The sequence below is a fragment of the Deinococcus aquatilis DSM 23025 genome (assembly GCF_000378445.1).
GTDB lineage: Bacteria > Deinococcota > Deinococci > Deinococcales > Deinococcaceae > Deinococcus > Deinococcus aquatilis.
Genome location: NZ_KB899699.1, coordinates 1 through 115,343 on the forward strand (window position 1 = coordinate 1; position 115,343 = coordinate 115,343).

A 115,343-nucleotide genomic window follows, 5' to 3' on the forward strand; every position below is an offset into this window, starting at 1 on the left:
AGGGATTTAAGCTGGAAAGCACCCACATGACGCTCCACGATCACGTGGAGCGCCTACTCTGCCTATTGACCCTGGCGTACGTCTGGTGCGTGCTGGTGGGGGTTCTCCAAACCTGCACTGTGAAGGCGCACGGTCGGCGAGCCTGGAGTGTGGTGACGCTGGGCCTCCGGACCCTCGTGCGGACGTTCGTCTGCATCCACGAGCGTGGGGAGGCGGAAGCCCTGCAACTCATTGGGCTTTTGAAATCCAGCCAGACGCTCAATTCAGAAAGTGTCGGGTACTGAGGTCAGAGCCAACAGAGGGATGACATAACCATTCAGGGGGTCAGGTAGGATGAGCGGAGTGTTGGCGACAATGCGTAAGACTTCGTAAATTACTGCAAATACAGTAAAGATACAGGCCCAGAATTGCTCGGCCAAATGTAACTGCCTCCTGAGCAAGATGATGAGGGTCATGATTCCCCCAAGTCCCATAAAGATGAAGAGTAATCGCCCCACCCCCAAAACGGCGTTTGGCACATACAGAATAAAGAAAATGACCAATAGTCCGACAGTAGCGTGAACTGTCATCAACCGCCGTCTGGCAGGATCGGGCTGTGCCGCAGCAGAAGAGGCTGTCCATTTCATCCTCCTCAGTTTAACTCAGTGGTATATTTCATTTCACATAAACTAACGTATATAAATAAACCCTACTGGCCATTACTGACTCAGTGGATACTTATAAACCTCCTGCCAGATTCTGTGCTGAAGAACGGCATCAGGAGAACAGATTGCGTCCCCTTGTTGTCGTTCTTCAGGAGCTTTTCGGTTGGGGCTTCAGGTGCTCTGCCCACACATTTGCTGAAATCGACTCAGTTCTGGACAAACAGTCCGTTCTCTTGCCAGACCTCTCCGTCCAGGGTGATCCGGCCACCACGCCGCAGATCGGCAATCAGATCCCAGTGAATCGCGCTGGTATTCACGCCGCCTGTTTCTGGATAGGAGCGGCCCAGTGCCAGATGCACCGTGCCGCCAATTTTTTCGTCGAACAGAATGTTGCCGGTCGGTGTCTGGATACCGCTGTTGGAGCCGATACCCAGTTCACCCAGTCGCCGTGCGCCGGGGTCAGTATTCAGGGCGGCCAGCAGGGTACTTTCGCCCTCGTCGGCGCGGGCAGCGACCACCACGCCCTCCCGGAATTCCAGCCTCGCGCCGCGCACCATCACGCCCGCATATTCGGCGGGTACGTCAAAAGTAATGAATCCATCGGCGCTGTCCTCCAGTGGCCCGGTGAACACCTCGCCGCTGGGCATGTTGCGCTTGCCGTCGCTGTTGGCCCAGCTTCGACCGCCCACACGCAGGGTCAGGTCGGTGCCGGGCGCTTCGATCCTGACCCGGTCTGCGCGGCTCAGGCGCTCGATCAGGCGGGCCTGTAGATCGCGCACCTCGCCCCACGCGGCCACCGGGTCGGAACGGTCCAGGAACATGGCCCGCATCACGAACGCGCCGAAGTCAGCCTCCGACATGCCTGCTTGCGCGGCGGCGTGCGCGGTGGGATAGAGCGTCAGGCTCCATTTTTTGCGTGCGCGGGCGGCGGCCAGCGGTGCGCGGGCAGCTGTCAGGCGGGCGCGTCGGCTGGCGTCCACCCCATCGACCTGCCCCACTTCCGGCGTCAGGATGCGGAGGGTACTGTCCATGCCCTCCATATCGGCCAATTCTGTGGGATGAAGTACGTCCAGCACCCCGTCGGCCGCCAGCGCCGCCACATCGTCCTCCTGCCCTGGATAATCCAGCCGCACCGCTGGCCGCCCGCCTGCTCTCAACACGGCGCGGGCCACCTCACGCACCAGCGGTAGGCCCGCCACGCCACCCGCAATCAGAATTCGCTGGAGGGGCTGCACGTTCAGGCAGTAGGCCACCAACAACTCCGCATGTGGACGCGGATCATAGGCCAGTGGGCTGACACTGGAAGTCGCTGGAGTTGCTTTCGGGTCGTTCTGCACGCGGGCCAGCCTACTGCACCTTTGGCTGGAAGTGAATTGGTTGTTGTGGTTGAAGGGCAGAGAAGAGGAGAAATCAGGGCCAGTCTGGGCACTGTTGCGGCGCGTTTTGCTGCATTCCCTCATGATTGCCCTCTCAGGGTTGTCTGCTGCGGTATCGACTGCCCCGGTGCTGACCATCTGGCCCGGTGCTATCCTGCTCGGCTATGACGGCCCCGCTTGACCCCAGCAACCCTACTTCCTCTGTTCCGGCCCGGCTCGATCCCAACAATACGGCCACCCTGACCATCGCCTGCCCAGACCGCAAGGGCATCGTGGCTGCCGTGTCGCAGTTTCTGCTCAATCACGGTGCGAATATTCTGCACTCCGACCAGCACACCACTGACCCCAGCGGCGGCCAGTTCTTTATGCGAATGGAATTTCATCTCGACGGCCTCGACCTGGCACGCGGCGCATTCGAGCGGGCCTTTGAAAGCGTGATTGCCCAGCCTTTCGACATGCAGTGGCGCGTGAATTACACGGCCCAGCCCAAGCGAATGGCGATTCTGGTCAGCCGCTATGATCACTGCTTCCTGGATTTGCTGTGGCGCAAACGCCGGGGCGAACTGCACATAGAAATTCCGCTGATCATTTCCAACCATGAAGACCTGCGCCGGGACGCCGATATGTTCGGCATTCCTTTTCATGTCGTTCCGGTGAACAAGGAAAACAAGGCCGAAGCGGAAGCCGAACAGGTGCGCCTGATGCACGAGGCGGGAGCCGACTTCGCGGTATTGGCCCGCTATATGCAGATTCTCAGCGGCGACTTTTTGCGGGGCTTTGGCCGTCCGGTCATCAATATCCATCATTCATTCCTGCCTGCGTTTATCGGGGCAAATCCCTACCGCGCCGCCTTCAAACGCGGTGTCAAACTGATCGGGGCCACCAGTCACTACGTGACCGAGGAACTGGACGCTGGGCCGATCATTGCCCAGGATGTGATTCCGGTCACTCACCGCGAGACGCCGGATTCATTGATGCGAATGGGCCGTGACGTAGAGCGGCAGGTGCTGGCCCGCGCCGTCAAGGCGCATGTGGAAGACCGGGTGCTGGTCTACGGTAACAAAACGGTGGTCTTTTAGAGCCGTTGGGGGAATGAAAGCGTCAGAAGCCTCTTGTTCTGACGCTTTCATTTGACAAATGCTTCAGGGCAGTTCTGCGCGATGATATTCACTCGGTCTGCTCGGTCAAAGAGACGGTCTCTTTTGCACAACTGCTGTGGGATTTGACCATGAGTTGCAGGCCGTAAGCTCCGAACTGAATGGATGAAGGCAGTGGCACGAAAACGGCGCTGAGGGGTTGTCCCTCCCGCGCCGTCTTCATGGCCTGTTGCTCACGGCCCTAGTTCAGTTCCCGCGCTCCTGCCGGAACCGTAGAAATCAGTACGTCCAAGCGGTCCAGCAGGGTCTTGCCTTCCAGCGCCTCTTCCCTCTGCTCAGGAGTCAGAGGCAGGAGGGCAGCGGCAAAACTGGCAAGCAGCAGCGGTTCGTCGGGGGCATTGTCGCGGATGGCTGCGGCGTCGCTGGGCCGGAGCCTCAGCAGGTCGGCCAGCAGGCGGCGGGCCACAGCTTCGGTGGCGGGCAGGCCCAGGGGATCGGGTTCCAACGGCCAGTCTTCTACGGTGGCGCTCAGGTACGGCTCGGTCAGGTCGAACTCCTGAATCTGGAAGCGGTCGCCGCCGACCACGATGATGCTGCTGGTGCCGTCTTCATGGCCCTGCGCCTGCATCAGGTGGGCGTAGGTGCCGACCCTGGATACCCGCTCGTGAAAAGGCAGATTGGATTCGTTGCTGGTTTCGCGCACCCGCACGATGCCGAACGGCTCGCCCGTTTCCTGCACGCGCACCAGCAGCGCCCGGTAGCGTGGTTCGAAGACATACAGAGGCAGCACTTGCCCCGGAAACAGCACGAGGTTTGGCAAAGGAAAAAGCGGGACAACCGGAGGCGCGGACATGGTGCGTTTATCCTGCGCCCTGAACGGGGGTTACGACTTGTGCGGAAGCTACAGAAGCCCTCAGGCACAGCTTACTTTTCAGGGGTCGGATCATTGGCCTGTACCTTAGCTTGGTCTTCGGGAGAAGGTGATTCCAGTGGAGCGGCATGGGTGCGCCTGCGTTTGCGTTTGGGCACGGGTGGTGGTGGGGCGTTCCAGGCCTTCAACTGCTCGTCAGGCACGCCGAGCGTCAGCAGATGGGCGCTGTCCTGGGGCGTGAGATCAGCCGAGGCCAGCAGATCCGGGCGGCGGGCCAGGGTGCGGGCCACTGCCTCCTGCCTGCGCCACGTGGCAATGGCAGCGTGATTGCCGCCGCGCAGGACATCTGGCACGGTTTCACCTTCCCACTCCAGCGGGCGGGTGTATTCCGGGTAATCCAGCAGGCCGCTGGAGAACGAGTCGGCGCGGTGTGAATCGGCGTCTCCCAGTACGCCCGGGATCAGCCGCGCGACTGCTTCCAGCACGCAGGCGGCGGCAGCCTCTCCGCCCATCATCACAAAATCCCCGATGCTCAGTTCCCGCGTGACCCTCGTTTCTACCCGTGTGTCGAACCCCTCGTAGCGTCCACACAGGAAGGCCAGATGACGCTTGCCGCTCAGTTCCTCGGCCACCCGCTGCGTGAAGGGCTGCCCCGCCGGACTGAACAGGATCACCTCATCGGCCTCGGGCAGACTTGCCAGCGCACGCTCGGCCACATCGACCCGGATCACCATGCCCGCGCCGCCGCCGTAGGGCGTGTCGTCTACTTTGGCATGTCGGTTGCCCGCAAAATCGCGCAGATTCACCAGTTGCACGTCGATCAGGCCACGTTCCCTCGCCTTTCCCACAATCGCTTCTGTGGCAAATGGGGCCAGCAGTTCAGGAAACAGGGTGAGAAACGAAAAAGTCAGCATGGGCGGCGGCTACTCTCCGGCGTCATCGTCCAGCAGGCCAGCAGGCGCGTCTTCGGTCAGCACGATCCGTACCGGACGGCCCGCCTCGGTCTGCACATCAACGTAAGGGGCCTGCAGGGGCAACAGAGCCTCCCTGCCGCCGTGCTGTACCACCAACAGGTCTTGCGGGCCAGCATCCATCACGTCGCTGACCTCGCCCAGTACTGTGCCAGCCGCGTCCAGCAGTGTCAGGCCGCGCAGGTCGTGGTAATAGAAGCTGCCCTCTTCCAGCTCCGGCAGATCGGCGTCGGCAGCATAGACGTTCGCGCCGCGCAGGGCTTCTGCTCCTTCCCGGTCAGCGATTCCGGCCAGTTGAAGGGCCACGCCGGGGGCCAGCGGATCGGCCCGGCGCACCCGCAGCCAACCGCGCCCCTCCACGTACACGCGGGGAAGGCTCAAAATCTGGCCTGCATCGCCCAGCACATACAGCTTGATGCCGCCCTGAACGCCGTGCGGCCCCAAGAAATATCCCAGCCGGGTGGTGTCGGTGGGCGCGGTCATCCCCGCCGCCCAGTTCGTATGGTGTGTGTCATCGGGCCTACTTTTTGGTCAGAAAGAAGAATGTAGAGAAGAATTACTGCTGCTTACGCGGCGCGTCGAGGTCTACATTCAGGCGTTCGCGGGGATCGCTGACGGCCCGCACGAGGGTACGGATGGCCTGAATCACGCGTCCCTGCCGCCCGATCAACCGGCCTTCCTCGCCGGGACCGACGCGCACCGCGATGGTTGGCCCACGTTTGGCAACCCGCACCAGCGAGGGTTGATCCACCACGCTCTGTGCCAGAAACAACGTCAGGTCTACGGGGTCGGTTTTCATGGGCGGCAGTCTACAGCATCTGGTCGGAGAATCGGCCTTTTTGTACGCTCAGAACGAACAAATGTTGACCCTATGCCCCCGTTGGTGGGGACACTGGAAGGGGGGTGCATGGGTTGAAAGCACCGGGTCAGGCCAGTTGAAGACCAGCGGGGTTGATTTTTAGACCAGGCACAACCACAGCGAACAAAAAACGAACAAAGCGGGCCAGAGTGGTCAAGCCGACCTTCCTCATTTTGGTTTACCTCGACGGAGGCTCAACTCCTGACGAGCAACACCATTCTTCTGGACAACAAAAAAAGCCCCCGAGGGAGCTTTGAACGAAACCGGAAGGCCGGTTTACGCGACTTTGACGCCCTGAGACTTCAGCAGGCGGCGGGCCGTCTGGGTAGGCTGCGCACCATTGGCAATCCAGTAGGCGGCGCGTTCGGCGTCGATCTTCAGGAAGGTTTCGCTGGTTTTGCGGGGATCGTAGTGACCCAGGCTCTCAATGTAGCCACCGTCACGGGGACGGCGAACGTCGGTGACGACGATGCGGTAGTGAGGGTTATGGGTGGAACCAAAGCGGGAAAGGCGAATCTTGACCATGGGAAAAACCTCGGGGAAGGATGTACTGAGGGTAAAGCGCCCGCAAGGATGGCGGGGTTCATACGCCCGTCAGCAGCCAACCGGGAGCGCACCGAGGAAGAGTATCAGACCGGGGCGGAGGGGGCAAGTGCCGAAGCGCCCTAAAACCCCGGATTCACGGGTTGCCGGGTGGCTCCGTTGACCCTGTTCAACTGGAACGCCATCCGGTCGGGGCCGAAGATGGGGCTGCCGCCGATTGCGCCGAGCGGTGTGCCCTGAGCGACGCGGTTGCCCACGCTGACCTGCGGGTCTTGCAGGCCGAAATAGGCGCTGACCGTTGCGCCATGATCCACCAGAATTACCCAGCCGAGACTGTTGTAATAGGTGGCGGCAATCACGTTGCCCGCAGCAGTGGCGGCAGCCTGGGTGCCTCCCGGCGCACTCAGGACCACCCACTGCGCTCCGTTGGCACCGTACCCCTGCGACACCTGACCGCCTGGCAGAGGAAATCCGCTGGGGCCACTGCTGGGCGGCAACGGCGCGATCTGCTGCTCCACCTCGACCTGCGCGGCCTCAGCCTCCTGCTGCTGCTGCGCCAACCGCTGCTGCTCCTGCTGCACGGCGGCACTGCGCTGGGCGGCGGCGCGGGCAGCCTGTTCCCGTTGCAGGCGTTCGCGTTCCTGCTGCTCGCGCACGGCCTGAATGCGGGCGGCCTCTATCCGGGCAGCGCGTTCCTGTGCTACACGCACGGCAGCCAGGCGGGCGGCCTCAATCCGTGCGCGTTCCTGAGCTTCCCGAATTCGGCGCAATTCGGCCAGGCGGCGCTGACGCTCCTCTTCCAGGCGGCGCTGACGTTCGGCCTCGATCCGTGCGCGTTCCTGCACCACGGCCCCAACCAGATTGTCGATGGTGCGGCCTGTCAGCGCCTGCTCGGCCTGGGTCTGGGCGGCCAGAGTGCGCTGCCCCTGTTCCGATTTTCTCAGACTCGCCAGCAGTGTCTGCTGCTCCTGACGGCGTTCTTTGAGGTTCGCCAGCACCTCGGCCCGCTGCGTCTGGAGGTCTTTCAGGGTAGCGGTCTGCTGGGCTTGTTGGGCCTGCTGCTGTTTCAGTGCAGCGACCTCGGAGCGCAGCGTTTCGATGATCTGCACATTATATTTCCCGGCCATGTTGTTGTAATTGAGCCGAATCAGCAGGTCGGACAGGCTGCGGGACTGAGAGAGCAGTTGCAGGTAGCGTCCACTGCGCTCGCGGTAGAGGGTGTTCAGAATCTGGCGCACGTCTTCTTGCAGGCGCGAAACCCGCGTTTCGGTGCGGCCTTTGGCAGCGGTCGTATCGGCCAGCAGTCGCTCGGCCAACTGGGTGCGGGCGGCCAGCGTCGCCACCTCGTTCACCAGTTGCGTTACGTTGCGGCCCAGCCCGTCCAGACGCGTCAGGGTGGCCTTTTGCTGCACGGTCAGGTTCTGGATGGTGTTGCGGACCCGCTCCAATTCCTTCGCCTGCGCCGCATTCAGTTGCCGCTGCTGCTGGAGGTCTCGCTGCAACTGCTCCAGACGCTCCGAGGTGGTCTGGGCACCGGCCAGCAGCGCCGCCGATACCAGCAGCAGGACGGCCTTTCGTCCGACCCGCACTATTCCAGCTCCTGAAGGTAGCGGCGGGAGGCGAACAGGCTTCCCAGCAGGCCGATGGTGATGCCCAGCAGGGCCACGCCGCCCAGAATGGGTGCCAGAACGGCGGGGTCGGTGACGACGGGAAACACAGGCGCAAGGAGCTGTACGCGGCGGGCCAGTCCGAAGTAGGCAGGGGTCAGGACGGCCAGCGCCACTGCTCCGGCCAGCACGCCCAGCAGCACGCCCTCAATGACATGCGGCATCCGGATAAAGCCGCGAGTGGCCCCCAGCAGACGCATCACGCTGATCTCGTTGCGGCGGGCATACATGGCGACCCGCACGGCGTTCAGGATATTGAACAGGGTGCCCATCAGCAGCAGCCCCACCAGGCCGTATCCGGCAGCGCGAATGGCGGTCAGCGCACGCACGGTGGGATCGACGTAGCCCGCGCCGTATTCCACATCACCGACGCCCGGCAACCGCGCAACGGCGGCGGCCACCACCCGCGAATCCTCTACCCGGCCCACCCGCATCCTCACCGTGGTCGGAAAAGGATTGCCCACCAGTGTCACGGCGTCGCGGGCATACGGAGAGTCGCGGGTCATTTCCTCCAGCACCTCCTCGCTGCTCACCAACCTCGCCTCGCGCACCTGCGGGAAGCCCTGCACCTGTTTGAGGAGCGCCGCCCCGTCGGTGCCCACATTCAGGAAGGCCGCCACTTCCACTTGGGATTCCAGTTGCTCCAGCGTGCGGTTGACATTCAGCGTCAGCAGCAGCACGAACCCCAGCATCAGTAGCGTCAGGGTCATGGTCATCAGGGTGGCGAGCGTGGCCGTAAAATTGCCGCGCATGGCGACCAGTGCTTGCCGGAAGTGGTAGGTCATAGAAGCTCCGGTGAGAGGGCGATCTGAATTCCGGTGGCAAAGAATGGGAGGTTCACAGCGCGTACCCGCCGTAAGGGTCGTCGCGCACCAGTTTGCCCTTCCGCAGCGTCAGCGTGCGGTGCCGGAAGGTTTCCACGAGGTCGCGGGCGTGCGTCGCGACCACCACCGTCGTACCGCGCAGATTCACGTTTTGCAGCACCTTCAGTACTTCGCGGCTGTTGTCTGGGTCCAGGTTTCCGGTGGGCTCGTCGGCCAGCAGCAGCGGCGGATCGGACACGATGGCGCGGGCAATCGCCACCCGCTGTTGCTCGCCCTGCGACAGTTGCAGCGGCAGCGCGTATTTTTTGTGTTCCAGGCCTACCGTTCTGAGGGCCGTCGTGACCCGTGCGGGCCATTCGCGCTGCGCGACCCCCGTGACGCGCAACGCGAAGGCCACGTTGTCGTAGGCGTTTAGGTGCGGCAGCAGGAGGTTTTCCTGAAATACGGTGCCCATGCGGCGGCGCAGCAGGGCCGTGCGGCCTCCCCGGTAATGGGCTAGCGCCTCACCTGCCACACGCACTTCACCCTTGCTGGGCAGCGCCCGCTTCAGGACCAGATTCATAAAACTGCTCTTTCCGGCCCCGGAATGGCCGACCAGATACACGAATTCGCCTTTGCCGACATGCATACTGATGTCGTCGAGGGCCAGCGTTCGGGTGACGGGATATTCGAGGGTGACGTGTTTGAAATCGATCATGCGCTTTCCCCGGCAGCGGATAGACAGGGCAGCGTTATTGGGAAGAATGAAGTCATGCTCGTGGTGCAGCATAGCCCAGCCTCTTCACCGAACCATGAAGGCCGCCTCATGAGGGTGGGCCGGGGGACGTGTCCGGCCACCCTTCCGTTCCAGTACCGACGCCCCCTGACCTACAGGCTGGTAACTTCGGCCTCAAACGTCCTTCACCTGCACGCACTATCCTGACGCCGTGAACGCAAAACGCTTGACGCTCGTGGCCGGAACGCTCGTTGCCACTGCCGCCGTCGCCTACGCGCAATTGGGCGGCTATACGCAATCTGATCTCACCAAAACGGCCACAGGCAAAACCCTGCTTCAGGTGATCGGTGATCTGAACCAGTATTACCTGTATCCCGTGGACCAGGAAAAGCTGCTGCGCGGCGCGATCAACGGCGCCATCGGCAGCCTGAACGACGAATTCACCTACTACAGTGAACCTGCCAACAACGCCGTAGACCAGCAAAACCTCAGCGGCGAGTTCTACGGCATCGGCGTGACGCTGGTGGCGGCCAACGCCGACGGCACGGGCGGCAAGATCGACAACGTGTACAAGAACGGTGCGGCAGCGGCCAACGGCGTACAGATCGGTGATGTGTTCGTCAAGATCGCTGATACGGAAGTGCTGACCAGCAAACTGGATGAAATCGTGCGGCTCGTGCGCGGCACCAAGGGCACCTTCGTCAACGTGACCTTTGCCCGTAACGGCAAGCCCTACACCGTGAAGATGGAGCGCCAACCCGTTGTCATCGTCAGCGTCGAAGAAACCATTTTGCCGGGCAACATCGGCTACATCGCCCTGAACACCTTCTACAACGAGAAGGCCAGTGAACAGTTTGCCGCTGCCGTGGCAGACATGAAGAAGAAGAACGTGACCAAGTTGATTCTTGACCTGCGCGACAACGGCGGCGGCCTGCTCAGCGCGGGTGTGGATGTGGCCGACCAGTTCCTGCAAAAGGGAAATATCGTGAGCCTGCGGGAGCGCAACGGCAAGACCACCGTGTACGGCAAGGCTGGCAAGCGCAACAGCGATTACACCGGCAAACTGATCCTGCTGGTCAACAAGAACAGCGCCAGTGCCAGCGAGGTCGTCAGCGGAGCCTTGCAGGATGAGAAGCGGGCCACCATCGTCGGTGAGCAGACCTTCGGGAAGGGCGTGGCCCAGATTCCGATCACCACCGTAGACGGCGGCAAGGTTGCCATCGTGAACAGTGCGTGGCTGACGCCGCTGGGCCGTGAGATTCACAAGAAGGGCATCACGCCTGATGTGGTCGTCAAAGACACCCGCTACGTCACGCCCCTGAACTTCAGCGGCAGCGGCATCACGGCGGGCAGCAAGCTGACCCTGACGGTGGCAGGGAAGCCCGTGACCGTCACTGCCGACAAGGAAGGCAAGTTCAGCTACACGGGCGAAGTCAAGCGCCCCAGCCGCAGCACCGTACAGGGTGAAGCGGTGGTGGACACGCAGAACGACGCGCAGTTGAAAAAGGCGCTGGAACTGCTGAAGTAAACAGGCGGTAAGTGGTGAGTGGGCCGGGGCATCTGCTTCCGGCCCACTGCTTTTGGTAAATGTCTGAGGCTGTCAGACACCGTTTTTACGGCCCAGAGCTGATGACCTGAAGCTTCAGTCCCAGTCCCACTTGCGCCAGTCGCTGGGCTTGGCGGTGCCTGCTTTTGCCCGGCTGGGTTCCGGCTCCGGCTTTTTCGCTGCCGGGTCGGGATACCACGCATAGGCGGCCGCCAAGGCCGTATCCAGCCGCGCCCGCAGCAACTCCGCCAGGGTGGCTGATTCCCGTGCGCTGACTTTGCCGATTTCCGCTTCCAGCCGGGCTTGCAGTTCTGCCAGCTTGGGCAGATACGGCTCGCGGGCTTTTTTTACTGCCCCTTTTCTCAGCGGTTCGGGGTGAATGACAGGGCGGTAGCTGCCAGCAGCGGCTTCCAGCAGGGCGGCGCGGGCCAGAGTGCGGGCGGCTTTAGCTTTCTCTGCGCGTTCGCGGGCGTCGGCGGCGCGGGCCTGACCGATCAGAAAATTCTCGTCGCGTTCGGCTTCCTCTACCCTCGCTTCGGTATACAGCTTGACTGGGGGCAAACGTCGGCGGCCCATTTTCAGTCCATTGGGGCGGGTCGCGTCGTGCGTGCCCAGAAATTTGGCGATCAATGCCGCCGTCCAGCCGCGCTCCTTCAGGTCCTGGGTTGCCAGAAATCCGGCTGGATTCAGAGGCTGTTTTTCAGGCTTGGTGCTCATAGTCCAGAACTTTCTCGCTGCGCCCTTTCCCAGTCGGCGCACAGCATGTCCAGCCTCACGCTGTCGTAGCGTTGGCCTGCGACCACCCGCGCTTCCCGCACCCGCCCCGCTTCCCGGAATCCCAGCCGCAGGGCTGCCCGGATCATGCGCTCGTTGCCGCCCCAGGTGGTAAAAGTGACGACATGCGCGTTGGTTTCCTCGAAGGTGGCCGTGACCCACAACTCCAGTGCCCGCGTGCCCACGCCGCGCCCCCAGTGGGCCGGGTCATAGACCAGAATGCCCAGATCCCACCAGCCGCCGCCCGCCGGAGCTTCCTCGGAGCGGTTGACCATCCCGATGCACACGCCGCCCACATCGATCACGCGCTCGTTGGGGTCTGGGGGCCGAGTGCCCAGCAGTTCCACGTAATCCTGCATGGCAGCAGTCGTGCTGGCTGCATGAAAATACGGCGCGTCCCACTTGCGCCACGCGGCTTCCGGGTCGGCCAACCAGCGCCGCAGCGTGGGCAGGTCGCGGGGGCGGCGGCCCCGAATAGACACGTCGGTGGGGGAGGGGGCGTCGGGCGGCAGGGTCACGGGCGCATCATGGCAGACACTTGGGCCGCACCAACAGCGGGGAAGGGTTCATGCTCTGCCTCACTTGAAGGTGAGGGTATCCCCACTGGCTCCCACCGTCACCTTGCCGCCCCCTTTCAGGCGTCCGAACAGCAATTCGTCGGCCAGCGGGCGCTTCAGCTTCTGCTCGATCACGCGGGCCAGCGGGCGTGCGCCCATCTGCGGATCGTAGCCCTGCTTTGCCAGCAATGCGCGGGCGGCGGGCGTGACCGTCAGGGCCACGTTCCGCTCGGTCAGTTGTGCAGTCAGGTCGCGCAGGAACTTGTCGACCACGCCCGCCATCACCTCGGGGGCCAGCGGCGAAAAGTGCAGCACAGCGTCCAGACGGTTGCGGAACTCGGGGCTGAAGGTGCGCTTCACGGCCTCGGCAGATTCTCCGGCCCGCCCTTCCCGCGAAAAACCAAGGGCAGGGCGGCTGGCGTCGGCGGCTCCGGCATTGGTCGTAAAGATCAGCAGCAGGCCGCGCCCATCCACCTTTTTGCCCGTGTGGTCGGTCAGGGTGCCGTGATCCATCAGTTGCAGAAACAGGTTGTAGATGTCCGGGTGCGCCTTTTCTATTTCGTCCAGCAGCACCACCGCATGCGGGTTTTTGGCAACGGCGTCGGTCAGCAGGCCGCCCTGATCGAAGCCCACGTAGCCGGGAGGCGCTCCGATCAGGCGGGCCACCGTGTGCGCCTCCTGATACTCGCTCATGTCGAAGCGGGCCAGATGCACGCCGAGGCGATCCGCGAGGGCGCGGGCCAGTTCGGTTTTGCCCACTCCGGTGGGGCCAGCAAACAGGAAGGCCGCCTGAGGCTTCTGCGGATCGCGCAGGCCAGCGCGGGCCAGTTTGACGGCGCTGGCAACGGCAGTCACGGCTGCGGCCTGCCCCAGCACCCGCCTGCCCAGATCGGCTTCCAGTGTTGCCAGAGACTGGATTTCTTCGGCCTTCACCGCGCCCACCGGGACTCGGGCCATCCGGGCCACCGTCGCCTCTATGTCGGCCTCGGCAATCTCGCCACCCGCACCCGCAGAAGACCGGGCCGCGCCTGCCTCGTCGATGACGTCTATGGCCTTATCGGGCAGGAATCGGTCACGCAGATGCCGCGCACTCAGGCGCACGGCGGCGTCCAGGGCGGCCTCCGTGTATGTCACCCCATGATGGGCGGCGTACTTGGGAGCCAGCCCGCGCAAAATGGCGAGTGCGTCGGCCTCGGACGGCTCCGGCACCTCTACCGGCTGAAAGCGCCGCCACAGCGCCCGGTCTTTTTCGAGGTGACGCAATTCGGCAGGGGTGGTGGCCCCCATCAGGCGCAGTTTGCCGCGTGCCAGTGCGGGCTTCAGCAGATTGGCGGCGTCCATGCTGCCGCCCTCGGTGGCTCCGGCCCCGACCACCGTGTGCAGTTCGTCCACAAACAGCACCGCGTTCTGTCCGTCCAGTGCAGCCAACACGCCCTTCAGCCGTTGCTCGAAGTCTCCCCGGTAGCGCGTGCCTGCCAGCAGTGCTCCCAGATCCAGCGCATACACCGACGCGCCGCGCAGGAATCCGGGGGCCTTGCCATCCGCGATCCGCTGCGCCAGGCCTTCTGCCAGCGCCGTTTTGCCCACGCCCGGTTCTCCTACCAAGACCGGGTTGTTTTTGCCGCGCCGCGCCAGCACATGCACCACCCGCGTCAATTCGGCCTCGCGCCCGATGACTGGATCAAAGGCCCCAGCGCGGGCCTGCGCGGTCAGGTCGGTGGTAAAGGCTTCGAGGGGATCTACGGGCGCGTCTTCTGCCGTTGCCGTCTCTGCGGGGCCGTCTATGCCCGCCGTCAGGCGTTCGCGGCTGCGGCCTGCCACCTTGGCCGTGCCGTGTGACACATACCCCAGCATGTCCAGCCGCATAATTCCCTGAGCTTCCAGCGCAGCGCGGGCGGGCGAGTCTTCCTCTTCCAGCAGTTCCACCAGCACCCGCGCTCCATCGGCGGCCTCCTTGCCTTTGCCGCTGGCGTGCAGTTGCAGCACCGCGCCCTGCACCACCCTATGTACCGCCAACGTAAAATCGGGGCCATCGTCTGGGTCTGATTCATCGGCGGGCAGCACTTCAAAGGTATCCAGAGTTTGCTGCAACGTATCGCGCAGACGGTCCACGTTCGCGCCCAGTGCCAGCAGCGCCTCGCGGCCTTCGGGGTCGTGCGTGAGGGCCAGCAGCAGATGTTCCAGCGTCACGTATTCGTGTCCGGCTTCCCGCGCATAGTCGGCGGCTCGGCCAATTGTTATCTGTAAATGATCTCCGATCACTAGTTTTCTCCTTCCGGCTCGGCCACCAGCATCAGCGGAAAGCCTTCCTGCCGGGCGTGGGCCGTGACCTGTGCCACCTTGGTCTCGGCCACCTCGCGGGTATACACGCCCGCCACGCCGTGCCCCTTGTGATGCACCGCCAGCATGACCAGTTGCGCTTCCTGCTCGCCCTTGCGGAAATAGCGTTCCAGTACCATCACCACGAAATCCATCGGGGTGTAATCGTCGTTGATCAGCAGCACCCGGTAAAGGCGCGGGCGCTGCGTAGCCGTGCGGTCTAGCGTTTGCGTGCCGCTGTCTGAATGGTTCCGGCGCGTCATGGGCGCAGTGTAGCGAAGTTGCCTGGAAGGAGGCGGGGCAGGGGTTACGGTGTGGTGTCGTTCTGGCATTTTTGCGTGTGGGCTTGTTGGGTTGCTGCGACGTTTACCCCCACCCCCCAGCCCCCGCCCCCAAAGGGGTCAGGGGAGTGTTCGCTGCGCTCGGCAGGAGTGATCTTGTCGTTTTTTGGTTCGGCTTTCTCGCTCATCTGAAGCTGAATCGCCCGTCGTCTTGACGTTGGAATTGGCCCGCGCGTTTCACGCACGACGGCCTCACACGGACTTGGGCGGGGACGATGTGGGGTAGGGGTGTCGGGGTGTTTACTCCTCCCCTTGAGGGGGGGCATTGCACAGCAATGGGGGGGTTGTTGTTGCCTCCCATTCCTACTCCAAACAAAAACCCCTCCACTCTGTTGGCGAGTAGAGGAGTTGATAAAAAGTGAGTTGGCTTCAGCTCTTTTTGGCGTCCTGCGCCGCGCCTTTCACGTCGGTCTTGACTTCGTTGGCCTTGGCTTTGGCATCGGCGGCCACCTCTGCGGCCTTGTCCTGGGCGTTATCGGCAGCTTTCTGAGCACCTGCGGCCACTTCGCCTGCCTTATCTTTGGCGGCGTCTACGGCTTTGCCCGCCTGTGCAGTGGCGTCCTGCGCCTTGTCTTTGGCCGTGTCCACGAACTTCTGACCTTCTTTCTGGGCCTCGGCTTTTACATCCTGCGCCTTGTCTTTGGCGTCGGCAGCCACGTCAGCGGCGGCGTCTTTGGCTTTGTCGGCGGCTCCGGTCACAGCGGCTTTTACGTCGCCTGCCACTTCTTTGGCTTTGTCGGCGGCGGCGTTTGCACCACCAGCAGCGGCGTCCTTGACTTCGCCTGCTTTGTCGGCAATCACGTCACCCGCGTGCTGGGCAGCGTCTTTGGTCTTCTCCCAGCCCTTGGCAACGCTTTCGCCCATGTCCTGCACGCTGTCTTTCAGGCCCAGATCGGCCAGTTTCTGATCCAGCGCCTTGCGGTTTTGCTCGCGGCTCAGGTAGTACGCGCCTGCGCCGATCAGGGCACCCAGCAGCAAAAGACGTTTTACGGGAAAATGACGGTCATCGCGGTCAAACATATGAGAAATCCTAACCCGGCTTTCTCATGAACAGATGAGGACGGACTCAGGAGGGGTTCAGGCTGGCAATCTCGGCAGGCTGGGCCGGGTGCCCAAGGGCTGCACGATTCTCAGCAGATAGCCGTCTGGGTCGGCCACCACGAACTGACGGTTACCGGCTTCCTGTGCATCTTGCCGATACCAGCGTTCTTCTGGGGGCAGCAAAACAGAGGCATTGGCCTGCTTCACGCGCTCATACACGGCGTCTGCATCGTTTACAGGCACCGACAGATTCATGCCGCGTCCATACGGAAACACCAGTTCACCCGCCAGAAAGGTGCGTTCGGGCAGGGTCGGCTGCTCCAGCATCAGCTCGGCTGCGCCCAACCTCAGGTAAACAAAGCGTTCTTCTGGACGGGCATACCGCACCTCAAAGCCGATGACGACGGTATAAAACGTCAGGCTACGTGTGAAGTCGGAGACATACAGTTCGGGAACGATGGCTGGGCGGGTCATGCGTCCTAAACTAGCTCTAGCCATGACTGTTGCCGCGTCGCTCGTCTCTGCTCTGCCTGCCTTTCCGCCCAGCCTGAGTGCCGCGCTGGACGTGCAAACCTACGGCGCGGCGCTGGCCGACTATGCCTGCCGCACGGTAAGGGCGCATGGCGTGCGGGTGTGGGCCGTATCGGGCGGCTCGCTGATTCCGGTGGCCGAAGAGGGGCGCGGGCTGGCCCTCAGCGACGGCACGCTGGCCGCGCGGGCCTTGGCGGGCGGCACAGTGCTGGAAGAAGGCATGTTGGCCTGCCTCCCCTTCGGTGCGGGCGTGCTGGAATTCGTGGGCGCTGATCCGGCGGGCGTGGAAAGCCTGCTGGGGCTTGCGCCGTTGCTGGCGCTGGCGCTGGAGGGCGTGCAGGCGCGGGAGGCCCGACGTGGGCGGGGGCGGGTGGCCGAAACTGTAGAGGGGCTGGTTCGCAGCCTCGGCGGCAGCCTCGATCTGCCCGAAGTCCTGACGGTCACGGCCCGGAGCGCGGCTTTGGCCCTTGGATTTGGGCGGGCCTTCGTGGGCCTGTTCAGCGAATTCGGGGAGGCGGGCGCACGCACCGGAGAGATTTTTACGCACGGTTTCGAGGGCGAGTTTTCGGGCGGCATCGGCGTCGGCCCGGTCAGCTTCGAGCGGCTGGTTCAGCGCGGCGAGGCCATCCGCTTCGAGCGCGGGCGGGATGCGGGCACGCCACTGGCGGCAGGGTTGGCCGAACTTGATCCGGTGGCGGCGGTCATCGCGCCCCTCACGGCGCGGGGGCGGCCTCTGGGCCTCCTGTACGTGGACAGCCGCACGCCGGGAGCCAGTGCCAGCGAAGACGACGCCCGCCTTGTGCTGGCGCTGGCCGAACAAGCCAGCCTCGCCATAGACAATGCCCGCTTGTACGGCATAGAAACCCGCAAGCGCGAAGCCGCCGAAGCCCTGCGCGAAGCGGGCGCGGCACTGGCGGGCAGCCTGCATCTGGCCGATACGCTGGCGCAACTGCTGGAACGGGCCGTGACCCTGTTCCGCGCCGATGCAGCGGGCGTCTCCGAACTCCTGCCCGATGGCCGAACCCTGATTATCAGGAACGCGGTGGGGCTGCCCAGCGAATACGTGTTGCGGGTGCGGGCCAAAGTGGGGGCCGGAGTCACGGGCAGGGCCGTGGAGCGCCGCGCGATGGTGGCCGCCCGCGACCTGCCCCGCGACCACGCCCATCCTCAGACGGCCGACGCCATCACCGGAGGATTGGGCGGAGGCAGCCGCTATACCCGGCAACTGTTGGCGCAGGGCACGTATCCCTTTCGGGGGGTGGTGGGCCTGCCGCTGCAAACAGGGGCGGGCATTTTTGGCGCACTCACGCTCTATTTCCGCGACCCCTTGCCGCTGGACGCCGATGATCTGGCACTGGCCGAAGTCTTCGCGGCTCAGGCCAGCCTCGCGATTGCCAACGCCCGCCTGTACGAAGAAGAACTGCGCCGCGAGCGAGAAGCCGCCGTGCTGCTGAATGTGGGCCGCCTGCTGGCCGAAGACCAGTCGGACGCCGCCCTGACCGAAGCGGTGCGCCTGTCGGTGCTGGCGATGAACGCCTCACGCGGGTTGCTGGCCCTGACCAACGAGGCCGGAAGCCTCAGCCGGTGCGCCGCTTTTAATCTGCACTCGCCCAGCGAGGGTGATCTGACGGGTCTGCACGCCCAACTGGGCCGGGGGCCGCGCCCGCTGACGCGCAGGCATACCCTTCCGGTGGCCCGCAGCGCCCTGATCGTGCCCCTGCGGAGTGGGGAAGACGTGCTGGGATTCCTGTACGCCGACGACCCCGGCACCGACCCACCCAGTGACCGGGTGTTGCAACTGGCCCGCTCGGTGGCCGACCAGATCGCCCTGACCCTGACCCGCGAGCGGCTGCTGTCGGCACTGGCCCGCGAGGAAGCCCGTTACCGCCAGTTGGCCGAAGGCGCACACGACCTGATCCTCTCTGCCGATGAGGGCGGCGTGATCACCTATGCCAATCCCGCCAGCACCGCTCTGCTGGGGCCTCTGCTGGGGCCGCTGACCGGACAACCGCTGCTGACTCTGGCGACGCCTGCCACGCGCCCCGCCCTGCACGCCGCACTGGACGCCGCCCGCGTGCGTGCCGTGGGGGGCCGCGCCGAGATCGAGGTGGGCGGGGCCGACCGTCCGATTCGGCTGGAAGTGCGCCTGAGTGCGGTCAGAACGCCCGGACAGCCTGCCGCCGCGCCCTCGGTGCTGATGGTGGCCCGCGACCTCAGCGAATTGCAGACGCTGGCCGACGAGATTACCCGGCGCGGGCAGGCGCTGGAGGCCGCCACCAGCCGCCAGAGCGAACTCCGCACCTACCTGACCCTGTTCACGCAGGCGCAGGAAGAAGAACGCCGCCGCATCAGCCGCGAACTGCACGACGACACCGCGCAGGTGCTGACCGCCACGACCCGCCGGGTGGCCCGCCTTGCCCGCGACCTGACCGGCGAGCAGCGTGCCCGCGCCGACGACATCCGCGCCGACCTCGACAACGCCATAGAAAGCGTGCGCCGCTTTGCCCGCAACCTGCGCCCCAGCGTGCTGGACGACCTCGGCTTGCTACCCGCGCTGGAATGGCTGGCGACTCAGGCCGTCACCGATACCCGCCTGGAGGTGGCCGGACAAGACCGCCGATTGCCGCCCACCATCGAGCTGACCGTGTTCCGGTTGGCTCAGGAAGCCCTGAACAACGTGGACAAGCACGCCCGTGCTCTGAGCGCCGCCATACGCGTGCAGTACACGCCGGAAGGGGTGCGCGTGGCGATTACCGACGACGGTCAGGGCTTTACGCCGGATCAGGCGCAGGCCCGCGCTCAGGCCGGGCACCTGGGCCTCATCGGCCTGCGCGAACGGGTGGCGCTGGCAGGCGGTGAACTGGATGTAGAAAGCGTGCCGGGGCAGGGCACGACGCTGGTGTTTACATTGCCGGGGTGAGATCAATCTTTTGCAAGTAATCTAACAGTCAGCCAAATAATTTAGAACAGCTAGAAAGAAGAACGCTAGAAAATGTTAAATAATCTAAGAAGGACACCTTAAACTTGTATTTATATTCACTATATAAGAATTAGATTTAAAAGCTTGTGGAGAAGGTTGCACATGAGAAATCTATATAAAGGAATCTTATCCTCAAAATACCACACCAAAGAAATGCATACTTTTTATTTTCAGGAAAAAGAATACAGAGTGCAGGGTGATGATTTTAAAAACTGGGCTAGATATCAATTGCCTTATCTGAGTGGGGGAATTTACAGATTCCACGACACTGTCCTGCTTGGTGGCTATTTTGAAGGAGATACAATTCAAGTATCAGCTATGTTCCGAGGGCGTGCAGAAGTGTTCTCAGAAATATTTGAACAGTCGAATTTTAGACAAAAGCTGCTCGAAGGTCGTATTGAGAATTGCGAGCTGGGTATTTTGGAATATATAAATAGTGATCATGTGCCCAGATTTGTAACGGTCCAAAGGGCAATTCAGATCGTTGATAAGAAATTCATCGATTGGCTTGAAGATAAATTCTCACCAAGGCGCAGTGGGGGGTACGGATTTAAATATTGGGCAAGTATGAAATTTGAGGAATTTGAAGGAGAAGTCTGTAAAGTATCATTGTTACACATTGATTTATGGAACGGAATTTGGTATGAGTCGTGAACTACCACTCGCTGCTTCATTTATAACTTGATCAAAGGCATTCAATGCCCTACCCATGCCGCGCCAGGAACGCTTCCCGCGTCATCCAGGCCATTTTCGGGGTCGCCTCGCTGGGGGGTTTGGGAGTGCCGTACACTGCCCGCAACAGCCGGAAGCCGACGCCGAACCACCGCGCTTGCTGGGGCGGCAAGTCCAGCAGGGCAAAGCCGCTCTTTTCCAGTGGGCCATGAAACAGCGTGACGGCGTACACAGCCTGAGCGCTCGCCAGTTCGGGCCGGGTGTGCAGGGCCAGCGCCACATCTTTCAGGCTGCGCTGGTAGGCGCGGTAGGCGGCCAGAGAGCTGCGGGCATTGATACCCACGATGCGCGGCGAATGCAGATGCAGTTCGGCGGTGGGCGTGTGCGGGGGCAGCGGCAGCGGCGGCATCACCTCTGAACGCGGAGCCACGCGCATCACGGCGTCGGCCCGCTGAGCCAGATCGATGACATGGTGCTCACGGGCAAAGCGGTCTTCGACGGTGCGGCTGTACCCATAGATCAGCAGGTCTCGGGGCGTAGCGTGGCGCAGGCCGGGAACAGCCCCCACGGGCACAGGGCGGTAGCCGAGGGCCAGAAGGTCAGGCAGGGCGGCGGTCAGGTCTGCCGGAAGTACCCGCAGGATTTGCCCCGGTTGCGCCGCTGCCTGCGGAAAGGGAAGAGGCTGCACGCCCCCGCGCCTCAGCGCCGCCAGATTCGCACGGGTCAGGGCTGCACCTTCCAGCGCCCAGAGGGTCACGGGTTGCCTCGCCGCCGCTTCCAGCCCACTGATTCCGGTGGGATGTCCACTCCCGGCAATTTCATGCCCAGCTTCGGCGGCGGCCCGCAGCAGTTCTGGGGCAGTGCGGGCCAGAGCAGCCGCAACCAGCAGTGTGGCCTGAATCTTGGCCCCCGCCAGTGCAGCCAGCGCTCCTTCCAACTCTGAAGCCTGTTGTACGGGCACGGTCAGGCCAACATGCGGATCACCCGGAGCGCCGCCGTACAGCGTGCCGAATGCACCTGCACGCAGAAGGGAAGGCAGGATCAATGAACGCGAGAAGACGGGCATAACCCTGACTGTAGCGGCATTGGGGCCAAACAATCTCGATCTGACAGCACGCTCTCATGCTGATCACGGTATGCTCCTGTCTAACGATGCTTCAGTTTTCCTTTATCTCCAAAGGCCAGTGGGCAAGAGCGAGAACTCCGGCGAGTATGGCCCGCAGCAGCGCGGGGCGCACATGACTCCGGTTACCAAAACTGCGGTTGCCAGAGCTGCGGCCTCTGCCCTCACGGAAGGCGCGGCTCTGACGGAGCGCCCGCTGCGAATCGGCCTGTTTACCGATACCTTCTTGCCCGACCAGAACGGCATCGTGACCAGCGTGGGCCTGCTCAGTGACGAGCTGCGGGCACGTGGACACCATGTGGATGTGGTGGCTCCCGAGTTCCCCGAGCATGTGGATACCCGAACCGACGTGTACCGGATTTCCAGCCTGCGCTATATGTTCTTGCCCACCTACCGCCTTGCTTGGCCCACCCGCAAGGATTTCGAGCGCAAATACGACATCGTGCACACGCATACGCCGCTGACGCTGGGGCTGGCTGGCGTGCGCTTGGCCCGGAAATGGCAGGTGCCGCACATCGCCACCTATCACACGCATCTGGCGGCCTACACGCACTATGTGCCTGGCCTGACCTCCTTCGACCGCATGACCCGGCTGGTGTCGCGGGTCTCGGGGCAGTTGTACGGGCGGGCCAACGCCGTCATCGTGCCCACTCCCGGCATGCTGGACGTGATGCGTGATATGGGGGTGCGCGATCCGGTAGTCATTCCGACCAGTATTGATCCCAGAGGGCTGGAAGCCGCGCCGCCGATTCTGAATCCCTGGCCTGCGGGCACGCGCCGCCTGCTGTCGGTGGGCCGCCTCGCCCGCGAGAAACGCTTCGATCTGGTGCTCGATACCCTGTCTCAGTTGCCGGACGCGCATCTGGTCATCCTTGGAGAGGGGCCGGAGCGGGCGCATCTGGAGGCCCACGCCCGTCAACTCGGCATTTCCGAGCGAGTCACGTTTGTGGGCGTGCGCCCGTGGACAGAAATTGGCGCGTATTACCGCCTTGCAGAACTGTTTTTGTTTGCCAGCGATACCGAAACGCAGGGCCTAGTCTTGCAGGAAGCGCAACTGATGGGCGTGCCGGTGGTGGCGGTGGGCGCACGCGGCACCCTCAGCGGCGTGTCGCATGGGCACAGCGGCTACCTGACCATGCCCGGCGACGTGAATGCCCTCGTGCAGTACGCCCGTGACGTATTGGGCAACCCGGAACTCTGGGAGCAGATGTCGGCAGGTGCGCGGCAGTTCGGCCACACCACGACGCCTGGCGGTGTGGCCGAACGGGTGCTGGAAGTGTATGCCCGTGCCCTCGGTGCGCCTAGCAGCGCGGTTTCCCCACTGCTCACAGAGGCCGTTACTCCTCGAAGTAGCCTCGTGTATGACCGCTGATATTTTGCGCGTGCCGCCACAGGAAGGGGATCAATCCGCCTTCCAGCCGCCTCGCACTGGTCTCGACGAGTGCGCCGGGCACGTAGGCCACCGTTCCCAGACGTGCCAGTGCTTGCCCCAGCAAAATATCCTCGTAGGCCTCGACCACCGGGTAGCCTCCAGCGAGACCCGCAGCCAGGCGCGAGTAGGCCATGTTCGCCCCCGCCAAGTTGGGCTTGTCGGCCAGCACGCACAGCCGCAAAAACAGGTTGTAGGCAGCTTCCGACACCTGCGGCAGCGGGCGGCGCAATTCCGAAAAACGCATGGGGCCGTACAGGGCGACCCGGCCAACTGCGGCAGCGCTCAGGCGTTCGATCCACTCGGGGGCGGGCAAAGAGTCAGCGTCGGTGGAGGCCACCCAGTCGCCCCGCGCCGCTTCCAGTCCTGCTTGGCGGGCACGCGCTACCCCGCGTTCATGGCACTGAATCACCGTCGCTCCCCACGAGCGGGCCACCTCGGCGGTGGCGTCACGGCTGCCGTTGTCCACGACAATCACTTCATGAGGGGCTTGGGTCTGACGTTCCAGTGCACGCAACGTCAGGGGCAGATACACCGCTTCGTTGCGCGCAGGAATAACAACCGAGAATTCCGGCACCCGGACAGGCTAGCAGGTGTTCGCCCGGTCATCTTCATGCGGCCTCCATCTGTCCCTGGCTGCACCCGTTTTGCTGTGCCCGGAGTCCGTGCATGAGCGTGGGCAAGCGTTCTCTTGCCGACCGGATTCCGCTGCAACCCGGAACACTGGTGCCTGTCATTGGGGCAACGTTGGCGGTAGCCTGCGCCGAATTTGTCCGCAACGGAATCTATGTGGGGTATCTGCCTCTGGTGGCCCACTCCAGACTCGACCTGCCCATCACGGCAACGGGTGCGGCCCTCACGGCCCACCTGGTGGCCGATACGCTGATGCGCGGCCCGGCAGGGGTTGCCATCTCGCGCTACGGTCTGCGGCCTGTGGTGGCGGGCGGGGCGCTGCTGAGCCTGCTGGCGCTGGCGCTGCTGCCCTTTACCCATACGTTCTGGCTGCTCATTCTGCTGGCCGCCCTGCATGGGGTCGGCTTCAGCGTGATGTGGCCGGGAGTCGTGAACCTGACTGCCGATTCCAGCAAGCCCGGTTACAGCGGGCGGGCACTCTCCACAGTCACCATGTTCGCCCTGCCCATGATCGGGGTGGGGGTGCTGGTCTACGGCGCGATTGGTAAGCAGGGCGGTAACTTTCCGCTGCTGCTGGCAGGCGGCCTGCAACTGCTGGCTATAGGTGGGGCGCTCCTGATGCCCATGCGCCGGGTGCGCCAACATGAAACGCCGTCTGCTCCCAGCAGAGAGAGTGTGCGCCGGGTGGCCCGCTCGTTGCTGCCGCTGATGCCTGCGGCGCTCCTGCAGACCGGAACCCTGTCGCTGATTGGGCCGCTGCTGTTTCCTATCGCCAAAAAACTGGGCATAGAGTACTGGCCGCTGGTGTCTATTCTGGCGCTGGGCGGCGTGATCGCCTACGCCACCATTCCTTTTGCCGGAAGAATCGCTGACCGGGGGAGTGCCCGTCTGGTGCTTGCCAGCGGTTTTGCCCTGATCGGCACGGCCTTCGTGCTGGTCGCGACGTTGCCGCCCATCTGGGCGTTTTATCCCATCGCGGCAATGTTGGGCATCGGCTACGGCTGCGTGACACCCGGTTGGTCGGCCCTGGTCACGGGCACGCTGCCCGAGGCCGAACGTCCCGCCGCCTGGGGCGCATTGATGACTGTAGAGAACGCTGGAACCGCCTTCGGCCCCGTCATCGGTGCGCTGGCCTACCAAACCATCGGTGTCAACGGACCTTTCGTGGTGGGTGCAGTGCTGGCTCTGATCACCGCCAGCGCCTACGCAGTGTTCCGGCGAGCCTTTCCGACGGCAGTACAGACGTAAAGGCAGCGCAGACGTAGAGGCCGTCCAGATAAGCTGTGGTCTGGGTGGTCGGCCGAGAAGGTTGACTGCTCCCGAGTGTTGGACTTCAGGGCTGTAGGTCAGGCACCCGCTTTCTCACAGCCCAGCTACAAAGCCCACGCAAAGGCAGGAACCGCCATTCGACTTACCCCTCTATTTCCCTGGATCAAAGGCGGCTTTGCGCTGGCCCTCACCGTGTTGGCCGCCGATGTACTGGGCCGCGCCGCCGGATGGGGTGCGCTCGGCTCCGGCCCCCGCACTGGCTCCCACGTGGCCCTGACCTTCGATGATGGCCCCAGCCCCCGCACCCCAGCGCTCATGACGGTGCTGGCCCGGTACAGTGCACCAGCCACCTTTTTCGTCACGGCTCCGCAGGCCGCCGCGCACCCAGAGCTGATGAAGGCATTAGCGGAAGCAGGCCACCAACTGGAGGCGCACGGCATCTGGCACCGTCCGGCCCTGCTGCTGCCGCCGTGGAAGGAATGGGCGCAGGTGCGCTGGCATCCGCGTGCAACGGGGGCTGGGGCGCCGGGGTTGCTGTACCGCCCACCCTACGGCGGCCACAGCCCCTTCACCCGCCTGCTGGCCCGCCTTGCCCGCCGCCAGATTGCGCTTTGGGATGTAGAAGGCCGCGACTGGCTGGCCCTGCCCGCCTCCGAACTGGCCCAGCACACGCTGAAGCAGGTGCGCCCCGGCAGCGTGATCCTGCTACACGACGGCCCCGAAGTCACGCCCGAACTTCTCGGCCTGATCTTGCACGGCCTGCACGAACGCGGCCTGACACCTGTGCTGCTACGCGATCTGCCCATGCAACGTATTTCCCTGCGGGCAGGTCTGGGGCGGCTGCGGGCCAGTTACGGGCGCTGAATGGGGAAGCGGTCTAGTGGCTTGTCTTACCGCCTAGGATTTACGCCAGCAGCCCCAGCCGACGCGCCAGCGGCTCCGAAATCAGCCATTGGTCGGCAGGTTCGCCCACTTCTTCCGGCTGTACCTCCATCAGCACGCAGCCGCGTCCCAGATAAAAGCCCACGATTTTCTGCCACGCTTCTTCCTCGGTTTCGGCGGTTTCTTCGATGTCTTCCAGCGTGCCCCACACATCGCCGTCCACTTCGCTGCTCAGCAGGGCTTCGGCGTGTCCACTGAACACGTAGGCGTCCACGGCTTCCTTGCGGGGATGGTACACGCCGCCCTCTTCCCGCAGATCAAGTTTGTCGCCGCGCTCATACAGGCTGGATAAAAAGGATTGCCACTGTTCGGCGCTCAGGACAATGGACGGGGTGGGGGTCTGGTCGTTCATGTTGGGCAGTGTACCCGCCCCCATCACCGATACAGCTCTGAAGGCCCCCCTCACGATTCTGGAACCTTGCCCGGCTCTGGCCCGTAGACTGTGCCATCATGCCCCGCCTTCACAATCCACGCCCTCAGGCCCATTCGCGTCCGCTCTTTGTGTTGCTGCTGCTGTTTGCGGTTTTCGTGCTGGCCCTCGGAACCCTGACCCTGCACAGCACCGCTTCGGCCCAATCCGGCGGCGGCTTTGGCGGCAGCAGTTCCGGCGGTTCTTCCGGTGGATCGTCGGGTGGGGGCGGCGGGTACAGCGGCGGAGGCGGCGGCTATAGCGGGGGCGGGTACAGTGGCGGCGGCTACAGCGGCCCCATCATCGTCAATTCGGGCGGGGGGGGCTATTACGGGGGCGGAGGCGGCGGCTTTGGCCTCACCGGACTGATCATCTTTGCCATCGTGGTGTTTATGGTGGTGGGCTATATGCGCCGCAGCATGGCGGCCAGCGGCGGCGCACGCGCCCTCACACGCGGCGGCGGGCTGTCTGGCCTGAGCGGTACAGCGCAGGCGGTCAGCGTGCAGGTGCTGATGGCCGAGGGCGACGAGGTGAAAAAGGCGCTGCAACATGTGGCCGAATCTGGCGACCCCGACAGCAACGAGGGACTGGCCCGGATGCTTCAGGAAGCCGCACTGGTGGCGCTGCGTCACCCTGACCGCTGGGTGTACGGCAACGTAGAACGCGCCCAGGGAGCCGCCAACGCCGCCGATTCTCAGGTGGGCGCGTGGGCCACCGAAGCCCGCTCCGCCTTCACTGAACAGACCACCAGCAACTACCAGAACAAAGATGTCAACAGCGGCTATCAGCACCGCAAGGACTACAAGGCCGAACACGATTCCGGCGATCTGTATCTGGCTGTCACCATCGCCATTGCCGCCCACGCTCTGGGCAACCTGCCCCCCGCAGGCACCACCAACGCCGCCGAAGTCCGGGCCGCCCTGAACGCCATCAGCAGCGTGACCCCCGGCGACCTGATCCGCGCCGAGGTGGTCTGGAGTCCAGATGCCCAGGGAGAATTCCTGAGTGAGGATGAGGCGATTCAGAAATATCCGAAGCTGACCAAGCTGTAAGAACTGTCAGTGGTGAGTCAGCCAGCTCAGAGATCGTAGGGGGTGGATCGTGGAGAGTGGGAAAAGCCCAACCACGATCCACCCTCTACGATCAGGTTTTTTCACCCATCGCTCGGCGTCCGTTTCTTCGGCTTGCTCGCGGCAAACTGGGCCAGTTTCGCGGTCATGGCGGGAGGCGTATTGGTCAGGATGTTGCGGGCGGCGGGGTTGCGGGCGGCAAAGTCGGCCACGCGGTTCATCATGGTTTTGAACACGTCTTCGGGCATGTCCAGTGCAGGCGTGAGCCGTACCGTGCGCTTGGAGCTGAGGCTGAGGTTGCCCATCACGCCGCTGATATGCAGTTCGCGCAGGGCCAGAATCGCGGTGGCCTCGAACACCAGTTCCTTCAGTACGTCGGGCAGCGGCAGCCCCAGCATCGGCTTGAATTGCATCGCCAGCAGCATCCCCTGACCGCGCACGTCTTCCAGCAGGCGGGGATGCTGGGCCTGAATGGTCTTCAGGCGGGCCAGCCCCTCTGCACCCAGACGCAGGCTGCGGGCGGGCAGGTCGTTTTCCATCAGGTATTCCAGCGATTTCAGGCCCACGGCCATCGCCATCGCCCCGCCCCCGAAGGTGTTGGAATGGCGTTTGCTGCTCAGGCCACCCAGCATTTTTTTGTAGATGGTGTGGCGTACGATGGTCGCCCCGACTGCGGTCATGCCGCCGCCCAGCGGTTTAGCCAGCGTGACGATATCGGCGTCCAGCCCCTGCGCTGCCGATTCGAACCAGTGCCCGGTGCGGCCCAGTCCGGTCTGAATCTCGTCGGCAATGACCACGATGCCGTATCTGCGGCACAGTTCCCCAAGGCCGCTCAGGAAGCCGGGGGGCGGAATATTGACCCCGCCTTCGCCCTGAATGGGTTCCACCACCACGCACACCACGTTGTCGGGGCCGACGCGCCGGATCAGGCTGGTCAGTGCGCCCAGATCGCCGTACGGACTGGTCAGCGCCCCCGGAACCAGTGGCCGGAACACATCCTGATATTCGGGATTGGGCGTGAGGCTGAGGCTGCCCAGGGTTTTGCCGTGATAGCCGCTGGAAAATGAAATCTGAAACTTAGCTTTGGGCCGCCAAGCTTTGGCAAATTTCAGTGCGCCCTCGATGGCCTCGGTGCCGCTGGAGCAAAAAAACACCTGTGAGTCGGCGTGACTGGGCAGTTCTCGGGCCAACAGGCGCACCAGATTGGTTTGCAGCGCGGCCCGCCAGGGTCCTGAGGACTGCTGCGGCAGGCTCATCGCCCGGTTTTTGGTCAGAAATTCCTGCAAAAAGTCGGTCAGCACGGGCGGCATCTCGCCAAAGGGGGTGGCCGCGTAGCCCGAGGCGTTGATGCGCTGCACGCCGTGTTCATCTTCCAATTCCCAGGGCGTGACCCGCGAAAACGGCCCAGCCAGCCCCAACAGGTCCAATCCGTACAGCAGTTCTTCGTTGCCGTGCTGCTGGTCAAGTCGCCGCGCCGCTGCTCCGGCAAAGTGTTCGCTCAGGACATCTGAAGTGCGAATGAATCCAGTGTTCGATTCCAGTTCTTTGTTGAGGCCAACAGTCATGCGGGCCAGTCTACCCGCCCATGCCAAGCTTCGCTGGGTGATCAGAAAGTGCGGTGAGTCGGAGGTGAATCCGGGTGATAGAGCGGCGCGGTAGAGCGGAGCAAGTCCTTAGGCCATCACGTCAACCAGCATCCGGCAGACGACTGGGCAAAGACGCCCTATGCTTGACCTATGCGGATTGTCCGAATTCAGACCGGGAACGCGGCCCAGTGGGGTCAGCTCGAAGAACACACCGTTTACCTCACGCACGGCATGGCTGGAGAAAGAACGGGCCAGACGGTGGCCCTGGATGAGGCGACCCTGCTGGCCCCCGCCGAACCCAGCAAAATTGTGTGTGTGGGCCGCAATTATCTGGATCATATTCGTGAACTGGGCAACGATACGGCGGGGTTGCCCACCGAACCCGGCATCTTCCTGAAAGGCCCCAACGCGCTGGCCGAACCCGGCGGCACGGTCAAGAAGCCCGACTGGACACAGAGTTTTCATTTTGAAGGCGAGCTGGCGCTGGTGATCGGCCAGCAAGCCCGCAATCTGACGCCCGAGAATGCGCTGGATGCCGTGCTGGGTTACACCTGCGGCCTGGACCTCACCGCCCGCGACCTTCAGAAAAGCGACCTGCAGTGGTTCCGGGCCAAAGCCGCAGACCGTTTTTGCCCGCTGGGGCCGTGGCTGGAAACTGAACTGAACCCGGCTGATCTGCGCGTGCAGACCCGCGTGAACGGCCAAACCCGGCAAGATGGCCGCACCAATCAGATGATTTTCGATGTGGTGCAGATTCTGACCTACATCACCCGCTTTGTGACGCTGGAGCCGGGGGACGTGGTGCTGACCGGAACCCCGGAAGGCGTGGGGCCAGTGGAACCGGGTGACACGGTGGAGGTCGAAGTGGAAGGCGTGGGCATCCTGACAACGCTGATCGGTTGATGAACCTGACCACCGAGAAGCCTGACCTGGACATTCGTTTGGGTCAGACCCGCTTCAGCGCCCGCGCCGCTGTACTGATCGTGCGGGATGGGCACCTGCTGCTGAACAGGTTCAACGATGCTGATTTCTGGTTTACGCCGGGTGGCCGCATTCAGAGCGGAGAATCCAGCGAACAGGCCGCCCGCCGCGAATTCTTGGAAGAAACGGGCGCGGTGTTGGATGAAGTGCGGTTGGCCTTGGTCGCTGAAATCTTTTGGCAGATTGAAGGCCGAGAAACACGCCAGGAGATACATGGTCTGGAGTTTTTCTACGTGGCGACGGAGGTGCCGCAGCTTCCCAGCGGCAGTTTCTCCAATCAGTCGGATGAGGGCGTCAGTTTTGCCTGGTTCTCACTGGAAGACCTTCAAAGCTTGGATGTCCGGCCCCCTTTCCTGGCGCAGATGTTGCCCTCTCTGCTGGATTCGCGGGAGGTACGGCACGGCGTGTATCACCTGAAGTAAGCAATGAATCCGCTGCCACCTCCTCGCCACGCCCTGTCCGTAGCTGTGCGGACGTCGTCGCTTATGCCGTGGCGGGGTATTTCCAACGTCAAAACAACTGGCAATTCAGCTCCAACGTCCTTGAAGCAATCCTGCCGAGTGCTTCGCTTGGCTCTCCTGCCCCCTCTCCTGCGGATCCGTAGAATTTGGGGCTGTGGACTGGGGAAGTCCAACGTGGGAGAAGCCACAACCATCACCTTCACCTGATGGGGGATAGCCAAAGGCCCAAGCGTAAGCCCATAGACCATGATTCCAGCCTGTGCCGCGCTACGCTGAGGCTGTGCCACAACTTCGCCGTGTCTCTGCGCTCCTGCTTGCCCTGAGCTGTGGTTTGGCCGCCGCCAGCCCTGCCACCGACCTGTTCGATATCGTGACCAGGTCGGTCGAAAAGGGCTATTACGGCTGGTCTACGGTGGACCGGGTGGCGCTGGCCCAGAAGTACGCGCCGATTCTGGCCGAACGCTGTGCCGAGCAGCTGGAATCGTGCGATTACGATACGGGCCGCGCCGTGATCACCGACATGCTGAAGGAACTGGGCGACGCGCATACCAATGTGCGCGATGCCGAGGGTGCAGAAAGGCTGGCTGAGGTCAGTCAGAATAAATCGGTGCCCCGAACCGGAGCTCGGGTGAGCCGGGTGGCAGGCGGCCTGCTGGTGGTGTCGGTGATGCCAGCGAGTCCCGCCGAACGTGCGGGAGTGCGCCGCTTCGACCTCCTGACCCGTATCAACGGTGAGCAGGCCGGAACCGACCAGCCCATCGGCCCCAACGAATTTGTACGGCTGGAGCGGGCCAACACTCCGATCACCGTCACGCTGCACCGGGCAGGCAGCCCCGACCGCGACCTGATCCTGAGTTCCCAGAATCTACAGGCCCGCGACGAACCGACCCTCAGTTGGGTGGGCGAAGGCGGGCGGACGGCGCTGATTCAGTACCCTACCTTCCTGTCCTCCGACAGTGCCGAACTGTTTCTGGCGCGGGTGGGTGAGGCGAAGCAGGCCAATGCCGAAGCCCTGATCGTGGATCTGCGCTACAACGGTGGCGGCAGCCTGAATGAGTGCGTGGCGGCCAGCAGCGTCTTTGGCCCCACGGTGTACCGTGCCCGCTTTGAGCGTGGCGGCTTTACCTATGGCGGACTCCTGGGCGATGAAGTCATGTCGCCGATTGCGAGGATGGCCCGCCCCGATTGGGCTGTCTGGAAACAGCCGGTGGCCCTGCTGATCGGTCCGAACACCGCTTCCTGTGCCGAGGTGTTTACCCATTACGCTCAGTTGTCTGGAGCCACGGCCATAGGCGAGGTCACACGCGGCGTGGGCAACAGCGGCGTCAACTTTCAGCCGCTCCCCGACGGCGGCGTCCTGGGTCTGACCATCCTGAAGGCTTTCGATGCCGCCGACAGGCCGCTGCCCGACCGGATCACCCCCGATATCCTGGCCCCCACCGACATCGCCCTGCTCACCACAACTGGGCAGGACACCACGCTGGACGCTGCCCTGAACGTACTCAAGGCTCAGGTGACGAAGAAGCAGTTCCCTCAAACCGAGCCGTCTGCGCCGCCCAAGCAGGGTCTGGACGGGCGCTGAATATTGAAAATGGTCAGTAGTCGGTGCTGAAGGTGTGGTGGCCGATCAAATTCTGACCCATGCAGGTCTAGAAGCTTTGAGACGCCGCACCGGGCTTCGCTTCTCCACCTTCCTGACGACGCGTTCCTCACGCCATACCTTTACACTTCAATCAGGTTATGGATTCTTTGAAAGCGCTCGCGGCGCAAGTTGGTATCGCGGATCTGTTGGGACGCGGTTTTCTCAGCGTTCTTCTCACGTTTCTTACGGCATGGGTCTTCACCTGGCGCTTTATTCCCAGCGTGCGGGCCTTTGCCATTCAGGTGGGTTGGGCCGATCAGCCCAATGCCCGCAGACTGAATAAGGAGCCGCTCCCCAATGCGGGCGGGCTGGCGATTTTTGCGGGTTTTATAGTCAGTGTGGTCGTGGCGTGGGCACTGCGCCCCATCGTCATAGAGGTTGTAAATATTCAGGTTCTGGCGATCCTGCTGGGCGCGTCCCTGCTGGTGCTGACCGGATTTATTGACGATCAGTTCGGGTTGTCTCCGCTGTCGCGCCTGCTGGTGCAGACGTTGGCGGCCTTTCTCCTGATCGTCAACGGCTTGCGAATTGATCTGAACGCTATTCCCTTCATCCCCACGCTCCCCGATGGCCTGAATATTCCCCTCAGCAACCTGATCACGGTGGTCTGGATCGTGGGCCTGACCAATTCGGTCAATCTGCTGGACGGTGTGGACGGCGTGGTCGGCGGCGTGGGCTTCGTGGTCAGCATGGTGTTGCTGTTCACGGCGGCCCAGTTTCCCGACCGGGCGGCGGCGGTGGTGTTGCTGGCCGGACTCGCGGGCGCAACGCTGGGCTACCTGCGCCACAATTTCAACCCCAGCCGCATCATCATGGGCGATACAGGGTCGTATCTGATCGGCTACACGCTGGCCGCCGTGAGTCTGTTGGGTACCCTCAAATTCAGTGCCGGAGCCAGCCTGATCGTTCCGTTGATCGTGCTTGCGCTCCCAGTACTGGATACTACGCAGGTCGTCATTGGTCGTCTGGCGCGGGGAATTCGTAATCCGCTGGGTCACCCCGACAAAACCCATATCCATCACCGGGTCTTGGCGCGGACTGCCAGTGCACGCCGTACCGCCGTTATTTTGTGGGTGATCTCGCTGGCCTGTGGAATGCTCGGCATGTGGCTGCAGGGCGTGTCTGGGGGCGTGATTCTCCTGACGGGTGTGGTCGTGTTGGCCTGCCTGTGGTTCGTGGCCTACCGCCGCATGCGTGCCCAGCCCTCAGAGGTGCAGCCGTCTGAAACGGTGGCCTCTGAAACCGCCATTCCCAGACCGCCCAAAAACTGACATGATGCCCAAGATGTCTGCTGATGCCCAAGCGCCCGCCCCCAAAACCATCGTCTTGGCCTTTGGAACACGTCCCGAAGCCACCAAAATGGCCCCCGTGTACGCCGCCATTGCTGCCCATCCGGGATTGCGGCCTCTGATTCTGTCTACCGGCCAGCAGCGCCAGATGCTCGACGGTGCCTTATCGGTCTTTGGCCTGACCCCCGACGAAGACCTGAACGTGATGACGGACCGCCAGACGTTGGCCGACCTCACCGCCCGCATCGTGCCGCCCTCGGGCAAGCTGCTGCGCCAGATGGGGGCCGATATGGTGCTGGTTCACGGCGATACGTCCACGTCGTTCTGTGTGGCCCTCAGCGCCTTTTATGAAGGCATTCCGGTGGGCCACGTCGAAGCGGGTCTCCGCAGCGGCAGCCTCAGCGAACCCTTTCCCGAAGAAGCCAACCGCCGCCTGACCGGGGTGCTGTCCACGCTGGATTTCTCGCCCACTTCGGGCAGTAAGGCCAACCTGCTGCGCGAAGGCAAAGCCCCCGGCAACATCGTTGTCACCGGGCAAACGGCAGTAGACGCCGTGCGCGAAGTGGCGGGCCGCGTGCCCCTGCGCCCCGAGTGGCAGGCCCGCGTTCAGGCAGGCCAGCGCCTTGTCACTGTCACCATGCACCGCCGCGAAAACCAGCCCATGATGCGCGAGATGGCCGGGGCGTTGGCGCGGGTCGCTCAGGCTTTCCCCGAAACCCACTTTATCTACCCGGTTCACCTCTCGCCCGCCGTGCAGGAAGCCGTGCGGCCCGTGCTGGGGGCGCTCCACAACTTTGAACTCACCGATCCGCTGGATTACAGCGACATGGCCCCACTGATGGCCGCCAGCGCCTTGCTTGCCACCGATTCGGGCGGCCTGCAAGAAGAAGGCGCGGCGCTGGGTGTGCCTGTGGCGGTGCTCCGCAACGTGACCGAGCGCCCGGAAGGCGTAGAAGCAGGCGTGCTGCGGCTGGCCGGAAACGACCCGGCGCAGCTAGAGCAGGTGCTGACCGACCTTCTGGGCAACGAAGCCACCCTGGCCGCCATGCGAGCCGCCCGCAACCCTTACGGCGACGGGCAGGCATCGGGACGCATTGCGGCGGCCATCGCCTGGCATTTTGGGCTGGGAGAACGGCCCGCAGACTGGAGCTGAACAGCGAAAGAAGCAAGTGGAGCGTAGATCGTGGAAACAATAAGACCACGATCTACGCTCCACCTTCTTGTTTCAGGCTCGCTTTTCTCTGTACCAACGAATCAAGGCGTTGGTGCTGCTGTCATGCGCCAACGGCGGCTCCTCGTCGCTGCCCAGTTCCGGCACGATTTTTCCGGCCAGCACCTTGCCCAACTCCACGCCCCACTGATCGAAGGAATTGATGTCCCAGACGGCTCCCTGAACAAATACCTTGTGTTCGTACAGGGCGATGAGCGCTCCCAGAATGCGCGGGGTGAGCTGGTCGGCCAGCAGGGTAGAGGTGGGGCGGTTGCCGTCAAAGACACGGTGAGGGGCCAGTGCAGGATCGACGCCCTCCGCCAGCACTGCGTCCAGCGTTTTGCCGAAAGCCAGCGCCTCGGTCTGGGCAAATACGTTCGCCATCAACAGGTCGTGATGGGTGAGGCCGCCCTGAACAGGCATGGGATTCAGGGTACGGGCAAAGCCGATAAAGTCGCAGGGAATCAGCTTGGTGCCCTGATGGATCAACTGATAGAAGGCGTGCTGGCCGTTGGTACCGGGCTGTCCCCAGATCACCGGCCCAGTCTGGTAGTCCGTGACCGCGCCGTCCAAAGTGATGTGCTTGCCGTTGCTCTCCATGTCCAATTGCTGCAGGTAGGCGCTGAAGTGAGACAGGTACTGGTCGTAGGGCAAAATGGCGACCGTCTGTGCATCGAAAAAGTTGTTGTACCAGACGCCCAGCATTCCCATCAGGACAGGAAGATTGGATTCCAGCGGGGCGGTGCGGAAGTGTTCGTCCATGTCGTGGAATCCGGCCAACAGCTCACGGAAACCGTCCGGCCCGATGGCCAGCATCAGGCTCAGGCCGATGGCGCTGTCCATGGAGTAGCGCCCGCCCACCCAGTCCCAGAATCCGAACATATTGGCGGTATCGATGCCGAATTTGCCCACCGCATCGGCATTGGTCGACACGGCCACAAAGTGCCGCGCCACTGCGGCCTCGTCGCCCAGTGCAGCCAGCAGCCAAGTGCGGGCGCTGCTGGCGTTCGCCATCGTTTCCTGCGTCGTAAAGGTCTTGCTGGACACGATGACCAGCGTTTCTTCGGGGTTCAGGTCGCGTACTTTCTCGGCTAGATCGGTGCCGTCCACGTTGGAGACGAAGCGCAGGGTCAGGTCGCGTTGGGCGTAATGCTTCAGCGCCTCATAGGCCATCACCGGGCCAAGGTCCGAGCCGCCGATTCCTATATTGACGATGTTGCGAATGGGTTTGCCCGTAAAGCCCAGCCACTGCCCGGCCCGCACAGAGTCGGCAAAAATTGCCATCCGGTCAAGAACTTCATGAACGTCCGGCACCACGTTTTTGCCGTCCACCATCACCGCCGCGCCGCGTGGGGCACGCAGAGCCGTATGCAGCACGGCGCGGCCCTCGGTCACATTGATTTTCTCGCCTGCCAGCATCGCGTCGCGCTTGGCTTCCACTCCCGTTTCACGCGCCAATTGCAGCAGCAGCCCCAGCGTCTCATCCGTCACGCGGTGTTTGCTGTAATCCAGATATAGACCCGCCCCCTCGGCGTTCAGGCGCTCGCCGCGTACGGGGTCGGCAGCGAACAGGTCGCGCAGGTGCGTTTGCCCGAAAGCCTCGAAGTGGGCCTGAAGGGCTTGCCAGGCAGGAAGGTGGGTCAGTGAGGCAGATTTCGACATGACAGGAGCATACCCCCGCCCCCAGCCCTGCACGTTGGAGCTTGCCTGAACACCTTCTGTATGTCGGGATTGAATCTCTATCCGCTGAGTGGTGTGGCTGAGGCTTCGGCCACTTCCGTCTGTTCCAGGGTCAGCCGCGCTGAAATCTGGCCGTCTATATTCGCCACGCTCAGGCCAGGAGCCAGTGCGCCGTGCATGATCAGCGTGAAGCGGTCTTGCCAATCGCGCAGAACCTCGCGCTGATTGCGGTGGCCGCCGTGTAGCAGCGCCAACAGGCAGGCATCCACAAACAGCGACGCCAGAAACTGAATATTGGTATCGGGCCGAATGTGCCCCTGATGGCGCATGGCGATCAAGACGGGTTCCACCAATGCCACCAGCGTTACAGCGGTGCGAATGTCATGGATGGCCGTGTTCGGTTCGGAGGTTGCTCCGGCTGGCCGACTTTCTGCTGGGGCGTCGTGCCTTGCGCCCAGGACTGCCTGCCCCACCGCGCCCACCAGATGGCGGTAGCGCACACCCAGGTCAGCCATCCGCGCAGTGACCTGTCCCCACACCGCCTGCGGGGGGCTGCCCGCGCCCAGCCTCCTGATCGCCTCATCCCGCGTGTCGATCACGGTGCGCTCGAAGTGCGCCAGCAGCATGTGAATCTTGCTGGGGTAATAGCGGTACAGGTTCGTTCGGCTGACAAAGGCAGCGCGTGCGATGTCCTGAGCACTGGTCTGGTCCAGCCCACTGCGGGCAAACAACTCAAAGGCGGCGCGGGCAATACGTTCCCGACGGGCGTCGTCCTGCTCTTCCCGGTCAACTTTCATGGGCGGGTTCCCCCGACGTGGCCTTTCACACCTCATACCATACCGCGCCGTGCCTTGCTGCTGTCTGACTGAGCCTTACTCTACAGATGGAATTCCGTTCATTCAGGCTTACCACTGGAAAGGATGGGGTCTGGGAGAGCGGGACACATGGAGCGCTCACGTGATTAATCGTTAAAGCTTTCCCCAAAGCTGGTGCTAGAATTATGGAGTGTCCCGTGTCGGCCCCCTGACTTATTTCGTATTGGCGTTGGCGCTTCTCGCGCTGGGATACGCTGCACTAACCGATCAACAGGGTCTCATGGCGGGCGCGGCCCTGCTGCTGGCCGTGGCTTCCTGGCCGATGGGCGGGGTCTGGCAATGGGCTGCCCTGGCTGCCTACTCGGTTGCTTTTCTGGCCTCGCTGGTGCTGCCGGGGTCGGCCCCGAATCTGTTCGAGCTGCTGGGAGCGCTTTGTGTCATCGGCGGCCTCGGCCTGATCACCCTGCGCGAACAGGCTTCTGTGCGGGAAGTGGCGTGGCAGCGCAATACCGTCGATGCTCTGCGGGTGGGCAGCGAGCGACTGGCCGACGCCCGTGACGCAGACGCGATTATCCGGGCTGGGGTGGGTATTCTGGACAAATTGCGGGTGGCCCCCACGCTGGCATTCGTGGCCTACCGCAAAGGCACGCCGCATATCCTGGCGGCCAAGGGCGCGTTCGAGGTCTTTCTGGAGCAGCCTATTCACCCCAGCGACACCGACAGCCGTAGCGTGCAGGCCGATCACTGGGTTGCTGAAGAGGCCCTGGCCCTGCTGCCCAAAGCCCAACGCCTGACCTATCACGTGGCTCCGGTGTACGGGCGGGCCACCAACCACCTCGGCGTGCTGATCCTGACCCGCGCCGAAGAACGGGAATTCGATGAAGACGAGAAGAGCGTCGTGGCCTCTTTTGCCCGGCTTCTGGGATCGCAGTTGGGGCAGTGGCAGGCCATCCGCGACCTCCGCGATGCCAACGACCTGACCCTGCGCTCGCTGGGAGCTGCGCTGGAGCGCCGTGACGACGACACTGGCGGCCACACCACCCGAGTCGTCAGCATGAGCGTGCGCCTTGCCCGCCGCCTCAGTTGGGATGAAGATCAGGTCAAAGCTCTGCGCTGGGGGGCGTACCTACACGACCTGGGCAAACTGGCGATTCCTGACCGCATCTTGCATAAGCAGGGACCACTGGACGCTGGAGAACGCCGCATCATCCAGACCCATACCACTGTGGGCTACGACATGCTGCAAGACCTTCACTTTCTGCCCGCAGAGACGCTGGATCTGGTGCGCTATCACCACGAACGTTGGGACGGCACTGGCTACCCTGCCGCCCTGCGCGGCCAGAACATCCCCGAAACAGCTCGGGTGTTCAGCATCGTTGATGTCTTCGATGCCCTCACCAATGCTCGGCCCTACAAACCTGCCTGGACACGCGAACGCGCCCTGAATGAAATTCGGATGCAGGCGGGCCGCCAGTTCGATCCGCAATACGTAGAAGCCTTCCTCCGCATGATGGCCGAACACGACGACGCCCGCTTGGTGTCCTGAATTGAATTACCCCAACGTTTCCAGATCTGCCCGAGTAGGCGCGTAGGCTCCGGCGCAGGCACAGGCGGCTGCGGCGGCCCGGAGACCGAGTTGAAGATGGTCGTTCCAGAGGGCGTCAGGATTCTCGGTGGCGCTGACCAACATTCCGGCGCATAGCGCGTCTCCTGCGCCCACGGTATCCACGACCTGTACAGGGGTGGTGGGCAGATCAAGGCGACCTGCTGACTGAAACAGGGTCGCGCCCGCCGCGCCGCGTGTGATTACGATAGGTGAGCGGGCGTTCATGCCGCGCAGCTCGCGCAGGGCGTCGTCTTCACTGCGTCCGGGGAAGAAGAAGTTCAGGTCTTCATCGCTGAGCTTGATCAGGTCGGCGCGGCGCATCACGGCTCCGAACACGGCGGGATAATCGGCATGGCGGTGAGAAATACGGGCGTTGGGATCGAAGCTGATCTTGACACCTGCGGCCCGCGCCGCTTCAATCAGGCCCAGCAGGGTATCGGCCAGCGGCCACCGCGCCAGGCTGATGCCGCCCACGTGCAGCCATTTCACTGCGCCCAGCCAACCATCGGGGAGGGCGGTGGGATCAAAATACAGGTCAGCGCTATTTTCACCCAGAAAGCGGTAGGCAGGCGGCGACTTGGAATACACGACTGCCATCAGTGTGGGCGCGGGCGCACGCTGCAAAAAGCGGGGATCGAGGCCCGCTTCCAGCGATTCGCGCAGAAGGTCGTCTCCAAAATTATCCTGCCCCACTGCACCTGCAAAGGCGCTTGGCACGCCGAGCCGCGCACAGGCCCGCGCCACATTCCAGCCTGCCCCTCCCGGATGCGCGTTCCAGACGTTTCCGCCGCCAGTTACTAGGTCGGTCAGTGCTTCACCAGCACTCACAATCAAGGGCAATGTCATACACGCCCACTTTAGAGCATCGGCCTAATTTGGGCGGCTGCGTTGCCTAATCGCCCAGGAGAAGGCTGGCTCAGACCAATCTGTACCCCCGACAGCATCCACTCCTGCTTAAGCTATTCTTCATTTTGTCTGACCCTCCACTCATTCACTGCACAGCCGAGTCACACTAGGGAATGGCTGCCTCTGCGCTTTCGGTCACCTCACCTGCCGCGTCTGCTTCTCTGCCCGGCGTGGTCGTTACCGGTGCAGCACGTGGAATCGGACGGGCCATCACGGAACTGTATGTAGAACGGGGACATCCGGTGTTGGGCGTAGATCTGAATTTGCCACCGCTGACAAAGGGCGGTCTGCGCCTGCGGGCCGATGTCGCCAGCGCTGCGGGGCGCAACCGGATCGTCCGGGCTGCCCGTGAACTGGGCGGTGTAGGCGTGTTGGTCAACAACGCCGCCTATCAGGGCGCACACGGGGGCGTACTGGACGTGAGCGCACGCGGCTGGGCACGGACTCTGAACGTGAATCTGAGCGCTCCTCTGCTGCTGACCCGTGACCTGATCGACCTGATGCCGAGGGGCAGCGCCATCGTGAATGTGGCGAGCGTGCAGGGGCTGTTCGCTGAGCAGGGTAACGTCGCCTATAACGCCAGTAAAGGCGGTCTGGTGAACCTGACCCGTGCGATGGCCCTCGACCTCGCGCCGCGTGGGGTACGCGTCAATGCTGTGGCTCCCGGCGCGATCAGTACCGAATCGGTGTTGCAGGCCATCGCCGTCAGTGCCGACCCCGACCAGACACGCCGGGACTACGAAGACCTGCACGCCCTGCGCCGCCTCGGAGAGCCGCGTGAAGTCGCGCAGGTCGTCTATTTTCTGGGAAGCAGCGAGGCCAGTTTTCTGACTGGCGTGATTTTGCCTGTAGACGGCGGCATGACGGCCAGTTTTATGATGGCGGGCAGACCTGTCTGAAAAGCAGTTCGGCCTTCATCCGGGGCTGGTTCTTTTCTGTTCATAACAGCGAAGGACACGTCCGTCTCTGGATGTGCCCTTCAAGTCTGTTTTGTACCCGGAGGGCTTGGCAAGCCGGATGGAACACCGCACTGCACAGTGTTCCGTCGGAATCCGTATTACATCCGCCGCCTGCCCCAGCTCAGCAGTCCGATGATCAATGTAAAAGCGGTCAGTGCCAGCACCGGAATGGTGATGATGGAATTCAGGCCCGCCAGTACGCCGCTGCCCCAGATCGGCCACTGCACGTCGCATCCGGCGGTGGTCTGACCTACGCCGCAGATTTTGAGGGTCTGAATGATGCCCCAGTCTTCCAGATTGTGGATTAGGGCCACCACCCAGCCCACGGCGGCCAGTGGCAGAGCGTAGGTACGAATATTCAGGTCACCCCGGAGTGCGGCGATGCCCAGCAGCAGGGCCAGCGGATACATGGCAATGCGCTGAAACCAGCACAGCACACAGGGAATGAAGCCCCGAGATTCGCTGAACCACAGGCTACCGATGGTGGCGATCAGGGCCACCACCCACGCCAGATAGAGGCGGTTGTCGCGTGTCATCCCCGCGCCTCAGTTCTTCAGGGCAGCGTCTATAGCGGCACTGACCGAGTCGGTGGCGTAGCTGTCGACCAGCTTGCCGTTGATGTAGATGGCGGGCGTTCCGGCGACTTTGGCATCGGTCGCCTGCTTCTCGTCGGCGTCTACAGCGGCAGCAGTCTGATCGCTATCCAGGCAGGTAGCAAATTTGGCCGTATCGAGGCCCTCCACATTGGCGGCCAGCTCTTTCAGGCGGCTTTTGGTGGCCCACACGGTAGATTCGCTGCCCTGCCCACGAAACAAAACGGTTTTAAAGCTGTTGTGCAGGTCATTGCTTTGCAGGAAGGCACACTCCACGGCCTGCGCGGCCAACTTGCTGTCGTCGGTGGGCAGGCGGGCATTCTGGGCCAGGAAGGGAAAGTTCATGGAGACCATCTTGACTTTGCCGGTGTCGATGTATTTGCTCTTCAGCTCGGGCAGGAATTCGTCTTCAAACCGTTTGCAGTTGGGACATTTGAAGTCCTCGAAGACGACCATCGTAACGGGCGCGTCTGCTTGCCCCATCACAGGCTGCCCTGAAGTGTTGAAACTGACGGCTTGAGCGGAGCCGCTGGGTTTGCCGCGAACTGCGAACAGCGCGATGGCAATCAGGGCGGCGGCCAGCAGCGTTCCGATCACCAGAATGGTACGGTTTGGGTTGGTTCCTTGAAGACGGGTCATATGGGGTCAGTCTACCAATCGGGCGGATGAACTGGGCAGAGGGTAGGTTGAATCATGGGGCCAGAGAATTGCCCCTCCGGGCGGACCAGAAGGGGCAACTGAGGTGGAGTGGGGATTCAGGTGGTGAGTTCGGGTACGCCTGATAATCTGGCCGCCCGACGCCGTGCCCGCCGTTTCAGCAGAATGTTGATGACCTGCCGCACAAAGCTGAAGCCCAGGCCCACCAGCAGGGCCAGGATTGCCGTGCGCTGAAATTCGGGATTGGCGGGCAGGGTCAGCGTGGGGTCTATTTTGGGGCCAAAGCGCCCGACCCCCAGCAGCGTGCCTGCAAATAATAGCCCCGCAAATGGCAGCACCAGTGGCCCGCCTGAATGCTTCACCAACAGCAGTGCCATCAGCGCACCGCCCACCAGCGGCACGATGATGCTCCACTGGGCAGGCGGCGCGTTGGGACTCAGGAAGGCCAGCCCCCCCAAGACCACGCCGAGATAACCGAACCAGCCACCGAATTCATCGGCCAGAATAACGAGCAGCACCCAGGCCAGCAGGCGCACGGGCCAGTCGCCGGGTGTCCACATGAAGTAGGCCAGCAGCGCCAGTAGCGCCCAGCCGCCCACCAGACGGGCCAGATCCAGCCATCCAGCGCGGCGACGGGCAGCCCGCAACCGCGCGGCACGGGAAGGCCGCGCCGGGCCGGGCAGGTCTGGAGACAGGTCTGCTCTCGCCGTATCTACCCTGGTCGGGTCTGTTCTGGCGGCATCTGTCTTGGAAAGGTTTGGGGGAGGCGTGGTCATACGTTACCTGTGATCATAAAGCCCACAGACCATAAAGCACCCTGAATCATTGATCACTTTTCTTGGGGCGTCCCTTGCGGGCAGGTGCGGCAGCCACCAATTCGCGTTCCGGGTCTTCGGCAGTTGCCACCGCTTTGGCTTTGGCCGAGGCTTTTTTGGCTGGGGCTTTGGCTTCGGGCTTGGTCGGTGCAGCGGGTTCCGGCTCTCCGGCAGGCTTGATCCCCGGTACGCGCCGCAGGTACGTACCTGTATGCGATGTGGCGTGGGCGGCCAACTGCTCCGGCGTTCCGGTGGCGACCACCAATCCGCCGCGCACGCCGCCTTCTGGCCCCAGATCGATGATGTGGTCGGCGCACTTCATCACGTCCAGATTGTGTTCGATGATGAGCAGGGTATTGCCGCCCTCCACGAGGCGTTGCAGCACTTCCATCAGCTTCCGCACATCTTCAAAGTGCAGGCCGGTGGTGGGTTCGTCCAGAATGTAGATGGTTTTGCCGGTGGCCCGCTTGCTCAGCTCGGACGCCAGCTTGATGCGCTGCGCCTCGCCGCCCGACAGCGTGGTGCTGGGCTGCCCGATCCGCATATAGCCGAGGCCCACGTCACACAGCAGTTGCATCTTGCGCTCGATGGCGGGAATGGCCTCGAAAAACTCGCGGGCATCCTCGACGGTCAGGTTCAGCACATCGCTGATGGTCTTGCCGTTGTACTTCACTTCCAGCGTTTCGCGGTTGTAGCGTGCGCCTTTGCAGACCTCACAGGGCACGTAGATGTCGGGCAGGAAGTTCATCTCGATCTTCATCACGCCGTCGCCCTTGCAGTGTTCGCAGCGCCCGCCCTTCACGTTGAAGGAAAAGCGCCCCGCCTGATAACCCCGCCGACGTGATTCGGGGGTGCGGGTAAACAGGTCTCGCACCTCGGTAAAGACGCCCGTGTAGGTGGCCGGGTTGCTGCGCGGCGTGCGCCCAATCGGAGACTGGTCGATCTCGATGACCTTATCGAGATGCTCCATGCCCTCGATGCGGTCATAGCGGCCCGGACTGGTCTTCGCGCCGTTCAGTTCGCGGGCCAAGGTCGCGTGCAGAATGTCGTGAATCAGGGTGCTTTTGCCGCTGCCGCTGGGGCCGGTCATCACGGTCATGGTGCCCAGCGGAATGTCGATGCTGACGTTTTGCAGGTTGTGTTCCCGCGCCCCGATGACTTTCAGGCGCTTGCCGTTGCCGCGCCGCCGCTCTGCCGGAATCTCAATTTTCAGTTCGCCGCGCAGGTATTTTCCGGTCAGGCTGTCGGGGTTGTCTCTCACCTCGGCGGGCGTGCCCACCGCCACGATCTCGCCGCCGTGGACGCCTGCACCCGGTCCCATATCGACCAGATAATCGGCTTCCATCATCGTATCTTCGTCGTGTTCCACCACCAACAGCGTGTTGCCCAGATCCCGCAGGTGCTTCAGTGTTCCGATCAATCGGTGGTTGTCCTTGGGATGCAGGCCGATGCTGGGTTCGTCCAGCACGTACAGCACCCCGGTCAGGCCCGATCCCACCTGCGTTGCCAGCCGGATGCGCTGGGCCTCGCCGCCGCTGAGGGTGTTGGCGGTGCGGTCAAGGCTCAGGTAATCCAGACCCACATCCACCAGAAACTTCAGGCGGGTGCGAATGGCCTTCAGAATCGGGGCGGCCACCGCCTCGCCAAACACGTTCAGGGTGTAGTCGTAGCGGGCCGGGGCGTGCGCTTTGGCCGTGCCGCCGAGGTGTCCGGCCAGATGCGGCGCGACCGCGTCATGATCCAGCGTGCCTTCCTGCAATCCGGCAAAAAAGGCGTCGGCGTCCAGCACGCTCATGCCGCTGGCCTGCGAGATGTTGAGGCTGCCCACCCGCACCGCCAGAATTTCGGGTTTGTAGCGCGTGCCTGCACAGGTCGGGCAGGGCCGCAGCTCCATCATTTCTTCCAGCTTCTCGCGCATGAATTCCGATTCGGTATCGGCAAAGCGGCGCTCCAGGTTGGGCAGCACGCCTTCAAATTCAGTCATAAAGCGCATGGTTTCTTTGCCTGCGCGGCGGTAGATCACTTCAAACGGTTCGCCGGGGCCGTTCAGGATGGCAGTTTTGGCCTTCTCCGGCAGGTCGCGCCACGGCGCTTTCAGGTCAAATTCCAGATGTTCTGACAGCGCCTTAAGCTTGTCCCAGTAGTACACGCCGCCGCCCGTGCCTTTCTTCGACCAGGGCAGAATTGCGCCTTCTGCGATGCTCAGTTTCTCGTCTACGACCAGTTCGGGTGAAAATTCGTTTTTGTGCCCCAGCCCCGCGCAGTCTCCGCAGGCCCCGTAAGGCGAGTTAAAGCTGAAAGAACGGGGTTCGAGTTCTTCCAGAACGCTGCCGTGTTCCGGGCAGGCGAACTTTTCGGAATACAGCTCTTCGGCACTTTCACCGTCTGGGCCGCCTTCGGGCATCAGCACGCGCAGCAGGCCCTCGCCCCGGCGCAGGCCGAGTTCCACGCTTTCGGCAATGCGGGTGCGGTCACTGCCGCGTAGCGTCACGCGGTCAATCACCACGTCCACATCATGCTTTTCAAACTTTTCCAGCTTCAGCTTTTCGGCCTCGTCCAGTTCGTACAGCGTGCCGTCCACGCGCACCCGCGCAAACCCCTCGCGCCGCAGATCGCCAAACAGCTTGCGGTATTCGCCCTTGCGCCCACGCACCACTGGGGCCAGCAAAATAGCGCGGGCGTCTTCGTAGCCGCTCAGGAGGCGGTCTGTGATCTCGCTGGGACTCTGTTTTTCAATTTTGCGCCCACACACCGGGCAATACGGCGTGCCCACGCGGGCGTACAGCAGGCGCAGATAGTCGTGAATCTCGGTAACGGTGCCGACCGTACTGCGGGGGTTGTGGCTGGTGGTCTTCTGGTCGATAGAAATAGCCGGAGACAGACCCTCGATGCCGTCTACATCCGGCTTTTCCATCAGCCCCAGAAACTGGCGGGCATAGGCGCTCAGCGATTCCACATAGCGGCGCTGGCCCTCGGCATAAATCGTGTCGAAGGCCAGCGTGCTTTTGCCGCTGCCCGACACGCCCGTAATGACGATGAATTGGTCACGGGGAAGCTCGACCGTCACATTTTTGAGGTTGTGTTCCCGCGCACCACGAACAATCAGGTTTTGCAAGTCGGAAGCTCCTTTGAATTGATCTTTGAGGGCGGCCAGCACACGTTTTACGGCGACTGGCGGGTTATGTCGGATGCATAAGGGAGCTTGCCCCCTTCGCTCTAAAACGGGCCATTCTAGCACTTCAAGGCAGGTTGGGGAAATGCCCGTTTTCTGGGTTGGGGTCAGTTCAAGACCTCATCAAAGAAAAGCGCCCCCACCCGAACAGGGCAGAGGCGCACGGTTGAACAGGTTTAAGCAGCGGCGGGCAGGGGACTGCTGGGTTCGTTGCGGCTGCCTGCTTTTTGCCAGAAGTACACGAGGGCAATCAGTCCAAGGGCGGCAATGTTCCAGACGATACTGGTGGGAATGATCAGAATAAAGGCTGCGGCCAACAGCATGATCATCTGAATGGGGTTGGTCTTGCGGTGCAGGAAGCGCAGGGTGGCGGCGCTGAAGGCGACCAGACCGATGAAGGCGAACAGGATCATCGGCACGGCTTCGCCCAGTGGAACACCGCCCAGCTTGCCGTCTTTGATCAGCAGCAGTACAGGATTAAAGAACATCATGTAGGCCAGGAGTGCTGTGCGGAGTTCGTACTGAAAAGCCTGCACGCCTGTTTTGATGGGGTCACCACCCGAGATGGCCGCCGCCGCGAACGCCGCCAACGCTACTGGCGGCGTACTGTCGGCCATGATGCCGAAGTAGAAGACGAACATGTGGACGGGCAGCATCTCGGCGGGATTGCCTGTATCGAGGCCCGCGATCTTGGCGATAATCGGCACGATCAGGGCGCTCATGAGGATGTAGTTGGCGGTGGTGGGCAGGCCCATGCCCAGAATCAGGGCAATAAGCTGGCCCATGAACAGCACGACCAGAATCCGCAGGAACTCGTTGCTGAACAGGTTGGCGACGCTCTGCACCAGATCGGCCAGCCCGAAACCCAGGCCCGTAATGGTCACGATGCCCACGATGATTCCGGCGGCTGCAGTGGCGATGGCGATCCCGATCATGGAGCGTGCGCCGCCCTCGAAGGCCTCGATGATTTTCTTGCCGCCGTCCAGCAGGCTGCGGGCGGGGCTGCGTCCGTCACGGCTACCCCAGAAGACTTCCTGTGCGAACATCATGACCAGCATGATCATGATAGTGGTCAGGGCCACGCGTTCGGGATTGGCTTCCGGGTTCACGGTCAGTACACCGATCAGGTAGCCCAGTGGAATCATGTAATACCAGCCTTCCAACAGGGTTTTGCGAACTCGGGGCAGTTCATTTCTGGGCAGACCTTTAAGGTTCAGTTTCAGTGCCTCGATATGAGACACCACCAGTAGCGCCGCATAGCACAAGAAGGCCGGAATAGCGGCTGCCAAGATCAGCGAACGGTACTCGATGTTCAGGTTCTGGGCCATGATAAAGGCCGCCGCACCCATGACAGGGGGCATCAATTGGCCGTTGGAACTGCTGGCGACCTCGATGGCTCCGGCTTTTTCGCGGCTATATCCGGTGCGGATCATGGTGCCGATGGTGATGTTGCCGCCCGTGACCACGTTGGAGACGGCGCTGCCCGAAATAATGCCGTTCAGGGCGCTGCTGAGGATGCTGGCTTTGGCCGCGCCGCCCCGGAAGCCGCCCAGGAGGCTTTGAGCGACCCGCATGAACCAGTCGCCTGCACCCAACTTGTCGAACACTGCGCCGAACAGCACGAACAGGAACACGATCTGAGCGCTGACGCCGATGGCCGTTCCGAAGATCCCCTCAGTGTTGGTCGCCAGTTGGCCCATCAATTGCGGCCAGGTGTAACCGTTGTGGAAAGGCGTCTGAATAAACGAAATCAGGCCGCGTGATCCCATAAAGGCGAACAGGATGAAGGCCAGCGAGATGATCGGCATGGCAATACCCAGGGTGCGCCAGGCCGTCAGCAGCAGCATGATGACGAGGGCGCTGCTGGCGATCAGATCCAACGGTGCGTCTGAGCGCAGGCCGCCGTTGTTGGCAATGTTGGAGTACTCTACAAAGAAATACAGCGCCGAGGCAGTGGCGAGGCCACCCAAAATCCAGTCTCCCCAGGGCACCTTGGTCTGAGGATTGCCGGGTGTCTTTTTGAATGGGAAGACCAGGAAGGCCAGGGCAAAGGCGAAACCCAGGTGAATGGAGCGCAGGGTAGTCGGCACGATGGTGCCTTGATAAGCCGCGTACATCTGGAACAGGCACCAGCCCACCGCCACGATGGTGACCAGCATGGCCTGCCAGCCGAACAGCTTGCGTCCGCCCGTTTCGGCAGCTTCCACCATTTCTATGGCGCGGCGTTCGCCCTCGCTCATCTCCTGTCCGGGTGGAGTGAGGCTCGGGTTACTGCTGATCGGTCTTGTGGGTTCACTCATATCTTCCTCATCCTCCTTGAAAGAAGAGGGGCCAGTCGCAGGTGGGATCGCGACTGGCCCCAATCATCAGGCCAGTACTCAGGCCACGACACAGCGCCTTATTTGACGTTCAGGCCTTTTTCTTTGAAGAACTTGACTGCGCCGGGGTGCAGAGGTGCAGGCAAGCCCTTAACGGCTTTTTCAAGCGAGTAGTTCAGGCCAAGGCTGGGGTGGATCGCCTTCAGGTCGGCTTCGCTGCCAAAGGTGGCTTTCATGGCCTTGTACACGGCATCATCACTGGTGGCACTGGTGGTCAACATGACCGCCTGCACCGCCACGCTGGGCACCGTTGCACCCACACCCTTATAAGACTTGGCGGGGATATTGAAGCGCACGTAGAAGGGGTACTTCTTGAGCAGGTTGGCAGCCTGGTTACCGCTGACAGGCACCACATTCACGTCTACGGTCTGGGCAATCTGGCTGATGGCGCTTGCGCCCACGCCCACGGTGTAGAACAGGGCGTCGGCCCGCTTGTCCTGCATCAGGCTGATGCCCTGTGCAGGAGAAACGCGCAGGGTCTGACCCAGATCATCGAGCTTCAGGCCGTAGGCTTCCATCACCTGACGGGCGGTCTGCTCGGTGCCCGAACCCAGGTCTCCGATGACGACGCGCTTGCCCTTTAGATCAGCAATCGAGTTGATCTTGGAGTCTTTGCGCGCGATGACGTGCAGAACCTCGGGGTACAGCACGGCCATGCTGCGGATCTTGTTGTTGGCCTTGCCCTCAAAGGCGCTGATGCCCGTGCCTTTGTAGGCGTAGTAGGCGATGTCGTTTTGGGCGATGGCGATGTCGAGTTCGCCCGTGCCGAGTGCGTTCATGTTAAAGACGCTGCCGCCCGTGCTGCGGGCATTGGCACGGACGCCGCTGCCTGAATCGTTGATCATTTTTGCCATGCCGGTGGCGACGGGAAAGTACACGCCCGTGGTGCTGCCCGAGCCGATGGTCAGGATGGTGTTGCCCTGCGCGAAGGCGACGGCAGCGGTTCCGAGAAGCAGCAAAGTAGACACGGTTTTCATAGACTTTTTCATTTGGATTCCTTCCGGTGGCCGACTGAAGGGTCGCCACGCGAGCGTGTTGAGAGTGGCGGAATGTTAGCACATTCTAAAAATTTGCCCTGATCCGTCATCATAATTGACGAGTCGGCTCAGAACGGTCATGCTCCGCCATCGGCTGTTTCCAGCTCTGGAGGCTATTCGTTGCTCTGAACTTGGCTCGCAGCAAACCTTAGCGCACTTTTTGCAGAATGTTAAGATATTCCTAGACAAACTGCAGTTTGAATGTCATAGGAGATGCTACGGGCAACAAATTACTGCAGAGATCAGGCATCGCGGCGTAACTTGCCGCAGCCCCACCAGGCCGCCGCGCACAGGGTAGCACTCAGGCCAAACACGGGGGCATATCCAGCGACATCGGCCAGGAACCCCCCCAGGACGGGGGCAAACAGGGCTGCGCCTACCAGAGTGTTGAGGGTGCCGATATACCGGCTGCGGGCATTGGCCGGGGCAATATTGAGCAAGTGGTTGGTATGTCCAAGGTTGAAGCCCTGAGCGGCCACACTCGACAGCACAAATACCCCCAGGTAGGCCCAGGAAGTCCACCCCAAGGCTCCCACCAACAGCGCATACAGCGGCGCAAGACCAGCAAAAACACTGGCATAACGGATAATGCGGCGTGAGCCTTTGCGCTCGGCCACCCTCTGCCACACCACATTCGACAGAGGCGCAGCTCCGGTAAGGGTCATCACGAAAATGCCCAGTGTGGCTGCTGGAAAATGCAATTCGCGTAGGGCGTACACGGCATAAAACGGCTCGGCCATGCTTGCACCTGCCAGCAGCAGACGCACCCTCAGAAAGGCCCGAAAATGCGGGTCACGTAGCGTTTCGGGAATGGCCCGTACTTCAGCCCGTACACCCTCTGCTGGAAGTGGTGGGTCAGGCGGCTCCGACAGGCGGCCAAAGAGCCAGTAGCCCACGCTGTAGGCCAGGGTTCCCAGCGTAAAAATCAGCGCGTAATTATAGGGAAAGGCCAGCCCAGAGCCGAGAATCCAGCGTACCAACAACCCCGCGCCAAAGGCCAGCAGGCCGCCGTAGAGGTTGCGGGTGCCAAAAAACCGTGACCGCTGTTCGGAAGGAACTGTTTTGCTGATGACCTCCAGAAAAGGCAGGCCCGATACGCCCGAGGCCAGAGCATTTGCCAGCATCGCCAACACGAAGAGCGTGAGGCACAGGGCGGGCATCTGCCACAGCAGAGCCGCCACCAGAATCATGGACACGTAGCTGAGCGTGCGGATCAGGGCCGCCGAACGGTACACGGGCAACTTGAAAGGCAGGCTGCGAACCCGTGCGGCCACCAGCAGTTGCGGCAGCATCCATCCGCCCCCGGCTATGGCGGGCAGCAGGCCGATCACGGCGTTAGGTGCACCCAGCCGCGCCGCGAAACCAGCGACCACCACAGTCACATTGAAAAACCCGTCGCCTGTAAAAACAAACCAGCCGTTCAGGATGCCCAGCCGTCCATTGCGGTCCCAGCCCCGCAACAGAGGCATGCCCCGACCTGCACCCTTCTGATCCGATTGTTCGTCTAGAGGTTCATCTGATCGGTCGTCTCCCCGGCTCATTCCTCTAGGCTCCTGGCAGTCTCAGCACGCCTTCCAACGCGGCGTAGGCATCGGGGCGGGCCAGAAAGACCAGTTCATCGTCGGTGGTCAGCAGCAGTTCGGGACGGGGCAGGCGTACGGTGCCGTCACGCACGATGCCCACCACCTCTACTCCCGGCGGCAACGACAGCACACTCAGCCTTGCGCCGCGCCAGCTCGGGGGCACACCCCGGCGGTACAGTTCGCGCTCAGCAGGAGTCAGCGAGGAGGTCGTTTCGGTGTCCAGCGCGTCGTCGGGCCTGGGCGCATCAAAGGGGGTTGCGGGAGCATTGGCTGTACGGCGCGGAATAAAGCGCACGCCTTCTGGCAGGAGGGGCGCGGTGGCTCCGGCATGAACCGCACTCGCTGCACGCGACCTCGCCTGACCGGGCACCAACCCCGATTCGCCGCTGAGAACGTGGGCGACTCCTGCGGTCAGCAGCGCCACCGGAAGCAGCGCGTCGCCGCCCCACGCCACCGCCAGCAGCGCGGCAGCTACCGGCACATTCAGCGTCACCGTGACGTAGGCGACCACCCCCACCAATGCCGCCACAGCCGGATCTACGCCCAACAAGCTGCCCAGCCCCACGCCCAGCACGCCGCCCACCCCCACCGAGGGCAGAACGCCACCGCCGAAGGCGAGCCGCGCCCCTAACGCCAGCAGCAGCCAGCGCCACAGCCCGCCGCCCAGCGCCTCTGACCCCAGGAACCCGGACGCGCCGAGCTGCACCCAGCCGGTGCCGTCACCCAGAATGGCGGGCGTGCCGACGATGCCCAGGGTTCCCAGTTCCGCCGTACCTGCCCAGGCCACCAACGCCGTCAGCAGGCCGAAGGCAGCGCCCAGTACGGGCCGCAGCCGTCCATCCGACCACTGCTCGGGAATGGCCCGGAAGGCGAACAGCGACAACCACCCCAGCAGGGTGACGGCCAGAATGATGGCGGCGACCTCCGGCAACTGTGCCGCCGCTGGAGCCTGCACATCGGCAATGCTGAACAGGGGCTGAAACCCGAACGCCAACCCGTACACCGCGTAGGCCGCCACCGAGGCCAACACGCAGGGCATCAAGACCTCGAACTCGAACTCGAACCGGCGGTACAGCACCTCGGCGATCAGCACGGCGGCGGCCAGGGGCGCGTGTAGAACTGCGCCCAGCGCCGCTGCCGCGCCCGCCAGCGTGAGGGTGCGGGCCTCTACCGAATCCAGCCGCGTAACCCGGCCCAGCAGCCGCGTGCCCAGTTGCCCCACCATCGTGAAGGCCGAGTCGCGCCCCACCAGCAGCCCTGCGCCGTACCCCAGCAGCGTTCCGGCCAGCGTGCGGAGTTGGATGATCAGCCCCGGCCACTGCCCCCGTGCATGGTAGCCGCGCACCAGTTGGGTCAGGGGATCGCCGGATCTGGCAGGAAGCAACCACGCATAGGCCGCGCCGACCAGTGGCAAGGCCAGCAGGCCCCAGGGCAGGGCCGTTCCGAACGCCATCAGCAGTCCGCCCTCGCCGGGAGTGCCGGGGGGCGAGTATCCGGTCAGCTGTGCGCCCAGCTGCAATAGATTGTCCAGCACCAGCCGCAGCAAGATGCACAGCCCGCCCACCAGTCCGCCCAGCAGCGCACTCAGCACCACCACGCGGCCCGTTTCCAGGCGGGTCAGAACAGCACGGGGCAGAGGAGAACGCATCGGCAGCATGCTAACCCAAGTCATGTGCTGGGGGGCCAATAACCAAGGCTCCTGCGTAGAGTCCCACCTGAAGTCCCTCAGAAATCAGGGGAGAGTTGTCTTCCGGCACCGTAAACGAACACAGGGCAGAGGGCCAGCAACAGACGTCTTTGCTGGCCCTCTTTACTTTTTTGCCGCTTTTTGGTTGCCTACGCTGAACTTCCGCCCTGAATACGCCGCTGATTCTGTTCCCAGATCAGGTCGCGCATGACCCAGCCGCTGCCGGGAAACCGCAGGCCCAGCCGCAATTCTCCCAGCAGATACTCGCGCACGTCGTTCAGAGCAAACCCCTGTTCGATCAGTTGGCCCAGATTCACCTCGCCGTCCAGGGCACGTGCAATCGGATGGATGGCCGCCCGTTTTCCGCCGGGGCGCAGGCGCAGGCCGAACCAGGCGTAACGTTCGGTGGGGTCTACCTTGCCGTCCTTGACCGCCTCGGCCACCAGTTGCGCCACCTGAAACAGTGGCATGTCGGCCTGCCTCGCGGCGGCCCGGACACTGCGGCCCTGCATATCGTTGAACAGCGAGATGTCGCCCTGAAACACCCGGCTGGGGCTGCCGATGACGGCGCAGATCTGCGTCCATTCATCGCTGGCCCGCGCCCAGTCGGTCATGAAGTGATCGTATGGCCCCAATGCCGCGCCGGTCACGGGCTTGAGTTCAAAGGCGAAGGTGCCGCTGTCGGGCAGCATCGGACTGGCATGAATGGCGTCCACGCCCATCCAGTCCAGAATGCCGCCTGCCACGACTTCGCCCTTGACATACGCGACGGTGTAAGGCACTTCGGACTGCACCTCCAGGACGCCCGTTTGCCGGGTGCCGTTGATGAGTTCCATCACGCCGATAAGTGGAAGGTCTGAGAGGAGGCCCTGCATGAATATGCTCAGTGTAGCGGCTGACACAGGGCATGGGTGAGGCGTGCTTACAGATCACTCTATTTAGGCAGTGGGGGGGTGGGCTATGAACTGTGAGCAAGTTGCTGTGCCGCCACATCCAACCAGGCCGCGCCCAGTTCTGCGCTGACATCGCTGGCGCTGAGGCCGTAGCCGTGCCGCGCTCCCGCCCGCTCACCCGCCCTGGCGTGCAGCGTCACGCCACACAGCGCGGCGTCGGGCGCAGCGAGGCCCTGCCCCAGGAGCGCCGCCACGATGCCCGCCAACGTATCGCCCATGCCCGCGCTGCCCATGCCGGGATGCCCGCCCCGGCTGACCCACAGGCCGCCCGGATGGGCCACGATACTGGGGCCGCCTTTCAGGATCACAGAGCCGCCGTAACGGGTCTGGAGGGCGCGGGCCGCTTCCAACGGATCACGCGTGATCTCGGCCACCGAACATTCCAGCATTCTGGCCGCCTCGCCGGGATGGGGGGTCCAGACGCAGCCGTCATGTCCCAGTCCAGTCAACTCGGGCTGCAGGGCGTCGGCGTCCAGAACGCAGGGCACGCCCCGTCCTGGCCTGCTGCTCTCCATTCCCTTCCAAGCCAGCACCATGCGGGCCAGGGCAGGTGCGTCCGGCCCCAGGCCCATACCAATGCACACGGCGTCCGGGCGGCTGTGGGATGCAGCCTCGGCCAGAGCTGCGGCCAGATCCTCGTGCCGCCGGATCATCAGTTCGGGCATCACCAGCGGCACCTCTGCCGCCGAATACACCGTGACCAGTCCTGACCCGGCCCGCAGCGCCCCCACACCTGCCAGGGCTGCCGCCCCCGCCGTGCCCGGATGGCCGCCCACCACCCACACCCGCCCCGCCGTGCCCTTGTGGGCGTCGGCAGATCGCACGGGCAGGAGGCGGGCCACGTCTGCCCGCGTGGGCCGGGTGGCAAAGGCCTGTGCCTGTGCCCAGCCGGGGGGCAGGCGCAGATCGGCCAGCCTGACCTCTCCGGCCCGGTGTGCGGCGGGGCCAAACAGGAGCGCCGTCTTGAGGCCCGACAGTGTCACAGTCAGCGCGGCCTGTACAGTTTCGCCCGGTAGATCGGCGCGGGTGGCGTCCAATCCGCTCGGCAAATCTATCGCCACCACCGGAAGGCCGGAAGCGTTTACTGCCGCCACAATCTCGCTCAGTGCGGGCCGCAGCGGAGGCGTAAAGCCGGTGCCCAGCAGGCCGTCTACCATTACCGCTGCTGCCCGAGATTCTCGTGCCACTGCCGCCGCATTCAGCGCCGCTATCCGCACGCCCACCGCGCCCAGCCGTTTCCGGTTGGCCCGCGTCAGGGGATGGCGTACCGGGGCGGCCAGCACCCGCACGTCTTTTCCCAGTGCTGCCAGATGTCGTGCGGCCACCAGCGCGTCTCCGCCGTTGGCCCCGCCACCTGCCAGCAGCAACACCCGCCCCGCCGGAAAAGCGTCATGCACGGCGTCGGCCACAGCTCGCCCGGCTTCTTCCATCGCCAGCTCCAGCAGGCCCGCCCCCAGCAGCCGCGCGTCCAGCGCCCGCACGCCAGCGGGGGAGAGAACGGGGTCGGCCATCAGCGCAGTTGCATTGTGCTGCACGGTTCGCTCAGCCCCCGGCACTGCGGAAGATCAGGACCACGATCAGTACCGCTGCCGCCACCATGACCCAGCGAATGGCCCGCAATTTCGGATTGGCCTTGAACTGTTCGCGCATGTCCTCCCGCGTTTCCTGCTGAGAACGGCGCACGCCGAGGCGCTGAGCACGCCGAATAGCCCCCACCGATTCATAGACCTTGCCCTGCCGCCGGAGAGCCACGCCCAGGTTATGGTGTGCGCCCTCGTAGTCGGGGGCCAATTTCAGCACCTCGCGGTAGCAGTTCTCGGCCTCGGCAGGGCGGCCTGCTTCCAGATCGAGGTTGCCCAGATTCATCAGTGCCCGGTAGTGGCCCGGATCGAGGCGGCGGGCGTCCTCGAAGGCGGCGCGGGCGGGGCCGGGTTCGTCGCGCAGGGCATGCAGCACTCCCAGGGCGTTGTGTGCCTCGGCCTGCATCAGTGGGTGCGCGTGCGCGGGCCGCAGCACCTCGCTGAGTTCGCCGGGGTCGGCCACGCCGCTGCCCGCTTCCAGTGCGGCCAGAGCATGATCGAGCACTTCAGGAGCCGCCAGCGACCTCAGCAGCGCCATTTCTCCCACTAATCCCCCCGTCTCGCCCCCTTTCAGGGCTTCCACGTAACCCCCCAAAGCCCGCCTCGCCGCCGGGTATTTGCGGGCGCGAACATCTTCCTGTACAGCCACCAGCGTCACAAGTGCGGCAAATACATCAGGCGGAGAAGGCAGCAGGTGCGCCGCCGCCTGTGCCCTGCGCCACTCGCCGTTGCGGGCAAAAGGCTTCCAGTCCAGAGCAGGCTCGGAGGGGCCGGGAACGGTTTCAGGCGGTGAGAGTTCAGGTGCCAAGAGTTCAGGTGGCGACCCCGGCAACACCGGGGCGTCGGTGGGTGGCCCCTCGTCCGGCACAGCTTGGTCGGACACGGCAGAAAGAACGCCCTTGCGGGCAGGATCGGTCATGTGGGCAGTATACTGACGCCGCCCAGCAGACTTTGAGGGTTTCAGGGGCGGTCTTTTCAGGCTGCCCGGTTCCGAGGCGCTGACTCCTGCCGCGCGGCCCCTGGGCGACTGCTCGCCAGTGTGCCCGCCCGCCGATCTCTGCTCTGAGTTTCCTGCCCACACGTATTTCCTGTCCACCACACTTCCTGTTCACCACACTTCCTGCTCACCCAATCTGCGCCCCCCGATGGAGACGTTTCCCCTTGAACACTGACGTGAATGCCGACCTTCCCGACCCCAGCACCGCGCCCCTGTATTCCCCTGCTCGCGTGCGCGAACTGCTGACCCTGCACGGCCTGCGCCCCACCAAAAGCCTGGGTCAGAATTTTCTGATCGACGGCAATATCCTGCGGGCCATCGCCGAAGCAGGCGGAGCCGCGCCCGGCGTGCCGGTGCTGGAGATCGGTCCCGGTCTGGGCGTGTTGACCCGCGAGGTGGCCTCACGGGGGGCAGTGGTGACGGCCCTCGAAAAAGACGAGCGGCTCCGGCCCGTGCTGGCCGAGACACTGGCAGGCACCGGAGTCCATGTGATCTGGGGAGACGCCCTCGATTTCGATTATGCGGGGCTGCCTGCGGGGACCCGCGTCATCGCCAATCTGCCCTACTACATCACGGGGGTGCTGCTGTCACGGTTTATGCAGGCTCCCAATATCCTGTCGGCCACCGTACTGGTGCAAAAAGAGGTGGCGCAGCGTCTTGCGGCCAAACCGGGTCAGGATGCCTACGGGTTTCTGAGTGCGCTGGCGGCCCTCTACGGCAGTGTCAAACATGTGCGCGACGTGCCCAAAGGTGCGTTCCTACCCGCGCCCGATGTGACGAGCAGCGTGGTGCGGCTCGATTTTGACCGCGCCCGTCCTCTGCCCGACCCCGCACTGGTGAGCTTTATAGACGCGGCCCTGCACCACCGCCGCAAGACTCTGCGGAACAATCTGCGCCTGATCGGGCATGAGGGTGCACCTGTGGACGCCGCCATCGCCGGAGCGGGCCTGCGGGCCGACGTGCGGGCCGAAGACGTGGCGCTGGACGACTTGCAGGCCGTTGCGAGGAGCCTGGGCGTGGTACGGTAAAGGCCGTATTACACGCAGGTGTGACCGGGCGGGGTCTGTCTTTGCCGCGCCGTTTTCCGGTTGGTGTCTCCTGTACACTTTGGTACACTGCTCGGTCACTCTGCGGGTGTTCCCGCACTCTCCTTTCATCTTGTCTCACTCGATAGGGCCACGTCCCATCCCGGCCCGGAGGTTCTAACCGTGAAGTTCTACGTCATTGGCGACGTTACCGTTGACCATCTGTATCATCTGAATCAGTTGCCCACGCCCGGCAGCGAGATCGCCCCCAGCCGTTCCACGATGGAACCCGGCGGCGCGGGCGGCACCATCAGCGTTACGCTGGCCCGCCTCGGCCACAGCGTGATTCTGGCGGCCCGTGTCGGAGACGACCCCTTTGCCGAATACGCCCTGGGCCGGGTGCGCGACAGTGGAGTCAGCGTGGCGGCCATTCAGCGCGACCCCGATCACCTTACCAGCACCATCACGGTGATGCAGACCCCCGACGGCCTGCGGGCCATGATCAGCGACGGGGCCGCCAACCGTCAACTCGACCCGGCCAAGCTGAAAAAGAAAGACGTGGAAACCAGCGATGCCCTGATCATTTCCGCCTATTCCCTGACGGAAGGCCCGCAGCGCGAGTATTCGCTGAAGGCCATCGAGGCGGCCAAGAACGCCAAAAAACCAGTGCCCGTCTTTATCGATCTGGGCACCGGGGCTGTCAACAAGGCCGGAACCAAACTGGAGCAGGACGTGATCGGCGCAGATTACCTGATGCTCAATCAGCACGAACTGCTGGCCCTCACGGGCACGGGCAGCATCAGCACGGCACTTGCCCAGCTCGGTGCAGGTGGGGCGCGGCGCGTCATCGTCAAGGTCGGCAAAATGGGCAGCATCGTCTGGACACCCGATGAAACTGAACTCGTGGACGCTGTGCCGCCTGAGGGGAGTGTCGTAGACAGCACCGGTGCGGGCGATACCTTCACGGCTGCCTTTGCCCACGCGGTTCTCTCCGGCCTGCCTCTGGCCCGTGCCGCCCGCGCTGCCAACGCCGCCGGTGCTCTGGCGGCCACCCGTTTCGGTGCCCAGAGCCGGGAAATCACGCCGGGCGACCTGGAAACGGTCATGACCAAAAAGTAGGTTGTGGGCAGCAGAATCAGAAATCAGCTTCCGTGAATCAGCACAGGTAGATCAGAGATCATTACAGGCCGGACAAGCAATCACTGCTTTTCCGGCTTTCTTTGTTCCGATTCCCAGATCACTTGTCAAGAATGTCATTTATTTTTGACCGAATCCTATGAGTCAATGTTGGGCAGCAGTTGGGAGAACGGAAGCGGCAGAAGGAAGACGGACGGTAGTTTCCTTCGGAAAAATGCCCTGAGTTCCGTACCGAATCACGCTGGAGAGGTTAAAGTTCCTCCACGTCTCACATGAGGGCCGTTATTCTCATGGTCTTCCAGTGTTTTGTGACAACAAGCCCGCTAAACTCCATCCCAGTGAAGCTCATTCCAATTAGTCACGTTCTCGTCTCTTTCTCCCGGCGTCTGTTGTTCCCGCTGGCCCTCTCTGTGCTTGCGCCTCTGGCTCTGGCTGTGCCCCGTGTGGGAAGCCACGACGGATATACGCGTCTGGTCTTCAATCTTCCGAAGGCGGCGACCAGTACGGTCAAAGTCAGCGGACAGAGCGTCACGGTGCGCCTGAATGTCAAATTGCCTGCCGAACAGGGGGCGCTCAATGCCCCCGGTGTCACGGCCTACGCGGTGGCAGGCGGTACGGTCACGGTCACGCTGGCTAAAGGTCATGCCAGCGCCAAAGCCAGCGTGTTGCCCGCCGCCTCCGGTCAGCCTGCTCGCCTAGTGATAGATGTGCCCACCAGCGTCGCCGCCTCACGCATTCCCTCCACGCCGCAGGCCCGCAGCACACCTGCGCCCGCCCGGACTCCTACCCCCGCTGCCGTCACCCGCCCTGCTGGTTCGGGCACCACCTTTCGCCCGCGTGTGGTCCTGGATGCCGGACACGGCGGCATAGACCCCGGCATGGTCAGCCGCTGGGTCACCGAGAAGGAACTGACCCTGGCAATTGCCATGCGTGTCCGTGCCGAACTGGTCAAGCACGGCATAGATGTGGTCATGGTGCGCGAAACAGACCGCCACCTCAGCAAAGACAAACGCACCGATCTCGATATGCGTTCCCGATTGGCAACTACCGGGACGGTCAGCGCCTTTGTCAGTATTCATGTCAATGCTGCTGGGGCCAGCGCACAGGGCATCGAAACCTACTACTTCGGGCAACCGCTGGCCGGAGGTGACCGCAGTCAGGCCGTGCGCGAAAACGGGGGCGGCAGCGTGGGGCAGGAGTTGACCCGGCAGGCCGCCAACAGTGCCCAGAACCTGCTGGGCGACATTCTGGCTCAGGCCAAGGTCGCCTTCAGCCGCCAGTTGGCCCAGAAGGTGCAGGCCAACCTGATCTCTGCCACAGGTGCCGTGAACCGGGGCGTCCATACCGACACCTTCTACGTGATCCGTAACCCCACCACTGCCGCCATTCTCACCGAAATCGGCTTCGGCACCAGCCCCAGCGAGGGACCCCGCCTCGCCAACGATGCCTACCGTGACCGGATCGCACAGGCGATTGCGCGGGCCATTCTGGATTTTCTGAATACCAAGTAGCTGGAAGTGGAGAGTGAGACAGGAGAAGGGCTTCAGCGGCGGTCATGGCTGAAGCCCTTCTCCTGTCTGTTTTCAGGGCAGCGTTTCTCCAGCGGGTTGTTCTCCCCACACCTCTAACCCATCCCCCATAACCTTCCTCAGCGGCGTTTTTTCACGTTCCAGGCCTCTTCGCTCAGTCCACTGCGCTGATTCACGGCGCGGGCCATGATGAACAGCAGATCGGATACGCGGTTCAGGTAGACCTGTGTATAGAGATTGGTGTCTTCCTCGTGCATCAGGTGAATCACGTCCCGTTCGGCGCGGCGGGCCACAGCGCGGGCCACTTGCAGGGTCGCGGCAGCAGGAGTTCCGCCCGGATGCACGAAGCCCGTAAAGGGCGGCGCGTCGGCCTGATAGCGGTCGATCATGGCCTCCACAAAGGCCACGTCTTCGGCGTCGATCCGGCTCAGATTTTTTTCGTAGATGCCGCCCGCACGGGTCGCCAGATCTGCGCCCAGATCGAACAGGGCGTTTTGCAGATATTCCAGATCGGTGTCCAGCGAGGGATCAGGCTTGTGGCTGCGGGTATTGTGCGCCCGCGCCAGTCCCAGCACGCTGTTCAGTTCGTCTACCGTGCCGTAGGCTTCCACGCGCACATGCGCTTTGCTGACGCGGTCGGCCCCGTATAGCCCGGTGGTGCCGCCGTCTCCTGTCTTGGTGTAGAGCTTCATGGGGTACAGGGTAGTGGGTTGTGGGCTGCTGCGTGTGGGAAGAGGCAATATTGGGGTTGTCCCTTCTGGATCAACTCAAAAAAGCAGGCCGCAGGCACGGGTCTCCCCATAGCCTGCAGCCCACATCCACACCCTTCCCTCAGGCCAGACGGCCCGTTTCTTCCGTCAGCGCCCGCAACTGTGTCGCCGTATGGGGCAGCAGGTCGCCCCCCTGGTAGCGCCAGGTCCAGTTGTGGTCGCCCGTGGTGCCCGGCAGATTCATACGGGCTTCCGTGCCCAGATTCAGTACATCCTGAAGCGGCACGATGGCGAGGTTGGCACGGCTCTCGAAGGCCATCCGCGTCAGTTGAGGCGCGAAAGTTTCCTCGCTCGGATCGCTGCTGGTGTAGGTGCGGAAGTTGTGTTTCTCCTGCTCCTCGGCGTGCTGCCACCAGCCGCGTGTGGTGTCGTTGTCGTGTGTGCCCGTGTACACCACCTGATTTTCCCGCAGGTTCTCGGGCAGGAAATCGTTGACGCTGAAGTCTCCGCCGCCGAAGGCGAATTGCAGTACGGCCATACCGGGAAAACCGAAATCGTCGCGCAATTTTTCCACATCGGGGGTGATGACGCCCAGATCCTCGGCAATGATGGGCAGCACGCCCAGAGCTTCCCGCACGGCGGCAAACATCTCCTGTCCCATGGCCGGAACCCACTCGCCCTGAATGGCGGTTTCTGCGGGAAAAGGAATTTCCCAGCTGGCAGCAAAGCCCCGGAAGTGATCGATGCGGATCAGATCGAACAGTTTCAGGCTGCCTTCGAAACGCTCGATCCACCAGCGGAAGCCGTTCGCCTGCATGTTCTTCCAGTTGTACAGCGGGTTGCCCCACAACTGGCCTGTTGCACTGAAATAGTCGGGCGGTACGCCTGCCACCACCGTCGGCTGACCCTGATCGTCAAAATAGAACTGATCGCGGTTGGCCCAGGCGTCGCTGGAATCCATCGCCACAAAAATGGGGATGTCGCCCACGATCTGTACCTTGCGTTCTGCGGCGTAGGCGCGGATGGCCCGCCACTGCTGGAAGAACAGGAACTGAATAAACTTGACCCGCTCGATGGGGGAGGCGAGGGTCTCGCTGGCTCTGGCGAGCGCCTCAGCTTCACGGTCACGGGTGGCGGCCTCCCAGGCGTTCCACGGCAGGCCACCATGCGAATCCTTGAGCGCCATGAACAGCGCGTAATCGTCGAGCCAGGCCGCTTCTTCGGCCTTGAACGCCTCGAACTCCGGCTTGAGATTCTGGGAGCCGCCGTAGGCGTAGTGTGCGTAGGCGCGGTCGAGCATCTGGTTGCGCCACACGTACTCCAGCCCAAAATCCACCTTGTTGGGATCGAAGTCGGGCACGGCCATAAAGTCGCTGTCTTCCAGAAGGCCACCCTCTTGCAGGGTTTCCAGATCGATCAGATACGGATTGCCTGCGAACGCGCTGAACGCCTGATAAGGGCTGTCGCCGTAGCCCGTCGGCCCCAGCGGCATGACCTGCCAGTAGGCCTGCCCAGCTTCGGCCAGCCAGTCCACAAATTGACGTGCATGAGTTCCCAGAGCGCCGATTCCGTAGGGGCCGGGCAAACTGGTCGGATGAAGTAACACACCGCTTGAACGTTTGATTGTCATGACTCTCCTCTGCAATACCTTTGATGTGACAAAGCGCCTGACCTGACCAGGATGGAAGTGCTTCCATGTCGATCTAAATCTGCATCTCCTGCCCGAAGCCTGTCCATTTCTGGCCCGATTCTACCCAAGGTCGATGGGAATTGTGTCGCATCCTCAACTGTGGCTGAAGTGGCCGCTGACGCCGAACGGCAGGGGCGACCAAAAAAGAGAGGCAGGGCACATGGCCCCGCCCCGGATGGACGCTGAAATTCAGTCGTATTCGACGCTCAGTACCTCGAATTGCATGGTGCCTTTGGGCAGTTGCACCATCACCGAATCGCCCGTGTGCTTTCCGGCGAGGGCCACACCGATGGGGCTGGCGTCGCTGATTCTGCCGTTCAGCACGTCGACTTCGTAGGTGCCGACCAGCTCGAACTTGCGCTGCACGCCTTTGGCGTCCTTGACCAGCACCTTGGCCCCCAGCCCGATGCCGCCGCTGGCATCTTCGGCCACGATCAGGGCACGTTCCAGCTGATGCTCGATCTCCACGATGCGCCCTTCGTTTTCGCTTTGCTGCATCCGGGCTTCGTCATAGGCGGCACTTTCTCGGAGGTCGCCGTCGGCCAGTGCCGACCCCATGTATTCACTGATCTGTTCCCGGCGCGTGGTTTTGAGGTGTTGGAGCGTTTCTTGCAGCTTGTCGTAGCCGCGCCTGGTCATGGTGATGCGTTCCTTGGTCATAACACCAGAGTATAGAGCGCGGGCGCGTGAGTGGGGAGCGGAGTGTAGTTCAGGGTAGAGATTGAGCGGCGGCCATGCTTTTTCTGCTGTCTACACCTACCTCCCACCCACTGAGTTCAGTAGGCGAATCCTGCGCGTGTGATCATCAGCTTCAGCTCGTGCGGGCTGCTGGCATTGTCCATCGCCTCATCCATCGTAATCAGGTTGTGGCGGTACAGCTGCACCAGATTCTGGTCGAAGGTGTGCATCCCCCGGATGTTGTCCTCGATCAGCGCATCCTTGATCAGGGCGGTTTTTTCTTCGTCCTTCACGTATTCCTGCACCAGCGGGGTGGCCAGCAGAATCTCGGTGCCCAGCACCCGGCCCACGCCGTCGGCCCGCCTCAGCAGGCGTTGGCTGACGATGCCCACCAGCGATTCGGCCAGCAGCAGCCGAATCTGGTCGCGCTCGTAGGGAGCAAAGAAGTCGATGATGCGGTTCACGCTGCGTACGGCGTCCTGGGTATGCAGGGTACTCAGGACCAGATGCCCGGTCTGCGCGGCGGTGAGGGCCGCTTCGACCGTCTCCTTGTCACGCATCTCGCCAATCATGATCACGTCGGGATCCTGCCGCATGGAAAATTTCAGGGCCGTGCGGAAGTCGCGGGTATCGCTGCCCACTTCGCGCTGCACCACGATGGATTTTTTGTTGCGGTGCAGAATTTCTATCGGGTCTTCGATGGTGATGATGTTGTAGGCGTAATTGCGGTTGATGTGATCGATCAGGCTCGCCATCGTGGTGCTTTTGCCCGCGCCCGTTGGCCCCGTGACCAGAATCAGGCCGCGTGAGGCTTCGGCAAAATTCTTCATGACCTCTACAGGCAGGCCCAGAGATTCAAACCCCGGAATCGAATCCGACACGATTCGCATGACGATGCCCACTGCGCCGCGCTGCCGGAATACGTTGCAGCGGAAGCGCCCCAGTCCGGCCACGCTGTAGGCCGTGTCGAGTTCGTTGCGGTACTCGAAATCTTCCCACTGGTCGGGCGTCAGCAGAGCCTGAGCCAGCTTGAGGGTATCGGGCGGCATCAGGGCCTGCGTGCCGAAGGGCATCAAGATGCCGTCTACCCGGCCCATCGGCGGGCTGCCTGCTTGCAGATGCACGTCCGAGACGCGCCGCGTCACCATTTCGCGCAGCAGTTCGTCAAGCGTCATGCAGATTCCTGTGCAGACTCTGGTTGGGCAGACCCTGGTTGTGAAGAACGGGGTGCGGCCACGAGAGGCAGATTATCGATCAGGCGCACGCCGAACATGCGGGCGGCCAGCAGCACACGGGTCATGCTCTTATTGTCGGCCCCTGCTCTGTCATTCCTGTCACGTTCCGTGTCCTGAACCCTCACAGATTCCACGCTGTCCAGCGGCTGCATTCCTGCATCTACGATGCTGAGGTAATCCAGCTCTACGGCGTCGTCGGTGCCCAGTACGTCCAGACCCGCCTGCCGGAGCGCCTGCACCTGCGTTTCTCCGGCGGCGTAGCGCTCCTGCACGGCTCGCAGCGCCGCAGACAGCACAGCGGCCCGCGCCTGCTGCTCTGGGTTCAGGTAGGCATTGCGGCTGCTGAGGGCCAGCCCACTGGCCGCCCGCACGGTGGGCACGCCGATCACCTCTACATTCACGTTCAGGTCACGCACCATACGCCGCAGCACGGCCAGTTGCTGCCAGTCCTTTTCTCCCAGATACACCCGGTCTGGGCGCACCAGATTCAGCAGTTTCAGGACCACCGTTGCCACACCCGTAAAGTGTCCGGGCCGCGAGGCTCCGTCCAGCCCCTCACTGACTCCCGACACGGTCACGCGGGTGGCAAAGCCGTCCGGGTACATCAGGTCTACAGACGGCGTAAACAGCAGGTCGGCCCCGGCGTTGCCCGCGACCCCCAGGTCACGCGGCAGGTCGCGCGGGTACTTGTTGAGGTCTTCGCCCGCGCCGAATTGCAGTGGATTGACGAATACACTGACGACCAGGACGTCACATTCGGCCCTTGCCTGTGAAATAAGGGTGGCGTGCCCCTCATGCAGGTAGCCCATCGTGGGCACGAATCCCACCCGCCCGCGCCCCGACAGAACCGAGCGCAATTCGCCCGGATCGCTGATCACCTGAGGCAACGTCTGAACGGCCCCGGTCACGAACGTTGCCCGTCCAGACCCAGTGCGCCCACTGCGGCGTCCAGTGCCCAACTGATGACGGCCAGCACGATGGCCCCGATAAACGCCGCGCCGAAGCCCGCCACGTCCAGCACGGTCACGCCTGCCACGATCCACAGCACCACTGCGTTGACCACCAGCGTAAACAGCCCCAGCGTCAGCACATTGACGGGCAGGCTCAACAGCAGCAGCACAGGCCGAATCAGCGCGTTCACGATGCCCAGCACCAGCGCGGCCAGAATGACGCCCACCACGTCTGCCCCCGGCGTAAAGCGCACGCCGCTGTAAACGAGGGTGAGCAGGTATAACGCCAACGCATTGACCAGTAACCGAATCAAGAAGCCCATAGAAACAGCATAAACCGTGCAGGGCAGGGAAGAAATACCTGAGAAGATCATGAGCGTGGTAAACTCACTTGGATGATTAAAAACCTTATTGCGTTATCGATTTTCATGGTATTTACGTTTTCAGTGGCGGCGACCAAAGAAAATCAGAAGATTACATCCATTGCGGTAGGACAGACTTGGCAAGTTGCTGGTCAATCGCCTTCTGGCTGGATAGCCAAAAGTTTTTCTATAAAATCTTTAGAAACAACTAGAGATTTATTCGGAAACACTCTTTATTCACCGAATCAGAATGCTCTACTAAAAAAATCTAGGGAATCATTGATCAGCGGAATCATAAAATTTGATGCCCCATCCAAGCTTTTAGAATTCTATTGGATTTCAGAGGATGGTTTAGAGAGTTATGTGTGTGAGACTAAAATTAATCCACAAGTTCCTGATCAGCGGAAAGGGGAGTTAAGATTATGGGGCAATATTATAGGAAATTGTACAGTAATACAGGACACCAAAGCCATTTCTGCTCCTTCTGTTTTGCCTCCGAATCCTATTAATGATCCTGCTCCTTTAAAGCTTGGTCAAACATGGAGTATCAGATCAGAGAGTGTAAAATATTCAGATGCAAATGTGCAAATTAAAATTGAGCGGATCGTGAATCCAACTCCCGGCAATTTTACTAATGCAGACAGTCAAGCATATTTGAGTGCATTAACGGGCGAAGGACCTCCCTTTCTTCTGCTGGGCAAAGGGAATAGAAACTTCACAGTCACATGGACTGCCAAAGGGGGCTTGTATATCTGTGAGGTTCTTGATTTTGACTTTATGTCCAAAAAATGGAAGGGCAGTCTAATAGGAAGAACAAAGACAGGTGATATTGACACCACCTGCCTCATAGAAATGAAATAATTTTCTATCTATTACAATCCAAACCGCCCGTACATATGATCTACATGCCGCAGATAGAAGGCCAGATCGAAGGCGGCGTCCAGTTCGGCGTCGCTGAGGGGGTTGGCGGCGTCGGCTTTCAGCAGGTCGCGCAGGCCCTCGCCCGTTTCCCAACTGTGCAGGGCGTTGCGCTGAACGAGTTCGTAGGCGGCTTCCCGGCTCATGCCTTTTTCGTCGATCAGGGCGTGCAGCACGCGCTGGCTGAACACCAGACCGCCGAGGTCGTTCAGGTTTTTCAGCATCCGCTCAGGGAACACCACCAGATCACGCAGCACCCCGGTCAGGCGGCGGGCGGCGTAGCTCGCGGCGGCGGTGGCATCGGGCAGGATCACGCGCTCGGCGCTGGAGTGGCTGATGTCGCGCTCGTGCCACAGGGCCACATTTTCCAGCCCGGTAGTCAGGAAGCCGCGCAGCAGGCGGGCAAATCCGGTCACGTTTTCGGTCAGGATCGGGTTTTTCTTGTGCGGCATGGAGCTGCTGCCGGTCTGCCCCTTGCCGAACGGCTCCATCGCCTCGCGAACCTCGCTGCGTTGCAGGTGGCGAATTTCGACGGCGATCCGTTCCAGGGTGGTGCCAAAAATCGCCAGTGCCGACAACACTTCGGCGTGGCGGTCACGGGCCAGCGTCTGATTGGTGATGGGCGCAGCCGTCCAGCCCCACGCGGCAGCCACCGCTTCCTCAATTTCGGGGCTGACATGCGCGTAGGTGCCCACGCTGCCCGAGAGCATCACCACGCGCACCCGTTCGCGGGCAGCGGTCAGGCGCTCGGCGTCGCGGTCAAGGGTCGCCATCCAGTTCAGAAACTTGAGGCCGAAGGTCATCGGCTCAGCGTGGATGCCGTGCGTGCGGCCCACCGTGGGCGTGTACTTGTAGGCCACCGCCTGCACCCGGCACACCTCGCGCAATTTGGCAGCGTCGGCCAGAATCACGGTCAGGGCTTCATCCAGCAGCAGGTTCTGAGCGGTGTCCACCACATCCGTACTCGTCAGGCCGTGATGAATAAAGCGGGCTTCCTCGCCGTAACGCTCGGTCAGTGCCCGCGTAAAAGCCACGATGTCGTGACGGGTCACGGCCTCGATTTCGGCCACCCGCTCCGCGAAGGCTTCGTCCAGCGGGTCGGCGGCGGCGCGGGCCGTCAGCACCTCAAAAGCGTCGGTGGGAATCTCGCCGTGTGCGGCCTGCGCCTGCATCGCGGCCAGCTCCACGCGCAGCCACGCCCGGTATTTGCTGGCCTCGCTCCACAGGGCCTTCATTTCGGGGGTCAGGTAGCGGTCAATCATTGGGCAATCACGGGGGCAGCGTAGCAAGAACGGTGAGTGGTCAGTGGTGAGTGGGGAAAGACAGGGTGGGCTAGGGTGGTGGCGTCCGAAGCTCCCGCTTTGGCCTGCCTTTCTCCAGTCTCTGGCACATCCCAACAACCAAAAACCTCTTTCCACCTTGCGCCCTTCCCATGCACTACTCACCACTGACCACTCACTGAATTCCCACCCACAGCACCCGCGCCCCCGCCACCGCGTCCTGCGGCAGATAGATTCCCCAGGCGTTGCGCGGCACCACGTCCGGCAGCCCCAGCGCGTGTTGCAGCGCGTTCTGATAGGTCGAGCAGTCGTAGTCCGGCCCCATGCCGCCCACGCTGTAGGGTGCGCGGTTCAGGCGGTTGGCCTCGGCCCTCAGCGCGGGCAGCATCTCCGGCCTGACGCCCGCGTCTAGCACGATCACGGCGGCGCGGCGGTTCAGGCTAGACGCGGGCACGGTCTGAACGCCGCCTGCAAACAGGTTGGGCGATTCGGTCAGCAGGCCAGCCGAAAGCTTGCGTGTGATGTGGCTGCACAGTCCCCAGGACAGCGCCCCGCGTGGCCCCGCCTGACAGGCCACGATCACGCTGCCGTCTGGGGCACGTTCCACGGCTTCGGAAATGCTCAGCAGGCGGTCTGCGGGCACGAGTTGTGTCAGCAGCAGCGCCGCCGCGTCGATCTGCGTGCCCGCCGCTCCTGCGCGAAATTGCAGGGTAGAGACATTCTGCACTGGGGTACAGCCCGTCAGGGCCGCTCCTGCCAGAGCCAGCCAAAAGATTCGGGAACGTTTCATCCTTATCATTCTGAGCCTCTAGACTCAAGGCGTGACTGCATTCGCTTCCATGCCTACCGACCTTGCTCCCTTTCTGGCTGTTGCTGTGGCGGCGGCGCGGGCAGCCGGGGCCGTGCATCTGGCGCATCTGGGCACAGCCCGAATCGTGCACACCAAAACCACCTACGCCGATCTGGTGACAGAAGTGGACGGCGAGGCCGAACGGGTCATCCGTGCCGTGATTGCCGGGACCTACCCCGATCATGCCGTGCTGGGCGAGGAAGAAGGTCTGGGCGACGTGGTGGCCGAGTCCGATTTTCATGAATCAGATTTCCGCTGGGTGGTCGATCCGCTCGACGGAACTGTGAATTATGCCCACGGCTACCCGGTCTTTTGTGCGTCGGTGGCGCTGGAATGGCGCGGTGAGGCCGTAGCGGGCGCGGTCTTCGATCCCACCCGCGACGAACTGTTTACGGCCACGCTCGGCGGCGGCGCTTTTCTGAACGGCCAGCCTCTCGCCGTCAGCGCGACCCCCACCCTGACCACTCCCGCCCTCGTTGCCACCGGATTTCCCTACGACAACAGCGGCGAGCGCAATCTGGCCCTGGTGGCCCGCCTCCTGCGGCTGGGCGTGCCTGTGCGGCGGCCCGGAGCGGCAGCCCTCGACCTGTGCAACGTGGCCTGCGGGCGCATGGATGCCTACTGGGAAATCGGCGTCAAGCGCTGGGATGTGGCCGCCGGAAGCCTGATCTTGCAGGAGGCAGGCGGCCAGGTGACCGACGCGGCTGGAGTGCGCACGCCATACGGAGAAATGATCGTCTCCACCAACCGCCTTCTTCACGCCGAACTCCTGGAACTCGTACAGGAAGGCGGGCGCTGAGTGCTTTCCGGCCTGCTGCTGGTCATGCTGGTCAGCCTGAATCTGGGCGGCCTGTTCAGCATCATCATGCAGTTCGGACGCGGCGAACTCTGGGCGGCGCTGGGGTCGGTGGTCTTTGTGGTGGGGCTGGATGCGCTGGGCTTCTGGATCTTGCGAGAGTTGCGCGAAAATGGGTAGGGGCGGTGTGGGTGGGGAAGGGCAAATTCGCCCCTCTTCCGCAAGGGTCAAGGGGAAAAGCAACCCCAATGCCACCCCGAATCGTCCCCGCCTAAGTGCGTGTGAGGCCGTCGTCCATGCCGTGGGCAGGCCAATTCCAGCTCAGAATGAACGGGCGATTCAGCTTCAGATGAACGACCCAGCCGAACCGAAACACAACAAGATCAATCCTTCCCAGTGCAACGACCACTCCCGTGACCCCTTTGGCGGCTGGGGGAAACCGTGGGAGCAATTCACCAAAACGCCAGACAACATTTTTCAACTCCTCCCAGATCGTGCCATTGCATCCCACCTCGGGCCTCACACCGCGCCACACTGACCCCGTGACCGCCCTGCCGCCCGCTCCTGTGCCCACTTTTCCCCACCCCTTCCGCGCCTATACGCCTGCCGCCTACACCTTTCCGCTCCCCGAAGGCCACCGTTTTCCTGCCTACAAATACGCCGGAGTCCGTGACCGTCTGTCTGGGCTGCTGCCCGTGCTGGACACTCCCAACCTGCGCTGGGCCGATGCTGCCCGCGTCCATGATCCGGTGTGGCTGAGGCGCTGGCGGCGCGGCGAGGTGACGGCGGCTGAAGAACGCGCCTTTGGGCTGCCGTGGAGTCTGGGTGTGGTGGAACGGGCACGGCGGGCGGCAGGTGGGTCGTTGGCGGCCCTGCACGACGCGCTGCAGGTGGGGTGGGGCGCGAACCTCGCGGGCGGCACACACCACGCTTTTGCCGCCAGTGCCGAGGGCTTTTGCCTGGTCAACGACGCCGCCATCCTGACCCGGATCGCGCTGGATGAGGGGCTGGCGCGGCGCGTGGCGATTCTTGATCTGGACGTGCATCAGGGCAACGGCACGGCGGCGCTGCTGGGGGCCGAAGTGCGGGCCTTTACCCTCAGCATCCACGGTGAGCGCAATTACCCCTTTCGCAAGGAGCGCAGCAGCCTGGATCTGGGCCTCCCCGATGGCGTTACAGACTCCGAATACCTGACCGTTCTGCGGGAATCGGCGCTGCCTGCTCTGGAAGCCTTCCGGCCCGACCTGCTGCTGTATCTGGCCGGGGCCGATGTGCTGGCCGGAGACCGCTTCGGGCGCTTTGCCCTGACCTTGGACGGGGTATACGAGCGCAACCACGTTGTCCTCGCCTGGGCACGGGCAGTGGGCATCCCAGTCGTGACCCTGATGGCAGGCGGCTACAACCGCGACCACGCACTGACCGTCGAGGCACATAGCAGTGTTGTTCTGGCTGGACTGGACGTTTTTGCTGACTGAAACGATTTTCTTGGGGTAATCGTCCTTACGAGTCTGTTCACCCCCCATCAGGTGTCTGAAGATGCTGAAAACATCTCAATGTGGAGCTATGAAGTTGCCTATTCTGTCTGGATGCCGCAACCTCCGTCCCACGCAATTGCTACTGCTGCTGAGCAGGCGTGGGCCAAACGTGAACTGAACCCGGTGTGGGCGCGTCAACACGCGCAGGCCGAGCTTTCTTCACCTCTGAAAGAGGTGCTGCTGGCGTACCTGAATTGGCGAACCGGGGCTTACGTCGCAGCCTTTGCCCAGATCGATGTGGCGCTGGCCGAATTGACGGCACCCAACGTGTGGCGTTCGCGTGCCCTCAATATTCGGGGCGGGCTGCTGATGATGCGCCTGGATTTCGGTGCGGCGCACGCTCTGTATACCGAACAGTTGGCAGTGGCACACCTCTGCGGCGATCAACTGGAGCTGGCCCACGCCAAGCACGACCTGGCACTCTCTCTTCTGGATCTGGACAGCGTGAAGGCCGTGCCCCTGCTTCATGAGGCGCTGGCCCTGTTCGAGCAGTGCAACGCTTCCGAGCAGGCTGGGGTGGCTCATCTGAATCTGGGCATGGTCTATCAGCGGTGCGGCAACCCCGACGAGGCCGAGCAGCATTACACTCTTGCCGTGCAGCGCGGTCAGGACGGATATGACGTGCTGCATATTCTGGCTCTGGCACAACTGGTGGTTCTGCATGTGCAGCGTGGACAGGTCGCGGCGGCTCAGGTGCATTTTGGACAGCTTGAACAGCTGCCACAGTCGCAGGATATGGAAGCCGAAGTGGAGCGTGCCCGCGCCAGCGTGCTGCTGACCCAGGAATTGAGCCGCGTGCGCTGGGCAGAGGACCGGGGCCAGTGGAAAGAATCCGGGCGCGAGCCGCCGGACGTGCTTCAGGCGCTTGATCCTGCAACGCTGGCTCTGGCGATGATTGGGCAGGCCAACGCATGGCAGGCCCAACGTCTGACGGAACTCGAAGCGTCGCTGGCGCAGGCTGAAGCCCAGCACGCTGAAGCCGAACGCCGGAGCATCACCGACCTTCTGACCGGTCTGCACAACCGCCAACACCTGATGACCGAGGGAGCGCGGCGTCTGACCGAAGGAACGATCTACGCTCCTGCTCAGGCGGCCATGATCGATGTAGACCGCTTCAAGCGGGTCAACGATACGCATGGTCACGCCACCGGAGACGCCGTACTGCGTGAAATTGCCCGCCTTCTGACCTCCTATGCCCTGCCGGGTGATCTGGTTGCCCGTTACGGTGGAGAAGAATTCGTGCTGGTGCGCTCAACAGGTCAGCCGAGCCTGATTCCAAGTCTGGAAGCTTTCCGGTTGGCCGTGCAGGACCACGCCTGGACGACCCGCCCCGTCACAGTCAGTATCGGTCTGACGGTGGTTCCTGGCGATCCGTTGGACGCGGCTCTGGACCGGGCCGATCAGTTGATGTACGCCGCCAAACGTGCTGGGGGCAACCGACTGCGCCATGACCTGCCCCGTGACTCATCCCGCAGTGGGTCGCAAACCAATCTGCTGTACGGCCCCGAACGTGATTCTGTCTGCTGAGCGCGGCAGCCACAAAAGCTCTCGCGTCTCTGGCTCTTTCGGATAGAGCAGCCCAGAGCACGGAATCTGTATCTTGAACGTGCAAACGCTGAAGGTTTTCGGCATATGTTCATTCAACGGAGGCTGATTTGAGTACCGAGAGTCCGTTGACTTGCCGCTTCATTGTGCCAGCCAGCTATGGTTCTAGATTGGGAAATATCGGTCAAACAGAAACCACACAGGCAGGGGCCGCATTCACCGCACTGTTTACCCACGGCAGCGGACTTCCAGTGTCTTATCGGCGATGCTTCAATCTGATTATCTATATTTGTATATAGACCTGACTTCAAGGCCTCCGTGCACTTCTCGTCACGTCAAGTTTCATAAGTTTCCCCGTGTCACAACTATTCACTCCGGTCCTACCCATGCTCTAAGCTCCGGGCATGACATTTCAACCTGAATTCCCGGTCGTCAGGCGTCCGGTCTATGCGCGGCGCGGGATGGTAGCGACCTCGCAACCGCTGGCGGCGCAGGCGGGCCAGAGCGTGCTGGCAGCGGGCGGCAACGCTGTGGATGCAGCTATAGCCACTGCCGCCGCCCTGACTGTGCTGGAGCCGACCAGCAACGGCATCGGCGGCGACCTGTTCGCGCTGGTCTGGGCCGGGGGAGAGGTGCACGGCCTGAATGCCAGCGGCGCGGCCCCGGCAGCCCTGAGCCTGACGGCTCTGGAAGAGCGCCACAGGGGCCAGATGCCCAGGCACGGCTGGACACCCGTGACCGTACCCGGTGCTGTGCGCGGCTGGGCCGACCTACATGCCCGCTTTGGCCGCCTGCCTTTTGCGGCAGTGCTGGCTCCAGCTATTGCCTATGCACGCGGGGGCTACCCGCTATCGCCTGTGCTGGCGGCAGGCTGGGCGCGGGCCATTCGCATTTACAGCAGTCTGAACCTGCCTGTGTTTGAGGAATGGTTTCGCACCTTCGCCCCGGCTGGTTTCACACCCACGCCGGGTGCCCTATGGGGCAGTGAAGCCCACGCCCGCACGCTGGAAGCCATTGCCGCCACACACGGCACGTCGTTTTATGAGGGCGATCTGGCCGCTCAGATAGACGCCCATGCCCGCGCCACAGGTGGTTTATTGCGTTCGTCCGACCTCGCCGCTCACAGGTCCGAATGGGTGACGCCCATTTTTGCAGATTACATGGGCCACCGGGTTCACGAGATTCCACCCAACGGCCAGGGTATTGCCGCCCTGATCGCGTTGAATGTGCTGGACGGCCTGCCTCTGCCGGATCAATTCGGCGATCCGGTGGGCCTGCATCTACAGATTGAAGCCATGAAACGAGGATTTCACGACGCACACACGTTTATCGGTGATCCGCGTCATGTGCCTGTGGACGCCGCACATCTGCTGTCCAGCGTCAATGCTGCTGCCCACCGTAGCTACCTCGGCTCCGCTGCCCACGATCCCAGCACCCACGCGCCCAGCACGGGCGGCACGGTTTATCTCGCAACCGCTGACGATGAAGGCCAGATGGTCAGCCTGATCCAGAGCAACTACATGGGTTTTGGGAGCGGCGTCGTCGTGCCCGGCACAGGCATTGCGCTGCACAATCGGGGCCACAATTTCAGCCTTCAGGCAGGTCATCCCAACGCCCTTGCCCCTGGACGCCGCCCCTACCACACGATTATTCCCGGTTTCCTGACCCGCACAGACGGCACACCTGTCGGCCCGTTCGGGGTTATGGGCGGATTCATGCAGCCGCAGGGCCATCTGCAAGTGGTGCTGAATACCGTGCGCTACGGCATGAATCCTCAACAGGCACTGGATGCCCCGCGCTGGCAATGGCTGGTGGGCAAAACAGTAGAGGTCGAACACGGCCTGCCCGCCGCCACCGCACGCGCTCTGGCTGCTCTCGGCCACGACGTGCGCGTGCAACTCGATTCCGGCTCGTTTGGCCGGGGCCAGATGATTCGCCGCGATCCGGTTACTGGCGTGCTGGAAGGCGGCACGGAAAGTCGAACAGACGGACATATCGCGGCCTGGTGAGGGAAAAACAGGCCATGAGCTGTGGCAGCGGAGCCTAGACCGTGCAGGGGCGCGGAGCAGATAAAACGACGCTCCACGCGTCAGCCTCAGCCTGCCAGAACTGCCCCACCCACATAGCGTTCACTCAGCGCCCAGAGCCGCGCGGCTGCTCCGTCGTCCAGCGCCTGCGAGGTCGGCATCGTATCCCGGCTGTTGCTGTAGTAGCGCCCGGTGATCCCGTCGCCTCCCTCGGTTGCCAGATGCACAGTGGTTCTGGCTCCCTCTTCCGGCGAGATGGCGAAGCGATCGATCACGCCCCACAGTAAGGAGGCCGCGCCGCCGTTGTTGTGGGCGAACCCGCTGCGTACCATGCCGGGGTGCAGGCTGTTGCTGAGCAGTCCTGGTTCGCGCCGGGCGAGTTCGCGTGCAAACAGAATGTTGGCGAGTTTGCTCTGGCTGTAGGCGGCCCACCCGCTGTAGCCCGTGCGGAATTCAGGATCGTCGAAACGAATCCGGCCCATGCCGTGTGCCGCCGAGGCCACCGTGATGACCCGTGCGCCAGGGGTCGCCCGCAGCAGAGGCAGGAGTTCTTGCGTCAGCAAAAAAGGGGCGAGGTGGTTGAGCGCCCAGGTCAGCTCGATGCCCTCGCGTGATTCCTGCCGAGCAGAATAAAACGCACCAGCATTGTTGATCAGCACGTCCAGCGCGTCATGATTGCCCGCAAATTCGGCAGCGGCACGGCGCACCTGACTCAGTTCGCTCAGGTCGGCCAGGATCGTGCCCACAGCGTTCACTTCCCGCGCCACCCGCTCGGTTTTGGCAGCGTCGCGGCCCACGATCGTGACCCGTGCGCCCCTATTCGCCAGCTCCCGTGCCGTCACCAGTCCAATGCCGTTGGTGGCCCCCGTGACCAGTACTGTTTTGCCTGCCAGATCGCCGTAACTCATGCATACAGCATAGGCGGCGCAGGCAGCGTGTGGCGCGGGAAGGCTGACAATGTGGGGCAAAGCTCCGGGCAATAGGTGGTGGGCCGTGACTACCTTTGCAGTTCACGGCCCACCCCTCAAGCTTTACGGCTTTACTTCAGCAGTTGACGGCTGATCACCACGCGCTGAATTTCGTTGGTTCCCTCGTAAATCTGGTTGAGTTTGACATCACGCAGCAGTTTTTCTACCGGATATTCGCCCACGTAGCCGTATCCGCCGTGAACCTGAATCGCTTCGTTGGCGGCGTCGAAGGCCATCTCGGAACAGTAGGCCTTGGCAATCGCACTCTCGAAGCCGTGCGTCTGCCCCTGATCGACCAGCCAGGCAGCTTTCTGGTACATCAGGCGGCCTGTTTCAATGCCCATTGCCATTTCCGCGATCTTGAACTGAATGGCCTGGAAGGTGGAAATCGGTTTGCCGAAGGCTTCCCGCGCCTTGGCATACTTGACCGATTCGTCCAGCGCCCGCCGCGCAATGCCCACCGAGCCTGCCGCCACCGGAATCCGGGTCTTGTCGAGCGTCTTCATGGCGATCTTGAAGCCGTCGCCCAGGCCGCCCAACTGGTTTTCACGCGGCACACGCACGTTTTCAAAGACCAGTTCGCTGGTCAGACTGGCCCGCTGGCCCATCTTGTGCTTGATCTTGTTGTAGCTGAAGCCGGGGGCGTCTCTGGGAACAACCAGCGCGACGCTGGCCTTATGGCCGCCCTGACGATCTGTGGTGGCAAAGACCACCGTTACTTCGGCCATGCCGCCGTTGCTGATCCACATCTTGGTACCATTGATGACCCATTCATCTCCGTCCAGTACGGCTGTAGTGTGCATGGCGGCAGCATCGGAACCGTTGTTGGGTTCGCTGAGGGCGAATGCTGCGAGGCTGGCTTTCTCGGTCATCGGCCCCAGGAACCGCTGCTGCTGCTCCTCGGTGCCGCCCACCAGAATCGGCGTGATGCCCAGTTCTGAGGCCATCAGAATGGTGTAGATGCCCATACAGCCGTAGGCCAGTTCCTCACCGATCAGGCATTCATCGAACATGCCCAGTCCCAGCCCGCCCGCGTGCTCGGGGATGGCGGCATTCAGCAGGCCCACTTCAAAAGCCTTTTCGACCACCTGCCAGGGCAATTCCTCGCGCTGGTCGTACTCTGAGGCGATAGGAATAATTTCTTTGCGGGCAAAATCGCGGGCAAGTTGCTGTAATTGGCGTTGCTCGTCAGACAGGGTGAAATCCATGAGGCACTCCTAGAGGGATGGGGAGGAGAGAAGGTTTTGAACTGAGTCCAATCTACCAGATTTGAAGCCGTTCAGAAGCGCAGTCGGCAACCGGATATGTATGCGCGTAGGCAAGGCACAAGGGGGTGCGTTAGTAGGGAATAACCAATAAGAGTCGGGCAGAGGAGAGATGGACAGCTCAGCACATTGCCCACCAAGAGTTAGTTTGGAATAACAAAACCAACCATCAGCCATTGTAATTTTGCATTTGCCTCAAACCACCGGCGCTACAAACTCAATTGCACCATCAGCCGTTCCATCGTCACACCCGCATCCAGCCCGCGCTTCATTGCCAGATCGGCATCCAGAATCCGGCTCAGATGGGCGCGAATCTTGCCTTCGTTCAGACGCCGGGCCACATCCAGTGCCTTTTTCGCCGGGTAGGGTTTGACGCCCAGGCGTTGTGCAGCGGCGGCCTCAGTGATGCGGCCCTCCTCCTGAAGCAGCGCCACGCAGCGGGCCACTAGCGCGTATTGCCACACCACCGCGCCCATCAACTTGAAGGGATCTTCGCCCGAGGCGATCAGGCGGCGAAGTTGCATCACGGCCTCGCCCGGACGCCCAGCCGTGGCCGCACCCAACATGGCGAAGCTGTCGCCGGGGGGTTCGCGCCCCACGACACGTTGCACAGCGTCCCTTGCAAACGGCCCGTCGATCAGTGTGAGTTTGGTCAGTTCAGAAGCGATACCTGCGAGGTCGGAGCCAAACACCTCGGCCAGATACAGGGCCGCGTCTCTGTCCAGTTTCAGGCCCATTTTCTTGGCCCGCACGGTCACCCAGCCCGCCACATCGCCCGTTTTGGCTGGAGCCGCCGACGCGATCTGCTCACCCACGCTGTACACCTTCAGGCGGGTGGCAGGCGGCGCTTCGTCCAGAATGGCAACAGTCACCTCTGCTGAAGCAAGCAGCTCCAGAAGTGCTTTATCAGGCTTTACGCCGTCAAAATCCACGATCACGCCGCCGTCACCGAACAGGCCGGGCGAGAGGTGGGGGCGCAGCGCCTCAGCGGTCACGTCATCGCCGCCCATGCGGGGCAATTCACGGGGGTTCAGGCCACGTGCCATCAGGGTGTCGCGGAGCGTTTCCTCGGCCAGAAAGCGGTTGCCAGTAAACACGAGCAGGCTCAAGCGATTTCCCCGACGGTCATTCCCTCGATTACCGCAGTTTCATATGGCCCGCCAGAGGAAAAACCCAGTTGACGCCGCGCTGCCCACAACTGCCGCAGCATTTCGCAGGCGCTGTCTGGACGTCCATCAGGATCGCGGTCTAGGGCCGCCAGCATCACCGGGTGCAGTTCAGGCGGGCCGGGCAGAGCGGCACGGCGCTCGTGGATGCCAGCCAGCCAGCCCAGGGCATCCTCATAGGGTGGATGCCCAGCCAGGCAGTCGAACATCAGAACGGCCACGGAATACAGGTCGCTGCGGGGGTCGCCCCGCACGCCTTTAAACTGTTCTGGAGCCATAAAGTGTGGTGTGCCCATGCGCGTACCGCTGTGGATATCACGGGGCAGGGTACGGGCGTGGCTCATGCCGAAGTCGATGACCCGCACCGAGTCGGCCCGTAATGGCCCCCGCATCAGCAACACATTCTCCGGCTTGAGGTCTTGATGGGTGACGCCCCGCGAATGCAGGTGGGCAGCGGCGTGCAGCACGCCCATTGCCACAGCGCTCGTTTCATCTGCCGACAGGGGGCCGCAGAGCGCCAGATCCCGCAACGTACCGCCTGGAATAAAAGGAAACAGCAATTGAGTAGGAGTGCGGGCCAGCAGGGGGACCACCAGAGGGTGATCCAGCATGGCGGCGATCTGGCCTTCATGTCCAAAGCGTTCCCGAATATCGGGGTCCGAGGTCAGGAGGGTCTTGATAAACACGCTCTGGCCGCGCCATTCGCCCGTTTCACTCAGCACGCCGCCCCTCGCTGCAACAGTGCATGGGGTTTCAATACATTGCGAATCGGATAAATCTAACACGTCGTTCTATTTAACCACGAAAATTGTACACAACAGTGGTGCTCGGTTCAGTTCAACTCTTCCTCTTCTCTAAAGTTTGCGTCTCAAGGGAAACGATACGCAGAAAAGAAGTGTTAGGCCGGTCACTCCGGCACCGAATATTGCCATTCTGTACCTGATAAATTGCGGAAAATGCCAATTGAAACGTTTGGTCAGCTATCTGACTCGCTTTAGCATCTCTTTATGCAGCCAAGTGAGATCAGACTCGGCAGCTTTACTCTGAACTCTCTGAACTTGCCTGTTATGCCGTCCAACGCGGTCGGCGTGTGGCTCAGGCAGCTCTACAGGAGATTATTTCTGCACTTATCTGACCTGAGTATCGCGCCCAGCTGATCCACTCCTAAAGAATAACAGAACATTTGGTCAGAGTGTTGACATTTGGCCTCAGCGAAATGATCCTTCTGGCTTGGGTCGCTCCAACACGCAGTTTTCCAGATCTACATGACACCAGAGAACAGCTTCAACCAGAAACTGAAAGGGCGTCAATCGGCTTCCAAGGTCATGTGTGAAGTCACCAGCAGCATGAGAAAACCACCCCTGACTGCTGGGGTGGCCTTCCTCAACGACGACTGATTCAGTTGACGCGGATGCTGTTCGCCAGATTCCGGACCACCGCTTCGTTCTTGCTGTAGTCCTTCACATTGCCGGAAATGGTCACGACCAACATCCGGTTGCCCGCACTGGTGACAAGCAACTCACGGCGCTGGTCATCGCCCTTGCCGGGGGTGGTGAACACGAACTGTGCCCAGGAGCCGCCCCCGAACTGCATCAGATTGGCCTTCAGCGATTTGATGCCTGTTACCTGAGAACGGATAACGGCAGGAAACTGCGCGACCAGGCCTTCGATTTCGCTGGCAGCCAGTCTGCTTTCACGCCACTCGAAAGCCACCGTGACTTTGCGGTCTTCGGTGATGAAGACATAGGCCGGACGGGTGGCCGGGTTGGGGAAGGTCGTCTGCAGGAACGACTGGTTGAGTTCTGCTAATTTGGCGTTCGGCTCTACCGTTACCGGCAGATTGGGAAGGTTGACGGGCGCGGCGAACGCGAGGCCCATCATCAGGGTCAGGGAGAGGAGCACTTGCTTCATGTCCCTTTACCCTACTCAAACTGGCGTGTCTCCTCATGAATCGCGGGTGAGGAACGTGCGATTCCCATCAAAAACGGATCAACTGACGGTCTGAATCATGTGGTTTTGCCCACAAAGTCGGCGGCGCGTGCCCCGATCATCATGCTGGTGGCATTGGTATTGGCGTGAATGATGCGCGGCATCACCGAAGCGTCGGCTACCCACAACCCCTGCGTGCCGTGTACCCCCAACTGGCGGTTGACCACCGCGCCGTCTCCGTCTCCAAGCGCAGCCGTTCCCACCGGGTGATAGAGCGTGGCGCATTCCTGCCGCACGAATTCGGCCAACTCCGCGTCCGAGTCCAGCGCCCTGCCCGGCAACGCCTCTCCCGCATTGACCTGTCTTAGCCCCTCACCCGCCGCAATTTCCCGTGCCTGCCGGATGCCCGACACTAGCGCCCGGACGTCGCGTTCATCACTCAGATACTGCGGGTCGATACGCGGCGCGGCCAGAGGATCAGCGCTGCTGAGGCCGATGCGCCCGCTGCTGTACGGCTCCACCAACACTGGGCCGACCGTAAAATGCCAGCCGTCGGCCCGCTGAAAGCCGTGATCGCGGAAGTAGGCCGGGCCAAAGTGATATTGCAGGTCAGCATGGGGCAGATCCGGCGCAGAACGCACGAAAGCACTCGCCTCGGCAATGTTGCTGGCAAGCGGCCCGGTGCGGTTCAGAAGCCACTGCGCAAACGCTGCCCCTTCCGAGCCGCCGTCCAGTGACTGCACCTTTGACCTGAAGATGACGGGAACAGCCAGATGATCCTGCAACCCCTCGCCCACGCCCGGCAGATTCACGCGCACACCGATTCCATGCCGTTTCAGTTCCGCCTCTGGCCCCACTCCCGACAGCATCAGCAACTGTGGCGTCTGAATCGCGCCCGCCGCCAGCACCACGCCTCCCGCCGGAGCGTCCAGCGTACGCCCCTGCCAGCGCAGCCGCACGCCCACGGCCCGCGTGCCTTCCCACAAGATTTCCAGCACCTGTGCCCCGGTCAGCACCGTGAGATTCGGGTGGTTCAGCACAGGCCGCAGAAAGGCCCGGAACGCACTCTGTCGCTCGCCTTTGTGGTGGTTGCTTTCCAGAATCCCCGCACCTTCCAGTGTGCCGTGATTGAAACTGGACACCGCAGGCACACCGAGAACGCTGCTGGCCGCCTGCACGAAGGCGTGACTGAGGTCGTGGGACGCCGCCCGGTGGCCGACCGCCAGTTCTCCCGCCCCGCCCCGAAACTCGCCCGCTTCACCGGTAAACTTTTCGATGCCCCGGAAGGCAGGCAGCACGTCTTTCCAGCGCCAGCCCTCGCCCCAGCCGTCGAAATCATCCTTCGATCCCCGGATATAGATGGTGGCATTGATGGCGCTGCTGCCGCCCAACACCTTGCCACGCGGCCAGAAAAAGCGCCGTCCGCCCGCGTGAGGCTGTTCTACGGTTTCAAAGGCCCAGTCCACGCCCGTTTTGAACAGTTTGGGAAAGGCCGCAGGCGCACGGATCAGCAGGCCCGTGCCAGGTTGGGTGTCGGAGCCGCCCGCCTCCAGCAGCAGCACCCGTGCCCCGGCGTCCAGCAACCGCCGCGCCAGTACGCAGCCACCCGAACCCGCCCCCACGATGATCACGTCTGCTGGTATTGCCGTGCTTCCGGTCTGGGCTGTCATGTGTAGAAAGTATAGAGCCGCATTTATGCCAACTTCCTTGCTGACCAGATAGGCAGAATAGCGAATTCGCTTGAACCCCCATCTGGGTGGATTTAGTTTGAACAGATTCGCAGAGTTTCGCTGAGTAGTTCTACGGCGATGCAGTGGCGCAGAATAAGCCTGTTTCACAAGTCTGCGGGTGTCCTGCGGAACTGGTTTAGACGTGGACGCACAGTCTGTACGATCAGCCTCTCTCTTGCCGGTGTTCCGTACACCGATGAACCTCTATATCCTTCATTCTTGTGAGATCGAGCCTGCGATTGACCGTCTGAGCAGCCCCCATATTTACCCCGCGCCCTTGCTCTAAACTTCCCTCCATGCAGTTTCCCAAAGGTTTTCAGGCGGCGGCTATCGCGGCGGGCATCAAGCCGAGTGGCAAAACAGATTTGAGTTGTGTGGTCTCGGACAGCGACTGTGCCTGGGCTTTTGCAGGCACGCGCAGCACCACCGCCGCCGCCTGCGTCACGCGCAACCGCGAGGTGTACGCATCGGGCGGCCCCGTGCGTGCCCTGGTGGTCAATGCCGGAAACGCCAACGCCGCCACCGGCAAACGCGGAGCCAGCGACAACGCCGACATAGCCGACGCGCTGGGCAGCGTGCTGAACGTGGATCAGGACGCCATTCTGACCGCCAGTACCGGCATCATCGGCCACCTGCTGCCGATGGACCGGGTGCTGAGCGGCGTGGAGCACCTGCCCGAAGACCTGTCGCCGGAAGCCGACCCCTTCGCGGCGGCCATCATGACCACCGATCTGGTGCCCAAAACGGCTTCTGTTACGTTGTCCACAGGCGCACGCATCGTCGGCACCGCCAAGGGCAGCGGCATGATTCACCCCGATATGGCGACCATGTTCGCCTTTGCCTTCACTGACGCACAGGTCGATCAAGCGGCGCTGCGGGCAGCCTTCGGGGCCATCGTCAACCGCACCTTCAATGCCGTGACCGTGGACGGCGACACGAGCACCAACGATATGGCCCTCGTGCTGGCAAACGGACAGGCCGGGGCCGTGGACAGCGCCGAATTTCTGGCTGCTCTGGAAGGCGTGATGCGCGATCTTGCCCGCCAGATCGCTGCCGATGGCGAGGGAGCCACCAAGCTGCTGACCGTGCGCGTGAGCGGAGCCGCCACCGAAGCCGAAGCTCTGGCCGCCGCCCGCACCTGCTGCGTCAGCCCGCTGCTCAAGAGTGCCCTGCACGGCAACGACCCCAACTGGGGCCGCGTGATCATGGCCGTGGGCCGCAGCGGTGCAGGCGTGAACATAGAAAAAATGACGGTCTCGGTGCAGGGCACGCCCGTGTTTGCCGGCCGCCCCCTGCCCTACGACGCGGCCACCGTCAGCGCCAGCATGAAGGCCGAAGAAGTGGTGTTCGAGGTGAACTTGGGCGTTGGCAGCGCGGTGGGTGAAGCATGGGGCTGTGACCTCAGCGCCGAATACGTGAGCATCAACGCGGAATACACGACCTGAGGCGGGTGCGCCGACTTGAGCCAACGCTCACGCGGCCTGCTCCTGTGGGGTCTGGGGAGTAGCGTGGGCTATGTCTATTTCTGCCCCGTCGCGCCCGCCTCCATCGGCGCTGGCCCGTCCTCTCGATCCGGCGGTGCCCTCCAACCGCTTTGCTGTGGCCGGACTGCTGGTGGGCACATTGGCAGCGCGGCTGTCGGGGCGCAGTTGGCCTGCCAGCCTCGGCATCGGTGGGGCCGGATTTACCGCGTGGGCCACCGCCCGCGAGCTGGACCCCGACCATCCCGATACCGCCAACGCCGCGCTTCCGTTGGCCGCGTTCGTGGCCCTGATCGGCGGCCCGGTCAATCCTCTGGCCGGAATGGGCGTCATGAGTGGGCTGCGCGTCCTGGCGGGCACCACCGGTCAGGCGCCTACCCCCTCAGATGAAATGGCGCTGGGCGTGCAGGCAGGTCTGGCGGCCCTGACGGGGGAGAGGTTCTCGGCCTTCGTGCCCGGTCTGGCTCTGGCGCTGTCGGGCCATGTGCCGCCGCAAGCCGCCGCCCTGACGCTGGCTCCCGCCCTTGCGCCCGCCCTCAGGCCGGGGCAGGGCCGCAGCGTGGCTGCCGATCTGCTCAGCCTCGCCGCCCTGGGATTGGCCGCCACCCTGGTCACGCCCGAACGCATTTCCAGCACCGCTGACCACGGTAGGCACCGCCTCGATGACGACCACCTGCGCCTGACCCGGCAACTGGCCGCAGGTACTTTGGTCCTCGGTCTGCTGGGGCGGCAGTCTCGCTCTTTGGTTCCGTTGGCGGCGGCAGCCTTCAGCGTCGGCTTGAGGCGAACTGGCTTCATCAAGATTCCCTAAATCGCCACTGCCCAGAATGCTGCCCTTTCTGACATCCTTGGTCGATTGGTTCTGTTTACCATGCGCCCATGACCGGACTTCCCAGACAACTCACGCTTTTGCTGGCAACCCTGTTGACCCTGGTGATGAATTACCTCAGCAACGCCCTGCCCCTGTTCGGCAACAGCAACGGCGAGGTCAGTGACAGCCTGCCCAACGCCTTTACCCCGGCTGGCCTGACCTTTGCCATCTGGGGGCCGATTTTTCTGGGTTTGCTGGCCTTCGCGGTGTATCAGGCTTTGCCCGCCCAGCGTGGTCCGCGCCATGACCGTCTATTCTGGCCTTTCCTGCTGGGCAACCTGCTGAATGTGTCGTGGCTGCTGGCCTTCCAGAGCCTGAATTTCGGCCTGAGCGTGGGCATCATGCTGGCCCTGCTGCTGAGCCTGATCTGGTTGTACCTCACGGTACGCGGCCTCAAGCCACAGGGCGCGGAACTCCTGACCCTTCAACTGCCTGCCAGCCTCTACCTGGGCTGGATCAGCGTGGCGACCATCGCCAACATCACCGCCTTTCTGGTCAGCATCGGCGTGACTCAGGGCCTGCTGGGGCTGGGTGCTCAGGCATGGTCGGCGGTGCTGGTGGTCATCGCGGCCCTCATCGGCGTGTTCTTTCTGGCCCGCTTCCGCGATTACGCCTTTGCGGTGGTGTTGCTGTGGTCGTTTTATGGCGTGTACGCGGCCCGCCCGGAAGTCAACACCGTGGTGATCGCGGTAGCGCTGGCAGCAGCCCTTCTGGTGGTTTTGGGCGGCGCGGCCTCTGCACGGCGCGGGCGCAATACGCTGATTTAGGCTGTGGGGCGTGGGCTGTAGATTGTAGGAACAGCAAACAGAAGAACAAACAAAGCGGCGTACCCAGACGAGGGACGCCGCTTTCCTCTGGCCCCGGTGCCGTACTCTGCACTCATGGCACGCCGTAACTCCGAATCCACCTGGCCCGAACCTCTTCCCGAAGCCGAACCGCTGGTCTGTGCCCTCTGCGGACGCGAAACGCCCACGCTGACCCAGCATCACCTGATGCCTGTGCTTCAGGGCCGCCGCAAAGGCATGAAAGTGCAGGACCTGCCCACGGTGGGCCTGTGTTCGGCCTGTCACGGCTATGTCCACAGCACCTTCTCCAATGCCGATCTGTCGGGGCCGTACAGCACCCTGGAAGCCCTCAGCGAAAACGAGGGCGTGATCAAGTTCGTGAAGTGGGTGAAAAAGCAGCCGGTGAGTAAGGCAGTCAAGGTCAAATAAAGCATAAAAATAGAGGCGCACCTTGCAACGGGTGCGCCTCTGTTGTGGTGTAGCTCAGGCCTTGACTGCGCCCTCGCCCAGCTTGCGCTTGCGGTTCCATTCTTCAAAGAAGACCACCAGCGGGGCCACGATGTAGATGCTGGAGTACGTACCGATGATGATGCCCACCAGCAGCACGAGGCTGAAATCGCGCAGCACGGGGCCGCCGAAAATCAGCAGGCTGACGAGCGGCAGCATGGTGCTGATCGAGGTCATGACTGTGCGTGAGAGCGTCTGGTTGATCGACGTATTCACGATCTCGCGGTAGCTCTTACCGCGCATTTCCTTGATGTTCTCGCGGATTCGGTCAGACACGATGATGGAATCGTTGAGCGAATATCCGATCAGGGTCAGCAGGGCGGCGACGCTGGCAATCGTAAACTCCAGCCCCAGCAGCGAGTACAGGCCCATCACGATGGCGACGTCGTGCAGCACGGCCACGATGCTGCCCAGACCCATGATGAAATCGAAGCGGAAGCCCACGTACACCAGAATCAATCCGAGGCCCAGCAGCACGGCCCGGATGGTGTTGTCGGTCAGCTCTTTGCCCACGGCTGGCCCCACCGTTTCGCTGGACTGAACCTCACCCTGCGGCAGTTTGGTGATGGCCCCGGTGAGGGTCTGAACCTCGGTGCTGGTGAGCTGAGGCACCTTGACCGTGTAGGTCGCGCCGCCCACCCCCGGCGTGATGTCGCGCTGGATGCTGGCGCTCTGGGCGGTGACTTTGCCCAGTCCTGCACCCGCCACGGCTGAACGCACCTGCTCGGTGGTGGTCGCGCCACTGGTTTTGATCGCCAGCGTGGTGCCGCTGATAAAGTCCACGCCGTAATTCAGGCCCTTGGTGCCCAGTACCGCGCCGCCCGCGATTGCCAGCAGCACGCTGAGGGTGGTGATGATCGGCGCGGCCTTGATGAAGTTGATGTTGGTGGCCTTGATCCACTGCGGCGCACCCATGTTGGGTTTGCGCTGCGCCAGCCACTGCATACCCCATTTGGCAAACAGCAGGTTGGAGAAGGTCGAGGCGATGACGCCGATCATCAGCGTGACGGCAAAGCCCTTCACAGGGCCGCTGGAATAGTTGTAAAGCGCCAACGCCGACAGCAAATGCGAGGCGTTCACATCCAGAATGGTGAGGGTGGAATGCTCGTAGCCCGTGCCGATGGCGTTCTTGATTCCCTTGCCGCGCTGCAATTCTTCCTTGATTCGCTCGAAGGAAATCACGTTGCCGTCCACTGCCGCGCCGATGGTCAGCACCAATCCGGCGATCCCCGGCAGGGTCAGGGTGGAACCCAGTCCGCCCAGAATACCCAGAATCACGATGCTGGAAAACAGCAGGCCCAGTGCGCCCACGAGGCCGAACCACAGGCCGTAATAGAAGAACAGCATGACGAAGACCAGCCCGATGCCCACCACTGCGGCAATCGCGCCGCTGCGGATGGCGTCGGCTCCCAGCGTTGGCCCAATCGAGCGTTCGGCTTCGGTCTTGATCTTGATGGGCAGGGCACCCGACTTCAGCACCAGTGCCAACTGGCTGGCTTCTTCGGGCGTGAAGTTGCCGCTGATCTGCACGTCACGGAAGAGGCGCTGCTGAATGGTCGCCACGCTCTGAATCTGGTCGTCCAGCACCACGGCCATCAGGCGGTTCACGTTTTTGCCCGTAAAGTCGCCAAAGGTGGCCGCGCCTTTATCGGTGTTCTGGAAGGTCACGACCCATTGCCCCTGCTGGTCGGTGGCCGAGGATGCATTGGCGATAACCTCGCCGGTGGCCTCGATTGGCCCCAGTTGTGCCAGCGTATAGCCGCCCGAACGGGGATTCTTTTCCCGCGCGGCGGCGTCGGGCTGTGCGCCCTGCTGCACGATGCGGAATTCCAAACGGGCGGTGCGCTGGATAATTTCGCGGGCACGCTGCTGCACGGCGGGCGTGGCTCCGGGGATTTCTACGACCACGCGCTTGCCACCGCTGACTGTTACGGTGGGTTCGGCCACGCCCAGCGCGTTGATTCGGTTCTCGATCACGGTTTTCACGCGGTCGAGGTCTTCGCGGGTGGCCGTCCCACTTTCGGGGGCCAGTTCTATTCTCAGGCCGCCCTTGAGGTCGAGTCCCAGCGTAATGAACTGATATTGGTCGTTCCAGACGGTCCAGAGGTTGTTGCGGTGTTCCCAGGGCCGCCAGATATACAGCAGGCTGCCCAGCAGGGCCAGCAGCAGCAGCAGGCCAGTCCAGCGGTTTGCGCCACTGGGCGCTGCTTTGCGTGAATTGGGGCGTTTGTTTCGGTTATTTCGGTTGTTGCTGTAGGTCACAGGGAAGACTCCTGAGGTGGGATGTAGGGCGTGGGTTGTGGGCTGTTGGAAAAATACACACCCGTTTCAGGCCCCGTCTGTTTGCCGTCTGCCCAACATATTCAGGTCAACCCTTTGAAGCGGTTCTTCCCATGCAGCAAGCGCCGCCACCACACCGTACGGCGCACGCGGCAGCACGAACGGTTCGGCGGGCGCGGGCATCAGCGTGGGGGCACCTGCCGAGGGCTGAGGCGCGGGCCGCAGCTCTGGCAGGACGGGCGCGATACTGCCTGCCGACATCCGTGCGGCGGCGTCGGGCAGGTGCGGCGGCGATCCCAGCAGCACGGCCAACACCGACAGCAGCGTCAGTGCTCCCGGCCACGCCAACAGGTGCGACCAGAACTTCTGAGGAAGGGCCAAGCGTCTCAAAGCGCCGCAGCATATCAAACCCCACCTCCCTGTCTCCTGACGCCACCCGCTTTTGGTTGCCCGTCCTCCTCTCTGAATTTGACGCCGTGTCATTAGCCCCGGTTTAACCGCCCGCCCGCATCATCTCCTCGTGGCCGGAGGAAACACCACCGCGCCCAACACCAAGGAGATCACCATGACCAACCGTAAATTTGCCCGCCTGCCCCTGCTCGTTCTCGCCGCCCTTCTGCCCCTCGGCACCACCGCCGCGTTTGCCGCTTCGGCCACCACTGCCCCCGCTGCCCAGACCCAGAACAACCAACCCCCACAGCCCGGTCAGCGCGGCGGCCCGCAAGGTGGCCCCCGAGACGGACAGCGTGGCCCCGATGGTGGCCCCCGCGCCGTCATCGATGCGGCAGTCGCCAAAGCCCTCGGCCTGACCACAGATGCCCTGCGCCAGCAATTGCAGGCCGGAAAAACGGTGGCTGAACTTGCCAAAGCCAAAGGCATCAGCACCGCCACCATCCGCACCGCTGCCCTGGCAGCCCTGAAAACCCAACTGGCTACCGAAGTAAAAGCAGGTAAGTTGACGCAGGCTCAGGCCGATCAGCACCTGGCCCGCGCCACAGCAGACACCAACTTCGGCCTGATGGCAGGAGGCCCCCGAGGCCCGCGTGACGGCGGCCCGAACGGTGGACGCGGCGGCCCTGACGGTGGGCGCAATGGTGGCCCCGGCGACCGTCCTGCTCCTCCTGCTGGTCCCCGAGGAGACCTGCCCACCGACGGCGCGTAACCTTCCCCAGTCCTGACCCCCAAAAGGATAGACACAAAAGAGAGGCGGCCATCCCCACCGGGACACCGCCTCTCTTCTTTGTCTTGCCTGTCTTGCTTGTTGCTCTGGCTTACGCCGGAATGACTTCCACCATTTCGCTGGCTTCGATGATGTCGCCTTCCATCACGCCTTCCCAGTCGAGGTTGATTCCGCACTCGAAGCCGTTCTTGACCTCGCGTACATCGTCCTTGAAGCGTTTCAGGCCCACGATGGTGCCTTCATACACGGTTTCTTTGCCGCGCGTGACCTTGGCTTTGGCATTGCGCTTGAAGCTGCCGTCGGTGATGTACGACCCGGCGATATTGCCGTTCTTGGGGTGACGAATGACCATACGGACCTCGGCGCGGCCCAAGTATTTCTCCTCGAAGACGGGTTCGAGGTTGCCCTTGATCAGGCGGTCCACCTCGTCGATCATCTCGTAGATGATGCGGAAGCTCTTGAGGTCGATGCCCTTGTTATCGGCAATTTTCTTGACGCTGGCGGGCGCGGTCACGCTGAAGCACAGGATATGGGCTTCGGCGGTACTCGCCAGCAGTACGTCGCCCTCGGTGGGCGCACCGATTCCGGCCAGCATCACGTTCAGCTTCACGGCGTCGGTTTCCTTGCGGGCCAGGATGCCCTGAATGGCTTCCACGCTGCCCTGCGAATCGGCCCGCACGATCAGGTTCACGGTACGGTCTTCGCTGAGTGGCCCCATCATTTCTTCAAGGGTCTTGCGGCGCTGCACGCGGGCGTTTTCCACGTCGCGGCGATCCGAGGTGCGGCTGGCGACCACTTCACGGGCGGCATGCTCGTTCTTGGCGCTCGCCACTTTTTCACCGCTGGCGGGCACGTCGCTGAAGCCCAGAATCTGCACCGGGGTGCTGGGGCCAGCTTCCTTGATGCGTGCGCCGCTGCTGTCGTTCATGGCCTTGATCTTGCCGTAGTTCTCGCCCACGACCAGAAAGTCGCCCACATGCAGCGTGCCTTCCTGCACCATCACGGTGGTCAGTACGCCCTGCTGACGGTCCACGCGGCCCTCGATGACCACGCCACTAAACGCCGCTTTGGGATCGGCCCGCAGGTCTTCGAGTTCGGCGGTCAGGCTGATGTATTCCAGCAGCTCTTCCACGCCCTCACCCGTTTTGGCGCTGACCGGCACGACCACCAGGTCGCCGCCGTACTCTTCGGGCACCAGGTTCAGTTGCGTGAGGTCGGTCTTCACGCGGTCAGGATCGGCCTGAGGCAAATCCACCTTGTTGATGGCGATGATCATGGGCACCTTGGCTGCCTGCGCGTGGGCAATCGCCTCGCGGGTCTGGGGCATCAGGCTGTCGTCGGCGGCAATCACGATGATGGCGATGTCGGCGACATTGGCCCCGCGTGCACGGATGGTCGTGAACGCTTCGTGACCGGGCGTATCGATAAACACGATGCGGCCCTTGCTGGTCTGGGCCTCGAACGCGCCCACGTGCTGGGTGATGCCGCCCGCTTCCTTGGCCGCGACCTTGGTCTTGCGGATGTAGTCCAGCAGGCTGGTTTTGCCGTGATCGACGTGTCCCATGATGGTGACGACAGGAGCGCGGTGGGGAATTTCGGCAGTGGCGGCAGCGGCCGAGGCTTCAGAGCTGGCGGCCACAGGCGCAACATCGTCGCTGCCTGCTTTCGCGGGCGCTTCTGGTGCCGAAACGGCTGGAGCCGCTTCCGCCGTTACAGTTTCAGTCGCCGCTTCATTACTTTCTTCGGCCAGAATCTGCTTGATCAGGTCCACAGTTTCTTCTTCAATGGTGCTGCTCACGCTCTTATAAGAAACGCCGAGTCCATCGAGAATTTCCAGCATTCGTTGATTTTCTACGCCAAGGTCTTTGGCGAGGGTATAAATTCGAACTTTCGACATGCTCACCTCCGGTGAGGTTGGGTCAAGATGAGATTGGATCAAGGTCATAGGGGGTCAAGAGAGGGGGCGTGTTGCCGCTCGGCCAACTGTGCGGCCACCTGCACCGCCTGAGCGCCAAAGGCACGCCGCAGTTTTTTGTCCTGCCAGCAGTTGGGCGAGTCGCTGCACACATAAGCGCCGCGCCCGCTGCTGCGGTGGCCGGATTGCAGCGCCCAGACGCCCTCCGCCCGCACCACCCGCAGCAATTCCCCTTGCGGGCGTTTGCGGCGGCAGGCGACACAACTGCGCTCCGGCGTGTGCCGAGGCAGGGTGTGCTTAGTGGGCAGGGCGTCTGGCAAGGCTTATTCTCCGATGTCTTCGGGGCTGGCGGTGGCCACCGACTTGCTGTCTTTAAACAGCGCGTCGAAGGCCGACTGGGCGTTGCCGCTGCTGATGCCGTCCTGCTCGTCTTGCAGGGCCTGCTGCATGGCCGCGTCGAGGTCGCTGATGGCCGCCGTTTCGCGCAGATCGATCTTGAAGCCGGTCAGCTTGGCTGCCAGACGCACGTTCTGTCCGCCCTTACCGATAGCCAGAGACAACTGGTCGGGCGTCACGGTGACGGTGGATTCACGCCGATCCAGATGGACTTCGATCAGGCCCACCTTGGCCGGAGACAGGGCATTGCGGATGAAATCGCGGGTGTTGGCATCCCACAAGATCACGTCCACGCGCTCGCGGCCCAGTTCGCCCGTGACCGCCTGAATGCGGTTGCCCCGGTGCCCGATGCACGCGCCGATGGGATCGACGTTGGCGTTGTGGCTGAACACGGCCACCTTGGAGCGCTGACCCGCCTCGCGGCTGATGGCCTTGACTTCCACGATGCCGTTGGCGACTTCTGGAATCTCCTGCTTCAGCAGGTAATCCAGCAGGCGCTCGTCGGCGCGGCTCGCCAGAATGGTCGGGCCTTTGGGCGTCTTACGAACTTCTTTGAGGTAGATCTTGACGCGGGTGCCGGGGGTCAGCTTCTCGCCGGGAATCTGCTCGCGGGGGGGCAAAATCGCCTCGCCTGCGCCCAGTTCCACGAACCAGTTGCCCTTGTTGTCGCTGCGAACCACCTGCGCGGTCAGCACCTGCCCTTCGCGGTCTTTGTATTCGTTGAAGACCACGTTGCGCTCGGTTTCGCGCATTTTCTGCGTCAGCGTCTGCTTGGCGGCCTGCAGGGCGATGCGTGAAAATTTCTCGCGGTCAACAGGGAATTCCATTTCCATGCCGATTTCCACGCCCGGATCAAGTTCCAGCGCGTCGGCCAGACTGATCTGCATGTGCTCGTCTTCGGCCTTTTCCACGACTTCGCGCACGACGAGGACTTCCAGTTCGCCGCTGCCCGGATCGAGGTGAACTTCGATGCGCTTGTCAGGTTCCACGTTGCGCGTGTAGGCCTGTGCCAGAGACTGCTCGAAGGCTTCGATGAGCTGCATTTCGTTGATGTTGCGGGCCTGCGCCACTTCGCGCAGTGCGTCCGCAAAATTAAATTCCGGTTGGGTCATATCACGCTTCCTTTTGAATGATGGGTTGGGGGCGGCTCATCGGTGACGATCCGGGAACTCGGCGAGGTTGCCCTGAAAAGTACCCACGGTGAGCGTCACATCGGTTCCGGCCACGTCGAACGTCACCTGATTGCCCTGCACGCTCTTGATCGGTGCGGTAAAGGCCTGTCCTTCGCCGCGCACACGGGCTTTGAGGCCCAACATGCGCTCGAAGTGCCGCGCCGTGTTCAGTGGCCGTTTGGCTCCCGGAGACTCGAATTCAAGGCGGTATTCGCTGGCAATCGGGTCAAGGCGGTCAAATTCCGCCTCGGCGGCGCGGCTCGCGGTGGTCAGGTCAGACATGGTGACAGGCTGTTCGTCCAGTCGGTCGATCCGAACCAGCACAATCGGTTGCCCGCCCATGTTCTGCATCTGCACTTCCAGCACCTCGAAGCCGAGGTGATCTACAGCAGCCTGAGCAATGGCCTGCAAGTTCTGGTTGGCGGCCTTCTGACTGGCCGTGGGCGGCGTCGCGGGTTGAACATCCAACGGGTCGGTCAAATGGTCTGTGGTGAAGTCGGTTGTGTTGTCGGCTGCGTTGTTATTCATATTGTGTCGGCCAAACTTGCGGCCTGATAACCACCCCCTCCACGAAAAAAGGTGGGCAAATCACCCACCCCTCAATCGAGGAATTCTGAAGACCAGTATACAGGATCAGTGCCGCAGCACGCAGAAAGGCGTTACAAAGCGCAGCCAGCACGCGTCTTCGGCCCTATTTTTGGGCGTCAATCACGATCACGCCGTCTTGCAAACGGGCCAGTTCCGCGCCCTCGTGCCCCTCCATCCGCCGCATATTGCTCAGCGAACTGCCCTCGGGGGCACGGGCCACAGCATTGCCAATTCGGATCTGAGGGCTGGCAATCGGACGCCCCCAGACGATGGCTCCCTCATGGCCCCCGTATCCGGCATGGACCACGCCCCGCAAGGCTCCCATGACGATCACGTCGCCGCCTGCCACGAGTTCTACGCCCGGATTCACGTCGCCCATGACCACCACGCTGCCCCGGTACTCGCCCCGAAATCCGGCCCTCAGGTTGTGTGGCACGACCTCGGTGCGGGCCTGTGCGGGGCCAAAACTGGTGGACTCGGTGGGGGCAGCACTGGGCGCGGTCACGGTGACACGAGGCGCACGGACCCGCCCCGGCGTTCCGCCTGCCGCCCGAATCGCCTGAAGGGCCGCTTCCACGGCCTCCGGGTCTGCATCTCCCTGCACCTCGATGGTCACGCTGGTCGCCAGCAGTTCTGCCCGGACAGCCAACGCCTCCGTCACGTCTGGCCCGGTATCGCCGGGTTCCAGCAAGAGGTTCAATCCACCCAGAGTGCCACGCAACTTCATGATCCTCACTGTAGCGTCAGTTCGGCTTTTCAGGCTCAATTGGTCAGATGTGCCAAATCAGAATGCGGTCTTCACCCATTTGGTGTAAGATGCTTCTCATGCCCTTTCAGGAGTCCAACCTTGGTGCAGCTTGATTCTGGCGCGGTCGCAGAAGGCCGCGTCACACGCGTCACCGATTTCGGTGCGTTTATCCAGTTCGAGAACGGTGAAACTGGTCTTGTGCACATCTCGCAGATCGCCCACTCATTTGTCCGGAACATCCACGATCACGTCCGAGAAGGCGAGAACGTAGAAGTTAAAGTTCTGGGCCGTGATGACCGGGGCCGCCTCGACTTGTCTATCAAAGAACTGCTGGAAGAACCTGAAGAAGTGCCCCGGCCCCGTGCCATTGGCCGTCAGAGTCCTCAGTTCGAAGCCAAGTTGCGTTCCTTCATGCGCGATGCAAAGGAGCGCACCACCGCTGGCGGCGGCAAAAAGCCGTCCTCGACCTCCACCAAGCGCAAGAAGTAAGTCCGCAGCGCAACGCATTCTCACAGGCAGTACAGTCTCAGACCAGAAGAGGAGCAGCCGAGCGTTGCTCCTCTTTCTGTTTGGTCCGGCTCTTGGCGGCGGTAGAAGCGATCTCCCCACCGCCCTTCATTACGTTGTAGGCAGAACGCGCTATGCTGGTCCCGATGATTGCCGCTTCTGCTCCTGCCAATGCCCTCAAAGTCCTGAAGTCCGTGTGGGGCTACGATGCCTTTCGGGGCGTGCAGGAAGGCATCGTGCAGACCGTGCTGGACGGCGGCAACGCACTGGTGCTGATGCCCACGGGCGGGGGCAAGAGCCTGTGTTATCAGTTGCCCGCGCTGCTGCGCCCCGGCGTGGGGATTATCGTGTCGCCCCTGATTGCGCTGATGAAAGATCAGGTGGATACCCTGCGTCAGTTGGGCGTGCGGGCGGCTTTCCTGAATTCCACCCTCAGCGCGGGCGAGGTGCGGGATGTGGAGGCGGCGCTGCTGGCGGGCGAACTCGATCTGCTATATGCCGCGCCTGAGCGTCTGCTTTTGCCGCGTACCCTCGAGCTGCTTTCCCGCGCCCAGATTGCCCTGTTCGCCATCGATGAAGCGCACTGCGTCTCTCAGTGGGGGCATGATTTCCGGCCCGAATATCAGCAACTCTCGGTGCTGCCGCAGAGATTCCCCACCATTCCGCGCCTTGCCCTGACCGCCACCGCCGATGACCGCACCCGCGCCGACATCGTGCAGGTGTTGGGCCTGACGGGTGCGCCCGCTTTCGTGAGTTCCTTTGACCGGCCCAATATCCAGTACCGGGTGGCCGCCAAAGAAAGCCCGAAGTCGCAACTGCTGGACTTTATCCGCACCGAACACGCCGGAGACGCGGGCATCGTGTACTGCATGAGCCGCAAATCAGTCGAAGAAACCGCCAAATGGCTGGTGGCGCAGGGCATCGACGCCGTGCCGTACCACGCGGGTCTGGCTCCCCGTGAGCGCGAAGAGGCCCAGAACCGCTTTCTGAACGAAGAGGGCCTGATCGTGGTGGCGACCGTGGCGTTCGGCATGGGCATCGACAAACCCAACGTGCGCTTTGTGGCCCACCTTGACCTGCCCAAAAGCATGGAAGGCTACTACCAGGAAACCGGGCGTGCGGGCCGAGATAGCCTGCCCAGCACGGCCTGGATGGTGTATGGGCTGGCCGACGTGGTCAACGTGCGCCGGATGCTGGCCCAGAGTGCCGCGCCCGACGAGGTGCGCCGCGTGGAAGCCGCCAAGCTGGACGCCCTGCTGACCTACTGCGAGACCGCTTCCTGCCGCCGCCAGATGCTGCTGGAATATTTTGGCGAAACTCTGGCCGAACCCTGCGGCAACTGCGATACCTGCCTGACGCCGCCGCGCACGCGTGACGCCACCCGTGAGGCCCAGATGGCGCTGTCGGCGGCCATTCGCACCGGCAACCGCTTCGGCGCGGCGCACCTGACCGATGTGCTGCTGGGCCGGGACACCGAAAAAGTGCGCGGCATGGGGCATCACCTCCTGCCGACCTACGGTGTGGGCGCAGCTCACAGCGAAAAAACCTGGCGCAATGTGCTGCGCCAACTCGTCAGCCTCGGCTACCTGACCACCGACGCGAACGGGCACGGCAGCCTGATCGCCACGGCCAAGGCCCGCCCGCTGCTGAAAGGCGAAACCACTCTCAGTCTGCGCGAAGATGTGCTGCTACCGCGCACCGCCAGCCGCGCCGAACGCCGTCCCAACCGCTCGGCCACCCTGGACGCCGCCGACCAGCCCGTGTTCGACGCGTTGCGAGCGTGGCGACTGGACAAGGCCCGTGAACAGAGCGTGCCTCCCTACGTCATCTTCCACGACGCCACCCTGACGGCTATCGCCCAGATGCGCCCCAGCAGTCTGGCCGCGCTGGGCAGCGTGACGGGGGTCGGCGGGCGCAAATTGGATGCCTACGGAGACGATGTCTTGGCCGTGATCCGCCAGCAGCAAGGTGGTGCAGCACCAACCCTGACCCGCCAGCAGGCCGAAGCGGTGCGCGGCGTCTCATCCAATCTGGCCGTGTTGAGTGTGCTGAAAGCCGCGCCCGTTAGCACTTCTCCGGCCTCTTCCGGCAACCTAACCGAAGCCCTGCGCGAACTCCGCACCTCCCTCAGCCGGGAATCGGGCCACAGCGCCTTCCTGGTTTTTCCGAACGCCACCCTGGAAGCCCTGGCCGTGCGGCAACCCCGCACCTTGGCCGATCTACAGGGCATCGCCGGAATGGGGGAGAAGCGCATTCAGGCCTACGGAGAACGAATCGTGGAGGTCGTGCGGGAGATGCAGGGCGAGTAGCCCACCTATCCCGGTCTGGACGACACTTCCACCTGTTCCCCCGTGCCCCGTTGCCGCGCCGTGTGTCCGTCTATCTCGCGCTGCAAAAAGTAGTTCAGTAGCGTTCTGAGGGTGGCAATGGCCGCCAGCTTGCCGATTTCGTCCCAGGAAGGCGTGATGGCCGTCCTCAGAATATCGGCGGCCAGCGCGAATTCCAGCGCCACGGCCAGCCAGCGGGCCAGGTCGAGGCGGATACTTTCCTTCATCACATCGGGCGTTTTGGCGATATCAGGCGCGGCAGGGCGGGCAAGGAACGCTCTCAGGGCACGCCAGGTGGCGATCAATGCGGCAATCGTAATAATCAGGGCGGCGGCGGCCTCTATTCCCGTCGCCACCAGCCCCGTCCAGGCCTTCACCGTATCTTCCATGCCCCACTGTTATAGCGGCAGGGAGGGCCGCAGCGTCCAGAGCGACTCTGAAGGCTTGGGCCTGACAGTCTGTGCCGAGGTGAGAGAGGCTGAGTTTATAGAGTCAGCGCCAGCCGTATCGCTTCCGCCAGCCCGCCGTCGTCCACATGCCCGACGTGGTAGCGGGCTGCCTCCCGCGCCGGAGCGTCGGCGTTGCCCATCGCCACCGGATGGCCCACCACCTGCATGGCCGACACGTCGTTTTCTCCGTCTCCGACCATCATCACCCGGTCTAGGGTCAGGCCGTAGCCCGCGGCGATCCGGCGAATGGCGCTGCCTTTGCTGACGCCTGCGCGGGTGGCCGAAATAAACATGACGTCGGGCATGGCGGGGCTGCCTGCCGGGTGCAGGTCAAGGCCGTCGTGTGGTTCCCCGACCACCTCCGCTTCCTGTTCCCGAGGTACCACCCACTGCGCCCGGACCCGCGTGCCCATCAACGTTTCCGGGGCACGCGGCGCATACGGCACTCCCAGCAGGGCGGCGTGCCGCTCGGCGTAGTCTCCGGGCTGGGTCACGGCCCATTCGGTATCGGTGTAAATTTCCAGCAGCCGCCCGGTCTGGTGGGCGTGGGCGATCAGATGGTCGAGTGGCCCCTCGGGAATAGGCTCGCTCATGCTTTCGCCGCCGCCCGCATTCACGATGCTCGCTCCGTTCTGAAAGACGTGCCAGCCGTCGGCGTCCATGCGCTGGGCGTAGCCGAGGGCATTCCCAAGTGCGGGCCGCCCACTGCACAGTGCGATGCGGACTCCCTGCGCCCGCGCCCCGGCCAGCGCCACCCACACGTCATCTCGAATCACGTTGCCGGTTCCCACCAGCGTTCCGTCCACATCCACACAGATCAAACCGAGCATATAGGGTGCAGTCTAGGGCCTTTTCAAAAGGCGTCCGGGCGGCAATCTATAAAGCCTCCTCCTTACTCCTCCCGCTTCCACACGCCTTCCCGGTCCAGCACCGCGCAGCCGCCCACATGTACCGCCGTCACCGTCTGTCCGCGCACTTCCACCTCGACTTCCACCTCTCCGGGCGTGCCCAGTGCGTGGCCCTGATACACCACACCACAGGCCCGCTCATTGCGTACAGGGAGCTTGCCTTCTGCGGCCAACAGGGCCACCAACGCGCCCGCCGCGCTCCCGGTCACCGGGTCTTCAGGAATCCCGACTGCCGGGGCAAAGTCCCGCGCCGCAAAACGGTTGACCCCCATCGGGGTATAGGCATAGACGCTCACCACGTCCAGCGCCTCCGACAGCATCCGAATCTGGGCCAGATCCGGTTCCAGGCCGTCCAGAATGATGCTGTCCAGCAGCGGCACGAACACGCTCCACAGACCCGTGCTGCTCGCGGCCAGCGGCAAGCCTTTGTGAATCATCCGCACGTCAATGCCCAGCGCTTCGGCCAGATCGGCGTGCAAACTGCGTGGGACAGCCCGCGTTTCGGGCAAGCGCTGGCGCATCCATACTTGCGACGGCACGCCCGCATCACAGACCAGTTGCAGCGGAATGCGGCCCACCAGGGTTTCCAGCACCAGATCCTGTCCAGACCAGTGCCCGTGTTGTGCCAGCATCAGTCCCAGTGCAACGCTGGCATGGCCGCAAAAATCCACTTCCTGCGTGGGCGTGAAATACCGCACCCGCACCGCGCCGCTGCTCATGCGCGTCACGAACACTGTTTCGGGCGCATCTACAAAGGCGGCCAGAGCCTGCATTTCCCGCTCCGAGAGGCCCGAAGCGTCAAGAACCACGCCTGCCCGGTTGCCGAATCCCGGCGTATCCGTGAATGCACTGACTTCGCTGTACGCGATCATGCCCGGAATCTAGCGTATTCATGGGCCGAAGAAGCGCCACCCGGCAAATCAGACAGAAGTGCGGAAGACGGAAAAATTGAACATCAGATACGCGAGAAGCGTGAGCCACCCTGAATTATTTTGGAATAACCAACAAAGTGAAGTATCAATAACCTGCTAAACAGGGAAAATGCGCCCCCCCAGTCCTAAACCAGAGGGGCGCACATCTTTCTATTCTTAGGGGGTCATCCGAGTCAGCATCCGGGGAAACGGAATCGCCTCACGGATATGGTCGATGCCCGTAATCCAGGCGATCACGCGCTCCAGGCCCATGCCGTAGCCTGCGTGCGGCACACTGCCTACCCTCCGCAGATCCAGATACCACTCGAAGGCTTCCAACGGCAAGCCCTGTGCCTCAATCCGGCTTTTGAGCAAATCGTAATCGTGAATGCGCTCGCTGCCGCCGATGATCTCGCCGTAGCCGTCCGGGGCAATCATGTCGTCACAGAGGGCCAGGCGGGGATCAGCCGGATCAGGCTGCATATAGAACGCCTTGATCGCCGCCGGGTACTTTTCGATCATCACGGGGCGGTCAAAGGAACTGCCCACGATGGTCTCATGCGGTGCGCCCAGATCGTCGCCCCATTCCACGGGCTGCACATCGGCCTGCACGTTGTCGGGGAGGTCACCTGCTTCGATCCGGGTGCGAATGATCTCCAGCGCCTCGGTGTAGGTCACACGGGGATAGTTGCCCTCTGCCGCGCCCTGCAAGCGGCTGATGTCGCGGCCCAACAATTCCAGCTCTGTGGCGCATTCCGCCAGCACCTGCCGCACGATAAAGCTGATCATGCGCTCCTGCAGGGCCATATTCTGCTCGTGATTGCTGGGGGCCACTTCCGGCTCGATCATCCAGAATTCCAGCAGATGGCGGCGCGTCTTGCTCTTCTCGGCGCGGAAGGTGGGGCCAAAGGTATATACCTTGCCAAACGCCATCGCCCCTGCTTCGGCGTGCAGTTGCCCGGTCTGGCTCAGGTACGCCTTGTCCTCTCCGAACAGGTCGATTTCAAACAGTTCGGTGGTGTCCTCGGCGGCATTGGGCGTAAAGAACGGCGCATCGAAGCGCACGAAGCCTTCGCCATGGAAAAAGGTGGTGATGGCCCGCTGCACGCAGTCGCGTACCCGCAGCACAGCCCACGGGCGACGGTGACGCAGCCAGAGATGACGGTGATCCATCAAAAATTCGATGCCGTGTTCTTTGGGCGTAATCGGATATTCCGCGTGATTCTCGCCAATGGGCGTCACTTCGCGCACGCTGAGTTCCACGCCACCGGGAGCGCGTTCATCGGCCCGGACTTCTCCGGTGATCCACGCGGCCTGCTCCTGCGTCAGCCGTTTGGCAGCCTCGAAGACCTCCTCAGTCACGTCGCCCTTGAACACCGTGCCCTGCACGAAGCCGGTGCCGTCGCGCAATTTCAGGAACTGGATCTTGCCTTTGCCGCTCTTGTCGGTCAGCCACGCGCCGAGGGTCACGGTCTCGCCGATGTGTTGTTTTAGATCACGAATGGTGGTGGTTGCAGAGAACTCTGATGGCATGGCCGGAAGTCTAGCCCGCCCGCCTATAGTTCTTCTATGGCTGGCCGTTTTGTTCTGCTTCTGCGCGGTATCAATGTGGGCGGTCATCGCCGCGTCCCGATGGCCGACCTGCGCCGCGTCCTGACCGATCTGGGCTTGGAGGACGTGAAAACGTATATCCAGAGTGGCAACGCCATCTTCGGCACGGGCAGGGAAGAGACCGACCTCTCGCCTGCCATCGCAGCCGCCCTGCACGCCGAATTTGGCTTTCCTATAGCGATGACTCTCCGCACTGCCGCCGAATGGCAGGCGCTGTCCAGCCCGTATCCGGCAGGCAAGCAGACGCACATAGCTTTTCTGTCGTCCCTACCAGAGCCGGAACGTGTGCTGGCTCTGCAAGCCCAAGACTTTGCCCCCGACCTGTGGACCCTGAGTGGGCGCGACCTGCATCTGTATTATCCGGGCGGTACACAGGCGGCGCGGCTGACCCACGCCCTTCTGGAGCGGCGGTTGGGTATAAACGCCACGGTGCGGAATTGGCAGACCGTGGAGGCGCTCAGGCAGCGGCTTGAAGAGCATTGAGAGCGAGACCATGGAGAATTCCACTTTTATTGACACTATCAAACAAAAATCTCACGACCTAAACTTATCGTGAATACTTTCACTTAATGTCTTAGCAATCACCCCGCCAGATCGCAGCGGGGCAATATCAGCCAGAAGCACAGGCTCCGGCTTGTCTCTTACTTCAGGGCGTCGCTCATGCCGACCACATCGGCCACTTTCAGGCTCGCGCCGCCCACCAACGCGCCGTTCACGTTCGGCTTGGCGCAGATAGACGCGATATTGTCGGGCTTCACGCTGCCGCCGTACAGAATACGGATGCTGTCGGCAGCCTCGCCGTAGAGGGTTCGCAATTCCTCGCGGATGGCGGCGGCCAATTCTTCGGCGTCCTCGGCGGTGGCGGTTTTGCCCGTGCCAATCGCCCAGACAGGTTCATAGGCAATCACAACATCGGTGCCCACGCCCGCCAGGCTGCCACGCAACTGGGCCAGCGTGTAGGGCACCTGCTCGCCGCGTTCGCGCACGTCCAGCCCTTCGCCCACACACACGATGGGCGTGAGGCCGCCTGCCTGAGCCTGCGCTGCCTTGGCCGCCACCACCGCATCGGTTTCACCGTGATATTCGCGCCGCTCGCTGTGGCCCACCACGGCGTATTTCGCGCCCACGTCCTTCAGCATCGCCGCGCTGATCTCGCCCGTGTACGCGCCCGACACATGCTGCGACACGTCCTGACCGCCAATTGCCACACCACTTTCACGCAGCGTCCACGCCAGGCCCTGTAAATGGGTCGCCGGAGCCATCACTGCCAGTTCAGCTTCTCCCAGCGAGAGGGCGGCCAACAGCTCAGTGCCCCAGGCCATCGCCTCGGACGGCGTTTTATTCATTTTCCAATTCAACGCAAGTAGGTTCTTCATTGAGGCTCCATTCCGTCTAGGACGGGTCTTAAAAAAGTACGGTCATAGCGGTGCATCAGCTCGGGCAGTTCTTTAAACAACGCCTGACACACCGGATCGGCAGCCGAGGCTTCCCGGTACGTTTCATACGCCGCCAAGCTCGGAAAGCTGAACAACGCGTAAGCCACGTCGCTGGCTCCCTCGGATGGCATGAAATACCCGTGATGCTGGCCGCCAAATCGGTTGACGAGCGTGATCCATTTGCGCCCGTAGACCTCGAAGTCGGCCTCTCGGCCTGCCTTGAGTTCATAGCGCAGCAAGCAGGTGACGGGCGTTATTTCATCGCCTCCACGCCTGGCAGCGCCTTACCTTCCAGCAGTTCCAGACTTGCGCCGCCGCCCGTGCTGATGTGGCTCACGCGGTCAGCCTGCCCACTCTTGTTGATGGCGCTCACGCTGTCGCCGCCGCCGATCACGCTGTAGGTGTCCGGCCCCAGATCGGCCACGGCCTTGGCGATGGCGTTGGTGCCGCTGGCGAATTTCTCAAACTCAAAGACTCCCATCGGGCCGTTCCAGAAGACAGTTTTGGCTCCCTGCAAGGCTGCCGTGAATGCCTTCTGGCTATCGGGGCCGATGTCCATGCCCTCCCAGTCGTCGGGAATGTCGCCCGTGGGCACGACGCGGGTGTTGGCCTCGGCACTGAAGGCGTCGCCCGCCAGCGTATCGGTGGGCAGGACGATCTTGTCTCCGTACTGGCCCAGCAATTCACGCGCCTTGTCCAGAAAGTCGTCCTCGTGAATGCTCTTGCCAATCTTGCCGCCCTGCGCCTTGACGAACGTATACGCCATGCCGCCGCCGATCAGCATGCGGTCCACCACGGGCAGCAGATTCTCGATGACCAGCAATTTATCGGACACCTTCGCGCCGCCGATGATGACCACATATGGGCGCTCTGGCTCGTGCAGCAGCTTGCTGAGGGCCACCACTTCGGCGGCCAGCAGGGTTCCGCCCGCGTGAGGCAGGTGCGCCGCCACCCCACTCACCGAGCTGTGGGCGCGGTGGGCGCTGCCGAAGGCGTCCAGCACGAAGGCGTCGCCCAGGCGGGCCAGCTTTTCCGACAGGGCCGCGTCGTTCTTTTCCTCGCCTGCCTCAAAGCGCACATTTTCCAGCAGGGCCACGTCGCCGGGCTGCATTTCCTGCACTTCGTTCAGGGTTTCCTCGCTGCTGGGCAGGCTCCCGATAAAGCGCACATCGCGCTTCAGGGCCTTTTCCAGTGCCCCAGCCACGGCCTTCAGGCTGTACTTGGCTTCCGGTCCGCCCTTGGGACGCCCCAGGTGGCTCATCAGCACCACCGAAGCGCCGCCGTCCAGCAACGCCTGAATGGTGGGCAGGCTGGCCGTGATGCGGGTATCGTCTTGCACCACGCCGTCTTTGAGGGGCACGTTGTAATCGACGCGCACCAGTACGCGCTTGCCTGCGACATCAAGTGAATTCAGTGTTTGCATGGTTGCTCCTTGGGTAGAGCTATGGGCTATGGGCCATGAGCACCAACGCTCTAGCCCATAGCCCATAGATCAAAGCCGATTTAGCCTTTTTGTTGAACGAGTTGCACCAGATCCGCGATGCGGTTGGAGTAACCCCACTCGTTGTCGTACCACGAGAAGAACTTGACGAGGTTGCCCATGGTCATGGTCAGGCCACCGTCGATGATGGCGCTGTGGGGGTCGCCCACGATGTCCTGAAGCACGATGGGGTCTTCGGTGTACGAAATGATGCCCTTGTGGCTGCCTTCGGCGGCCTTGCGGAACACGTCGTTCACTTCGGCCACGGTGACTTCACGGCCCACGATGACCACCACGTCGCTGATCGAGCCGACGGGGGTAGGCACGCGCAAAGAGGTTCCGTCGAACTTGCCCTTGAGCGGCGGGTAGACCTGCGACACGGCCTTGGCGGCCCCGGTGCTGGTGGGAATGATGTTGATGGCCGCAGCACGGGCGCGGCGCAGATCGCTGTGAGGCAAATCGAGTACGCGCTGATCGTTGGTGTAGCTGTGGACGGTGGTCATGATGGCCTTCTCGATGCCGAAGGCTTCATCGAGCAGCTTCATGGGTGCGCCGAGGCTGTTGGTGGTGCAGCTGGCGTTGGAGATGATGTGGTGATTGGCGGGATCGTAATCCTGCTCGTTCACGCCCAGCACGATGGAAATATCTTCGTTCTTGGCAGGCGCGGTGATGATGACTTTCTTTGCGCCGCCCTCGATGTGCTTGCCTGCGCCCTCGCGGGTGGTAAAAATCCCGGTGGACTCGATCACGATGTCTGCGCCCAGTTCGCCCCAGGGAATCGCGGCGGGGTCGCGCTCGGCCAGTGCATGAATCTTCTGACCATTCACGGTCAGGCTGTCGTCGTCAAATTCCACGGTGCCCTGAAAGCGTCCGGCAGTGGAGTCGTACTTCAGGAGGGTCGCCAGCGTCTTGTTGTCGGTCAGGTCGTTGATGGCGACGACTTCCACGCCACGTTCCACCAGATTGCGGAAGACCAGACGGCCAATGCGGCCAAACCCGTTGATGCCTACCTTCATACTGCCTCCTTGAAGCCCTACTGAAATGATGTCGAAATGCGTACAGAGTTTCGGGCCGGAGATCCATCATGCCGACCACGCGTGAGCGAGTCTACTCTACCCGGCACCAGACAGCTTCGTGTCTTCTGGACACCAACCGATCTTTAGACCGGGTTCATTCCTGAGCGGCCACCGTGCGCGCATAGGCGTCCAGGTAACGCGGCACGATCTGATCGGGATGAAAGCGCGTGGTGGCCGCGTGCCGTGCCGCCGTGCCCATGCGCTGATACAGGTCGCGGTCACGCAGCACCCGCAGCGCGGCGTCGGCCATCGCGTCCACATCGCCCACGTCGGCCATAAACCCGGTCACACCTTCCTCGACCACTTCGGGAATGCCTCCAGCACGGGTGGCGACCACCGGAACCTCACAGCTCATGGCTTCCAGCGCGGCCAGCCCAAAGCTCTCGTTACTGCTGGGCAGCAAAAACAGATCGCTGATGCCCAGCACGGTCTGAACATCCGGGAAAGAGCCGAGAAAATGCGTGCGCCCGATAACGCCCAGCGTTTTTGCCAGCTCGAAGGCGCGGGGCCGCTCGGGGCCGTCTCCGATCATCAATAGCCGCGCCGGAATCTCGGAGGCCACCCGTGCAAACACCTCGATCACGTCTTCTGCACGCTTCACGGGCCGGAAGTTGCTGACATGCACCAGCAGGGCCTCGTCGGGGTGGGCAAAGCGGGCGCGAACGGTGGGGTCGGTGATCCGCACGAACCGTCCGGCGTCCACAAAGTTGTGAATGACCTCGATTTCCCGGTCAATGCCGAACAGTTCCCGCGTCTGGTCGGCCAGAAAACGTGACACCGCCGTCACATGGTCGCTGCGCTCGATGGCGTGCCGGGTGGTGTGCCGGAAGGCGGGTTCCGCGCCCACCAGCGTCACGTCGGTGCCGTGCAGCGTGGTCATGACCCGCGTTTTGCCGGTGATGGCCCGCGCATGAATGGCCGCCGTCGCGTGCGGAATCGCGTAATGCGCGTGCGTCAGTTCCACGCCTTTTTCCAGAATCACTTCGGTGAGGGTATTGGCCGCCGCCAGTTCGGGGTAAGGCTGATCGAACAGGGCGTAGGCGAAGCCGCTGACCTGATGAAAAAACGGCCCCTGCACGCCGCCGTGCCCCGACAGCCGGAACGGTTGCGCCGATCCCACGAAGTGCACCTCGTGGCCTGCCTGCGCCACCATCAGCCCCAGTTCGGTGGCGACCACGCCCGATCCGCCCGCGCTGGCATGACATAACACGGCCACCTTCAACGGCGGCTCCAGAAGAAAGAATCAGAAATAGATAAGAAAAAGAAGGTCATGGCTGCGAAGTATAGGACTCCCTCACCGTCAAAAGCGTGTCAAGCACAGCCGGTGGGGGCTTCTGAATTTCTGAAGGAATCCGCCGGGGACTTGAGCAGGCTGGGCCGAGCCAGACAACCTGCACGGCAGACCCCCCACCCCCGTTGTCTAAGCCTCAACTGTCTTCCGGATCACCAAGAGCGCTGGGAATCGCATGGACAGCCGCCCAGCGCTTGTCTACCCTCATCTGGATATGCTCGCCGTCCTCACCGACTCCACATGTGATCTTCATCCAGAAACTGCCCGTCAACTGGGTATCCGAATCGTTCCCCTGAGTGTGCAGCTTGGAAGTCGCTCGCTGATGGACTGGCAAGAAATCGACCCGGACGCCGTGTACGACCACCTCAGAGCAGGCGGCACCGTCAGCACCCAGCCCGTGAGTACCGCCGCTTTTGAAACGGCTTACCGCGATCTGCTCGTCAGCCACCAGCAGATCATCAGCATCCACATCTCGGGCCAACTGTCCGAGACGGTGCAGCACGCCCGCGAAGCCGCCGAGCGTCTGGGTGCGGGCAACCGCATTCATATCGTGGATTCGGGCCTGGCCTCGTCGCCCCTGGCCGAAGCCGTGATCGCGGCCCGTGACGCCGTGTGGGCCGGAGCCACCCTGGAGACCGCCCGCCAGGCCGCCGAAACTGTGGGCCGTGATCTACACGCGGAATTCACGGTCACCAGCCTCGAATACCTGCGCCGGGGCGGACGCATTGGCCGCGCTCAGGAGTTTTTCGGCAACATGCTGGGCATGCGCCCGGTGCTGGCCTTCACGAACGGTCAACTGAAAGCCACCCGGCGCGTGCGTGCCGCGAACGCCACGCAGGACCTGTTGAACAATCTCAAAGAGCGCTACGATACGGCTCCCCTGAGCGTCACCATTTCTCATGCAGGACGCGATCCCGCCCGCATTGCCGAACTCCGCGCCGCCATGACCTCGTGCGGCCTGAACGTGGTCAAGGGCCGCGTGCAGCTGATGGGGCCAGTGATCGGAGCGCATGTGGGGCCAGGCACCTACGGCTTCATGGCGCGGCCTGTAGAAGAGTGAGGATCGTGGTGGGTGAATCGTAGACCGTGGAAATAGAAGAAGGGGGCCAGAGCAATCACGCTCTGGCCCCCTTCTTCTGTGTTCCTTTATCCCTGACGGGTCAGGTACGCCTTCCCGCCTTCCACCTCGGCTTCAAAGCCCTCTGCGGGGCCGTAGCTGAGGCTCGTTGCCAGCGTTTCTCCGGCGATGAAGTCCTGCCACGCTTCGGCGGCGTCCCTCGCGTCGCCTTCCAGCGCCAGCGACAGGGCAATGCGGTCCTGCACCTGAAACCCCGCCGCCTTCCGCGCCTCCTGCACGCCGCGCACGAGGTCGCGGGCCAGTCCTTCCAGCACCAGTTCCCGCGTCAGGGTGGTGTCAAAGGCCACGAGGTAGCCGTCACTCTCGGCAGCGGCCACTCCTTCCGGCGAGCGGGCATCGACCAGCACGCTGTCGGGCGTGAGTTCAAATTCACCCACCGTGAAATTCTGGCCCGCCTGCACCGCGCCTGCCACCGCCGCCGCGTCTGCCGCCGCCAACGCCGCCTTCAGCGCAGGCAACTGCTTGCCGTACACCTTGCCGATCACAGGCAGATTGGGGCGCAGGCTGTATTCCACCAGATCGGTCACGGCCTCCAGAAAGATCACGCCCTTCACGTTCAATTCTTCGGCCATCTGGCCTTCAAAGCGGCGCAGAGAATCGGTGCGTTCGGGCGTCCCGGCCCTCACCGTCACGCTCGCCAGCGGTTGCCGCGTCTTGAGGTTATGTGCTCCGCGCACCGCACGGCCCAGGTCCACGACCTTCATCACGCCGTCCATCTCGGCGGTCAGCACCGAATCCAGTCGCTCGGGGCGCACCTGCGGCCAGGAGGTCAGGTGCACGCTGTCCTGGCCCTGGCCCCCGGTCAGGTTGCGGTACAGCGCGTCGGCCAGGAAGGGCGTAAACGGCGCGGTGAGCTGCGAGACCACCAGCAGCGACTCGTGCAGCGTGGCGTACGCGGCGGTGTCCACCTGCCCGCCTTCGCCCCAGAAGCGTGAGCGGTTGCGGCGCACGTACCAGTTGCTCAGGTCGTTCACAAAGCGCTCCAGCGCCCGCCCGCCGCCGCGTGCATCGTAACTGTCCAGCGCGGCGGTCACGTCCTGCACGGTCTCTTCCAATCTCGCCAGCAGCCAGCGGTCAATCTCCGGGCGCTCGGCAACCGCAGGCGCGGCCCCCAGGTCCGGCTGATCCAGATTCGCATACAGCACGAAGAACGAATACACGTTCCAGAGCGTGTTCACGTAGCTGCGCTGCGCTTCTCCCACCAGCCGCTCGGAAAACCTCTTCTGATCGCCGGGATCGGATGCCATGAACATGTACCAGCGCACGCTGTCGGCCCCGTAGCGGTCAAACACGGGCAGCGGCTCGATCACGTTCCCCTTGCTCTTGGACATCTTCGCGCCCTTCTCGTCCACGATATGGCCGAGGCAGATCACATTCTTATACGCGGGCTGGCCGTACAGCATGGTGGAGATGGCGTGCAGGCTGTAAAACCAGCCCCGCGTCTGGTCGATGGCCTCACTGATGAAATCGGCGGGATAGTGCCGCTCGAAGACATTCTTCTGCTCTTCGGTTCCCGGCAGGGCCGCCTCGCCCGCCCTGTCCAGCAGCAGGTGCCACTGGGCATACGGCACCGACCCGGAATCGAACCACACGTCCAGCACTTCCGGCACGCGGCGGTAGCTCTTGCCGTCCTTCTCGAAGGTGATGTCGTCGATGTATGGGCGGTGCAGATCGAGTTCCGACAGGTCGCGGCCCGCCAGTTCGCTCAGTTCGCGCACGCTGCCCACCACGATCAGGTCTCCGTCGTCGGACACCCAGAACGGCAGCGGCGTGCCCCAGTAGCGCTCGCGGCTGATGGCCCAGTCCACGTTGCCTTCCAGCCAGTTGCCAAAGCGCCCGTTCTTGATGTGGGCCGGAACCCAGTTGATCTTCTGGTTCTCTTCCTGCATCCGCTCGGACACCGTGCTGGTGCGGATATACCAGCCCTTCTTGGCAAAGTACAGGATCGGGTCGCCCGTGCGGTCATGAAAGGGATACCGGTGGCGCAGCGTGCCCGACCAGAACATCAGGCCGCGTGCCTTCAGGTCAGCGATCAGGCCCTTATCAGCGTCCTTGAAGAATTTCCCGCGCTCGGCAGTAACCTGCAAGAGGCCGTGATCGTCCACCCCGAACATGGGCGGAACGCCGTATTTGCGGGCCAGTTCCAAATCTTCCGCGCCGTAAGCCGGGGCTTCATGCGCCACGCCCGAGCCGTCAGCCGCGTTCACAAAGTCGGCCAGCGTCACGAAATGCATCACCGGGCGGCCTTCCGGCGTGCGCTCGTGCAGCGTTTTCACGGCTCCCAGTTCCGGCGCAACCTCGGGAAAGGGCGGCTCGTATTCCACGCCTTCCAAGGCCTGTCCAGCAAAGCGGGCCAGCACTTCCAAGGCAGGGGCGTCCTTGTGCAGCCCGCTCAGGCGCTCCACGGCGTCCTCGGCCACCACGACCACGCCGCCCTGACCGCGTGCAGCCACATAGGTCAGCCCTGCGTTGACTGCCGCCAGCGTATTGCTGGGCAGTGTCCAGGGTGTGGTCGTCCAGACCAGCAGGCTCAGGCCCACGCGGTCAGCTTCCGGCACCTCTTCCAACGCCGCCCGCGCCGCCTCCGGCAGGGTGTCCCAGATCACCGGAAAGCGCACGTACACGCTGGGATCGTCCACCATCCGGTAGGAATCCACCTCGCCCAACTCGGCCCGAGACAGGGTGGTGCTGATGCGGGGACTCAGCGGCACCACCTTGTAATCCTGCTGCACCAGCCCTTTGGCATGCAGCCGCGCCAGCAGATTCCACACCGACTCGATGTAGTCGTTCTTGTACGTCACGTAGGCGTCTTCCAGATCCACCGAATAGCCCAGACGCTGCGTAAAGGTGTTCCAGTCCTGAATGGTTTCCCAGACGCTGGTGCGGCACAGGCGGTTGAATTCTTCGAGTTCGGCGCGGCTGGCTCCGTGGTTGCGGCCCTGCAAACCCAGTTTCTTTTCCACACTGATTTCCACGGGCAGCCCGTGCGTGTCCCAGCCGCCCTTGCGCGTGACGTGGTAGCCCTGCATCACCTTGTAACGTGGGAACAGATCCTTGAATGACCGCGCCAGAACGTGGTGCAGCGCGGGTTTGCCGTTGGCGGTGGGCGGCCCTTCATAGAACACGAATTCCGGTTGTCCCTCGCGGCGCTCCTGCGTGCGGGCAAAGACCTCGGTGGCCTGCCAGTGGGCCAAGACCTCAGCTTCCATCTCCTTGAAGCTGGGCTGAGAAGGCACGGGCGAAAATCTGTTGGGGGTGTCGGTGGGTGAATGGGTCATGGGAATTCCTTTTGGAGAGAATGGAGTTTCTGGGGGCGGAGTCTAAGGGTCGAGGGTCTGAGCAAGGCCCCTCTTAAAGGGCTTAAAGGAAAGAGCCTGAGTTTTATGCAGTTCTTAGACCCTTAGACCGCCTTCAATCCACAATAAAAAGCCTCGCCCCGCCTGTGGTGCTGGAGCGGTGGGCCTCCGCGCCGTCTGCGACCTGATAGCTCATGCCTGCGCGGAGGGTAAACGTGCGGCCATCGTCCAGTTCGGTCAGCAACTCGCCTTCCAGCACCAGCAGCACATGGCCCTTGCTGCACCAGTGATCGGCCAGATACCCGGCGCTGTACTCCACCAGGCGCACCCGCACGCGCTGGTCGGTTGACCCACTGTTGCCAAAGAACTGGGTACGCCAGGTCGCCGTTCCGGTCAGGCCGGGGTGATGCGTGGCGGCCACCGTGGCCCAGTCGGTCACGCCAAAGGGAATATCGGTGAGTTGCATCGGAAAACCTCGCAGAGACGAGAGGGAGAAAGGGAGGCGGCAACCAAAAAGCGGCACGCCACAGCGGAATTGCTGGGACGCGCCGTGGTTGCGGGCGTGGTACCACCCAACTTCACCCCCAATCGGGAGTCTCGTTGCGGCCCTCTGTCGGGGGGTGTCCGGGGCGGTCTAGTCGGCCTGTATGCGGCCTTTCTTCGCCCAGCGCGGCGGGAGATCTTCGGCAGGTGCGGCTGGCATCAGGCTCTCACTGTCCCTGATTCGCTGTGGCTGCCCTACACTTCCTACTGGCCCGACGTTCGCTGCAAGGTTGTGGCCTCTGCTCATAAACTCATCTAGGAGCCGGGGCGATGCTCATGGTAGGGCGGCATGATGGCAACGGTCAATGCGTCAGATGACAGAGGCCCGGTGTTGACTGTGCAGTTCCGGCCATTGCCAGACATTTACAGACCCCCCTTGCCACTTGTGGGTATGCTAGGTCATACGGACAACAGCAGTGGAGCAGCGGTGCCGCACTATTGGCCTCCCGATTCCCCTGATATGTGCCGTACACAGCCTGCTGCAACAGCATGCAGCCTTCCGCTACTGACGACTTGGTCATGGATTCCTGAACAGGTTGCGTTTACAATTCCCTATAGGGAGTGAGAACATGAAATTTTTTACAGATGGAGCGGTGTTTTCAGAATCAGAAGCCGCTTATTTCAATAGAAACGGCCCACGGCCATCGTCGGGTCGGTGTCTATGACAGACACTCAGTCTCAGGTGGCCCTGCCGTTTCACGAGCTTCAGCAGAAGATTTTGCCCGAGCTGCACCTGATCGCCGCCGAATACGGCATCGAAAATTACCGCAAGCTCAAAAAAGACGCCCTGTCGCTGGCAATCATGGAGCGTCAGGCCGAGCGTGACGGGCAGGTGCTGGCCCGCGGCATTCTGGAAATCAGCGCCGACGGCTACGGCTTCCTTCAATCCGACCTGCTTGACCCGGCCTCCCGCAGCGTGCTGGTCACGGCGGGGGTCATCAAGCAGTTTCACCTGCGAACCGGAGACGAGGTCATTGGCCGCGCCCGCAAGCCGCGTGAGAACGAGCGCTACGGCTCGCTGATTCAGGTGGAAGCCGTCAACGGCCTCGACCCCGAAGCCGCCCGCCGCCGCCCCCGCTTCGACGACCTCACGCCCACCTTTCCAGACATTCAACTTGTTCTGGAAGAACCCGGTATCGACGACGGCCTGAGCCTGCGCGTCGTGGACTTGCTGGTGCCGATTGGCCGGGGCCAGCGTGCATTGATCGTCGCGCCGCCCAAGGCAGGCAAGACCACGCTGCTCAAAAAGATCGCCAATTCCATCGTCCGGAACTATCCCGATGTCACGGTGATGGTCCTTCTGGTCGACGAGCGCCCCGAAGAAGTCACCGACTTCCGCGAAAGCGTGCAGGGCGCACAGGTGATCGCCTCCACCTTCGACGAGCCGCCCCAGCACCATGTGCGGGTGGCTGAATTCGTGCATGAACGCGCCCGCCGGATCGTGGAGGAGGGCGGCCACGTGGTGATCTTGCTGGACTCCATCACCCGCCTCGCCCGCGCCAACAACCTCGTGACGCCCCCGACTGGGCGCACCCTGTCGGGAGGCCTCGACTCCAACGCGCTGCACTGGCCCAAGCGATTCTTGGGCGCGGCCCGCAACATCCGTGAGGGCGGCAGCCTGACCATCCTGGCCACCGCGCTGGTCGAAACCGGCAGCCGCATGGACGATGTGATCTTCGAGGAATTCAAGGGCACCGGCAACGCCGAACTCGTCCTGAGCCGCCGCCTCGAAGAACGCCGCATCTTCCCGGCCATGGACATCCTGAAATCGGGCACCCGCCGCGAGGAACTTCTGCTTCAGCCCGAAGTCCTGAAAAAGATGTGGCTGATGCGCAAGGTCATCAGCGACATGGACCCGGCAGACGCGATGGAAATGCTGCTCGGGCGCATGGGCAAAACCCGCAACAACGTCGAGTTCCTGCAGGCCCTTGCAGGCGGCTGAATTCCCTGCCTTTCCTTCTTTCTCGCCGCCTGTTTCCCTCATGGGCAGGCGGCTGTCCCCTGACCGGAGTTTGTTAGTGCCTGACCGTTCTCGCCCCGTCTCACCCTCCCGCCTCCTGATCCGGAACGCCCTCACTCTGACCCTTCTCGCGTCGCTGCCCAGCGCTGCAGACGCCCTGCCCCTGTTACCCGATCCCACCGCACTGCTCCAGCCGGTGCCCGCCGTATCCCTCAAGCGCGACTCTGCCGCCCCCACCCTGCTGATCGTGACCGATGCCCGCCAGACCTCGGCGGCAGTGGCCCGGCGCTACGGCGTGCCCGCAGAGGCAGTCGATCTGCTGCCGGCACGCGAGCCGGGAGTCCGGGTGCGCCGCATCAAGCTGAATTCCGAGCAGGTTGCCGCCGCCCCAGTGCGGCCAACGTCGGTCATCGACCACACCGTCCGCCCCGGCGAAAGCCTCGACCTCATCGCCCGCCGCTTCCGCCTGACCCTGGTCGAACTTCTGAGCGCCAATCTGGAGCGCGAGAGTCTGGACGACCTGCGGGCAGGCGAAACCGTGCGCATTCCCACCGCCGAAACAGGCGTCCTCGTGCGGATCAAACCCGGTCAGACGGCCCTTTCTCTGATCGCAGGCTACGGCGCAGACCTTCAGGCGACCGCGCAGGCCAACGGCGTGCTGCCCACTGAACTCGGCGTCGGGGATGAACTTCTTCTGCCCGGTATCCTGGCCCAGAATTTTCACGAGCAACTTGTGGAGCGCCGCGAGAACGAAGAGAAAGCCGAAGCCGACGCCCGCATCCTGGCCCAGTACACCCGCTTCACGCAGTGGAAAAAAGACCGCGAACGCGCCCGTCTGGAAGAGAAGTACGCCAATCAGGCCAAATACGAAGCCTACCTCGCCTGGAAAACCAGCCCCGAGCGCCAGCGTCAGATCGCGGCCTACCAGCGTCAGGTGCAGTTCGAGGCGGCTCAGGCGGCCCGCCGCACCCGTGAGCGTGAAGCCCAGCAGCAGGCTGCAACTGAACGTGCTGCCGCGACCACCACTGCCGCCAGCTCCAACGTGGGCCGCGACGTTCCCGGCAACCGCGTCACGGCAGGCGGCGGCCTCGCGTGGCCCATGCGCTCCTACCGCCTGACCAGCCGCTACGCAGAGCGCGATATTCCCTTCCATCAGCAGGTGTTCCACGGCGGCATCGATCTGGCCGCACCGACAGGCACTCCCATCTACGCGGCTTCCGGCGGCAGCGTGACCCAGAGCGGCTACGGCGATTACGGCCTGAACGTGTTCACGGCCAGTGGCAACTCCACACTGGTCTACGGCCACATGAGCCGCACCGCTGTTTCTGCGGGCCAGACCGTATCACGCGGCCAATTGCTCGGTTACGTCGGCTGCTCCGGCATCTGCACCGGGCCGCACCTCCATTTTGAGATTCGCCTCGGCGGGCAAACGGTCGACCCCCTGGCGCTCCTGCCATGACCGACCCGGACGAGGAAGGCGCAGGCCTGCATCTGCTCGTCGTGGATGATGAGGCCCAGATTCTGGAACTGCTCGACCTGACCCTCACCATGAGCGGCTTCCTCGTGACCACCGCCCGCAGCGGCCCGGACGCTCTGGCTCTCGCCCAGTCCCAGCCCTTCGACGTGATCGTCCTCGATATCCTGATGACGCCCTGGGACGGCTTTGAAACCGTGCGCCAGTTGCACGCCGCGTTGGGTGCCCGCCTGCCCCCCGTCGTCTTCCTGTCGGGCCTCAACCGCGCCGCACAGGTTCCAGATCTCGGAGACGCACTGATCGCTGCCTACCTCGTCAAACCTTTCCGACCCTCCCAACTCGTCGAGGTGATCGGTCAGGTGGCCCGCGCTGCACGAGACCACCGTTCAGACTGACCCCATTTATATCCGCAATCTGACCCTATCGCTGGGGTCAGATTTTCTTTACCCTAGCTTCATGACCGATTCCCAGACCGGAACCCAGCAGATCAAGCAAGGCTTTGCCGAAATGTTCAAGGGCGGCGTGATCATGGACGTGGTAACCGCCGATCAGGCCCGTATTGCCGAGGCTGCCGGGGCCACTGCCGTTATGGCCCTCGAGCGCGTGCCTGCCGACATCCGCAAAGATGGCGGCGTGGCCCGCATGAGCGACCCCAGCATGATCAAGGAAATCATCGGCGCAGTGACCATTCCCGTGATGGCCAAAGCCCGCATCGGCCACATCGTGGAAGCGCAGATCTTGCAGGCCCTCGGCGTGGATTTTATCGATGAATCCGAAGTCCTGACCCCCGCCGACGACCAGTTTCATATCCTGAAGCACGGCTTCAAGGTGCCCTTCGTGTGCGGGGCCAAGAACCTCGGTGAGGCCCTGCGCCGCATCGGGGAAGGGGCCAGCATGATCCGCACCAAGGGCGAGGCCGGAACCGGCAACGTGATCGAGGCCGTGCGCCACGCCCGCACCATCCTGGGTGAAATCCGCGCCATCCAGACCCGCCCGCCCGAAGAACTGATGACAGTGGCCCGCGATCTTCAGGCTCCCTACGACCTGATCCAGTACGTTCACGCCCACGGCAAGCTGCCTGTCGTCAACTTCGCTGCCGGTGGCATCGCCACGCCCGCCGACGCCGCCCTGATGATGCATCTCGGTCTGGACGGCGTCTTCGTGGGCAGCGGCATCTTCAAGAGCGACAACCCCGAGCGCCGCGCCCACGCCATCGTGAAGGCCGTGACCCACTTCGACAACCCCGACATGCTGGCTGAGATCAGCGAAAACCTCGGCGCACCCATGACCGGCATCAACATCGACGACCTGATCCCCGCCGAGCGCCTCGCTTCTCGCGGCTGGTAATACACCCCACTCCAACAGGGGAGACGGCCCACCGCCTTCTCCCCGTTTCCCATGAGGTTTTCCCTATGACCCAGCCCCAACTCGGCGTGTTGGCCCTGCAAGGCGCATTCCGTGAACACCGCCAGCGCCTCGAAACTCTGGGTGCGGCAGTTAAAGAAGTACGTCTACCTGCCGATCTGCACGGCCTCTCTGGCCTGATTCTGCCCGGTGGTGAAAGCACCACGATGGCCCGCCTGATGACCGATTACGCCCTCTGGCAGCCCGTGCGCAACTTTTACGCACGCGGTGGAGCCATCTGGGGCACCTGCGCCGGAGCCATTCTGCTGGCCCGCGACATCGAAGGTGCGCCGCCTCAATTTGGCAAGCAGGAAAGCCTCCACCTGATGGATATTCGCATCCGCCGCAACGCGTTCGGGCGGCAGGTGGACTCCTTTACCACGCCGCTGGCTGTGACCGGTCTGGAACAGCCCTTTCCCGCCGTCTTCATCCGCGCCCCCGTGATCGAAAGCGTGGGTACGGGCGTGGATATCCTGGCCGAGCAGGATGGACAG

Annotated in this window: 104 protein-coding genes and 1 pseudogene (1 of these 105 running past the window's edge); 39 read left to right on the plus strand and 66 right to left on the minus strand. The window is 62.8% G+C overall.

Going from position 1 to position 115,343, the window contains the following annotated elements; translation table 11 throughout:
• Positions 1-284, plus strand: a pseudogene (locus F561_RS0104075) (IS4 family transposase); the annotation flags it as partial.
• On the opposite strand, the gene F561_RS0104080 reads toward F561_RS0104075, so the two are convergent.
• Complete coding sequence (locus F561_RS0104080; protein ID WP_157451551.1) at positions 264-626, minus strand: hypothetical protein; 363 nt, start codon at positions 624-626, stop codon at positions 264-266. The pseudogene F561_RS0104075 and the gene F561_RS0104080 overlap by 21 nt on opposite strands.
• Positions 627-850: 224 nt before the next feature.
• Positions 851-2,158 carry an aminopeptidase gene (locus tag F561_RS0104085; protein WP_019008672.1) on the minus strand — a complete coding sequence of 436 codons (1,308 nt, stop codon included), beginning with the start codon at positions 2,156-2,158 and terminating at the stop codon, positions 851-853.
• Positions 2,159-2,184: 26 nt separating this feature from the next.
• Here F561_RS0104085 and purU point away from each other — a divergent pair, with 26 nt between their 5' ends.
• Positions 2,185-3,099, plus strand: coding sequence for a formyltetrahydrofolate deformylase (purU, locus tag F561_RS0104090; RefSeq protein ID WP_019008673.1), 915 nt, complete (start codon positions 2,185-2,187; stop codon positions 3,097-3,099).
• 259 nt (positions 3,100-3,358) lie between these two features.
• On the opposite strand, the gene F561_RS0104100 is transcribed toward purU, so the two are convergent.
• The 8 genes from F561_RS0104100 to ftsE all read right to left on the minus strand — a co-directional run bounded on the left by F561_RS0104100 (position 3,359) and on the right by ftsE (position 9,549).
• Complete coding sequence (locus F561_RS0104100) at positions 3,359-3,970, minus strand: LON peptidase substrate-binding domain-containing protein (RefSeq protein WP_019008675.1); 612 nt, start codon at positions 3,968-3,970, stop codon at positions 3,359-3,361.
• A gap of 71 nt (positions 3,971-4,041) precedes the next feature.
• Positions 4,042-4,902 (minus strand): tRNA (guanosine(37)-N1)-methyltransferase TrmD, encoded by an 861-nt coding sequence (gene trmD / locus F561_RS0104105; protein WP_019008676.1) that lies wholly within the window; start codon positions 4,900-4,902, stop codon positions 4,042-4,044.
• Between the two features lie 9 nt (positions 4,903-4,911).
• Complete coding sequence (rimM, locus tag F561_RS0104110) at positions 4,912-5,442, minus strand: ribosome maturation factor RimM (protein WP_019008677.1); 531 nt, start codon at positions 5,440-5,442, stop codon at positions 4,912-4,914.
• A gap of 73 nt (positions 5,443-5,515) precedes the next feature.
• Entirely contained in the window at positions 5,516-5,758 is a 243-nt protein-coding gene (locus tag F561_RS0104115; protein ID WP_019008678.1) for a KH domain-containing protein, read from the minus strand.
• 336 nt (positions 5,759-6,094) lie between these two features.
• Positions 6,095-6,343, minus strand: coding sequence for a 30S ribosomal protein S16 (rpsP, locus tag F561_RS0104120; protein ID WP_019008679.1), 249 nt, complete (start codon positions 6,341-6,343; stop codon positions 6,095-6,097).
• 140 nt (positions 6,344-6,483) lie between these two features.
• Entirely contained in the window at positions 6,484-7,950 is a 1,467-nt protein-coding gene (locus F561_RS0104125) for a M23 family metallopeptidase (protein WP_019008680.1), read from the minus strand.
• Positions 7,950-8,813, minus strand: coding sequence for a cell division protein FtsX (locus F561_RS0104130; RefSeq protein WP_019008681.1), 864 nt, complete (start codon positions 8,811-8,813; stop codon positions 7,950-7,952). The genes F561_RS0104125 and F561_RS0104130 overlap by 1 nt, the downstream gene beginning before the upstream one ends.
• 52 nt (positions 8,814-8,865) lie before the next feature.
• Positions 8,866-9,549, minus strand: a complete 684-nt coding sequence (gene ftsE / locus F561_RS0104135) for a cell division ATP-binding protein FtsE (RefSeq protein ID WP_026298588.1) — start codon at positions 9,547-9,549, stop codon at positions 8,866-8,868.
• A gap of 229 nt (positions 9,550-9,778) precedes the next feature.
• On the opposite strand from ftsE, the gene F561_RS0104140 reads away from it, so the two are divergent.
• A complete protein-coding gene (locus F561_RS0104140) occupies positions 9,779-11,095 on the plus strand; it encodes a S41 family peptidase (protein ID WP_019008683.1) in 1,317 nt (438 codons plus the stop codon).
• Positions 11,096-11,209: 114 nt separating this feature from the next.
• Here the strand turns inward: F561_RS0104140 and F561_RS0104145 are convergent, their stop codons facing one another.
• The 6 genes from F561_RS0104145 to F561_RS0104170 all read right to left on the minus strand — a co-directional run bounded on the left by F561_RS0104145 (position 11,210) and on the right by F561_RS0104170 (position 16,619).
• The gene (locus tag F561_RS0104145; RefSeq protein WP_019008684.1) at positions 11,210-11,830 is read right to left on the minus strand and encodes a hypothetical protein; all 621 of its coding nucleotides are present in this window, start codon (positions 11,828-11,830) and stop codon (positions 11,210-11,212) included.
• A complete protein-coding gene (locus F561_RS0104150; RefSeq protein ID WP_019008685.1) occupies positions 11,827-12,405 on the minus strand; it encodes a GNAT family N-acetyltransferase in 579 nt (192 codons plus the stop codon). Before F561_RS0104150 ends, F561_RS0104145 begins: the two co-directional genes overlap by 4 nt.
• A gap of 60 nt (positions 12,406-12,465) precedes the next feature.
• Positions 12,466-14,706, minus strand: a complete 2,241-nt coding sequence (locus F561_RS0104155) for an AAA family ATPase (protein ID WP_019008686.1) — start codon at positions 14,704-14,706, stop codon at positions 12,466-12,468.
• Positions 14,706-15,026, minus strand: coding sequence for an ATP-dependent Clp protease adapter ClpS (clpS, locus tag F561_RS0104160; RefSeq protein WP_019008687.1), 321 nt, complete (start codon positions 15,024-15,026; stop codon positions 14,706-14,708). Before clpS ends, F561_RS0104155 begins: the two co-directional genes overlap by 1 nt.
• A gap of 447 nt (positions 15,027-15,473) precedes the next feature.
• Positions 15,474-16,124 (minus strand): hypothetical protein, encoded by a 651-nt coding sequence (locus tag F561_RS29620; RefSeq protein WP_019008688.1) that lies wholly within the window; start codon positions 16,122-16,124, stop codon positions 15,474-15,476.
• A 57-nt stretch (positions 16,125-16,181) separates the two neighbouring features.
• Positions 16,182-16,619 carry a bleomycin resistance protein gene (locus F561_RS0104170; protein ID WP_019008689.1) on the minus strand — a complete coding sequence of 146 codons (438 nt, stop codon included), beginning with the start codon at positions 16,617-16,619 and terminating at the stop codon, positions 16,182-16,184.
• Between the two features lie 22 nt (positions 16,620-16,641).
• On the opposite strand from F561_RS0104170, the gene F561_RS0104175 reads away from it, so the two are divergent.
• Complete coding sequence (locus F561_RS0104175) at positions 16,642-19,596, plus strand: sensor histidine kinase (protein WP_019008690.1); 2,955 nt, start codon at positions 16,642-16,644, stop codon at positions 19,594-19,596.
• A 162-nt stretch (positions 19,597-19,758) separates the two neighbouring features.
• Entirely contained in the window at positions 19,759-20,310 is a 552-nt protein-coding gene (locus tag F561_RS28640) for a hypothetical protein (protein ID WP_157451555.1), read from the plus strand.
• A 49-nt stretch (positions 20,311-20,359) separates the two neighbouring features.
• Here the strand turns inward: F561_RS28640 and F561_RS0104185 are convergent, their stop codons facing one another.
• Positions 20,360-21,394 (minus strand): YkoP family protein, encoded by a 1,035-nt coding sequence (locus tag F561_RS0104185; protein ID WP_019008692.1) that lies wholly within the window; start codon positions 21,392-21,394, stop codon positions 20,360-20,362.
• A 172-nt stretch (positions 21,395-21,566) separates the two neighbouring features.
• Between F561_RS0104185 and F561_RS0104190 the strand changes: the two genes are divergently transcribed.
• Positions 21,567-22,823 (plus strand): glycosyltransferase family 4 protein, encoded by a 1,257-nt coding sequence (locus tag F561_RS0104190; RefSeq protein ID WP_019008693.1) that lies wholly within the window; start codon positions 21,567-21,569, stop codon positions 22,821-22,823.
• On the opposite strand, the gene F561_RS0104195 is transcribed toward F561_RS0104190, so the two are convergent.
• Positions 22,789-23,457, minus strand: coding sequence for a glycosyltransferase family 2 protein (locus F561_RS0104195; protein WP_019008694.1), 669 nt, complete (start codon positions 23,455-23,457; stop codon positions 22,789-22,791). The genes F561_RS0104190 and F561_RS0104195 overlap by 35 nt on opposite strands.
• 92 nt (positions 23,458-23,549) lie before the next feature.
• On the opposite strand from F561_RS0104195, the gene F561_RS0104200 reads away from it, so the two are divergent.
• Together F561_RS0104200 and F561_RS0104205 are read left to right on the plus strand one after the other, a co-directional pair.
• Positions 23,550-24,761 (plus strand): MFS transporter, encoded by a 1,212-nt coding sequence (locus F561_RS0104200; protein WP_019008695.1) that lies wholly within the window; start codon positions 23,550-23,552, stop codon positions 24,759-24,761.
• A 213-nt stretch (positions 24,762-24,974) separates the two neighbouring features.
• The gene (locus F561_RS0104205) at positions 24,975-25,646 is read left to right on the plus strand and encodes a polysaccharide deacetylase family protein (protein ID WP_245556422.1); all 672 of its coding nucleotides are present in this window, start codon (positions 24,975-24,977) and stop codon (positions 25,644-25,646) included.
• 40 nt (positions 25,647-25,686) lie between these two features.
• Here the strand turns inward: F561_RS0104205 and F561_RS0104210 are convergent, their stop codons facing one another.
• Positions 25,687-26,076, minus strand: coding sequence for a hypothetical protein (locus F561_RS0104210; protein ID WP_026298589.1), 390 nt, complete (start codon positions 26,074-26,076; stop codon positions 25,687-25,689).
• A 98-nt stretch (positions 26,077-26,174) separates the two neighbouring features.
• Here F561_RS0104210 and F561_RS0104215 point away from each other — a divergent pair, with 98 nt between their 5' ends.
• Complete coding sequence (locus F561_RS0104215) at positions 26,175-27,185, plus strand: DUF1517 domain-containing protein (RefSeq protein WP_019008698.1); 1,011 nt, start codon at positions 26,175-26,177, stop codon at positions 27,183-27,185.
• Between the two features lie 101 nt (positions 27,186-27,286).
• On the opposite strand, the gene F561_RS0104220 is transcribed toward F561_RS0104215, so the two are convergent.
• Positions 27,287-28,768, minus strand: coding sequence for a class-III pyridoxal-phosphate-dependent aminotransferase (locus F561_RS0104220; RefSeq protein ID WP_019008699.1), 1,482 nt, complete (start codon positions 28,766-28,768; stop codon positions 27,287-27,289).
• A 171-nt stretch (positions 28,769-28,939) separates the two neighbouring features.
• Here F561_RS0104220 and F561_RS0104225 point away from each other — a divergent pair, with 171 nt between their 5' ends.
• From F561_RS0104225 to wecB, 5 genes are all read left to right on the plus strand, one after another.
• Complete coding sequence (locus F561_RS0104225) at positions 28,940-29,692, plus strand: fumarylacetoacetate hydrolase family protein (protein ID WP_019008700.1); 753 nt, start codon at positions 28,940-28,942, stop codon at positions 29,690-29,692.
• The gene (locus F561_RS27050) at positions 29,692-30,192 is read left to right on the plus strand and encodes an NUDIX hydrolase (protein WP_019008701.1); all 501 of its coding nucleotides are present in this window, start codon (positions 29,692-29,694) and stop codon (positions 30,190-30,192) included. The genes F561_RS0104225 and F561_RS27050 overlap by 1 nt, the downstream gene beginning before the upstream one ends.
• A 319-nt stretch (positions 30,193-30,511) precedes the next feature.
• Complete coding sequence (locus tag F561_RS24755; RefSeq protein ID WP_040379800.1) at positions 30,512-31,813, plus strand: S41 family peptidase; 1,302 nt, start codon at positions 30,512-30,514, stop codon at positions 31,811-31,813.
• Positions 31,814-31,971: 158 nt separating this feature from the next.
• Complete coding sequence (locus F561_RS24760; protein ID WP_019008703.1) at positions 31,972-33,144, plus strand: MraY family glycosyltransferase; 1,173 nt, start codon at positions 31,972-31,974, stop codon at positions 33,142-33,144.
• Positions 33,145-33,157: 13 nt separating this feature from the next.
• On the plus strand, positions 33,158-34,315 hold the full coding sequence (gene wecB / locus F561_RS0104245) for a non-hydrolyzing UDP-N-acetylglucosamine 2-epimerase (protein WP_026298591.1): 1,158 nt from the start codon (positions 33,158-33,160) through the stop codon (positions 34,313-34,315).
• Positions 34,316-34,387: 72 nt separating this feature from the next.
• On the opposite strand, the gene pgi is transcribed toward wecB, so the two are convergent.
• Together pgi and F561_RS0104255 are read right to left on the minus strand one after the other, a co-directional pair.
• A complete protein-coding gene (pgi, locus tag F561_RS0104250) occupies positions 34,388-36,034 on the minus strand; it encodes a glucose-6-phosphate isomerase (RefSeq protein ID WP_019008705.1) in 1,647 nt (548 codons plus the stop codon).
• 77 nt (positions 36,035-36,111) lie between these two features.
• Positions 36,112-36,849 (minus strand): TetR/AcrR family transcriptional regulator, encoded by a 738-nt coding sequence (locus tag F561_RS0104255; protein WP_019008706.1) that lies wholly within the window; start codon positions 36,847-36,849, stop codon positions 36,112-36,114.
• Between the two features lie 298 nt (positions 36,850-37,147).
• On the opposite strand from F561_RS0104255, the gene F561_RS0104260 reads away from it, so the two are divergent.
• Positions 37,148-38,413: an HD-GYP domain-containing protein gene (locus tag F561_RS0104260; protein ID WP_019008707.1), complete on the plus strand. Its 1,266-nt coding sequence runs from the start codon at positions 37,148-37,150 to the stop codon at positions 38,411-38,413.
• Positions 38,414-38,419: 6 nt separating this feature from the next.
• On the opposite strand, the gene F561_RS0104265 is transcribed toward F561_RS0104260, so the two are convergent.
• Positions 38,420-39,319 (minus strand): carbohydrate kinase family protein, encoded by a 900-nt coding sequence (locus F561_RS0104265; RefSeq protein ID WP_019008708.1) that lies wholly within the window; start codon positions 39,317-39,319, stop codon positions 38,420-38,422.
• A gap of 173 nt (positions 39,320-39,492) precedes the next feature.
• Here F561_RS0104265 and F561_RS0104270 point away from each other — a divergent pair, with 173 nt between their 5' ends.
• A complete protein-coding gene (locus F561_RS0104270) occupies positions 39,493-40,278 on the plus strand; it encodes an SDR family NAD(P)-dependent oxidoreductase (protein ID WP_019008709.1) in 786 nt (261 codons plus the stop codon).
• 158 nt (positions 40,279-40,436) lie between these two features.
• On the opposite strand, the gene F561_RS0104275 is transcribed toward F561_RS0104270, so the two are convergent.
• From F561_RS0104275 to F561_RS0104325, 11 genes are all read right to left on the minus strand, one after another.
• Positions 40,437-40,874: a disulfide bond formation protein B gene (locus F561_RS0104275; protein ID WP_019008710.1), complete on the minus strand. Its 438-nt coding sequence runs from the start codon at positions 40,872-40,874 to the stop codon at positions 40,437-40,439.
• Positions 40,875-40,883: 9 nt separating this feature from the next.
• A complete protein-coding gene (locus F561_RS0104280) occupies positions 40,884-41,570 on the minus strand; it encodes a DsbA family protein (RefSeq protein ID WP_019008711.1) in 687 nt (228 codons plus the stop codon).
• Positions 41,571-41,686: 116 nt separating this feature from the next.
• Complete coding sequence (locus F561_RS29625; protein WP_019008712.1) at positions 41,687-42,364, minus strand: hypothetical protein; 678 nt, start codon at positions 42,362-42,364, stop codon at positions 41,687-41,689.
• Positions 42,365-42,410: 46 nt separating this feature from the next.
• The gene (gene uvrA, locus F561_RS0104290) at positions 42,411-45,518 is read right to left on the minus strand and encodes an excinuclease ABC subunit UvrA (protein WP_040379835.1); all 3,108 of its coding nucleotides are present in this window, start codon (positions 45,516-45,518) and stop codon (positions 42,411-42,413) included.
• 233 nt (positions 45,519-45,751) lie between these two features.
• Positions 45,752-47,875 carry a TRAP transporter permease gene (locus F561_RS0104295; protein ID WP_026298594.1) on the minus strand — a complete coding sequence of 708 codons (2,124 nt, stop codon included), beginning with the start codon at positions 47,873-47,875 and terminating at the stop codon, positions 45,752-45,754.
• 98 nt (positions 47,876-47,973) lie between these two features.
• Positions 47,974-48,930 (minus strand): TAXI family TRAP transporter solute-binding subunit, encoded by a 957-nt coding sequence (locus F561_RS0104300; protein WP_019008715.1) that lies wholly within the window; start codon positions 48,928-48,930, stop codon positions 47,974-47,976.
• A 302-nt stretch (positions 48,931-49,232) separates the two neighbouring features.
• Entirely contained in the window at positions 49,233-50,459 is a 1,227-nt protein-coding gene (locus F561_RS0104305; RefSeq protein ID WP_019008716.1) for an MFS transporter, read from the minus strand.
• Between the two features lie 76 nt (positions 50,460-50,535).
• Complete coding sequence (locus F561_RS0104310; RefSeq protein WP_026298595.1) at positions 50,536-52,221, minus strand: chloride channel protein; 1,686 nt, start codon at positions 52,219-52,221, stop codon at positions 50,536-50,538.
• A 188-nt stretch (positions 52,222-52,409) separates the two neighbouring features.
• On the minus strand, positions 52,410-53,135 hold the full coding sequence (locus F561_RS0104315; protein ID WP_019008718.1) for a DUF4388 domain-containing protein: 726 nt from the start codon (positions 53,133-53,135) through the stop codon (positions 52,410-52,412).
• Between the two features lie 83 nt (positions 53,136-53,218).
• On the minus strand, positions 53,219-54,724 hold the full coding sequence (locus tag F561_RS0104320) for a bifunctional ADP-dependent NAD(P)H-hydrate dehydratase/NAD(P)H-hydrate epimerase (protein ID WP_040379838.1): 1,506 nt from the start codon (positions 54,722-54,724) through the stop codon (positions 53,219-53,221).
• Positions 54,725-54,755: 31 nt separating this feature from the next.
• Entirely contained in the window at positions 54,756-55,712 is a 957-nt protein-coding gene (locus F561_RS0104325; protein WP_019008720.1) for a tetratricopeptide repeat protein, read from the minus strand.
• Positions 55,713-55,954: 242 nt separating this feature from the next.
• On the opposite strand from F561_RS0104325, the gene rsmA reads away from it, so the two are divergent.
• The 3 genes from rsmA to F561_RS0104340 all read left to right on the plus strand — a co-directional run bounded on the left by rsmA (position 55,955) and on the right by F561_RS0104340 (position 59,463).
• Complete coding sequence (gene rsmA, locus F561_RS0104330; RefSeq protein ID WP_019008721.1) at positions 55,955-56,818, plus strand: 16S rRNA (adenine(1518)-N(6)/adenine(1519)-N(6))-dimethyltransferase RsmA; 864 nt, start codon at positions 55,955-55,957, stop codon at positions 56,816-56,818.
• A 180-nt stretch (positions 56,819-56,998) separates the two neighbouring features.
• A complete protein-coding gene (locus tag F561_RS0104335; protein WP_019008722.1) occupies positions 56,999-57,934 on the plus strand; it encodes a carbohydrate kinase family protein in 936 nt (311 codons plus the stop codon).
• 428 nt (positions 57,935-58,362) lie between these two features.
• Positions 58,363-59,463, plus strand: coding sequence for an N-acetylmuramoyl-L-alanine amidase family protein (locus tag F561_RS0104340; protein WP_019008723.1), 1,101 nt, complete (start codon positions 58,363-58,365; stop codon positions 59,461-59,463).
• 137 nt (positions 59,464-59,600) lie between these two features.
• On the opposite strand, the gene F561_RS0104345 is transcribed toward F561_RS0104340, so the two are convergent.
• The 6 genes from F561_RS0104345 to F561_RS0104370 all read right to left on the minus strand — a co-directional run bounded on the left by F561_RS0104345 (position 59,601) and on the right by F561_RS0104370 (position 65,067).
• Positions 59,601-60,173, minus strand: a complete 573-nt coding sequence (locus F561_RS0104345) for a cob(I)yrinic acid a,c-diamide adenosyltransferase (protein ID WP_019008724.1) — start codon at positions 60,171-60,173, stop codon at positions 59,601-59,603.
• Positions 60,174-60,312: 139 nt separating this feature from the next.
• Complete coding sequence (gene malQ, locus F561_RS0104350; protein WP_281166574.1) at positions 60,313-61,836, minus strand: 4-alpha-glucanotransferase; 1,524 nt, start codon at positions 61,834-61,836, stop codon at positions 60,313-60,315.
• A 234-nt stretch (positions 61,837-62,070) separates the two neighbouring features.
• Positions 62,071-62,541, minus strand: coding sequence for a transcription elongation factor GreA (locus F561_RS0104355; RefSeq protein ID WP_019008726.1), 471 nt, complete (start codon positions 62,539-62,541; stop codon positions 62,071-62,073).
• A 116-nt stretch (positions 62,542-62,657) separates the two neighbouring features.
• Positions 62,658-63,734 (minus strand): PilT/PilU family type 4a pilus ATPase, encoded by a 1,077-nt coding sequence (locus F561_RS0104360; protein ID WP_019008727.1) that lies wholly within the window; start codon positions 63,732-63,734, stop codon positions 62,658-62,660.
• Positions 63,731-64,702, minus strand: coding sequence for a pantoate--beta-alanine ligase (panC, locus tag F561_RS0104365; RefSeq protein WP_019008728.1), 972 nt, complete (start codon positions 64,700-64,702; stop codon positions 63,731-63,733). The genes F561_RS0104360 and panC overlap by 4 nt, the downstream gene beginning before the upstream one ends.
• Complete coding sequence (locus F561_RS0104370) at positions 64,699-65,067, minus strand: phage holin family protein (RefSeq protein WP_019008729.1); 369 nt, start codon at positions 65,065-65,067, stop codon at positions 64,699-64,701. Before F561_RS0104370 ends, panC begins: the two co-directional genes overlap by 4 nt.
• A gap of 72 nt (positions 65,068-65,139) precedes the next feature.
• Here F561_RS0104370 and F561_RS28645 point away from each other — a divergent pair, with 72 nt between their 5' ends.
• Positions 65,140-65,967, plus strand: coding sequence for a hypothetical protein (locus F561_RS28645; RefSeq protein ID WP_157451556.1), 828 nt, complete (start codon positions 65,140-65,142; stop codon positions 65,965-65,967).
• 11 nt (positions 65,968-65,978) lie between these two features.
• Here F561_RS28645 and purB read toward each other — a convergent pair whose 3' ends face one another.
• On the minus strand, positions 65,979-67,286 hold the full coding sequence (gene purB / locus F561_RS0104375; RefSeq protein ID WP_019008730.1) for an adenylosuccinate lyase: 1,308 nt from the start codon (positions 67,284-67,286) through the stop codon (positions 65,979-65,981).
• A 193-nt stretch (positions 67,287-67,479) separates the two neighbouring features.
• Entirely contained in the window at positions 67,480-68,094 is a 615-nt protein-coding gene (locus F561_RS0104380; protein ID WP_019008731.1) for a hypothetical protein, read from the minus strand.
• A 49-nt stretch (positions 68,095-68,143) separates the two neighbouring features.
• Between F561_RS0104380 and F561_RS0104385 the strand changes: the two genes are divergently transcribed.
• The 5 genes from F561_RS0104385 (at position 68,144) to F561_RS0104415 (ending at position 74,039) form a co-directional block, all read left to right on the plus strand.
• Positions 68,144-68,953, plus strand: a complete 810-nt coding sequence (locus F561_RS0104385) for an inositol monophosphatase family protein (protein ID WP_019008732.1) — start codon at positions 68,144-68,146, stop codon at positions 68,951-68,953.
• Positions 68,954-69,130 carry a hypothetical protein gene (locus F561_RS29450; RefSeq protein WP_019008733.1) on the plus strand — a complete coding sequence of 59 codons (177 nt, stop codon included), beginning with the start codon at positions 68,954-68,956 and terminating at the stop codon, positions 69,128-69,130.
• 362 nt (positions 69,131-69,492) lie between these two features.
• Entirely contained in the window at positions 69,493-70,425 is a 933-nt protein-coding gene (locus F561_RS0104400; protein WP_019008735.1) for a histone deacetylase family protein, read from the plus strand.
• A 111-nt stretch (positions 70,426-70,536) separates the two neighbouring features.
• Complete coding sequence (locus tag F561_RS30295) at positions 70,537-72,012, plus strand: GGDEF domain-containing protein (RefSeq protein WP_281166575.1); 1,476 nt, start codon at positions 70,537-70,539, stop codon at positions 72,010-72,012.
• 422 nt (positions 72,013-72,434) lie between these two features.
• On the plus strand, positions 72,435-74,039 hold the full coding sequence (locus tag F561_RS0104415) for a gamma-glutamyltransferase family protein (protein ID WP_026298599.1): 1,605 nt from the start codon (positions 72,435-72,437) through the stop codon (positions 74,037-74,039).
• An 86-nt stretch (positions 74,040-74,125) separates the two neighbouring features.
• On the opposite strand, the gene F561_RS0104420 is transcribed toward F561_RS0104415, so the two are convergent.
• From F561_RS0104420 to F561_RS0104445, 6 genes are all read right to left on the minus strand, one after another.
• The gene (locus F561_RS0104420; protein ID WP_019008738.1) at positions 74,126-74,965 is read right to left on the minus strand and encodes an SDR family oxidoreductase; all 840 of its coding nucleotides are present in this window, start codon (positions 74,963-74,965) and stop codon (positions 74,126-74,128) included.
• A gap of 131 nt (positions 74,966-75,096) precedes the next feature.
• Complete coding sequence (locus tag F561_RS0104425) at positions 75,097-76,233, minus strand: acyl-CoA dehydrogenase family protein (protein WP_019008739.1); 1,137 nt, start codon at positions 76,231-76,233, stop codon at positions 75,097-75,099.
• A 266-nt stretch (positions 76,234-76,499) separates the two neighbouring features.
• Positions 76,500-77,399 (minus strand): DNA polymerase III subunit delta, encoded by a 900-nt coding sequence (holA, locus tag F561_RS0104430; protein WP_019008740.1) that lies wholly within the window; start codon positions 77,397-77,399, stop codon positions 76,500-76,502.
• On the minus strand, positions 77,396-78,178 hold the full coding sequence (locus tag F561_RS0104435; RefSeq protein ID WP_019008741.1) for a protein kinase domain-containing protein: 783 nt from the start codon (positions 78,176-78,178) through the stop codon (positions 77,396-77,398). Before F561_RS0104435 ends, holA begins: the two co-directional genes overlap by 4 nt.
• Before the next feature lie 676 nt (positions 78,179-78,854).
• The gene (locus F561_RS0104440; protein ID WP_019008742.1) at positions 78,855-79,367 is read right to left on the minus strand and encodes a hypothetical protein; all 513 of its coding nucleotides are present in this window, start codon (positions 79,365-79,367) and stop codon (positions 78,855-78,857) included.
• A 95-nt stretch (positions 79,368-79,462) separates the two neighbouring features.
• Positions 79,463-81,055: a GMC family oxidoreductase gene (locus tag F561_RS0104445; RefSeq protein WP_019008743.1), complete on the minus strand. Its 1,593-nt coding sequence runs from the start codon at positions 81,053-81,055 to the stop codon at positions 79,463-79,465.
• A 356-nt stretch (positions 81,056-81,411) separates the two neighbouring features.
• Between F561_RS0104445 and argJ the strand changes: the two genes are divergently transcribed.
• The 4 genes from argJ to F561_RS0104465 all read left to right on the plus strand — a co-directional run bounded on the left by argJ (position 81,412) and on the right by F561_RS0104465 (position 84,681).
• Positions 81,412-82,560, plus strand: coding sequence for a bifunctional glutamate N-acetyltransferase/amino-acid acetyltransferase ArgJ (gene argJ, locus F561_RS0104450; RefSeq protein ID WP_019008744.1), 1,149 nt, complete (start codon positions 81,412-81,414; stop codon positions 82,558-82,560).
• A gap of 70 nt (positions 82,561-82,630) precedes the next feature.
• Entirely contained in the window at positions 82,631-83,407 is a 777-nt protein-coding gene (locus tag F561_RS0104455) for a hypothetical protein (protein ID WP_019008745.1), read from the plus strand.
• Between the two features lie 68 nt (positions 83,408-83,475).
• A complete protein-coding gene (locus tag F561_RS0104460) occupies positions 83,476-84,234 on the plus strand; it encodes a tryptophan-rich sensory protein (RefSeq protein ID WP_026298600.1) in 759 nt (252 codons plus the stop codon).
• Between the two features lie 114 nt (positions 84,235-84,348).
• Complete coding sequence (locus F561_RS0104465; protein WP_019008747.1) at positions 84,349-84,681, plus strand: hypothetical protein; 333 nt, start codon at positions 84,349-84,351, stop codon at positions 84,679-84,681.
• A 54-nt stretch (positions 84,682-84,735) separates the two neighbouring features.
• On the opposite strand, the gene secD is transcribed toward F561_RS0104465, so the two are convergent.
• Positions 84,736-87,021, minus strand: a complete 2,286-nt coding sequence (gene secD, locus F561_RS0104470; RefSeq protein ID WP_019008748.1) for a protein translocase subunit SecD — start codon at positions 87,019-87,021, stop codon at positions 84,736-84,738.
• A gap of 66 nt (positions 87,022-87,087) precedes the next feature.
• Complete coding sequence (locus F561_RS0104475; RefSeq protein ID WP_019008749.1) at positions 87,088-87,420, minus strand: hypothetical protein; 333 nt, start codon at positions 87,418-87,420, stop codon at positions 87,088-87,090.
• 184 nt (positions 87,421-87,604) lie between these two features.
• On the opposite strand from F561_RS0104475, the gene F561_RS27060 reads away from it, so the two are divergent.
• A complete protein-coding gene (locus F561_RS27060) occupies positions 87,605-88,201 on the plus strand; it encodes a hypothetical protein (RefSeq protein ID WP_157451558.1) in 597 nt (198 codons plus the stop codon).
• A 109-nt stretch (positions 88,202-88,310) separates the two neighbouring features.
• Here F561_RS27060 and infB read toward each other — a convergent pair whose 3' ends face one another.
• From infB to F561_RS0104505, 5 genes are all read right to left on the minus strand, one after another.
• A complete protein-coding gene (infB, locus tag F561_RS0104485) occupies positions 88,311-90,116 on the minus strand; it encodes a translation initiation factor IF-2 (RefSeq protein ID WP_026298601.1) in 1,806 nt (601 codons plus the stop codon).
• Between the two features lie 44 nt (positions 90,117-90,160).
• A complete protein-coding gene (locus F561_RS0104490; protein ID WP_019008752.1) occupies positions 90,161-90,454 on the minus strand; it encodes a YlxR family protein in 294 nt (97 codons plus the stop codon).
• A gap of 3 nt (positions 90,455-90,457) precedes the next feature.
• Positions 90,458-91,642 carry a transcription termination factor NusA gene (gene nusA / locus F561_RS0104495; RefSeq protein ID WP_019008753.1) on the minus strand — a complete coding sequence of 395 codons (1,185 nt, stop codon included), beginning with the start codon at positions 91,640-91,642 and terminating at the stop codon, positions 90,458-90,460.
• Between the two features lie 36 nt (positions 91,643-91,678).
• Positions 91,679-92,230 carry a ribosome maturation factor RimP gene (gene rimP / locus F561_RS0104500; RefSeq protein WP_019008754.1) on the minus strand — a complete coding sequence of 184 codons (552 nt, stop codon included), beginning with the start codon at positions 92,228-92,230 and terminating at the stop codon, positions 91,679-91,681.
• A gap of 163 nt (positions 92,231-92,393) precedes the next feature.
• Entirely contained in the window at positions 92,394-93,017 is a 624-nt protein-coding gene (locus F561_RS0104505; protein WP_019008755.1) for a septum site-determining protein MinC, read from the minus strand.
• A gap of 120 nt (positions 93,018-93,137) precedes the next feature.
• Between F561_RS0104505 and F561_RS0104510 the strand changes: the two genes are divergently transcribed.
• Together F561_RS0104510 and recQ are read left to right on the plus strand one after the other, a co-directional pair.
• Positions 93,138-93,527, plus strand: a complete 390-nt coding sequence (locus F561_RS0104510) for a S1 RNA-binding domain-containing protein (RefSeq protein WP_019008756.1) — start codon at positions 93,138-93,140, stop codon at positions 93,525-93,527.
• A gap of 164 nt (positions 93,528-93,691) precedes the next feature.
• Positions 93,692-95,854, plus strand: coding sequence for a DNA helicase RecQ (recQ, locus tag F561_RS0104515; RefSeq protein WP_040379853.1), 2,163 nt, complete (start codon positions 93,692-93,694; stop codon positions 95,852-95,854).
• A 5-nt stretch (positions 95,855-95,859) separates the two neighbouring features.
• Here the strand turns inward: recQ and F561_RS0104520 are convergent, their stop codons facing one another.
• The 4 genes from F561_RS0104520 to asnS form a co-directional block, all read right to left on the minus strand.
• Entirely contained in the window at positions 95,860-96,261 is a 402-nt protein-coding gene (locus tag F561_RS0104520; RefSeq protein ID WP_019008758.1) for a DUF1622 domain-containing protein, read from the minus strand.
• A gap of 95 nt (positions 96,262-96,356) precedes the next feature.
• Entirely contained in the window at positions 96,357-97,151 is a 795-nt protein-coding gene (locus F561_RS0104525) for a Cof-type HAD-IIB family hydrolase (protein WP_019008759.1), read from the minus strand.
• A gap of 62 nt (positions 97,152-97,213) precedes the next feature.
• The gene (locus F561_RS0104530) at positions 97,214-98,101 is read right to left on the minus strand and encodes a PhzF family phenazine biosynthesis isomerase (RefSeq protein WP_019008760.1); all 888 of its coding nucleotides are present in this window, start codon (positions 98,099-98,101) and stop codon (positions 97,214-97,216) included.
• Between the two features lie 216 nt (positions 98,102-98,317).
• Entirely contained in the window at positions 98,318-99,673 is a 1,356-nt protein-coding gene (gene asnS / locus F561_RS0104535; RefSeq protein ID WP_019008761.1) for an asparagine--tRNA ligase, read from the minus strand.
• A gap of 36 nt (positions 99,674-99,709) precedes the next feature.
• On the opposite strand from asnS, the gene F561_RS0104540 reads away from it, so the two are divergent.
• On the plus strand, positions 99,710-100,234 hold the full coding sequence (locus tag F561_RS0104540; protein WP_019008762.1) for a DUF1697 domain-containing protein: 525 nt from the start codon (positions 99,710-99,712) through the stop codon (positions 100,232-100,234).
• A 158-nt stretch (positions 100,235-100,392) separates the two neighbouring features.
• On the opposite strand, the gene tpiA is transcribed toward F561_RS0104540, so the two are convergent.
• The 5 genes from tpiA to bshA all read right to left on the minus strand — a co-directional run bounded on the left by tpiA (position 100,393) and on the right by bshA (position 104,965).
• Positions 100,393-101,127 carry a triose-phosphate isomerase gene (gene tpiA / locus F561_RS0104545; protein ID WP_026298603.1) on the minus strand — a complete coding sequence of 245 codons (735 nt, stop codon included), beginning with the start codon at positions 101,125-101,127 and terminating at the stop codon, positions 100,393-100,395.
• Positions 101,124-101,426, minus strand: a complete 303-nt coding sequence (locus F561_RS0104550) for an NIPSNAP family protein (RefSeq protein WP_019008764.1) — start codon at positions 101,424-101,426, stop codon at positions 101,124-101,126. The genes tpiA and F561_RS0104550 overlap by 4 nt, the downstream gene beginning before the upstream one ends.
• A gap of 14 nt (positions 101,427-101,440) precedes the next feature.
• On the minus strand, positions 101,441-102,610 hold the full coding sequence (locus F561_RS0104555; protein ID WP_019008765.1) for a phosphoglycerate kinase: 1,170 nt from the start codon (positions 102,608-102,610) through the stop codon (positions 101,441-101,443).
• Between the two features lie 80 nt (positions 102,611-102,690).
• Entirely contained in the window at positions 102,691-103,683 is a 993-nt protein-coding gene (gap, locus tag F561_RS0104560) for a type I glyceraldehyde-3-phosphate dehydrogenase (protein WP_019008766.1), read from the minus strand.
• Positions 103,684-103,837: 154 nt separating this feature from the next.
• Positions 103,838-104,965: an N-acetyl-alpha-D-glucosaminyl L-malate synthase BshA gene (gene bshA, locus F561_RS0104565; RefSeq protein ID WP_019008767.1), complete on the minus strand. Its 1,128-nt coding sequence runs from the start codon at positions 104,963-104,965 to the stop codon at positions 103,838-103,840.
• 283 nt (positions 104,966-105,248) lie between these two features.
• Between bshA and F561_RS0104570 the strand changes: the two genes are divergently transcribed.
• Entirely contained in the window at positions 105,249-106,094 is an 846-nt protein-coding gene (locus F561_RS0104570; RefSeq protein WP_019008768.1) for a DegV family protein, read from the plus strand.
• Between the two features lie 86 nt (positions 106,095-106,180).
• Here the strand turns inward: F561_RS0104570 and ileS are convergent, their stop codons facing one another.
• Entirely contained in the window at positions 106,181-109,450 is a 3,270-nt protein-coding gene (gene ileS, locus F561_RS0104575; RefSeq protein WP_019008769.1) for an isoleucine--tRNA ligase, read from the minus strand.
• Between the two features lie 133 nt (positions 109,451-109,583).
• A complete protein-coding gene (locus F561_RS0104580; RefSeq protein WP_019008770.1) occupies positions 109,584-109,934 on the minus strand; it encodes a DHCW motif cupin fold protein in 351 nt (116 codons plus the stop codon).
• Positions 109,935-110,672: 738 nt separating this feature from the next.
• Here F561_RS0104580 and rho point away from each other — a divergent pair.
• From rho to pdxT, 5 genes are all read left to right on the plus strand, one after another.
• Entirely contained in the window at positions 110,673-111,953 is a 1,281-nt protein-coding gene (rho, locus tag F561_RS0104585) for a transcription termination factor Rho (RefSeq protein ID WP_019008771.1), read from the plus strand.
• Positions 111,954-112,029: 76 nt separating this feature from the next.
• Positions 112,030-113,430 carry a peptidoglycan DD-metalloendopeptidase family protein gene (locus F561_RS0104590; protein ID WP_245556425.1) on the plus strand — a complete coding sequence of 467 codons (1,401 nt, stop codon included), beginning with the start codon at positions 112,030-112,032 and terminating at the stop codon, positions 113,428-113,430.
• Positions 113,427-113,840, plus strand: a complete 414-nt coding sequence (locus F561_RS0104595; protein WP_019008773.1) for a response regulator — start codon at positions 113,427-113,429, stop codon at positions 113,838-113,840. The genes F561_RS0104590 and F561_RS0104595 overlap by 4 nt, the downstream gene beginning before the upstream one ends.
• Positions 113,841-113,901: 61 nt before the next feature.
• Entirely contained in the window at positions 113,902-114,792 is an 891-nt protein-coding gene (gene pdxS, locus F561_RS0104600; protein ID WP_019008774.1) for a pyridoxal 5'-phosphate synthase lyase subunit PdxS, read from the plus strand.
• A gap of 65 nt (positions 114,793-114,857) precedes the next feature.
• On the plus strand, positions 114,858-115,343 hold the 5' portion of the coding sequence (gene pdxT / locus F561_RS0104605; RefSeq protein ID WP_019008775.1) for a pyridoxal 5'-phosphate synthase glutaminase subunit PdxT. 123 nt of this gene lie beyond the right edge of the window; only the first 486 of its 609 coding nucleotides appear in the window; the start codon lies at positions 114,858-114,860; its stop codon lies off the right edge, out of view.

Bases quoted from the DNA above. Each gene is read 5' to 3' on its own strand.
- F561_RS0104080 (WP_157451551.1), bottom strand. From the start codon at position 626: ATGAAATGGACAGCCTCTTCTGCTGCGGCACAGCCCGATCCTGCCAGA.
- F561_RS0104085 (WP_019008672.1), bottom strand. From the start codon at position 2,158: ATGGTCAGCACCGGGGCAGTCGATACCGCAGCAGACAACCCTGAGAGG.
- purU (WP_019008673.1), top strand. From the start codon at position 2,185: ATGACGGCCCCGCTTGACCCCAGCAACCCTACTTCCTCTGTTCCGGCC.
- F561_RS0104100 (WP_019008675.1), bottom strand. From the start codon at position 3,970: ATGTCCGCGCCTCCGGTTGTCCCGCTTTTTCCTTTGCCAAACCTCGTG.
- trmD (WP_019008676.1), bottom strand. From the start codon at position 4,902: ATGCTGACTTTTTCGTTTCTCACCCTGTTTCCTGAACTGCTGGCCCCA.
- rimM (WP_019008677.1), bottom strand. From the start codon at position 5,442: ATGACCGCGCCCACCGACACCACCCGGCTGGGATATTTCTTGGGGCCG.
- F561_RS0104115 (WP_019008678.1), bottom strand. From the start codon at position 5,758: ATGAAAACCGACCCCGTAGACCTGACGTTGTTTCTGGCACAGAGCGTG.
- rpsP (WP_019008679.1), bottom strand. From the start codon at position 6,343: ATGGTCAAGATTCGCCTTTCCCGCTTTGGTTCCACCCATAACCCTCAC.
- F561_RS0104130 (WP_019008681.1), bottom strand. From the start codon at position 8,813: ATGACCTACCACTTCCGGCAAGCACTGGTCGCCATGCGCGGCAATTTT.
- ftsE (WP_026298588.1), bottom strand. From the start codon at position 9,549: ATGATCGATTTCAAACACGTCACCCTCGAATATCCCGTCACCCGAACG.
- F561_RS0104145 (WP_019008684.1), bottom strand. From the start codon at position 11,830: ATGAGCACCAAGCCTGAAAAACAGCCTCTGAATCCAGCCGGATTTCTG.
- clpS (WP_019008687.1), bottom strand. From the start codon at position 15,026: ATGACGCGCCGGAACCATTCAGACAGCGGCACGCAAACGCTAGACCGC.
- F561_RS29620 (WP_019008688.1), bottom strand. From the start codon at position 16,124: ATGTTTGACCGCGATGACCGTCATTTTCCCGTAAAACGTCTTTTGCTG.
- F561_RS0104170 (WP_019008689.1), bottom strand. From the start codon at position 16,619: ATGACCCGCCCAGCCATCGTTCCCGAACTGTATGTCTCCGACTTCACA.
- F561_RS0104175 (WP_019008690.1), top strand. From the start codon at position 16,642: ATGACTGTTGCCGCGTCGCTCGTCTCTGCTCTGCCTGCCTTTCCGCCC.
- F561_RS28640 (WP_157451555.1), top strand. From the start codon at position 19,759: ATGAGAAATCTATATAAAGGAATCTTATCCTCAAAATACCACACCAAA.
- F561_RS0104185 (WP_019008692.1), bottom strand. From the start codon at position 21,394: ATGCCCGTCTTCTCGCGTTCATTGATCCTGCCTTCCCTTCTGCGTGCA.
- F561_RS0104190 (WP_019008693.1), top strand. From the start codon at position 21,567: ATGACTCCGGTTACCAAAACTGCGGTTGCCAGAGCTGCGGCCTCTGCC.
- F561_RS0104200 (WP_019008695.1), top strand. From the start codon at position 23,550: ATGAGCGTGGGCAAGCGTTCTCTTGCCGACCGGATTCCGCTGCAACCC.
- F561_RS0104210 (WP_026298589.1), bottom strand. From the start codon at position 26,076: ATGAACGACCAGACCCCCACCCCGTCCATTGTCCTGAGCGCCGAACAG.
- F561_RS0104215 (WP_019008698.1), top strand. From the start codon at position 26,175: ATGCCCCGCCTTCACAATCCACGCCCTCAGGCCCATTCGCGTCCGCTC.
- F561_RS0104220 (WP_019008699.1), bottom strand. From the start codon at position 28,768: ATGACTGTTGGCCTCAACAAAGAACTGGAATCGAACACTGGATTCATT.
- F561_RS0104225 (WP_019008700.1), top strand. From the start codon at position 28,940: ATGCGGATTGTCCGAATTCAGACCGGGAACGCGGCCCAGTGGGGTCAG.
- F561_RS27050 (WP_019008701.1), top strand. From the start codon at position 29,692: ATGAACCTGACCACCGAGAAGCCTGACCTGGACATTCGTTTGGGTCAG.
- F561_RS24760 (WP_019008703.1), top strand. From the start codon at position 31,972: ATGGATTCTTTGAAAGCGCTCGCGGCGCAAGTTGGTATCGCGGATCTG.
- wecB (WP_026298591.1), top strand. From the start codon at position 33,158: ATGTCTGCTGATGCCCAAGCGCCCGCCCCCAAAACCATCGTCTTGGCC.
- pgi (WP_019008705.1), bottom strand. From the start codon at position 36,034: ATGTCGAAATCTGCCTCACTGACCCACCTTCCTGCCTGGCAAGCCCTT.
- F561_RS0104255 (WP_019008706.1), bottom strand. From the start codon at position 36,849: ATGAAAGTTGACCGGGAAGAGCAGGACGACGCCCGTCGGGAACGTATT.
- F561_RS0104260 (WP_019008707.1), top strand. From the start codon at position 37,148: ATGGCGGGCGCGGCCCTGCTGCTGGCCGTGGCTTCCTGGCCGATGGGC.
- F561_RS0104265 (WP_019008708.1), bottom strand. From the start codon at position 39,319: ATGACATTGCCCTTGATTGTGAGTGCTGGTGAAGCACTGACCGACCTA.
- F561_RS0104270 (WP_019008709.1), top strand. From the start codon at position 39,493: ATGGCTGCCTCTGCGCTTTCGGTCACCTCACCTGCCGCGTCTGCTTCT.
- F561_RS0104275 (WP_019008710.1), bottom strand. From the start codon at position 40,874: ATGACACGCGACAACCGCCTCTATCTGGCGTGGGTGGTGGCCCTGATC.
- F561_RS0104280 (WP_019008711.1), bottom strand. From the start codon at position 41,570: ATGACCCGTCTTCAAGGAACCAACCCAAACCGTACCATTCTGGTGATC.
- F561_RS29625 (WP_019008712.1), bottom strand. From the start codon at position 42,364: ATGACCACGCCTCCCCCAAACCTTTCCAAGACAGATGCCGCCAGAACA.
- F561_RS0104295 (WP_026298594.1), bottom strand. From the start codon at position 47,875: ATGAGTGAACCCACAAGACCGATCAGCAGTAACCCGAGCCTCACTCCA.
- F561_RS0104300 (WP_019008715.1), bottom strand. From the start codon at position 48,930: ATGAAAACCGTGTCTACTTTGCTGCTTCTCGGAACCGCTGCCGTCGCC.
- F561_RS0104305 (WP_019008716.1), bottom strand. From the start codon at position 50,459: ATGCCTCTGTTGCGGGGCTGGGACCGCAATGGACGGCTGGGCATCCTG.
- F561_RS0104310 (WP_026298595.1), bottom strand. From the start codon at position 52,221: ATGCGTTCTCCTCTGCCCCGTGCTGTTCTGACCCGCCTGGAAACGGGC.
- F561_RS0104315 (WP_019008718.1), bottom strand. From the start codon at position 53,135: ATGCAGGGCCTCCTCTCAGACCTTCCACTTATCGGCGTGATGGAACTC.
- F561_RS0104320 (WP_040379838.1), bottom strand. From the start codon at position 54,724: ATGGCCGACCCCGTTCTCTCCCCCGCTGGCGTGCGGGCGCTGGACGCG.
- F561_RS0104325 (WP_019008720.1), bottom strand. From the start codon at position 55,712: ATGACCGATCCTGCCCGCAAGGGCGTTCTTTCTGCCGTGTCCGACCAA.
- F561_RS0104345 (WP_019008724.1), bottom strand. From the start codon at position 60,173: ATGAAGCTCTACACCAAGACAGGAGACGGCGGCACCACCGGGCTATAC.
- F561_RS0104355 (WP_019008726.1), bottom strand. From the start codon at position 62,541: ATGACCAAGGAACGCATCACCATGACCAGGCGCGGCTACGACAAGCTG.
- F561_RS0104360 (WP_019008727.1), bottom strand. From the start codon at position 63,734: ATGACGCTTGACGAACTGCTGCGCGAAATGGTGACGCGGCGCGTCTCG.
- F561_RS0104370 (WP_019008729.1), bottom strand. From the start codon at position 65,067: ATGGGCTTCTTGATTCGGTTACTGGTCAATGCGTTGGCGTTATACCTG.
- F561_RS28645 (WP_157451556.1), top strand. From the start codon at position 65,140: ATGATTAAAAACCTTATTGCGTTATCGATTTTCATGGTATTTACGTTT.
- purB (WP_019008730.1), bottom strand. From the start codon at position 67,286: ATGATTGACCGCTACCTGACCCCCGAAATGAAGGCCCTGTGGAGCGAG.
- F561_RS0104380 (WP_019008731.1), bottom strand. From the start codon at position 68,094: ATGAAACGTTCCCGAATCTTTTGGCTGGCTCTGGCAGGAGCGGCCCTG.
- F561_RS0104385 (WP_019008732.1), top strand. From the start codon at position 68,144: ATGCCTACCGACCTTGCTCCCTTTCTGGCTGTTGCTGTGGCGGCGGCG.
- F561_RS30295 (WP_281166575.1), top strand. From the start codon at position 70,537: ATGCCGCAACCTCCGTCCCACGCAATTGCTACTGCTGCTGAGCAGGCG.
- F561_RS0104415 (WP_026298599.1), top strand. From the start codon at position 72,435: ATGACATTTCAACCTGAATTCCCGGTCGTCAGGCGTCCGGTCTATGCG.
- F561_RS0104420 (WP_019008738.1), bottom strand. From the start codon at position 74,965: ATGAGTTACGGCGATCTGGCAGGCAAAACAGTACTGGTCACGGGGGCC.
- F561_RS0104425 (WP_019008739.1), bottom strand. From the start codon at position 76,233: ATGGATTTCACCCTGTCTGACGAGCAACGCCAATTACAGCAACTTGCC.
- F561_RS0104440 (WP_019008742.1), bottom strand. From the start codon at position 79,367: ATGAAGCAAGTGCTCCTCTCCCTGACCCTGATGATGGGCCTCGCGTTC.
- F561_RS0104445 (WP_019008743.1), bottom strand. From the start codon at position 81,055: ATGACAGCCCAGACCGGAAGCACGGCAATACCAGCAGACGTGATCATC.
- argJ (WP_019008744.1), top strand. From the start codon at position 81,412: ATGCAGTTTCCCAAAGGTTTTCAGGCGGCGGCTATCGCGGCGGGCATC.
- F561_RS0104455 (WP_019008745.1), top strand. From the start codon at position 82,631: ATGTCTATTTCTGCCCCGTCGCGCCCGCCTCCATCGGCGCTGGCCCGT.
- F561_RS0104460 (WP_026298600.1), top strand. From the start codon at position 83,476: ATGACCGGACTTCCCAGACAACTCACGCTTTTGCTGGCAACCCTGTTG.
- F561_RS0104465 (WP_019008747.1), top strand. From the start codon at position 84,349: ATGGCACGCCGTAACTCCGAATCCACCTGGCCCGAACCTCTTCCCGAA.
- F561_RS27060 (WP_157451558.1), top strand. From the start codon at position 87,605: ATGACCAACCGTAAATTTGCCCGCCTGCCCCTGCTCGTTCTCGCCGCC.
- infB (WP_026298601.1), bottom strand. From the start codon at position 90,116: ATGTCGAAAGTTCGAATTTATACCCTCGCCAAAGACCTTGGCGTAGAA.
- nusA (WP_019008753.1), bottom strand. From the start codon at position 91,642: ATGACCCAACCGGAATTTAATTTTGCGGACGCACTGCGCGAAGTGGCG.
- rimP (WP_019008754.1), bottom strand. From the start codon at position 92,230: ATGAATAACAACGCAGCCGACAACACAACCGACTTCACCACAGACCAT.
- F561_RS0104505 (WP_019008755.1), bottom strand. From the start codon at position 93,017: ATGAAGTTGCGTGGCACTCTGGGTGGATTGAACCTCTTGCTGGAACCC.
- recQ (WP_040379853.1), top strand. From the start codon at position 93,692: ATGATTGCCGCTTCTGCTCCTGCCAATGCCCTCAAAGTCCTGAAGTCC.
- F561_RS0104520 (WP_019008758.1), bottom strand. From the start codon at position 96,261: ATGGAAGATACGGTGAAGGCCTGGACGGGGCTGGTGGCGACGGGAATA.
- F561_RS0104525 (WP_019008759.1), bottom strand. From the start codon at position 97,151: ATGCTCGGTTTGATCTGTGTGGATGTGGACGGAACGCTGGTGGGAACC.
- F561_RS0104530 (WP_019008760.1), bottom strand. From the start codon at position 98,101: ATGATCGCGTACAGCGAAGTCAGTGCATTCACGGATACGCCGGGATTC.
- asnS (WP_019008761.1), bottom strand. From the start codon at position 99,673: ATGCCATCAGAGTTCTCTGCAACCACCACCATTCGTGATCTAAAACAA.
- F561_RS0104540 (WP_019008762.1), top strand. From the start codon at position 99,710: ATGGCTGGCCGTTTTGTTCTGCTTCTGCGCGGTATCAATGTGGGCGGT.
- tpiA (WP_026298603.1), bottom strand. From the start codon at position 101,127: ATGAAGAACCTACTTGCGTTGAATTGGAAAATGAATAAAACGCCGTCC.
- F561_RS0104555 (WP_019008765.1), bottom strand. From the start codon at position 102,610: ATGCAAACACTGAATTCACTTGATGTCGCAGGCAAGCGCGTACTGGTG.
- gap (WP_019008766.1), bottom strand. From the start codon at position 103,683: ATGAAGGTAGGCATCAACGGGTTTGGCCGCATTGGCCGTCTGGTCTTC.
- F561_RS0104570 (WP_019008768.1), top strand. From the start codon at position 105,249: ATGCTCGCCGTCCTCACCGACTCCACATGTGATCTTCATCCAGAAACT.
- ileS (WP_019008769.1), bottom strand. From the start codon at position 109,450: ATGACCCATTCACCCACCGACACCCCCAACAGATTTTCGCCCGTGCCT.
- F561_RS0104580 (WP_019008770.1), bottom strand. From the start codon at position 109,934: ATGCAACTCACCGATATTCCCTTTGGCGTGACCGACTGGGCCACGGTG.
- rho (WP_019008771.1), top strand. From the start codon at position 110,673: ATGACAGACACTCAGTCTCAGGTGGCCCTGCCGTTTCACGAGCTTCAG.
- F561_RS0104595 (WP_019008773.1), top strand. From the start codon at position 113,427: ATGACCGACCCGGACGAGGAAGGCGCAGGCCTGCATCTGCTCGTCGTG.
- pdxS (WP_019008774.1), top strand. From the start codon at position 113,902: ATGACCGATTCCCAGACCGGAACCCAGCAGATCAAGCAAGGCTTTGCC.